Origin of the sequence: Dyella acidiphila (assembly GCF_014863405.1) — a bacterium.
Classification (GTDB): domain Bacteria; phylum Pseudomonadota; class Gammaproteobacteria; order Xanthomonadales; family Rhodanobacteraceae; genus Dyella_B; species Dyella_B acidiphila.
The window spans coordinates 173,015-288,357 of the sequence record NZ_JACZZA010000008.1 but is presented as its reverse complement, the minus strand read 5'-3'; the positions used below and the strand labels follow the sequence as shown (position 1 = coordinate 288,357).

Annotated in this window: 96 protein-coding genes, 1 tRNA gene, 1 pseudogene and 1 riboswitch (2 of these 99 running past the window's edge); of the genes and pseudogenes, 31 read left to right on the top strand and 67 right to left on the bottom strand. The window is 61.0% G+C overall.

What is annotated here, in order from left to right:
* The 6 genes from IGX34_RS14305 to IGX34_RS14280 all read left to right on the top strand — a co-directional run.
* On the top strand, positions 1 to 463 hold the 3' end of the coding sequence (locus tag IGX34_RS14305) for a hypothetical protein (RefSeq protein ID WP_192556394.1). Its footprint begins 467 nt before the window's first position; 463 of the gene's 930 nt are visible here — the last part of the coding sequence; the start codon falls outside the window, past its left edge; its stop codon occupies positions 461 to 463.
* A complete protein-coding gene (locus IGX34_RS14300) occupies positions 460 to 1,101 on the top strand; it encodes a gluconate 2-dehydrogenase subunit 3 family protein (protein ID WP_192556393.1) in 642 nt (213 codons plus the stop codon). The genes IGX34_RS14305 and IGX34_RS14300 overlap by 4 nt, the downstream gene beginning before the upstream one ends.
* Before the next feature lie 70 nt (positions 1,102 to 1,171).
* Complete coding sequence (locus IGX34_RS14295; protein WP_225737466.1) at positions 1,172 to 2,761, top strand: GMC family oxidoreductase; 1,590 nt, start codon at positions 1,172 to 1,174, stop codon at positions 2,759 to 2,761.
* Positions 2,762 to 2,973: 212 nt separating this feature from the next.
* Positions 2,974 to 4,095 (top strand): enolase C-terminal domain-like protein, encoded by a 1,122-nt coding sequence (locus IGX34_RS14290; RefSeq protein ID WP_338015475.1) that lies wholly within the window; start codon positions 2,974 to 2,976, stop codon positions 4,093 to 4,095.
* Positions 4,096 to 4,104: 9 nt separating this feature from the next.
* Positions 4,105 to 4,539: a sensory rhodopsin transducer gene (locus IGX34_RS14285; protein WP_192556391.1), complete on the top strand. Its 435-nt coding sequence runs from the start codon at positions 4,105 to 4,107 to the stop codon at positions 4,537 to 4,539.
* Positions 4,536 to 5,561 (top strand): SDR family oxidoreductase, encoded by a 1,026-nt coding sequence (locus IGX34_RS14280; RefSeq protein ID WP_192556390.1) that lies wholly within the window; start codon positions 4,536 to 4,538, stop codon positions 5,559 to 5,561. Before IGX34_RS14285 ends, IGX34_RS14280 begins: the two co-directional genes overlap by 4 nt.
* A 102-nt stretch (positions 5,562 to 5,663) precedes the next feature.
* Here IGX34_RS14280 and IGX34_RS14275 read toward each other — a convergent pair whose 3' ends face one another.
* Positions 5,664 to 7,583 carry a glycoside hydrolase family 15 protein gene (locus IGX34_RS14275; protein ID WP_192556389.1) on the bottom strand — a complete coding sequence of 640 codons (1,920 nt, stop codon included), beginning with the start codon at positions 7,581 to 7,583 and terminating at the stop codon, positions 5,664 to 5,666.
* Between the two features lie 332 nt (positions 7,584 to 7,915).
* Here IGX34_RS14275 and IGX34_RS14270 point away from each other — a divergent pair, with 332 nt between their 5' ends.
* On the top strand, positions 7,916 to 8,164 hold the full coding sequence (locus IGX34_RS14270) for a hypothetical protein (RefSeq protein ID WP_192556388.1): 249 nt from the start codon (positions 7,916 to 7,918) through the stop codon (positions 8,162 to 8,164).
* 18 nt (positions 8,165 to 8,182) lie between these two features.
* On the opposite strand, the gene IGX34_RS14265 is transcribed toward IGX34_RS14270, so the two are convergent.
* The gene (locus tag IGX34_RS14265) at positions 8,183 to 8,338 is read right to left on the bottom strand and encodes a hypothetical protein (RefSeq protein ID WP_192556387.1); all 156 of its coding nucleotides are present in this window, start codon (positions 8,336 to 8,338) and stop codon (positions 8,183 to 8,185) included.
* Positions 8,339 to 8,580: 242 nt separating this feature from the next.
* On the opposite strand from IGX34_RS14265, the gene IGX34_RS14260 reads away from it, so the two are divergent.
* Positions 8,581 to 8,922 carry a PRC-barrel domain-containing protein gene (locus IGX34_RS14260; RefSeq protein WP_192556386.1) on the top strand — a complete coding sequence of 114 codons (342 nt, stop codon included), beginning with the start codon at positions 8,581 to 8,583 and terminating at the stop codon, positions 8,920 to 8,922.
* A gap of 119 nt (positions 8,923 to 9,041) precedes the next feature.
* On the opposite strand, the gene IGX34_RS14255 is transcribed toward IGX34_RS14260, so the two are convergent.
* The 14 genes from IGX34_RS14255 to IGX34_RS14190 are packed head-to-tail and all read right to left on the bottom strand — an operon-like array spanning position 9,042 to position 21,600.
* A complete protein-coding gene (locus IGX34_RS14255; protein WP_192556385.1) occupies positions 9,042 to 9,347 on the bottom strand; it encodes a cytochrome C oxidase subunit IV family protein in 306 nt (101 codons plus the stop codon).
* The gene (locus IGX34_RS14250; RefSeq protein WP_192556384.1) at positions 9,344 to 9,982 is read right to left on the bottom strand and encodes a cytochrome c oxidase subunit 3; all 639 of its coding nucleotides are present in this window, start codon (positions 9,980 to 9,982) and stop codon (positions 9,344 to 9,346) included. The genes IGX34_RS14255 and IGX34_RS14250 overlap by 4 nt, the downstream gene beginning before the upstream one ends.
* Complete coding sequence (ctaD, locus tag IGX34_RS14245) at positions 9,979 to 11,604, bottom strand: cytochrome c oxidase subunit I (RefSeq protein ID WP_192556383.1); 1,626 nt, start codon at positions 11,602 to 11,604, stop codon at positions 9,979 to 9,981. Before ctaD ends, IGX34_RS14250 begins: the two co-directional genes overlap by 4 nt.
* Complete coding sequence (gene coxB / locus IGX34_RS14240) at positions 11,597 to 12,553, bottom strand: cytochrome c oxidase subunit II (protein WP_192556382.1); 957 nt, start codon at positions 12,551 to 12,553, stop codon at positions 11,597 to 11,599. The genes ctaD and coxB overlap by 8 nt, the downstream gene beginning before the upstream one ends.
* Positions 12,550 to 13,347, bottom strand: a complete 798-nt coding sequence (locus IGX34_RS14235) for an SCO family protein (protein ID WP_192556381.1) — start codon at positions 13,345 to 13,347, stop codon at positions 12,550 to 12,552. Before IGX34_RS14235 ends, coxB begins: the two co-directional genes overlap by 4 nt.
* Positions 13,344 to 13,706 carry a hypothetical protein gene (locus IGX34_RS14230; protein ID WP_192556380.1) on the bottom strand — a complete coding sequence of 121 codons (363 nt, stop codon included), beginning with the start codon at positions 13,704 to 13,706 and terminating at the stop codon, positions 13,344 to 13,346. Before IGX34_RS14230 ends, IGX34_RS14235 begins: the two co-directional genes overlap by 4 nt.
* Entirely contained in the window at positions 13,703 to 14,752 is a 1,050-nt protein-coding gene (locus IGX34_RS14225) for a hypothetical protein (RefSeq protein ID WP_192556379.1), read from the bottom strand. Before IGX34_RS14225 ends, IGX34_RS14230 begins: the two co-directional genes overlap by 4 nt.
* A 23-nt stretch (positions 14,753 to 14,775) precedes the next feature.
* Positions 14,776 to 15,387, bottom strand: coding sequence for a c-type cytochrome (locus tag IGX34_RS14220; RefSeq protein WP_192556378.1), 612 nt, complete (start codon positions 15,385 to 15,387; stop codon positions 14,776 to 14,778).
* On the bottom strand, positions 15,384 to 15,920 hold the full coding sequence (locus IGX34_RS14215) for a DUF3341 domain-containing protein (RefSeq protein ID WP_192556377.1): 537 nt from the start codon (positions 15,918 to 15,920) through the stop codon (positions 15,384 to 15,386). The genes IGX34_RS14220 and IGX34_RS14215 overlap by 4 nt, the downstream gene beginning before the upstream one ends.
* On the bottom strand, positions 15,917 to 17,254 hold the full coding sequence (gene nrfD, locus IGX34_RS14210; protein ID WP_338015474.1) for an NrfD/PsrC family molybdoenzyme membrane anchor subunit: 1,338 nt from the start codon (positions 17,252 to 17,254) through the stop codon (positions 15,917 to 15,919). Before nrfD ends, IGX34_RS14215 begins: the two co-directional genes overlap by 4 nt.
* Positions 17,251 to 20,193 carry a TAT-variant-translocated molybdopterin oxidoreductase gene (locus IGX34_RS14205; protein WP_192556376.1) on the bottom strand — a complete coding sequence of 981 codons (2,943 nt, stop codon included), beginning with the start codon at positions 20,191 to 20,193 and terminating at the stop codon, positions 17,251 to 17,253. The genes nrfD and IGX34_RS14205 overlap by 4 nt, the downstream gene beginning before the upstream one ends.
* Entirely contained in the window at positions 20,181 to 20,828 is a 648-nt protein-coding gene (locus IGX34_RS14200) for a cytochrome c3 family protein (protein ID WP_192556375.1), read from the bottom strand. The genes IGX34_RS14205 and IGX34_RS14200 overlap by 13 nt, the downstream gene beginning before the upstream one ends.
* 43 nt (positions 20,829 to 20,871) lie before the next feature.
* Positions 20,872 to 21,366: a hypothetical protein gene (locus IGX34_RS14195; protein ID WP_192556374.1), complete on the bottom strand. Its 495-nt coding sequence runs from the start codon at positions 21,364 to 21,366 to the stop codon at positions 20,872 to 20,874.
* Positions 21,367 to 21,411: 45 nt separating this feature from the next.
* Positions 21,412 to 21,600 carry a hypothetical protein gene (locus IGX34_RS14190; RefSeq protein WP_192556373.1) on the bottom strand — a complete coding sequence of 63 codons (189 nt, stop codon included), beginning with the start codon at positions 21,598 to 21,600 and terminating at the stop codon, positions 21,412 to 21,414.
* A 397-nt stretch (positions 21,601 to 21,997) separates the two neighbouring features.
* On the opposite strand from IGX34_RS14190, the gene IGX34_RS14185 reads away from it, so the two are divergent.
* Positions 21,998 to 22,897, top strand: coding sequence for an SDR family oxidoreductase (locus tag IGX34_RS14185; RefSeq protein ID WP_192556372.1), 900 nt, complete (start codon positions 21,998 to 22,000; stop codon positions 22,895 to 22,897).
* Between the two features lie 139 nt (positions 22,898 to 23,036).
* On the opposite strand, the gene IGX34_RS14180 is transcribed toward IGX34_RS14185, so the two are convergent.
* The 3 genes from IGX34_RS14180 to IGX34_RS14170 form a co-directional block, all read right to left on the bottom strand.
* Positions 23,037 to 23,459 (bottom strand): PA2169 family four-helix-bundle protein, encoded by a 423-nt coding sequence (locus IGX34_RS14180; RefSeq protein WP_192556371.1) that lies wholly within the window; start codon positions 23,457 to 23,459, stop codon positions 23,037 to 23,039.
* 20 nt (positions 23,460 to 23,479) lie between these two features.
* Positions 23,480 to 25,543 (bottom strand): transketolase, encoded by a 2,064-nt coding sequence (gene tkt / locus IGX34_RS14175; protein WP_192556370.1) that lies wholly within the window; start codon positions 25,541 to 25,543, stop codon positions 23,480 to 23,482.
* A gap of 266 nt (positions 25,544 to 25,809) precedes the next feature.
* On the bottom strand, positions 25,810 to 27,609 hold the full coding sequence (locus IGX34_RS14170) for a thiamine pyrophosphate-requiring protein (RefSeq protein WP_192556369.1): 1,800 nt from the start codon (positions 27,607 to 27,609) through the stop codon (positions 25,810 to 25,812).
* A 287-nt stretch (positions 27,610 to 27,896) separates the two neighbouring features.
* Here IGX34_RS14170 and IGX34_RS14165 point away from each other — a divergent pair, with 287 nt between their 5' ends.
* The 3 genes from IGX34_RS14165 to IGX34_RS14155 are packed head-to-tail and all read left to right on the top strand — an operon-like array spanning position 27,897 to position 32,280.
* A complete protein-coding gene (locus IGX34_RS14165; protein WP_192556368.1) occupies positions 27,897 to 29,393 on the top strand; it encodes an efflux transporter outer membrane subunit in 1,497 nt (498 codons plus the stop codon).
* Entirely contained in the window at positions 29,390 to 30,730 is a 1,341-nt protein-coding gene (locus IGX34_RS14160; protein ID WP_225737465.1) for an HlyD/EmrA/EmrK family protein, read from the top strand. Before IGX34_RS14165 ends, IGX34_RS14160 begins: the two co-directional genes overlap by 4 nt.
* Positions 30,731 to 30,732: 2 nt before the next feature.
* On the top strand, positions 30,733 to 32,280 hold the full coding sequence (locus IGX34_RS14155) for a DHA2 family efflux MFS transporter permease subunit (protein ID WP_192556367.1): 1,548 nt from the start codon (positions 30,733 to 30,735) through the stop codon (positions 32,278 to 32,280).
* 28 nt (positions 32,281 to 32,308) lie between these two features.
* Here the strand turns inward: IGX34_RS14155 and IGX34_RS14150 are convergent, their stop codons facing one another.
* The gene (locus tag IGX34_RS14150; protein ID WP_192556366.1) at positions 32,309 to 32,812 is read right to left on the bottom strand and encodes a DUF6496 domain-containing protein; all 504 of its coding nucleotides are present in this window, start codon (positions 32,810 to 32,812) and stop codon (positions 32,309 to 32,311) included.
* A 252-nt stretch (positions 32,813 to 33,064) separates the two neighbouring features.
* Here IGX34_RS14150 and IGX34_RS14145 point away from each other — a divergent pair, with 252 nt between their 5' ends.
* The 4 genes from IGX34_RS14145 (at position 33,065) to IGX34_RS14130 (ending at position 34,514) form a co-directional block, all read left to right on the top strand.
* The gene (locus tag IGX34_RS14145; protein WP_192556365.1) at positions 33,065 to 33,412 is read left to right on the top strand and encodes a hypothetical protein; all 348 of its coding nucleotides are present in this window, start codon (positions 33,065 to 33,067) and stop codon (positions 33,410 to 33,412) included.
* A 33-nt stretch (positions 33,413 to 33,445) separates the two neighbouring features.
* Positions 33,446 to 33,598: a DUF3309 family protein gene (locus tag IGX34_RS14140; protein WP_192556364.1), complete on the top strand. Its 153-nt coding sequence runs from the start codon at positions 33,446 to 33,448 to the stop codon at positions 33,596 to 33,598.
* A 68-nt stretch (positions 33,599 to 33,666) separates the two neighbouring features.
* On the top strand, positions 33,667 to 33,870 hold the full coding sequence (locus tag IGX34_RS14135) for a hypothetical protein (RefSeq protein ID WP_192556363.1): 204 nt from the start codon (positions 33,667 to 33,669) through the stop codon (positions 33,868 to 33,870).
* A gap of 158 nt (positions 33,871 to 34,028) precedes the next feature.
* A complete protein-coding gene (locus IGX34_RS14130) occupies positions 34,029 to 34,514 on the top strand; it encodes a DUF421 domain-containing protein (protein ID WP_192556362.1) in 486 nt (161 codons plus the stop codon).
* A gap of 49 nt (positions 34,515 to 34,563) precedes the next feature.
* Here IGX34_RS14130 and IGX34_RS14125 read toward each other — a convergent pair whose 3' ends face one another.
* Positions 34,564 to 36,495, bottom strand: coding sequence for a hybrid sensor histidine kinase/response regulator (locus IGX34_RS14125; protein ID WP_192556361.1), 1,932 nt, complete (start codon positions 36,493 to 36,495; stop codon positions 34,564 to 34,566).
* A gap of 427 nt (positions 36,496 to 36,922) precedes the next feature.
* Between IGX34_RS14125 and IGX34_RS14120 the strand changes: the two genes are divergently transcribed.
* The 3 genes from IGX34_RS14120 (at position 36,923) to IGX34_RS14110 (ending at position 41,483) form a co-directional block, all read left to right on the top strand.
* Positions 36,923 to 40,531, top strand: coding sequence for an ATP-binding protein (locus tag IGX34_RS14120; RefSeq protein WP_192556360.1), 3,609 nt, complete (start codon positions 36,923 to 36,925; stop codon positions 40,529 to 40,531).
* A complete protein-coding gene (locus tag IGX34_RS14115) occupies positions 40,524 to 40,916 on the top strand; it encodes a response regulator (protein WP_192556359.1) in 393 nt (130 codons plus the stop codon). The genes IGX34_RS14120 and IGX34_RS14115 overlap by 8 nt, the downstream gene beginning before the upstream one ends.
* 381 nt (positions 40,917 to 41,297) lie before the next feature.
* Positions 41,298 to 41,483 carry a DUF2934 domain-containing protein gene (locus tag IGX34_RS14110; RefSeq protein ID WP_425598797.1) on the top strand — a complete coding sequence of 62 codons (186 nt, stop codon included), beginning with the start codon at positions 41,298 to 41,300 and terminating at the stop codon, positions 41,481 to 41,483.
* Between the two features lie 141 nt (positions 41,484 to 41,624).
* On the opposite strand, the gene IGX34_RS14105 is transcribed toward IGX34_RS14110, so the two are convergent.
* Positions 41,625 to 44,558, bottom strand: a complete 2,934-nt coding sequence (locus tag IGX34_RS14105; RefSeq protein ID WP_192556358.1) for a Tn3 family transposase — start codon at positions 44,556 to 44,558, stop codon at positions 41,625 to 41,627.
* Between the two features lie 855 nt (positions 44,559 to 45,413).
* On the opposite strand from IGX34_RS14105, the gene IGX34_RS14100 reads away from it, so the two are divergent.
* The 4 genes from IGX34_RS14100 to IGX34_RS14085 all read left to right on the top strand — a co-directional run bounded on the left by IGX34_RS14100 (position 45,414) and on the right by IGX34_RS14085 (position 48,375).
* Complete coding sequence (locus tag IGX34_RS14100; RefSeq protein WP_192556357.1) at positions 45,414 to 45,605, top strand: hypothetical protein; 192 nt, start codon at positions 45,414 to 45,416, stop codon at positions 45,603 to 45,605.
* A gap of 64 nt (positions 45,606 to 45,669) precedes the next feature.
* Positions 45,670 to 45,825, top strand: coding sequence for a hypothetical protein (locus IGX34_RS14095; protein WP_192556356.1), 156 nt, complete (start codon positions 45,670 to 45,672; stop codon positions 45,823 to 45,825).
* A gap of 56 nt (positions 45,826 to 45,881) precedes the next feature.
* The gene (locus IGX34_RS14090) at positions 45,882 to 46,037 is read left to right on the top strand and encodes a DUF3309 family protein (protein WP_192556355.1); all 156 of its coding nucleotides are present in this window, start codon (positions 45,882 to 45,884) and stop codon (positions 46,035 to 46,037) included.
* Positions 46,038 to 46,260: 223 nt separating this feature from the next.
* Positions 46,261 to 48,375 (top strand): catalase, encoded by a 2,115-nt coding sequence (locus IGX34_RS14085; protein WP_425598799.1) that lies wholly within the window; start codon positions 46,261 to 46,263, stop codon positions 48,373 to 48,375.
* A gap of 476 nt (positions 48,376 to 48,851) precedes the next feature.
* Here the strand turns inward: IGX34_RS14085 and IGX34_RS14080 are convergent, their stop codons facing one another.
* A complete protein-coding gene (locus IGX34_RS14080; RefSeq protein ID WP_225737464.1) occupies positions 48,852 to 49,841 on the bottom strand; it encodes a DNA topoisomerase IB in 990 nt (329 codons plus the stop codon).
* A 1,689-nt stretch (positions 49,842 to 51,530) separates the two neighbouring features.
* Here IGX34_RS14080 and IGX34_RS14075 point away from each other — a divergent pair.
* Positions 51,531 to 52,480, top strand: a pseudogene (locus IGX34_RS14075) (IS3 family transposase); the annotation flags it as partial.
* 22 nt (positions 52,481 to 52,502) lie between these two features.
* Here IGX34_RS14075 and IGX34_RS14070 read toward each other — a convergent pair.
* The 6 genes from IGX34_RS14070 to IGX34_RS14045 all read right to left on the bottom strand — a co-directional run bounded on the left by IGX34_RS14070 (position 52,503) and on the right by IGX34_RS14045 (position 66,438).
* Positions 52,503 to 52,859, bottom strand: a complete 357-nt coding sequence (locus tag IGX34_RS14070; RefSeq protein ID WP_192556351.1) for a demethoxyubiquinone hydroxylase family protein — start codon at positions 52,857 to 52,859, stop codon at positions 52,503 to 52,505.
* 78 nt (positions 52,860 to 52,937) lie between these two features.
* On the bottom strand, positions 52,938 to 53,222 hold the full coding sequence (locus tag IGX34_RS14065; protein WP_192556350.1) for a hypothetical protein: 285 nt from the start codon (positions 53,220 to 53,222) through the stop codon (positions 52,938 to 52,940).
* Positions 53,223 to 53,524: 302 nt separating this feature from the next.
* Positions 53,525 to 53,851 (bottom strand): hypothetical protein, encoded by a 327-nt coding sequence (locus tag IGX34_RS14060; RefSeq protein WP_192556349.1) that lies wholly within the window; start codon positions 53,849 to 53,851, stop codon positions 53,525 to 53,527.
* A gap of 140 nt (positions 53,852 to 53,991) precedes the next feature.
* A complete protein-coding gene (locus IGX34_RS14055) occupies positions 53,992 to 54,243 on the bottom strand; it encodes a hypothetical protein (RefSeq protein ID WP_192556348.1) in 252 nt (83 codons plus the stop codon).
* Positions 54,244 to 54,253: 10 nt separating this feature from the next.
* Positions 54,254 to 59,569 carry an RHS repeat-associated core domain-containing protein gene (locus IGX34_RS14050; protein ID WP_192556347.1) on the bottom strand — a complete coding sequence of 1,772 codons (5,316 nt, stop codon included), beginning with the start codon at positions 59,567 to 59,569 and terminating at the stop codon, positions 54,254 to 54,256.
* A gap of 65 nt (positions 59,570 to 59,634) precedes the next feature.
* Positions 59,635 to 66,438: a beta strand repeat-containing protein gene (locus IGX34_RS14045; RefSeq protein WP_192556346.1), complete on the bottom strand. Its 6,804-nt coding sequence runs from the start codon at positions 66,436 to 66,438 to the stop codon at positions 59,635 to 59,637.
* Between the two features lie 290 nt (positions 66,439 to 66,728).
* On the opposite strand from IGX34_RS14045, the gene IGX34_RS22100 reads away from it, so the two are divergent.
* On the top strand, positions 66,729 to 67,202 hold the full coding sequence (locus IGX34_RS22100) for a hypothetical protein (RefSeq protein ID WP_225737463.1): 474 nt from the start codon (positions 66,729 to 66,731) through the stop codon (positions 67,200 to 67,202).
* 155 nt (positions 67,203 to 67,357) lie between these two features.
* On the opposite strand, the gene IGX34_RS14035 is transcribed toward IGX34_RS22100, so the two are convergent.
* Complete coding sequence (locus tag IGX34_RS14035; protein ID WP_192556345.1) at positions 67,358 to 67,774, bottom strand: helix-turn-helix domain-containing protein; 417 nt, start codon at positions 67,772 to 67,774, stop codon at positions 67,358 to 67,360.
* An 810-nt stretch (positions 67,775 to 68,584) separates the two neighbouring features.
* Here IGX34_RS14035 and IGX34_RS14030 point away from each other — a divergent pair.
* Positions 68,585 to 69,733, top strand: a complete 1,149-nt coding sequence (locus IGX34_RS14030; protein ID WP_192556344.1) for a site-specific integrase — start codon at positions 68,585 to 68,587, stop codon at positions 69,731 to 69,733.
* A 69-nt stretch (positions 69,734 to 69,802) separates the two neighbouring features.
* Here the strand turns inward: IGX34_RS14030 and IGX34_RS14025 are convergent.
* From IGX34_RS14025 to IGX34_RS13890, 28 genes are all read right to left on the bottom strand, one after another.
* Positions 69,803 to 69,878 (bottom strand) — tRNA-Lys (locus tag IGX34_RS14025).
* Between the two features lie 53 nt (positions 69,879 to 69,931).
* Positions 69,932 to 70,612: a 7-cyano-7-deazaguanine synthase QueC gene (gene queC, locus IGX34_RS14020; RefSeq protein WP_192556343.1), complete on the bottom strand. Its 681-nt coding sequence runs from the start codon at positions 70,610 to 70,612 to the stop codon at positions 69,932 to 69,934.
* A gap of 154 nt (positions 70,613 to 70,766) precedes the next feature.
* Complete coding sequence (gene queE, locus IGX34_RS14015; RefSeq protein ID WP_192556342.1) at positions 70,767 to 71,462, bottom strand: 7-carboxy-7-deazaguanine synthase QueE; 696 nt, start codon at positions 71,460 to 71,462, stop codon at positions 70,767 to 70,769.
* Positions 71,463 to 71,472: 10 nt separating this feature from the next.
* Positions 71,473 to 72,327 (bottom strand): tol-pal system protein YbgF, encoded by an 855-nt coding sequence (gene ybgF, locus IGX34_RS14010; protein ID WP_192556341.1) that lies wholly within the window; start codon positions 72,325 to 72,327, stop codon positions 71,473 to 71,475.
* Entirely contained in the window at positions 72,327 to 72,836 is a 510-nt protein-coding gene (gene pal / locus IGX34_RS14005; protein WP_192556340.1) for a peptidoglycan-associated lipoprotein Pal, read from the bottom strand. Before pal ends, ybgF begins: the two co-directional genes overlap by 1 nt.
* 250 nt (positions 72,837 to 73,086) lie before the next feature.
* Positions 73,087 to 74,409 (bottom strand): Tol-Pal system beta propeller repeat protein TolB, encoded by a 1,323-nt coding sequence (gene tolB, locus IGX34_RS14000; protein WP_192556339.1) that lies wholly within the window; start codon positions 74,407 to 74,409, stop codon positions 73,087 to 73,089.
* 8 nt (positions 74,410 to 74,417) lie between these two features.
* Positions 74,418 to 75,359 carry a cell envelope integrity TolA family protein gene (locus IGX34_RS13995; protein WP_192556338.1) on the bottom strand — a complete coding sequence of 314 codons (942 nt, stop codon included), beginning with the start codon at positions 75,357 to 75,359 and terminating at the stop codon, positions 74,418 to 74,420.
* A complete protein-coding gene (gene tolR / locus IGX34_RS13990; RefSeq protein ID WP_192556337.1) occupies positions 75,346 to 75,792 on the bottom strand; it encodes a protein TolR in 447 nt (148 codons plus the stop codon). The genes IGX34_RS13995 and tolR overlap by 14 nt, the downstream gene beginning before the upstream one ends.
* Positions 75,793 to 75,806: 14 nt before the next feature.
* On the bottom strand, positions 75,807 to 76,493 hold the full coding sequence (gene tolQ / locus IGX34_RS13985) for a protein TolQ (protein WP_192556336.1): 687 nt from the start codon (positions 76,491 to 76,493) through the stop codon (positions 75,807 to 75,809).
* 59 nt (positions 76,494 to 76,552) lie between these two features.
* Positions 76,553 to 76,966, bottom strand: a complete 414-nt coding sequence (gene ybgC / locus IGX34_RS13980) for a tol-pal system-associated acyl-CoA thioesterase (protein WP_192556335.1) — start codon at positions 76,964 to 76,966, stop codon at positions 76,553 to 76,555.
* Complete coding sequence (gene ruvB, locus IGX34_RS13975) at positions 76,959 to 78,008, bottom strand: Holliday junction branch migration DNA helicase RuvB (RefSeq protein ID WP_192556334.1); 1,050 nt, start codon at positions 78,006 to 78,008, stop codon at positions 76,959 to 76,961. The genes ybgC and ruvB overlap by 8 nt, the downstream gene beginning before the upstream one ends.
* Positions 78,009 to 78,114: 106 nt before the next feature.
* Positions 78,115 to 79,965: a potassium transporter Kup gene (locus IGX34_RS13970; RefSeq protein ID WP_192556426.1), complete on the bottom strand. Its 1,851-nt coding sequence runs from the start codon at positions 79,963 to 79,965 to the stop codon at positions 78,115 to 78,117.
* A 54-nt stretch (positions 79,966 to 80,019) separates the two neighbouring features.
* Positions 80,020 to 80,616: a Holliday junction branch migration protein RuvA gene (gene ruvA, locus IGX34_RS13965; protein WP_192556333.1), complete on the bottom strand. Its 597-nt coding sequence runs from the start codon at positions 80,614 to 80,616 to the stop codon at positions 80,020 to 80,022.
* Complete coding sequence (gene ruvC, locus IGX34_RS13960; RefSeq protein ID WP_192556332.1) at positions 80,613 to 81,134, bottom strand: crossover junction endodeoxyribonuclease RuvC; 522 nt, start codon at positions 81,132 to 81,134, stop codon at positions 80,613 to 80,615. The genes ruvA and ruvC overlap by 4 nt, the downstream gene beginning before the upstream one ends.
* Positions 81,135 to 81,176: 42 nt before the next feature.
* A complete protein-coding gene (locus tag IGX34_RS13955) occupies positions 81,177 to 81,908 on the bottom strand; it encodes a YebC/PmpR family DNA-binding transcriptional regulator (RefSeq protein ID WP_192556331.1) in 732 nt (243 codons plus the stop codon).
* Positions 81,909 to 82,025: 117 nt separating this feature from the next.
* Complete coding sequence (locus IGX34_RS13950; RefSeq protein ID WP_192556330.1) at positions 82,026 to 82,655, bottom strand: alpha/beta hydrolase; 630 nt, start codon at positions 82,653 to 82,655, stop codon at positions 82,026 to 82,028.
* A 69-nt stretch (positions 82,656 to 82,724) separates the two neighbouring features.
* A complete protein-coding gene (aspS, locus tag IGX34_RS13945) occupies positions 82,725 to 84,497 on the bottom strand; it encodes an aspartate--tRNA ligase (RefSeq protein WP_192556329.1) in 1,773 nt (590 codons plus the stop codon).
* Between the two features lie 170 nt (positions 84,498 to 84,667).
* A complete protein-coding gene (locus tag IGX34_RS13940; protein WP_192556328.1) occupies positions 84,668 to 84,964 on the bottom strand; it encodes an FmdB family zinc ribbon protein in 297 nt (98 codons plus the stop codon).
* Positions 84,965 to 85,050: 86 nt separating this feature from the next.
* Positions 85,051 to 85,776 carry an adenosylcobinamide-GDP ribazoletransferase gene (locus IGX34_RS13935; RefSeq protein WP_192556425.1) on the bottom strand — a complete coding sequence of 242 codons (726 nt, stop codon included), beginning with the start codon at positions 85,774 to 85,776 and terminating at the stop codon, positions 85,051 to 85,053.
* A complete protein-coding gene (locus IGX34_RS13930; protein ID WP_192556327.1) occupies positions 85,773 to 86,330 on the bottom strand; it encodes a histidine phosphatase family protein in 558 nt (185 codons plus the stop codon). The genes IGX34_RS13935 and IGX34_RS13930 overlap by 4 nt, the downstream gene beginning before the upstream one ends.
* Positions 86,327 to 87,373 (bottom strand): nicotinate-nucleotide--dimethylbenzimidazole phosphoribosyltransferase, encoded by a 1,047-nt coding sequence (cobT, locus tag IGX34_RS13925; RefSeq protein ID WP_192556326.1) that lies wholly within the window; start codon positions 87,371 to 87,373, stop codon positions 86,327 to 86,329. The genes IGX34_RS13930 and cobT overlap by 4 nt, the downstream gene beginning before the upstream one ends.
* Positions 87,373 to 87,891: a bifunctional adenosylcobinamide kinase/adenosylcobinamide-phosphate guanylyltransferase gene (gene cobU, locus IGX34_RS13920; protein ID WP_192556325.1), complete on the bottom strand. Its 519-nt coding sequence runs from the start codon at positions 87,889 to 87,891 to the stop codon at positions 87,373 to 87,375. The genes cobT and cobU overlap by 1 nt, the downstream gene beginning before the upstream one ends.
* The gene (locus IGX34_RS13915; protein WP_192556324.1) at positions 87,891 to 89,351 is read right to left on the bottom strand and encodes a cobyric acid synthase; all 1,461 of its coding nucleotides are present in this window, start codon (positions 89,349 to 89,351) and stop codon (positions 87,891 to 87,893) included. Before IGX34_RS13915 ends, cobU begins: the two co-directional genes overlap by 1 nt.
* Complete coding sequence (gene cobD, locus IGX34_RS13910) at positions 89,348 to 90,331, bottom strand: threonine-phosphate decarboxylase CobD (RefSeq protein WP_192556323.1); 984 nt, start codon at positions 90,329 to 90,331, stop codon at positions 89,348 to 89,350. Before cobD ends, IGX34_RS13915 begins: the two co-directional genes overlap by 4 nt.
* The gene (gene cbiB / locus IGX34_RS13905) at positions 90,324 to 91,247 is read right to left on the bottom strand and encodes an adenosylcobinamide-phosphate synthase CbiB (protein WP_192556322.1); all 924 of its coding nucleotides are present in this window, start codon (positions 91,245 to 91,247) and stop codon (positions 90,324 to 90,326) included. Before cbiB ends, cobD begins: the two co-directional genes overlap by 8 nt.
* Positions 91,244 to 92,536, bottom strand: coding sequence for a cobyrinic acid a,c-diamide synthase CobB (locus IGX34_RS13900; protein WP_192556321.1), 1,293 nt, complete (start codon positions 92,534 to 92,536; stop codon positions 91,244 to 91,246). The genes cbiB and IGX34_RS13900 overlap by 4 nt, the downstream gene beginning before the upstream one ends.
* Positions 92,533 to 93,135: a cob(I)yrinic acid a,c-diamide adenosyltransferase gene (gene cobO / locus IGX34_RS13895; protein ID WP_192556424.1), complete on the bottom strand. Its 603-nt coding sequence runs from the start codon at positions 93,133 to 93,135 to the stop codon at positions 92,533 to 92,535. The genes IGX34_RS13900 and cobO overlap by 4 nt, the downstream gene beginning before the upstream one ends.
* A 23-nt stretch (positions 93,136 to 93,158) precedes the next feature.
* Positions 93,159 to 93,737, bottom strand: a complete 579-nt coding sequence (locus IGX34_RS13890) for a hypothetical protein (RefSeq protein WP_425598796.1) — start codon at positions 93,735 to 93,737, stop codon at positions 93,159 to 93,161.
* A 100-nt stretch (positions 93,738 to 93,837) separates the two neighbouring features.
* A riboswitch (cobalamin riboswitch) is annotated at positions 93,838 to 94,058 on the bottom strand.
* Between the two features lie 296 nt (positions 94,059 to 94,354).
* Between IGX34_RS13890 and IGX34_RS13885 the strand changes: the two genes are divergently transcribed.
* Together IGX34_RS13885 and IGX34_RS13880 are read left to right on the top strand one after the other, a co-directional pair.
* Positions 94,355 to 96,826 (top strand): TonB-dependent receptor plug domain-containing protein, encoded by a 2,472-nt coding sequence (locus tag IGX34_RS13885; protein ID WP_192556320.1) that lies wholly within the window; start codon positions 94,355 to 94,357, stop codon positions 96,824 to 96,826.
* Positions 96,827 to 96,957: 131 nt separating this feature from the next.
* Positions 96,958 to 97,500, top strand: a complete 543-nt coding sequence (locus tag IGX34_RS13880) for a hypothetical protein (protein WP_192556319.1) — start codon at positions 96,958 to 96,960, stop codon at positions 97,498 to 97,500.
* 83 nt (positions 97,501 to 97,583) lie between these two features.
* Here IGX34_RS13880 and clpB read toward each other — a convergent pair whose 3' ends face one another.
* The 4 genes from clpB to rluD form a co-directional block, all read right to left on the bottom strand.
* On the bottom strand, positions 97,584 to 100,166 hold the full coding sequence (gene clpB / locus IGX34_RS13875; RefSeq protein ID WP_192556318.1) for an ATP-dependent chaperone ClpB: 2,583 nt from the start codon (positions 100,164 to 100,166) through the stop codon (positions 97,584 to 97,586).
* Between the two features lie 149 nt (positions 100,167 to 100,315).
* Complete coding sequence (gene pgeF / locus IGX34_RS13870; RefSeq protein ID WP_192556317.1) at positions 100,316 to 101,065, bottom strand: peptidoglycan editing factor PgeF; 750 nt, start codon at positions 101,063 to 101,065, stop codon at positions 100,316 to 100,318.
* Entirely contained in the window at positions 101,058 to 102,449 is a 1,392-nt protein-coding gene (locus IGX34_RS13865) for a hypothetical protein (protein WP_192556316.1), read from the bottom strand. Before IGX34_RS13865 ends, pgeF begins: the two co-directional genes overlap by 8 nt.
* Positions 102,446 to 103,399, bottom strand: coding sequence for a 23S rRNA pseudouridine(1911/1915/1917) synthase RluD (gene rluD / locus IGX34_RS13860; RefSeq protein WP_192556315.1), 954 nt, complete (start codon positions 103,397 to 103,399; stop codon positions 102,446 to 102,448). Before rluD ends, IGX34_RS13865 begins: the two co-directional genes overlap by 4 nt.
* 71 nt (positions 103,400 to 103,470) lie before the next feature.
* Between rluD and IGX34_RS13855 the strand changes: the two genes are divergently transcribed.
* Positions 103,471 to 104,331, top strand: coding sequence for an outer membrane protein assembly factor BamD (locus tag IGX34_RS13855; protein ID WP_192556314.1), 861 nt, complete (start codon positions 103,471 to 103,473; stop codon positions 104,329 to 104,331).
* A 156-nt stretch (positions 104,332 to 104,487) separates the two neighbouring features.
* Here IGX34_RS13855 and IGX34_RS13850 read toward each other — a convergent pair whose 3' ends face one another.
* On the bottom strand, positions 104,488 to 106,128 hold the full coding sequence (locus IGX34_RS13850) for an NAD+ synthase (RefSeq protein WP_192556313.1): 1,641 nt from the start codon (positions 106,126 to 106,128) through the stop codon (positions 104,488 to 104,490).
* Positions 106,129 to 106,418: 290 nt separating this feature from the next.
* Between IGX34_RS13850 and IGX34_RS13845 the strand changes: the two genes are divergently transcribed.
* Positions 106,419 to 108,119 carry a sensor domain-containing diguanylate cyclase gene (locus IGX34_RS13845; protein ID WP_192556312.1) on the top strand — a complete coding sequence of 567 codons (1,701 nt, stop codon included), beginning with the start codon at positions 106,419 to 106,421 and terminating at the stop codon, positions 108,117 to 108,119.
* Positions 108,120 to 108,123: 4 nt separating this feature from the next.
* Here IGX34_RS13845 and IGX34_RS13840 read toward each other — a convergent pair whose 3' ends face one another.
* The 4 genes from IGX34_RS13840 to sucC form a co-directional block, all read right to left on the bottom strand.
* The gene (locus IGX34_RS13840; RefSeq protein ID WP_225737461.1) at positions 108,124 to 110,292 is read right to left on the bottom strand and encodes an NAD(P)-binding protein; all 2,169 of its coding nucleotides are present in this window, start codon (positions 110,290 to 110,292) and stop codon (positions 108,124 to 108,126) included.
* Entirely contained in the window at positions 110,292 to 111,269 is a 978-nt protein-coding gene (locus IGX34_RS22095; RefSeq protein ID WP_225737460.1) for an acetoacetate decarboxylase family protein, read from the bottom strand. Before IGX34_RS22095 ends, IGX34_RS13840 begins: the two co-directional genes overlap by 1 nt.
* A gap of 179 nt (positions 111,270 to 111,448) precedes the next feature.
* The gene (sucD, locus tag IGX34_RS13835; RefSeq protein ID WP_188797202.1) at positions 111,449 to 112,324 is read right to left on the bottom strand and encodes a succinate--CoA ligase subunit alpha; all 876 of its coding nucleotides are present in this window, start codon (positions 112,322 to 112,324) and stop codon (positions 111,449 to 111,451) included.
* Positions 112,325 to 112,337: 13 nt separating this feature from the next.
* Positions 112,338 to 113,498 (bottom strand): ADP-forming succinate--CoA ligase subunit beta, encoded by a 1,161-nt coding sequence (gene sucC / locus IGX34_RS13830; protein WP_192556311.1) that lies wholly within the window; start codon positions 113,496 to 113,498, stop codon positions 112,338 to 112,340.
* 443 nt (positions 113,499 to 113,941) lie between these two features.
* Between sucC and IGX34_RS13825 the strand changes: the two genes are divergently transcribed.
* Positions 113,942 to 115,343, top strand: the 5' portion of a protein-coding gene (locus IGX34_RS13825; RefSeq protein WP_192556310.1) for an ATP-binding protein. Its footprint extends 218 nt past the window's final position; the window shows 1,402 of its 1,620 coding nt (coding positions 1-1,402); the start codon lies at positions 113,942 to 113,944; its stop codon lies beyond the right edge, outside the window.

Below are 115,343 nucleotides of genomic sequence, written 5' to 3'. Positions count from 1 at the left end.
GTCAGGAGTGTTCGGAGATGTAGCAGAACGTATGAGAGAGAAGCCGGCCGTGCAGCCGCGCCTACTTGGCTTGCCTGCTTGGCAGTCCACAGCCCTCCTATGTGCTGCAGGGCTGTTGGGTACCGCTGGCGAAGTGGGCTTACTGCACTTGAGGGGTTCGTTTCAGCATCGCGCGATGTATGCACCGGTGTTGCTGGCACCCGCTGCAGCAACCTTGCTGATCCATGCTGCAGCCGTGCGCCGCAAACCGCACTGGGCGGCACGCATCGCTTTGCTTGCAGCTCAATGGCTAGGTGTCATCGGGGTACTGTTTCATGCTCGTGGTGTCGCACGCAGTCAAGGCGGGTGGCGTAATTGGAGCCAAAACCTGCTCAGTGGGCCACCGCTGCCCGCGCCGCCAAGCCTCACTGCACTGGCTATGGCAGGGATTGCGGCACTGCGACTGGAGAAAGCGGAGTCATGAAGGCCCGTTATCCCGGCTACAACGTACTGGACAAACGCGGCACTGTCTCTTGGGATGACGTCACGCGTGAGGTCATTAAGCAGCGCATGGCGCCACCGTCAGAATCTCGCTTCCTGGATCCACTGGCATGGCAAACCCTCCAGGCAGTATGCGAAAGCGTCATGCCGCAATCCCCGGAAGCGGCGCAAATTCCGGTCGCCGCCATGCTCGATGAGCGCTTGCGCACAAATGCTGGCGATGGCTACCGCGACATGCGCCTGCCTCCGCTTCGGCAGGCTTGGCGTATCGGATTGGCGGCGCTCAATGAGGAAAGCATCGCCACATTTCGCCAACCGTATTATTCCCTTGCCGCGCCACAGCGCCATCTTTTATTGGAACGCATGCAGCGCGGTGAACTGGTTCATCCTGCCTGGCACGGTTTGCCCTCCGACATATTTTTTTCGAATCGCGTCCTTAAGGATATTTGCGCGATCTATTATTCGCATCCCTATGCCTGGAACCAGATCGGCTTTGGCGGTCCGGCCAATCCCCGGGGCTACGTGCGTATGTATTTTGACCGCCGCGATCCCTGGGAAGCAGCAGAAGCCAAACCTGGTCATGAGGTACGTGCACGCCGGGGCAAACACCGTGTCCGCTGATGCCACCGACGAGCCTCGTGGGAAAAACGGACGCGCTCCTGATGTATTCCGTCACGGCGGCTGGGTGCCGATGCGTGAATTTGAACATGACGATGACGTCGATTTTGCCATCGTCGGCACGGGTGCCGGCGGCGGCACACTGGCATGCCGGTTATCAGAACTGGGGTTCCGTGTGGTCGCTTTCGATGCGGGTGCATGGTGGCGGCCCTTGGAGGAGTTTGCCTCGGATGAGTCGCATCAGAAGAAGTTATTCTGGACCGATGAGCGCCTTTGCGATGGTGAAACACCGCTGGTGTTAGGCACCAATAACAGCGGCAAGGCGATCGGCGGCAGCACGGTGCACTTCGCGATGGTCTCGCTGCGGTTCCGGCCGGAATGGTTCAAGTCGCGTAGCCTGCTTGGCTACGGCGCTGATTGGCCGCTGGATTGGCGCGAAATGTGGCACTACTACACGCAGGTCGAGCAAGCCCTGAAAATTTCTGGGCCGCTGAAGTACCCCTGGGGCCCTAAACGGCCGCGCTATCCCTATCGCGAACACGAGCTCAATGCCGCCGCCTGGGTGTTGGCCCGCGGCGCCGAAGCATTGGGTATCGACTGGACGTCTACGCCATTGGCCACCGTGTCCGCACCACGGGGGCATTCCCCGCCATGCGTGTATCGTGGCTTCTGCGTCTCAGGCTGCGCGACCAATGCCAAGCAGAGCGCACTGGTGACATGGATTCCGCGTGCGGTGGCCGCCGGTGCTGAAATTCGCGACTTGGCCATGGTGACCCGCATCGCTGTGGGCAACAACGACCGCGTTACCGGGCTGGAATACATCCGCGAAGGACAGCGCCAATTTCAGCGTGCGCGCCATGTAGTGGTCGCCGGCTATGCGATCGAAACACCTCGCCTCTTGCTGCTGTCCGCCACCAGTCGGTTTCCCGACGGGCTTGGCAACAGCTCAGGACTGCTGGGTAAAAACCTGATGGTGCAATCCAACCAGGCCGTCTGGGGGGTGATGCCGGAAGAAATCCGCGCCTATAAGGGGCCGCCTTCCCTCGCCATCACCGAGCACTGGAACTACACCGATATTGGCAAGGATTTCTTCGGCGGATACAGCTATATGAGCCAAGGCCCCTTGCCGATCGTCTGGGCCGGCGCGCTCAATCGCCGTGGCCTGTGGGGACAGGCGTTATTGGATGAAATGCAACACTACAACCATCAGGTGGGATTGAAGATCGTCGGCGAGACTCTTCCGCAAGAGCGGAACCGCGTCACCCTGGCGGACGAGAAAGATGCCAACGGATTGCCGATCGCTCGCGTGACCTATTCCTTCTGTGACAACGACAAACGTCTTATCAGGCATGCGCTGGATTTCATGGGGCGCGCGCTCGATGCAGCCGGTGTCGGGGATATCTGGGAGGAAACCAACGACACCTGCCATTTGAACGGCACTGCGCGGATGGGCGACGATCCACGTTGCAGCGTCGTGGATGGTGACTGCCGCAGCTGGGATATCCCCAACTTGTGGATCTGCGATGGCTCGGTGTTCCCCACGGTCGGTGGCGTCAATCCTTCTTTGACCATTCAAGCGATCGCGTTGCGTACGGCTGATCGCATAGCGGCTTTGGCGGGGCGAGGTGAGCTTGATCGTCGGCCTCAGAAGAAGATGTCATGACGACTTACATCGTGTTGAAGAATACCTCCACCTAAGAGCGACTGAACTGCGGAACAGCAGCACAGGCCCGAGCTCACGCGGGGGAAAGAGCAATTCACCTGGCAAGCCGTCAATAGCGGGATAAACACGACGGCGATGATTTCTTCACCTGCTTCCGATCCACTTGGTCACAAGCTACCCACGGTCCACCCATTACCCGGACGAGAAAGCACGTGGCTCCAGTCATCCTCTTGCGCCATGCCGAAAGCCGCATCAATGACGTGCAAGTGCGGGTTTACGATGTTCCCACCGACTATCCGGAAGCCGATGGAACATTGGCCTGGAACGCAACTACCGTAATCCTCGCCACCATTCGTTGTGGGGGCTATGAGGGCATGGGCTATAGCTACGCGCATCGCGCCGCTGCGTCCATCATTGCCGCACCATTGCGCGAGTGCCTGGTCGGCGCCAGCCCGATGGACATCCCGACGTTGTGGATGGATATGAATCGCAGTCTGCGCAATATCGGTCGGCCCGGCACCGGACTAATGGCCATTTCCGCAGTCGATCACGCATTGTGGGATCTCAAGGCGCGCATGCTCGGTGTCTCCGTGGTGCACCTGATGGGGCGCGCGCGCGAAAAAATTCCACTGTATGGCAGCGGCGGATTCACCTCCTACGACATCACCTTGCTGCAGAACCAGCTCAGCCGCTTCGCCAACCAGGGCTTTACCCGCGTCAAGATGAAGGTTGGCACCACTCCGGAAGAAGATCCACAACGCGTAGCCGCGGTGCGCGAAGCGATCGGCAAAGACACCAGCCTGATGGTGGATGCCAACGGCGCCTACACCCGCGAGCAGGCCGTCGCCATGGCCGAAACATTCGCCCACCACGATGTTTCCTGGCTGGAAGAACCCGTATCTTCCGATGACCTGGAAGGCCTGCGCTGGATTCGCGACCATGTGCCTGGCGGTATGCAGGTCGCCGCCGGCGAATATGGCTGGGATACCGACTACTTCCGACGAATGCTTGCACACGAAGCCGTGGACGTGCTGCAGATCGACAGCACACGTTGCGGCGGCTTTACGGGATTCATCAAAGCCGCCGCGCTAGCGGAGGGTTATCACATACCCGTTTCAGCGCATTGCTCGCCTCATTTGCACGCCCACGTCTGCAGCAGTGTCGGTCAGCTTGATCATGTTGAATACTTCTACGATCACGCCCGTATTGAAGCCATCTTCTTCGATGGGCTGCCCGTGCTCGCCGGAGGCGCGCTCACCGTGGATGCCGAACAGCCCGGCCTCGGCATGACACTCAAGCAAAAAGATGTGGACCGCTACTTAGTCGCCGCATGAGATATTCCGATGCCAACCGTACCCCCTGAAAAATCACAGGCCGCCTGGCGGCCGACGGACAATGCCGCACTGGGCCATCGTCTTTGGGCGATTGCAGAAGGCTACATTCCTTCCGAGACCCAGCACGCGGGTTCCAGCAGCCTGGCGAGCCACGAAACCGCATGCCTGCTGAATACCAATGACACTGACGCCAACATCTGCATCAGCATTTACTTTTCAAATCGCGAGCCGGTAGGCCCTTATCGCGTCATAGTGCCGGCGCGACGCACCCTGCACCTGCGTTTTGATGACCTGGCCGATCCCGAACCCATTCCCCGCGACACCGACTACGCAAGTGTGATTGTCTCTGACGTGCCCATTGTGGTCCAGCACACCCGACTGGATTCGCGCGACAGCGCCCTGGCCCTGATCTCGACGCTGGCCTACGCGGAACATCATCCATGAAACGGCGTGCTGACGTTGTCGTCATCACCGGTGCGTCTGCCGGTGTAGGACGAGCCACTGCGCATCGCTTCGCACGACACGGTGCGAACGTGGCGTTACTTGCTCGCGAAAGCCCTGCCCTGCATGGCGTCGCCAGCGAAATTCAAGCACTCGGGTGCAAAGTACTTGCGATCGCTGTCGACATGGCTGATGCCAAAGCAGTGGAGGAGGCCGCCATCCGTATTGAGCGAGAGCTCGGACCCATTGATATCTGGGTCAATGCCGCGATGGCGACCATCTTTGCGCCAGTCAGCGATATCACCGCCGACGAATTCCGGCGCGCTACGGAGGTAACCTACCTCGGGACCGTATACGGCACGTTGGCTGCGCTACGTAGCATGCGGCTACGCAATCGCGGCTGCATTGTCCAGGTGGGCTCGGCACTTGCCTATCGCGCCATTCCCCTGCAGTCCGCCTACTGCGCATCCAAATTTGCTGTCCGGGGGTTTACCGATTCGCTTCGGGTGGAATTGATGCACGAGCGCAGTCGGGTGCATATCACCATGGTGCAGTTGTCAGCGATCAACACCCCACAATTCGAATGGGCGCGCACGCCTCTGCCCAGGCAACCCAAGCCGGTACCACCTATCTTCCAACCCGAACTGGCCGCAAAAGGTATCTACTGGGCAGCCCATCATCGGCACCGTGAAGTATGCGTCGGGTTCCCAGCCTGGAAGGCGATCTTCTTCAACAAATTTTTCCCCTCCATCCTCGACCGCATTCTGGTGCGGGACGGATATGCAGCTCAAATGGACGAAGCGCCGTTGCCGAAGAAACGGTCAGGCAATCTGTTTGAGGCCGTGCAAGTGGACTATGGCGTGCATGGGCGATTTGATGGTCAGTCAAAATCAGGCAGTTTGCATTGGTGGCTTACGTCACACCGAAATGAACTGGTGGCTATGGCGGGGGCGATAGCGGGTTTGAGTGTGCTCGCCTGGGCCAGAAAGGGCCGGGACGATCGCTCACGGCAGGGGCTGGATTGAGGAATACTGCCTCTGGACATATCGGGCGAGGTCAAGGAACTTGGAACTCGTGAAACCCTAACGGGCTTGCATATGAAGTGGGTGGTCTTGCCCAATACATCGCTACCAAAGCTCCGCCCCCAGTAACGCTGCCAAATCCAGAACCGAAGAATCCGTCGCCGGCGCAGGCTGTCTCCATCCGTTGGCCTCACAGAGAGCCTCCATCACCAAGTTTGCCCGCTGCGCACGATGCGAATGCGTGCCAGCTAGGGCGTGCTCTCCGTGGTGTTCTACGATTTCCAGCAAGGTTGCGCTATGAATCAAGCCTAAGTGCGATAACGCCTGGGGAAAATTGCCTAGATGCCGCCCCGATCCCGGATCGACTTCTTCCGCATATAACCCCACGTCGTTTGCCTGGCTCAGCATCTTCTCGAGGCGCTCGCGCGCATCCTGAATGCGCCCTGCAAACAGGAGCGCATCCACCAGCCAGAACCCGCAGGCGACAAAACTGCCCTCCTTTGGCGCTCCGCCACTTCCTTCCCGATAACGATAAATACCGGTACCAGTATCAAGTTGACGACTCACTTCCTCGAGCGTTGCCTGCAAGCAGCCGGGGGGTAACGGGAAATCCAGGAAAGGCGCCCTCAAAGCCAATGCGTCGATATCGTTGCGATCGAATTGCTGTCGCAGATAGCCAGCGGTAGCGATGCCGTGCCGATGCACCTCCGTGACGATAGCATTCATCGTCTCGACGTAGGACTCGTATTGAAGCAGCTTTTGTGCGCGATCGAGCGCCACCCAACTCATCAACTTGCTATAAACATGATGCCCCGGTGCGCCACGGCCTTCCCAGAAATCACTGCACGGTTCACGCCAATGGGTGGCAACGTAATCCGCCGTACGCCTCAGAAGTGCCCGTTGATCGTCCTGTAATTCCACACCTAATGACTGGCGCAATAACATCCAGTCGAACAGTTCACCGAAGACATCAAACTGTTTTTGGCGATAGGCATCGTTCCCGACGCGCACGGGCTTGCTTTGGCTGAAACCTTCAAGAAACAGCTTTTCGCGTTCGACGAGCTCTCGCTCGCCGTGCAAGCCGTACACAATCTGGGAGGGAATGATGCCATCAGCGGCGTGCTGGAATACAAAGTGAAAGAAGGCTTCCGGCTCTTCGTGGTATCCCAGTGCGGCCAGGGCAAACAGTGTAAGTGTTGAGTCCCGCACCCAGCTCAAGCGATAGTCCCAATTCCGACGTTGACCGAGTACTTCCGGCAGCGAAGTGGTGGCCGCCGCAGCGATGGCGCCAGTAGGCGCGTACGTCAGCAGTTTCAATGTGAGTGCGCTACGCACTACCTCGGTCATGTACGGCCCCTTGTAGCGGCAGCGCCTGCTCCACTCCGTCCAGTAGGCCAAGGTAATTGCCAGCAGTTCATTGACGCTTGCCAACGCTACTTCGGTATCGCGCGGCATGGATGGCATCAAAATTAGCCGCGCGCGTTCGCCCGCACGCAAGCGCAAACGGCCATGGGCCCAGTACTCGTTTGCCTCCAAGCCCTTGTCGCAAAGCAGACAACCACCCTCCCACGCCACACCGCCGTGGATATTGCGCAGTTGTGCGGATCGTTCACCCCAGCTCAGACAAGGACGGAAGCTGGTCTCGAACGTCATCTCTCCCTGCGTAACATCGATCACCCGGATCAGCCAGTTTGGCGCCACTATTTGTACGAAATTTCCGCCTCCACCATCTGTGGGCGCGCGCCCAACGGGCATGAAATCAGTGATCACTGCCGCACCATGCTCACCGCGCAAACGTGTTTCCAATACGTTAGTGCCCGGAAGGTAACGCCGGCTGGTGCTGAATGCTTCGTCAGGGCGGGTATCGAGGTAGCCACCCTGCTTATCATCCAGCAGGCGGCAAAGTACCGGATCCGAATCAATATCCGGCAACGCGCACCAGTCAATGCGACCATCCGAAGCAATCAGGGCGATCCCGTGGCAATCGCCTATGACCGCATAGTCATTGATATTGTGGCAAGCCATGGCTCGTCAATCCGGAACAATCGAAATCCATAGCAAATGATGCCCTATCAGCCTCATGGAAACGCCATCTAACCAAGTAACGAACCTTTCTGTGTCGGCACATACCGTTCATCACCTGTTGTTGATGATGCCTTTGCGCAGCTGTGATAGACCAGCGCGTAATGTCCTCTCTGACGTCGTGAGAAGTCGACAAATCTCTTCAGCATCCCCACGAAAGAAACCGTGCTCATGCACGTGAGGGAGACCTTCTCCCTCTTTTTTTGCTTGACAATGATGGTTATCACGAAACGATGCATCGCCTTATCTTACGCTTGATCGCCCGTCGATCCGATGTGGATCAGATCATCACCACCCTATGTGATATGGAGGGTGTGGAGCGCATCAAATTAATGGATGATCTGATTCCTCAAATGGGCGAAGAAAGTCCCGCTACCACTTCACGGCCAGCCGATCTTCATCCAACCCTGTGCTCCATCGACATTGATGTGGCGGACGCCTCGCAGGTCCAGGCCGTACGAGCAATGGCCGAAATGGCGGCCCATGAGCGTGGCATCGATCCGGAATTCTTCGAAGATCATTAATCCGCTTCCGAAGCAAAATCAGCCCGAAGAAGAAGACGGTTTCTGCTCCGGGACGTTCTGCGGTTCATGCGGTGTGTTGGCATCGGGCTCCCGCTTCTTTTTGCTCCCCGGTAAGGGATGCGGCTCAGCGTAGCCTGACCTGCGTGGTAACTTTTCATCTTTCTGCTTGCTCATGGCGAGACCACTCCGTGAATACCTTGTGTGTTCAGAATGAACGCGATCGCGCACATTCTGCGTGAAAGAAACCCCTATTTGGTCAGCCTTATTTCATCACTCTGTGAAATCGTCTTTATCACATTTTGTCGCGCAAACTTAGAGGTGCTCGCTTACTGCCTTACCGAATCGAGCAAGTGGGGCCGGCGGTGCGGCTACCACTGGTCTATTCCTCTAACTCTCCTCAGACAGGAAAGTACGCCATGACCCATTCCACGCATTTCCTTTCGGCCTCGACGCTGACCGGCGACTCAGTCAAGAATCTCCAGGGTGAGTCCCTCGGCGACTTGAAAGACATCATGATCGATACCGACAACGGCACCATTGTCTATGGCGTGCTCTCCTTTGGTGGCGTGCTCGGCATGGGCGAGAAGCTGTTCGCTGTGCCATGGGAGGCCATCAAAATCGATGGTGAAAACAGGCAATTGCTTCTGAATGTCGACAAGGAACGGCTGAAAAATGCCCCGGGCTTCGACAAGGACAACTGGCCGAATTTCGCAGATACGCGATTCGCGACACAGATTCGGGAATATTACGTACGCTAAGTCGTTCGCCTAAGCACGCCACCTTCGATAGTTCGTCCCCTCCTACATTGCCATCACTCTCGCTCACACGGGAGTGACGGCAATGGAAGATTATTATTCTTGCTATTCGGACAACCAAGTCACCATGGCCACCTCAACGGCGATCGCGTCATATAGTCCCCCAGTGAAAACACCACCAGCAGCAGCGGCCAGCAGAAGCTGAAAATCGCCACGAACCGCAACAGATTGCTGCTGCTTTTCAGCCGCATGAACACCACCAGCACGATGCACGCCTGCGCTACCGCAATCGAGGTGGTGATCACCGTGATCCAGCCACTATGTGGCATCCACTGCGTCGCCGCAGACATCAGCAGCAACAGCCACAATGCTCCCATCGCCAGCAGATGACTGGCCAGCGAAGGAATGCCCTGCTCCGGCTTGTTCATGCCGAATGTCCCGCCAGGTAGATGCCGGGGTAGACAAAGATCCAGACGATATCCACCAGGCTCCAATACAGGCCGGCGATTTCCAGCGGCGTGTAGTAATGCGGGGAGAAGTGACCACGTCGGGTGCGTTCCGCGATCACCAGCAGCAATACCACGCCGATCAGCACGTGCAGGCTGTGCAGACCGGTAATGACGTAGTAAAGGCAGAAGAAGACTTCCATGGAATCCGCATCCGTGCCGTTCTGCAGATAGCGCACGGTGGGAATCAGCCCTTCGTGGTATTCATCCACGTACTCCATGCCATGCAGCACCAGGAACGCCACGCCGAGCGCAGCGGTGATGACAATCGCCAGGCACGCCGAGCGCTGTTTCGCCAGCTGGATTTCACGCAGGCCGACCGCCATGATGCAGCCGCTGGCCAGCAGCACGGCCGTCTCGATACTGCCCAGCAACAGGTCGGTGTGCCTGCTGCCATCGGCAAATCCGGCCGGAAAGCGCCAGCGGCACACGATGTAGGCCGCCAGCAGCACGCCGAAGAACAGCACTTCGGTGGCGATAAACGCCCACATGCCGAGCATGGCCGCTTCTTTCTGTTGCGGCGGATCGTCGAAGTGCTCGGCCAGGTGCGCGTTCATGCCTGCTCTTCATGCTCGTGATACGCATACGGCCCTTCGGTGACCACCGGCGTCTCCACGAAGTTGTGCTCCGGTGGCGGCGACGAGGTCATCCATTCCAGGCCGGCGGCCTGCCAGGGATTCGGACCCGCGGATGCACCGCTGCGCAGCGAACGCGCGAAATAGAACAGCGGCATCAGATAGGAAATCGCCAACACTACCGCACCGATCGACGACAGCACATTCAGCGCATGGAACTGCGGCGGATATTGGTGATACCGGCGCGGCATGCCCATATAGCCCAGCAGGTATTGCGGGAAGAAGGTGAGATTGAAGCCGATGAACATCAGCACGGCGGCGAGCTGTGCCATCCGTTCCGAATACAGCCGGCCGGTGATTTTCGGCCACCAGAAATGGATGCCGCCGAGATACGCCATCACCGAGCCGCCGACCATGATGTAGTGGAAATGCGCGACCACGAAGTAGGTGTCGGTAAGGTTCACATCCAGCGCCACCGCCGCCAGGAACAGGCCGGTGAGTCCGCCGAGCATGAACAGGCCGATAAAGCCCAGCGCGTAGAGCATCGGCGCGTGGAAATCGATGGTGCCGCGATAAAGCGTGGACACCCAGTTGAACACCTTGATCGCCGACGGCACCGCCACGATGAAACTGAGGATCGAAAACGCCATGCTGGCGTACATCGATTGCCCGGCTACGAACATGTGGTGTCCCCATACCAGGAAGCCGATAAACGCGATCCCCAGCAGCGACCAGGTCATGAAGCGATAGCCGAAGATGCGCCGCCGCGCACCGCAACAGATCAGCTCGCTGACCACGCCCATCGCCGGCAGGATCATGATGTACACCGCCGGATGCGAGTAGAACCAGAAAAAATGCTGGAACAGCACCGGGTCACCGCCCAGGGAGGGATCGAAGATGCCGACCCCGAACAGGCGCTCCAGCCCGATCAGGCACAAGGTCATCGCCAGCACCGGCGTGGCCAGCATCATCACGATGCTGGTGGCGTAGATGCCCCAGATAAACAGCGGCAACCGATACCAATGCATGCCCGGTGCGCGCATGGTATGGATGGTGACGATGAAATTGAGCCCGGTGAGGATGGAGGAAAACCCCACCACGAACACGCCGACCACCGCCAGGATCACATGCGAATCGGAGAACATGGTCGAAAACGGTGTGTAGAAGGTCCAACCCGTATCCACACCGCCGAGCAGCAGGCAGGCGATGGTGAACAGTCCGCCCACCATGTAGAGGTACCAGCTGAAAAGATTCAGCCGCGGAAACGCCAGGTCGCGCGCGCCGACCATCAGCGGCACCAGGAAATTGCCCAGCGTGGCGGGAATCGACGGAATCAAGAAGAACCACACCATCACCACGCCATGGAAGGTGAAGGTCTTGTTATAGGTTTCCGCCGACATCAGGCGACCTTGCGGGTCGATCAGGGTCAGGCGCATCAATGCGGCGGCGACTGCGCCCAGAAAGAAGAACAACGTGATGGATGCGGCGTACAGCAGCGCGATGCGCTTGTGGTCGGTGCTGAGCAGCCACGAACGAAGCGTATGTCCGCCCTGCCACAGATAGCTGCGGCGCAGCGGACTGTCGCGCACGAAAACATCAGTCATGAGAACTCCTGTCCTGGCTTGCGGCAGGCGGCGCCGGACCGATCGAACGGATATAGGCGATCAGGGCGAGGATGCCTTCCTCGTCGACGCGATGCTGATATGTCGGCATGATCGGCGTGTAGCCCTGCACGATCTTGCTGGCCGGAAACACGATGGATTCGCGCAGGTAGGCATCGTCCGCCTGCACCACCGTGCCGTCGTTCAGATGCACCGGCATGTTGTAGAGGCCATGCAAGTCAGGCGCTCGAATGCCGGATTGCGGATCGTGGCAACCGCTGCATCCCATCTGCACAAACAACTGACGTCCGCGCTGTTCCGGCGTCATCGCCGTGACCGAGACCAGCCAGCGCGCATAGTCACTGGCCGGCAGCACCGAGACCGTGCCGAGCATGGCGGCATGGTTGGTGCCGCAGTATTCAGAGCAATACAGCTGGAAATTGCCGGCCTGCGTCGCCTTGAACCAGAGCTGGGTATACCGCCCCGGCACCACGTCCTGCTTGATGCGGAAGGCAGGGATGTAAAAGCTGTGCACCACGTCTTCCGAAGTCATGATCAGGCGCACCGGCTTCCCAAGCGGAACATGCAGCGCATCGATCTCGCGCCGCCCGTCCGGATGCTGCACTTTCCACATCCACTGTTTGGCGACGACATAGATGGTGAGGCTGTCCGCCGGGGGTGAACGCAGATGCACCCACAGACGGATGCTCCAGGCAAAAATGCCGACGAACAGCAGGAACGGAATCAGGGTCCAGGCCAGCTCGATACCCATCTGCTGCGCAACCGGAATGCTGCGATCCGCCTTGCTGCCACGCCGGTAGACGATGCACATGCCAATCATCACCGCGAACACGCCGATCGCGACCACGCCGCAGAGAATCACCATCGCATCGAACATATGATCGATCGAGGGTGCGAAACTCGACGCCTGCGGCAACCGCACGACGCTCATGTGGGTGCCTTGCGGCCGGGCCGGCGCAGCACGGCGAATACCAGCACCAGCAGGCTGAGGAAACCTACGCCGAGCCACTGCATCACACGTACCACGGTGATCGTATGGCGGCCGGTGGTGGGATCGTAGCCGCAGCACAGCAGCACCAGCTGATCCACCAGACTGCCCAGCGTATGCCGCGAGGCTGCCGCCACGTCCTGGCGCAGGGTTTGCGGCGCGTAGCTCACACCCAGCAGGTATTGATTGATGCGGCCGTCGCCACGCGCCACGATCGCTCCGGCCGGATGCGCGTATTGCTTGAGCTTTGCATCGTAGACGTAGCGATAGCCTGCCGCGTGGGTCACCGCCTGGATTGACGCTTCGCTTCCCACCAGAAAATGCCATGCACCGACACCGTTATTGCCTTTCATCAGCGCCAGCTTCTGTTGCTTCTTGGTTGCGTCGGCAGCGGATTCGGAAGGGTCGATGCTCAGGAAAATCACGCTCACATCCTTGCCCGGCTGCAAACCGGCCAGGTCCAGCGAGTACGCCATCGCCTGCAGGGTCGTATCGCAGAGATTGGGGCAGCTGAAGTAGCCCGGCATCAGTACGACGGGACGGTCATCGATCCAGTGCGACAGCGGTGCGGTTTGTCCATTCGCATCCGTAAAGACTGCATCCATGGGCAATTGCGCGCCGAGCTGCTGCTGTATGCCGACGCGATTGAGCAAGTCGCGCGGCGGCGGTGGTGCCGCTGCATACGCCACCGTTACCTGCGCGAACAGCATGGCGAGGATCAGCAAGCATCGTTTCATGGATGGGCTCCGTCATTCGGCGCGGATGCAGCCGGGCTGGTTTTCTGTGCGGCCAGCAGTGTCATCGCCCGCTCGATCGGGATGTGCGCGGTCCCTTTCGACGGATCGATCCAGCCGTAGCTTTCAAGCTGCGTGTGCTGCACGCGGTACAAGGTGATGCGATCCACGGGGGGCACCGCCTGCAGGCGCGGGGATGACGGGATGTCCTTCGCCGGTATCGGCGGATAACGTGGCAACACACGCTGCCACAACGCGTACATCGCGGCCAGGATCAGCACCAGCAGCACCACGAACACCGCGCCCAGCCGGAACAGCGCCAGCGTGTCCGTACCATCCTGCTCGTGGCGCCGGGCGTTCATGCAGTCTGCCTTTCAGTGATCAGCAATACGCGATAGCGCATCGCGCACAGTCCAAGCAGACCGGCGCACAGAAACAGATCACTCCATGCCGGTGCGGTGCCTTTTGCCATCACCCCGGGCAGGATCAGCCACGCCGTGTTGATGCCTTGTGCAAGGAAAGTGACCGCGGCGATGACGATCAGTACACGCGCGGATGACTTCGCCCGGCCGGACAGCAAGGTGAAGAATGGAATCACCAGACCGAGTATCACCAGCGCGATCGCCACGCCCTGCCAATCCGTCGTCACCCGCGGCAGATACCACGCTGTTTCCGACGGCTGATCGGCAACCCACGCGGTGAGGTAATCCATAAAGCTCACATACGCCCAGCCCAGCACCATCGCCAGCAACAGACTGCCGAAGTCACGATGCAGGCGCGTACCGGATGCCGGCTGCCTGCCCAGCCAGATACCGGTCGACAAGGCAAACGCAACCAGCAACTGGCTGCTGAAGACCAGCAAGCCGATATCGGTGGAATGCCAGCGCGGCACCAGCGACATCACCCAGTCCACTGCCAGCACCGACACCGTAATCACCATCAGCAGCAAGCTGCCAGCCGCGAAGCCAGCAGATATCTGCGCATCCCGGCGCAGCAGCATGCGCACGATGCCGTACCACAGGAGGAAGTCGATCAAGGTCCGGCACCACAAGCCGGTGGCATTCAGATACCAGCACTGTCGCGCGATATCCGGATCGATCCTGGCGACATCCGCCTGCAGCCACGGAAACAGCGTATGCATGCCCAGCAACAAGGGAATCGCCGCCACCGCCACCCATGGAAACAACCGCGCTGCCGCCAGCCACTCGGCGCGCAGGCAATCGCCCCATCCGCCGCCGGTCAATGCATGGATCAGCAACAGCGAAACACTGCCAAGCGTCACCGCCAGCACAAACAGCCAGCACGCGAGATACGTCAGCAGCGCATGCTGCAGATGGCGATGCGAGAGTAGAAAGCCGATCACAATCAGGGCCACGGGAATCAGCCACGCGAAAACCCTGCCCGCCATGCTTGACGCCTGCACAACCTGCTTCACTCTCGCCCACCTCCATGCTGCGCGGGCACGCCCGCTGCATGCAGGGCGACCACATCACGCGGCTGCAGTTGCGAGACGGTGACATGCTGGCTCAGCTGCAAGGCGCGGATATAGGCAACGATCGCCTGTCCATCGCCCTGGTTGACGCGATCGGCAAAGGGATACATCACGCCGTAGCCGCGCTGGATTGCCTGCGCAAGCCCGGCATCGCTCGCCTGCATGATCGACGGATCGGTAAACGGCAACGGCGCGGGAAAGCCGCGCTGTACCACCATGCCATCGCCTGCTCCGGACAGGCCGTGACAGGCCGCGCAATAGATGTCGTAGCGTTGCCGGCCACGCTGCAACAGGGCGAGATAGCTGCCGGCATCCGTAAGTTGATATGCAGCGGCGGTTTCCGTTCTGCGTCCACTCGAGGTCGCCGCCGCACTACCGCTCGCTGCGGCCACCGTGCCCCACGGCGGCCTTCTGCTCGCGTTGCCATCGGCAAACAGTTGGCTCGGCGCACCGGGCCGGTAATACGGCTGGTCGTACATGTTGTGCATGCCGCGCTCGCAGGCAGCCAGCGACAATAGCGCGAACCATACGGCGACATGTCGCGCCTTCATCGCGGCACCTGGTCGATGCTCAGCGGATGCAGCGAACGCAGCAGGCCGAGGATGTGCTCGGTGTCTTCGCCGGATTGCGCGTTCACCACCAGGGCAAATTCATCCTGGCTCACCCGCACAAATCGTTCGACATGGAACACCGGGTGATACCACTGCGGCAGCCGGTTGCCGATCAACATCGCAAGTACGGCAGCGCCGGCAGCAAACAGGAAAGTCATTTCAAGCGCAGGCGGAATAAACGCCGGCCAGCTGGCAAACGGGCGCCCGCCGACGCGGATCGGATAGCTGATGACGGCGGCGTAGTACTCCAACGCCAGCGTGCCGATGCCGCCGATCGCGCCACCGGCAAACGCTGCCCATGCCACGCGGTGGGACGGTGGCTGTAACAGGCGATCCAGTTCATCCAGCTTGCACGGTGTATAGACTTCAAGCTCGCGATAGCCCCGCGCCTGCAGAGTGCGCACGGCTTCGATCAGCGCGCTGCCGGTGCCGAACAGCGCCATGCAACCGTAATGTTCGACTTTGTCGCTCATGAGCCGGCGCCCTCTTCCGGCGTCGCCAGCTTGCGCAGTTCCACCATCGACAGCACCGGCAGCCAGCGGATAAACAGCAGGAACATCAGCAGGAACAGACCCATCGAACCGGCCAGGAAAGCGATATCCCACTGTGTCGGATAGAACATGCCGTGACTGGACGGCAGGTAGCCGTGGTAGAGACTGCCGACAATCAGCATGAAACGCTCCAGCCACATGCCGACCAGCACCAGCAGGCCGATCACGAACACCACCACCGGCATGCGGCGGATGCGTGGCGACCACAGCAACTGGATCGACATTACATTGCAGGCCACCACCGTCCAGAACACCCAGCCATAGGCGCCGCCAAGGCGTGCGGCGATGCCGGCGATTTCGTAACGGTCGCCGCTGTAGTACGCCATGAAGATATCGACGGCATAGCCGTAATCGACGAACAGCCCCGCGGCCAGCATCATCTTCGCCAGCTTGTCGAGATGGGTGTCGGTGATGAAGTCCTGCAGGCCGAACCAGTAACGCAACGGAATGCCCAGCACCAGCGCCATCGCAAACCCGGAAAAGAACGCGCCGCCGACAAAGAACGGCGGGAAGATGGTGGAGTGCCAGCCCGGCAGCATGCCTTCCGAGAAATCCAGCGCGACCATGCTGTGCACCGAAAACACCAGCGGCACCGCCAACCCGGCCAAGATCAGGCTGAGACTTTCAAAGCGCTGCCAATGCCGTGCCTCGCCGCGCCAGCCGAGCGCCAGCAATCCGTAGAACACCTGCTTGCCGCGTGTGGCGGCGCGGTCGCGCAGGGTCGCCAGGTCCGGAATCAGGCCGACATACCAATACATGATCGATACCAGCAGGTAAGCAAGGATGGCGAAGAAATCCCACACCAGCGCACTGCGCCACTGCGGCCATACATCCATGCGGTTGGGATACGGCGCCAGCCAGTAGAAAAACCACGGACGCCCGAGATGGAAAATCGGGAACAGGCCGGATACCGATACCGCGAACACGGTCATCGCTTCGGCATAGCGATTCAGCGACGAACGCCAGCTCTGCCGGGTCAGGAACAACGCGGCGGAAATAAAGGTGCCCGCCATGCCGATCGCGATCCACCACACGTAGTCGGTGATCGCAAACGCCCACGCCACCGGAATATCGATGCCCCAGATCCCCACGCCCCTGGCAAGCAGGACAATCACGCCGACCACAAACCAGCCGCTGAGCAACAGCGCAACGATCATGGCCAACCACCACGGCCGGCTATGCGGATGCTGCAGGGCCAGGTAGCTGACCCGCGCGGAGATCGCCGAATACGCGTTGCCAGGGCGATGCGCGGTCACGCATCGTCTCCAAGTGCCGGATTCGGATTACGCACCGCGGCGAGATAGCTGGTGCGCGGACGCGTATTGAGCTCGGCCAACAGGTCGTAGCGGCGCGGCGATGCCTTGGCTTTCGCCACCTCGCTGTGCGGATCGCTGATGTCACCGAAGCGGATCGCCTGGGTGGGACAAGCGGCCTGGCAGGCCGTGACGATATCGCCATCGGCAATGCGACGCTGCGCCTTGTCCGCCGTGATATGCGCTTCCTCGATGCGCTGGATGCAGTAGGTGCATTTCTCCATCACGCCGCGATTGCGCACGCTGACATCCGGATTGCGCTGGGCTTTCAGCGATTCCGTGGTCAGGTCGCTGAACTGCAGGAAGTTGAAGCGGCGCACCTTGTACGGGCAATTGTTGGAACAGAAGCGCGTACCGATGCAGCGGTTATAGACCTGCACATTCAGGCCTTCCTGATCGTGCACGGTCGCGCCGACCGGGCAGACCAGTTCGCACGGTGCGTGTTCGCAATGCATGCACGGCACCGGCTGGTGATGGATGGAGGGATTTTCCGGCGAGCCTGCGTAGTAACGGTCGACGCGGATCCAGTGCATCTCCCGCTCGCGGCGCACCTGATCGGCGCCCACCACCGGAATATTGTTTTCCGCCTGGCAGGCAATCGAACAACCCTTGCAGCCGATGCAGGCGTTGAGATCCACCGTCATGCCCCAGGCGTATTCGCCAGGCGGCTGTTGGGGATAAAAACTGGGTGGCGTCACGTTGTCGCGCCCAACGATATCCGGCTCGGCCATTAACTGCGCCAGCGTTACCTCGCGCACCGGCGCCGGCGCTTCCATCTGGAAGTGCTGCTGTGTGCCGGCCAGTTCGACGCTGCGCCCGGTTTTGGTGATCGTTACACCCTGCGCTGCCCATGCCTGCGCAGACGAACGCAAGGGATAAGCATCAAAGCCAAGGTTGCTGCCGACACGCCCTGCTGCGCGCCGCCCATACCCCAGATGCACCGTGATGCTGCGCCCGGCCTGTCCCGGCATGATCCATACCGGCGCCTCCAGCTTGCTGCCGCCATGCTCCAGCGTGATGACATCACCGTTGTGCAACGCATAGGTGGCGGCCAGTGCGGGACTGATCAGCGCCGCGTTGCTCCAGGTCAATTGGGTAAGCGGCTTGGGCAATTCCTGCAGCCAGCCATTATTGGCGTAGCGGCCATCCCACACCGTGGGGTCCGGGCGAAACGTCAGTTCGAGTGCATCGTCCGGCTGCCGTGCGGGTTGCCATCCGGCAAGAAATTCCCGCTGCGTGGGCGGCGGCATGGCGGCCGCTGGCGCGGCAAGTGCGATGCCCCTGCCAAGACTGTGCTGCCACGCCGCCGCATCCGCATCGCCAAGCGTCGCTTGCCAATGCTGCTGCACGATCGACAAACCATCCTGGGTGGTGTCACCCATCAGCAACGCAAGCAATTCATGCACCGAACGTCCCTGATACAGCGGTGCAATCAACGGCTGCACCACGCTGGTGGTGCCGTCCTGTGCGCGCAGGTCCGACCAGTTTTCCAGCGTGTGTGTGGCCGGCAGGTGCCAGTCCGCCAGCGCTGCCGTCTCATCGACATACAGCCCCCAATGAATCAGCTGCGGCACGTCTTGCAGCAGCTCGGCAAAAGGCAGGTCGGCGGGGGCGCTATAGGCAATATTGCTTTCCAGCACGATCAATGTCTCCACATCGTCGCGCCGCAGCGCCATGCAGAGGTCGGCCAGGTTTCCGCTGCTGCGGGGATTGCCTTCGAGGTAGTCAACGGTCTTGCCGGCATTGCCGAGATGCTCGTTGAGCACATGCGCCAGGGCATGCACCGGCGGCGGTTGCGATTCACCGGCCATCACCAGGCTGCTGCCGCGATGGGCAAGCAGATCGGCGGCGACTGCCTTTACGCGCGCCGCGGAGACACCGCTTCCTCCGATCGCCTTGCTGCCATTCACGCCCAGCTCTGTCGCCAGTTCGCGCGCAAACACGGCGATATCCGCCGAGCGCAAGGTCCAGCGATGATCGGCCATCGAACCGGTCAGCGACGGTGTTGCCTCAGCCACATACAGGCGGCTCATCGGCGACGATGGATCTCTTCGGCCGGCAAATGCACGCGCATGGGCAACACGTCCGGGCATGTCGCCGAGAAAATCGGCTTCGAGCGAAAGAATCACGTCCGCATGCTCGATGTGATACCGCGACACCATCGGCTTGCCGAACGCGAGTTGTGCGCCCTGCTCCGCGTTATCGTCGGCCACCGGTTCGTACTCATGCCAGGATGCGCCGGGAAAGCGATGCAGCAAGGCATCACGCTGTGCCATCGACGTCGGTGACTGCAGGCGTCCGCTGAGTACGTAGAGACCACTGCCATCCTGGCCGCAATCCATGCGCAACTTGGCCGCGACCTGCGCAAACGCATCCCAGCTATCCGCATGTCCGCGATGCAACGGCTGCTGCGAACGATCCGGGTCCCACAGTTCCAATACCGCCGCCTGCGGCAGCGGTCCGGTTGCACCGAAACTGGCGGGATGCTGCGGATTGCCTTCGAGCTTGGTCGGCCGCCCGTCGCGGCTTTCCACCAGCACGCCGAGCACATCGCCGCCATACGCCAGCGCGGTGGCGTAAAACTGCGGTACGCCCGGTGTCATTCCGTTCGGTTGGCTGATCCACGGCACCAGCTTGCCGCCAGGTGGTCCGCTGCAGGCAGCCAGTCCACCGAAGGCCAGCGATGCGCCCAGCAATTGCAGAAAATGACGCCGGTCCATCGACATCACGGACGCCAGCTGTGGCACTGCATCGCCAAGTTCGCGGCGGAATACCGGATCATCCGCCAGTTCTTCCAGCGCGCGCCAGAAACGCGCACCCGTGGAACCCTGCAGGCGTTTGCGGGCCTGCCCCAGCACGGATGACGGTGTCAGCGATGACATAGCGAGCAGTCCGTCATGCGCGAGGTATTGATCTGGTATTTCCGGACGAGATCAAGCCCGAGTTGCTGCTGGTTCTCTGCATGCCAGCCCATGTCGAACACATGTTCGCGCGGACGCAGATAGTTCTGCGGTGCGCGATGGCAATCCAGACACCACGACATATTCAGTGTCGCCACCCGGCGCGTGAGCGGCATCTGATCCACACGGCCATGACAGGATTCGCAACCCACGCCCTTGGCGATGTGGATGCTGTGATTGAAGTAGACGAAATCCGGCAACTGGTTGATGCGGTTCCAGCGCAGTTCGCCTTTGCCATTCCAGCTATCCCGCACCGGCTGCAACATGGACGCATCGGTAAACAATTGCGAATGACAGGTCATGCAGGTGGAAACCGGCGGGATGCCGGCAAACGCCGAAGACTCCACGCCGGTATGGCAGAAGCGGCAATCGAGGCCGACATCATCCACATGATGTTTGTGACTGAATGGCACCGGTTGATTCACCGGCTCCGCGATCCGGTGCGGATCCGTCACCACACCGCGCCACGCAAAGCACGCCGCGCCGATCACGATGGCCAGGCCCAGCAGCGCCAGCTTCGCGTAAAGCCCGATACCTTGATGAAAGATCTGGCCCATGGTTTACGTCGTGTGCGCACGGCAGACTGGCATCGCAGCGGCGTCAGGTGATGACGGTCGGCCGCTCGAAATCAAGCTGCCTGGCACCCGTTTCCAGCACGGCGTTGGCGGCGCGTGGCAGGATATCCTCGGTGCCGTCGATCACGACCAGGATGCGACCCGCCTGCACCTCGCCTTCGAATTTGCGGCTGGCCGGATCAGCCACCGCGGAACCGGCCAAGGCGGTGGACCATGCACCCAGCACACTACCGCCTGCGGCCATCGCAAACGCGCCGGCAACGGTGATGCCCAACGGTGGAATGGCCACCGCCACCAAGCCAGCTACCAGTCCAACCACCGCCCCGCCTACCGCACCTTTGGCGGCGGCCGGATAGAAGTCCCCTTCGACGATCTTGCGGTCGTCGGGAATCATGTCGGATTTGTCGGAGCGAGCAATCAGCGAAATATCGTCATCGGGAATGCCGGCCCCCCGCGCCTGCTCCATCGCAATACGTGCAGCAGGCATGTCACCTACGCTAAATACCAGTCTCTTTTTCAAGGGAAGACTCCTCGGTCGCCCGGAATCACGCGCAGGGTGTAGACCTCAAGAGGGTTGATGAAGCGGCGCCACCGCTGCGAATACACGCCCGCGTTCAATCAGCGCTTTTTGCAATACCGGTTGCGCCGGACTGAGCATGGCGGGTTCGCCGGTGACAATCAGCGTGCAGTGTTTTTCCTCGTCTTCAAGATATGCCTGGCGTTCTTCTGGGTGATGGCGCTGACCGGGATTCATGGAGTCAGGAGCCCGATGTCGAAGGCGTAGGCAGGATTATCTGTTTGGCTGGCGACTGCACGCTCTGCGTGGGCTGTGGCGCACGACTGGAGGAAGGCGATACTGACGGCGGAGTCGAGGGATTAGTCGCCGGCACGCGCTTTTCACTACAGGCAGCGATTATCAGCAACATGGTCGCGCACGGGATTAACGTGATGCATTCAAGCACTATTTTCATGCGGAACATCTCCTTTTTCACGCTTCTCGATTCATCACGAAAGCAGTGTGAGTGGCCACGCTTGAAGAAAACGCATGCAGCAAGTAAAGGTGTCATGCAGTAACACTGCCTTGCGATTTTGGATACTTCATGTAAACGAACTCCGCGTTATGTCTTATCGCTCTGGCAATGGAGGACACCATGAGCAGCACCAATCAATACAGCATGCGCGATCCCACCACCCAATATCCACGTCCCCCTTTCGAAGAACAGCCTCAGCATGCCCCTGGCTTGGCCAAGGACATGAAGCCACGCCCGGATCATGGGGAAGACAGCTACGTGGGATTTGGGCGACTGAAAGGACGCAAAGCCCTCATCACCGGCGGTGACTCGGGCATCGGGCGCGCGGTGGCAATTGCTTTTGCGCGCGAAGGCGCCGATGTCGTGATCAACTACTTACACGAGGAAGAGGAGGACGCGCAGGAAGTGCTGAAAATCATGCGCGAAAGCGGCGTCAGTGCGCATGCCATGCCGGGAGACATCAAGGAAGAAGCTTTCTGCGAGAAACTCATCGCGACGGCGGTGAAGGAAATGGACGGTCTCGATATTCTGGTAAATGTCGCAGGGAAACAAACCTGGCAGGACAGCGTGCTGGATATCACCACTGAACAGTTCGACGCCACGTTCAAGACCAATGTCTATGCGTTGTTCTGGCTATGCAAGGCTGTGATTCCGCATTTGCCGCGGGGGGCCACCATCATCAATACCGCCTCCATCCAGGCTTACGACCAATCACCTATCCTCGGCGATTACGCACCTACCAAATCCGCCATCGTCGGCTTCACCAAGGTCCTGGCGAAGCAGCTGGCCAGCCAGGGTATACGCGTCAATGCGGTCGCACCGGGGCCGATCTGGACGCCCTTGCAACCCTCGGGCGGCCAGCCGCAAAAAAAAGTAATCGAATTCGGTAGCAATATACCGCTTGGCCGCCCTGGACAGCCGGCAGAGCTGGCATCGATTTATGTCTTCCTTGCGTCTCAGGAGTCGAGCTTTGTGACAGCAGAAGTGTTTGGGGTGACGGGTGGACATCCGTTGCCGTGAGGGGAGCAGCGCATGCTCGCCCCTTGCGAGAAGCAAAGAGGAGGGCCATCGTGCATCACTCCCCTTTGCTTCAAACACTATACTTCTCAACACTGTTTCTTCGCAGTGGTCAACGCTATTCCCTTTCCTGAAACTGGACCTACCCGCTGCCGTCGATGCCATCAAGCAAGGAGTCGCAGGCGTTATGCACTACCGGCAAGGACAGCGCCGATAGAGCACTATTGTCTATCACTTCTTGATATAACGCCCGGAGGCGTTTTTCCCCACTTCTCACTTCCTCTATAACCACAGGGCGGCCGGCGCGCGCAGCGCCGGGAAGATCATTGAAAACCCGATATGCCGAGACCGATGTCGCACCGGCTTCGGGAGTTCCACCCAACGCGTCGAGCTGCTCCAGCAAATTTGTGGCGATGATCTTGCGTTCGGTCGCACGCTGCAGGAACACGTTGCGAAGATCCTCGTCCTCCAAATACGCAGCTGCCCCCTGATACGCGTCAGCGCTAACGGTGGTGGCATCGATCAAGGTGGTAAGGATGCCGATGTCGCTTTCGGGGTCAGCCATGGACGTACCTCGTTCAGGCGTCAAGAAGCAGGTATTCCGCGGTCGTTGCACAGCCGCCGGGCTGCAGCGCAGATGTGGCCGGTGGTAAATCCGTATTCGCGAATCATGACCTCACCGCTGGCCGAAGCGCCGAAGCGATCAATGCCGACCACCACGCCCTGCTCACCGACATATTTTTCCCAGCTTTGCGGCGATGCCATTTCCACGGCCACACGGGCGGTCACGTCTGGCGGCAGTACGTTATGGCGCTCCGCTTCGGAAAGCGCATCAAACAGCCGGCTGCAAGGCATGGAAACGCAGCGCACAGCGATTCCCTCTTCGCTAAGCCGTTCAGCGGCTTGAAGGATGAGGCTGACTTCAGAGCCGCTCGCGATGAGAATCAGCCCAGGCTTTCCATCCGCCGCATCGCGCAGGATGTAGCCGCCCTGTCGCAAGCCATCGGCAGAAGCGCAGACATTCCGGTCCAGCGTGGGCACGTTCTGCCGTGTCAACACCAGCAATACAGGCCGGTCCTGGCTTTCGATCGCGACCCGCCAGGCTACGGCTGTTTCATTGGCATCGGCCGGGCGGATTACCAGCAGGCTGGGAATGGCACGCAGACCCGGCAACTGTTCCACCGGTTGATGCGTCGGACCATCCTGGCCCAGCGCGATACTGTCGTGGGTAAACACATGCACCACATGCAGACCCATCAACGCCGCCAGCCGAATCGGCGGCCGCATGTAATCGGAAAAAATCAGGAAGGTGGCGCCATAGGGGATGAAGCCGCCATGGGCAGCGATCCCGTTGACTATCGCACCCATCGCATGTTCGCGTACACCGAAGTGGATATTGCGCCCGGTATACGCCCATTGCGTTTCTGTCGTATCCAGCGGCTCAAGTTGCCCTGTAGGTGGCGGATCGAAATCACCTTGATGCTCGAGCGCGGTCTTGGTGGAAGGATCAAGATCAGCGGAGCCGCCAACCAAAGCAGGTAGCTTCGACGCGATCGCATTCATGATCTTACCGGACGCTTCGCGCGTCGCCATACCTTTGGGGTCGGCATCGAACTGCGGGATATCCGCATCCCAACCCGGGGGCAGTTGACCGACCAGACGGCCATACAATTCTTGGTACAAGTCGGGATAAGCGGTCATGTACGCCGTCATCCGTTGCGTCCATTCGTCTTCGAGGTCCTTGCCGAGCTTTGTCGCCTCGCGCATGTAGGTGAAAACCTCGCCCGGCACGAAGAAATCTGGCTCAAGTGGCCAGCCAAGCTTCTCCTTGGTGGCGCGCACATTGTCTTTGCCCATGGCCGCACCATGGACCTTGTAGCTATCCTGCAACGGCGAGCCGAATCCGATATGGGTGCGGACTTGGATCAACGAAGGCCGCGCCACTTCACGCCGCGCCTGCTTCAATGCCTGCTCAAGTGCCATCAGGTCGTTGCCATCTCTAACCTTGACGGTATGCCAGCCATACGATTCGAAACGCTGGGCGCAATTTTCGGTAAAGGTGACATCCGATTTGCCGGCCAATGTCACCTGGTTGTCGTCATAGAAGCAGATCAGCTTGCCCAACTTCAGATGCCCTGCCAGCGATGCGGCCTCTGAGGCCACACCTTCCATCAGATCACCATCGCTCGCCAGCACGTAGGTGTGATGGTCGATCATCTTGTAGCCATCGCGGTTGTAGCGCGCGGCCAGATGCGCTTCAGCGATCGCCATGCCGACCGCATTGGCAAAACCCTGCCCCAGCGGCCCGGTGGTTGTTTCAACACCTGGTGTATGGCCACGCTCCGGATGCCCTGGGGTACGGCTTCTCCATTGCCGGAATTGCTTTAGATCATCCAGCGTGATGTCATAGCCGGTCAGGAACAATAAGGCATAGAGCAGCGCCGACCCGTGGCCGGCCGACAGCACAAAGCGATCCCGGTCCGGCCACTCAGGATGGTTCGGATTGTGCTTGAGGAAATGCGACCACAAGACATAGGCCATTGGCGCGGCATCCAACGGCAGGCCGGGATGGCCGCTATCGGCCTTCTCCACCATATCGACGGCGAGAAAGCGAAGGGTGTCGATGCATTGCTGATCGATATTTGACATAGGCGTTTAGGAAGCCGGCAAACAAGGATTCGCTTTGGGGCGTAACTACGGAGCCGAGCCCGCATGGCTGCTCTGCGTGTCCTCCAAACAACCATGATGCCCACAGTCACATTCTTCCTCGGTCACGCGCGCACCGAGCCGGTTGTCGTTGTAGCGACAGGATTCGCTGCAATATTCCTGCTGGTTATCGATCATGCATTCGCAGGGCGTATACGCACACTTGTGGTCACTTTGCATGGTGCTCTCCTCATCGTGGCCTGGGCGGCTCATTCCGAGTCCCGGTCGCTGCTGGAAAATAGCCCCGCAAATATTTGCCGCGCGCTTTGCCTTACTACGCCCGCGCGGTCAGGATCGTTCTTCGCCATGGCGGTCATGTACGCCTTGGCTTGGCTCCAGGTGATGTGCGGCGGCAGCGGAGGGACGTCCGGATCGGTGATGAACTCGATCACCACCGGTCGGTCCGCTCGCAAAGCTTCATCCCAGGCGGCACCAATCGCCTCGGGATCCGTCACGCGGATGCCTTTGAAACCGAGCATCTCTCCGTATTTGGCATACGGAAACTCTTCCACGTCTTGCGCGGAGGGGAATTTGGGGTCGCCGGCCAGCGCGCGCTGCTCCCAGGTCACCTGGTTGAGGTCGTGATTGACCAGCACCATCACGATGAACTGCGGGTTCCTCCAGCGCGACCAATATTGCTTGACGGTGACCAACTCCCCATTGCCATTCATCTGCATCGCACCATCGCCGACAATGGCAATCACGGGGCGATCGGGATAGGCCATCTTGGCCGCAATCGCATACGGCACGCCGCCGCCCATGGTGGCCAGCTTGCCGGACAGTGAGGCCTTCATGCCCCGGCGCATTTTCAGATCCCGCGCATACCAGTTGGTATGCGAGCCACAGTCGCCGCACACAATCACGTTGTCAGGCAGGCGTGGCGACAATTCCCAGAATACCCGCTGCGGGTTGATGGGGTTGGCGGGCTCCATCGCCTTGGCTTCCAGCTTACGCCACCATTTGCGTACGTTGTGTTCGACCTTCTCACGCCAGTCGATGTTGTCGTTCTGCTTGAGCAGGGGCAACAGTCGCGCCAGCACCTGAGCACTGTCGCCGACCAGATTGCATTCGGTGGCATATCGCATGGACATATTGCGCGGCGAACGGTCAATCTGCACGGCCTTCGCCGTACCATCTTCCGGCAGGAATTCCGAGTAGGGAAACGTCGTGCCGATCATCAGCAACGTGTCGCATTCGTTCATCAGGTCCCAACTCGGCTTGCTGCCCAGCAGGCCAATCGAGCCAGTGACATACGCCAAATCATCCGGTACCGCCGCCTTGCCTAGGAGTGCCTTGGCGACGCCGGCGTTGAGCTTTTCGGCCAGTTGGATCACCTGCTCCGTCGCGTCCAGTGCACCGGCGCCGACCAGGATGGCGTGACGCTTACCTGCGTTGAGAATCTGGGCCGCATGCTGGAGCTCGGCGGTGGTCGGCACCGGATGCGGCGTGGCATAGCCGACACCGGAATAGACATTCCCATGTGTGCGTGGTGGGCTATCCACAGCATCAAGTTCTTGCACGTCGTTGGGAATAATCACGCAGGTCACCGTGCGCTCCGCCGCCGCGATACGCATGGCCCGGTCAATGACGTGACGGGCCTGCGCGGGTGAAACGATGGTTTCTACGTAGCTGGCGACATCGCGGAACAGCATTTGTAAATCCACTTCCTGCTGGTAGTCGCTACCTAGCGCCGCACGTGCCTGCTGCCCTACGACGGCCATCACCGGCATATGGTCCATTTTGGCATCGTAGAGACCATTCAGTAGATGGATGGCACCTGGTCCCGAGGTGGCGAAGCAGACACCTACTTCACCTGTGAATTTCGCATGCGAGCAGGCCATAAACGCGGCCATTTCTTCGTGCCTGACGCGAACGTAGTCGAAGCGATCAGCTGCGCGCCCCATCGCCCCCATCAGGCCATTGATGCCATCGCCCGGATAGCCAAAGACGCGTTTCACGCCCCAGCTGGTGAGCCGCTCCAGGATGAAGTCTCCGACTTTGTCGGTCATGAGTTGCTCCGTATAGCAGTGCATACAGCTCGTGGGGAGCCGCGGCGAACGATGGCGGAAACCTTGCAACCTCGGCAGTTCTGGATAAGTGAAAATAAAATAGCCGCAGCGAAGACGTTCTAATCCGTCGGACTGACATCATCGATGTGATGGCGACTCAAATTGCATCACGCCATCACGTGGCGGCAACACAAGGCGATGTTAGTTTTCCCTTGCATCGTCCGCAGCGCCTTGAGGCGCCCCTTCATCGCATTCGATATGCGAACGCATGACGGAAATATCACACGGTGTTGTTTGATCGCCATTCCCGTGAATGGATCATCCTGATCGTGGCCTTGCTGCTAGCGACGTCCGGTTGTGCACCTGTGCGCCGGCCGCCGTCGTTCGCGCTTCGGCACGTCGCACCACTTGCTGGCATCCCGCAGGGAAACGCTGCGCTTCCACAGCCAGCGTGGTGGAAGCGCTACAACGATCCGCAACTCGACCGCCTGATGGACCTCGCCACACAACATTCACCCGACCTGCAACAGGCTGAAGCGCGTTATGAGGCCGCCGAACGCGCGGTGGATGCCCAGCACGCACAACTCAATCCGCAGGTGCGTGGATTGCTGGATAGCACGCACGCGTACAGCAAGGTTGGTATTCACGCCCAGCCCAGCGGCGCGCCTGGCCCGTTGCAGAATCTCGACATCAGCCCCAAGCACAGCTGGAGCAATTCGGGACTTGCCGCTGCACTGTTAACCTGGGATCTCGACCTGTGGGGCAAGCAGAAAGATGCGATCGCGCAGGCGGCAGGCGAAGCCAACGCCATGCGCGCCGATCAGGCGATGGCGGCCAATTCGCTGCACTACGGCGTTGCCAAGGCGTACTTCGACTGGCAAAGCATGCAGACCCGTGTGCAACTCGCGCGTGCATCGACGGCCGCGGCGTCGCAGTTCCTCAGCCTTGAGCAAGTGCGTGTGAAAGCGGGATTGGATGACCCGCAGCAACTGGACCGTGCCGATGCGCAACTCGCCGATCAGCGCCGCAGCCAGGCGATGCTGGAGGGACAAAGCGCGCTGAACCTGGCTCAGCTTGCTGCTGTCATCGGTGTTTCCGAGCGTGAACTTGGTGAGCTGAAAGCGCAGCCATGGCCACATATCGATGCGGATATTCCGCCCGATGCGAGCCTCGCCCTGCTGGCACGGCGTCCCGATATCGTCGCCAACCGCTGGGAGATCGAAGCCTCGATCCAGGGCATCGATGAAGCCCGCGCCGCCTATTATCCGGATGTGAGCCTCATGGGATTGGGCGCGTTCCTGCGCCTATATCCCAATCTGGGCTCGGGCACGCATGCAAACATCGCGTTGGGCAGTATCGGCCCGTCGTTCTCATTGCCGATTTTTTCCGGCGGACGGCTGAAGGCGCAGGTCGAGATCAACCAGGCGCAGCTCGATACTGCCGTAGCAAGCTACAACCACACCGTGGTGCAGGCGGCGCACGACGTCGCCGAGCAGGTGTTGACGCTGCAACAGATCCAGGCGGTGCAGGTGCAAACGGACCAGCAGTTGGCCGATGTCGGCCGTCAGAACGACCGCGCCGATCGTCGTCGTCAGCGTGGCCTGGACGACGACCGCACCTGGCTCGGCCTGCAACTGCAGTTGAACCAGGTTCGCGACAGCCAGCTGCAAATCGCTGACCAGTTGATGTCGACGCATCTGGCGTTGATCTACGCACTGGGCGGCGGCTATCGCGACACCAGCCTGCCCTCCCTTCCCAGCACTTCGTCACAGGCGAGCCGATGAGCAACGGTCACGAACACGACGACGAGCAAGCCGGCGAGTACCGGTACCGCTACAAATACCTGTACAAGTACGGCGACGAACAGGACAAGGACAAGCACGACGAACAGCCTTCTTCCGGTGAGAAGGATGACGAGCAGGACAACAAGGACAACGACCGGGACAAAGACGACAAGAAGAAGCCGGACGACCGCAAGAAGAAGCGCAAGCGCATCCTGGTCATGTCCATCGTCGCCGGGGTTTTCGTACTGGCCGCCCTCATCTGGCTGCTGCTCTACATCTTTGTTTTCAGCCAGCGCGAAACCACCGATGACGCCTATGTGCGCGGCGACCTGGTCACCATCTCACCGCGCGTCCCCGGCACCGTGGTGGAAATTGCGGTGGAAGAGACCGAGTTCGTGCGCGCCGGCCAGGTGCTGATCCGGCTCGATCCCGCCGACGCGCAGGTCACGCTGATGAATGCCGAGGGGCAGTTGGCCCAGGCAGTACGCAATGCCCAACAAAGCCTCCAGCAGGCTGCCGAAGCCGATGCAGCCGTGGCGCAGCGGCGCGCGCAATATGAAACGCAGCGCGATGAATACAACCGGCGCTTTCCGCTGGTGGATGTGCATGCCGTGGCGCGCGAAGAAGCCTTCAACGCGCAGCGGCAGATGCGTGCCGGCCTGGCCGCATTACAACAGGCCGAACGCCAGGCTGCCGCCGCGCATGCGCAGGTCGATGGCACCGATGTACGCACCTTCCCCGCTGTGATCCAGGCCCGCGCGCAGTTCCGCAATGCCTGGATCAACAACAACCGCGACGCCATCGTGTCCCCGGTCGATGGTTACGCCGCACGCCGCCAGGTACAGGTCGGACAACGCGTGCAGCCCGGTCAGGATCTGCTGACCATCGTGCCGCTATCCACCATGTGGGTGGATGCCAACTTCAAGGAAACCCAGCTGCAGAACATCCGCATCGGCCAGCCGGTCAGCATCACCACCGATATCTATTCGCACGTGACGTATCACGGCAAAGTGGTCGGCTTCAATGCCGGTACCGGCGCGGCGTTCTCGCTGCTGCCGCCGGAAAACGCCACCGGCAACTGGATCAAGGTGGTGCAGCGATTACCGGTGCGCATCTCGCTCGATCCGAACGAATTGCAGAAACATACTTTGTGGGTAGGGCTTTCCGCCTACGTGAATGTCGACACCCACCAGCGCAACGGCCAGATGTTGTCGAGCCAAGTACGTCATAAGCCGTTGATGAGCACGGATGTCTACGAACGCGAAGTCAACGAAGCGGACCAGCACGCCGAAGCCATCATCCGCGCCAACACCGTGCCCCTAAGCAGCGGGTACTAAATATGGCCCGAGACGAGCAGTCCAGCGGCAAACTGCCACCGCTATCCGGCGGCACCCTGATCCTGTTCACCGCTGGCGTCTCACTCGCCACCTTCATGGAGGTGCTGGATATCTCGATCGTCAACGTGGCGGTCTACACCATCTCCGGCAACCTCGGGGTGAGCCGCACCGAAGGCACCATGGCGATCAGCGCGTATTCCATGGCGAGCGCGGTGATGCAGCCACTGACCGGCTGGATTGCGCGACGCTTCGGCGAGGTGCGCACATTCTCCGCCTCGATCCTGCTGTTCGTGATCTTTTCCTCGATGTGCGGCCTGTCCTCCAGCATGCCGATGCTGATTGTCTTCCGCCTGTTGCAAGGCGCGGTATCCGGCCCAATGGTGCCGCTGTCGCAGACACTGCTGTTGAACAACTATCCGGCCGAACGACGCCCTATCGCGATGGCGCTGTGGGCGATGATGGTCGTGGTGGCGCCAATCTTCGGGCCGATCCTGGGCGGCTGGATTACCGACAACTACAGCTGGTCGTGGATCTTCTTCATCAATATTCCAGTAGGCTTGTTCGCACTGCTGGTGACAACCGCCGTGATGCAGGGGCGCGAAAGCAAGAAAGTGAAGGTGCGGCTGGACATCGTCGGCCTGTTCCTGCTGGCGGCTGGCATAGGCTGCCTGCAGTTCATGCTGGACAATGGTAACGATTACGACTGGTTCAACTCCAACATGATCCTGATCCTGGCGATCATCGCGTTTGTCTGCATCACCTTCCTGATCGCCTGGGAACTGATGTACGACCAGCCGGTGATCGACCTTTACCTGTTCAAGCGACGAAATTTCGCCGTGGGCGTGCTGTGCCTGTTCGTCGGTATGTTCGCCTTCTTCGGGGGCACCGTGGTGCTGCCGAACTGGGTGCAGGAGGTGATGTCATACACCGCCACCTGGGCAGGCTTCGTAGTAGCCCCGGTCGGCATCCCGGCGATCTTCATGTCGCCGCTGATCGGTGCCTATCAGAACAAATTCGACCTGCGCATACTCAGCACGATCGGCTTCGCCATCTTCGGCGTCTGCTCCTTCTGGATGGCGCATTTCGATGCTGATGCCGGTTACTTCGAGCTTGCCTTGCCCCGTCTGCTGATGGGCTGTGGTATTGCCTTTTTCTTTGTGCCGGTCAACCAGATCATTCTTTCCGGCTTGCCTGAAGACCGCGTCGCCAGTGCATCTGGGCTGGCCAATTTTTTCCGCACGATTGCCATGAGCGTGGCGACAGCAGTCAGCAGCACGCTGTATACCCATCGGAGTATTTATCACCATGCGGTGTTGAGCGAGCACACGCATCAGGATGGACGCACGACTGCTGAGACGCTGAGTTTGCTGCAGCGGATGGGTATAAAGGGTGATTCCGCGTATGCCGCCATCAACCGGATTTTGGATATGCAAGCTGCTACGCTAGCCATCAACGACGTGTTTTGGGGCTTCAGCCTGATGTTTGGTGTAGCGTTGGTGGCCGTCTGGTTTGCCCGGCCCCCGTTTACGTCGTCCAAGCCGGCAACATGAGTGGTTCGCTTAGGGCGCAGCTAACTACCTAAGACCGCGCGCGGGTTCTCGCCGCCTTCTTTGCGGCAGCCGATCTTGCGTGTGCACCCTTCGTTCTGACTGCTTTCTTCGCCGCCGCTGAACGATTCGCCGCTGTGCGCTTCGATGCCGCTTTTCGTGCGTGTGACGCCAGCGATTTGCGTGTCGCGGATGTGCTGCTCTCTCGTTTCAAGGCCTTCGTGCTAGCTCGCGAACGCTTTGCCGAGGATTTCTGCGTGACTTTCTTGCGATGCCCCGCCGCTGAGGAAGATTTCTTCGACGCCGTGCGCTTGCCGGTCGATTTTCGCGAGGATTTTTTTGCCGGAACTTTCACGCCAGCACGCCTCGCCTTGGATAAACCAATCGCTATCGCTTGCTCGGCGGAGCGAGCACCATGCTTGCCTTCGCGGACATGCTCGATTTCTTCACGGACAAATTCACCCGCTTGGGTGCTGGGTGCCTTTCCTTCACGCTTGGCCTTGGCGGCAGCTCGTCGAGTCTTTGCTTCAGGCATGGCTATTCTCCTGCGGTAATCAAGTTCATCTTTACGCGCGCAAGCGTTGAAAGCCTGTCAAAGGAGCGCATCGATAACGGGGAGCTCGATGTCAAGGGCGGAGAGATATCTCGGGATTCGTGCCCAGCCTTGCCCGGTGCTAAAGAGCTATCAGGCGCATAGAACGACGCAACCGTCGTGAATCCATCACACAAGCATAATCCGAAGAGCCCTAGGGTGATTCAGTAATCCTGCCCCTGATGGAGCGCTTATATGAGTGATTTCCTGGTGGCTTATTTTTATACCCAGACAGAAGCTGTCATGTCAGCCATGAAGCTGATGGCATATGGCGTGCAACGCAGCCATCTGAAAATGCACGTCGAAAATCGCGCGACATTCGAATGTCGCCCAGCGGCCACCTATAGCAAAGGCGATTCCCCAGTAGCTTTGGAGGCCGCTGCCATGCCGAACATGGATAGCTCGACCGAAAACGTCAGCCTCCGTGTGATGTTGACGAATTCCGTGATGATGGACAACGTATGTTCCATGCTTAGGGACACTGGCGCCCATCATATCGATGTTGTTGAGCATCACGTTGAACAGGAATGTTCAGCTATTTAGCACCCCTTCGACGAAGTCTAAATAGGAATTCGTATGTCACTCATCGTGCTAATCGTCGTGATCATCTTGCTCATCGGTGTGCTGCCGTCATGGCCTTATAGTCGCGGCTGGGGTTACTACCCTAGCGGAGGCCTTGGCTTGGTTGTGGTTATTCTCTTGATCCTGCTTTTGCTCGGGCATATCTGAGTTCTAGCGATAAGACAGGGCAAGGGTCATGATGATCGCTGGCTGGCTGACTTGCTGACAGAGAGTTGATGATGGTTTCAAAAAATGCTTCCTCATCCAAGCCCAAAAAACATGGCGTGCTGCCCGCGCAGAATGCCAACGACCCGCCTGCAGGGAAGAAACCTCGCCAACAGACTGATGAAAAGAAGTCCGCACAGACCCTTGCTCAAAAACCGAACCGCCAATCAAAAAGGCATGCCACGTTGCCTGCCCAGAATGCCAATCGTCGTTGACGAGGCCAGCTGCTGGCGTGCTTGGATTCCGTTTGGGTGCGTAACGAGCGGCACATTAGATGTGATGCGACTGAGGTAGTCGCACGCTACGCCCCTGATCCCTCTATCCCTCTCCCGTGTTCCCATCAGGACACTCCCTTTTCTTGTGGAGCCTCTCCATGTCAACCCTGGCATTGACTGAACCTTGGTGGCATTACGCGGTACGTGGTGTATTCACTTATTCGGGTCTGTTACTTTTCATGCGTTTCAACGGAAAGCGGGCCTTTGGCGAAATGTCCGCGTTTGATGTCATCGTGCTGGTGCTCGTGGGAGGCGCGCTTCGCTCGGCCATTGTGGGAGACGATAAGTCCGTGACCGCACCCTTCATCGGCGTCGCCTTCATCTTGCTCACCGATCGATGTCTTGCATGGTGCTGCGCGCGATCAGCGAAGCTTAATAGGTGGGTCGAAGGTATGCCCACGATCTTAGTAACGGCTGGAAAGCGTCATCATGATGCTTTACGCCAAGAAAACGTGCCGGAAGCTGCGTTTGAGCGAGCACTGCATCAGCATGGCTGGGAGGATGAAAAAGATGTCGCCATCGGCCGCCTGGAACCCAACGGCAAGATTACCTTTGTTCGCAGTCCTTCCCGCCCTCGCTCATGACAGAAAACAGCGATACGGCCTGCCTAGCAAATAACGGTGTTTCCCGTATTTAAGCCGCGTGGCCCAGGCCCTTAGCCTGGCGCACCGCCTCGATCAGTTCAGCACGGCCAAACGGCTTGGCCAAGCGAATGATGCCGGTTTGGGCACCGGAAGGTGGCTCGGCAAAACCTGAGGCGAGCACGACGGGAACATGCGGTGCGCGGCGCTTTATGTGCTCCACCAACTGCAGTCCATTCATGCGAGGCATCGCGTAGTCCGTGATGAGCATATCGACCTCCGGAGTCGCATCCATCATCTGGAGCGCCTCCTGCCCCGAGTGCGCCTCCAGGGTGCGATAGCCGATATCTTCCAGCACTGCGCGCATGGTCATCGCGATCAACGGGTCGTCATCGACGACGAGGATGGTATGGCCACTGGGGGAGTCGACAGAAGCGGGCTCCAGCGCCACGGGCACGTCGGCCTGCTCGGAAGAAAACGAGGATGCCGCTTTAGGTAGCCATATTTCGGCAGTGGTGCCGTGGCCGAGTTCACTTCGAAGGAAGAGCCGGCCGCCGGATTGCTCCGCCAAGCCATGCACCATGGAGAGACCTAGCCCTGTTCCCTTGCCCACCCCTTTGGTAGTGAAAAAAGGCTCCATCGCGCGAGTGAGGGTCTCTTTATCCATGCCTGGGCCGTCATCCGTCACGGCCAGACAGATATAGGCACCCGGCTCCAAGCCTGTCCGGTGACCCGTGCTTACTTCTTCCTGGCGAGCGGCCAGCAAGATATGGCCACCGTCTTCCATCGCATCCCGTGCATTCGTCACCAAATTCAATAGCGCCAACTCAAGCTGATTGGCGTCCACAAACACCGGCTGCAGCGCGATCGGAAATAACGTATCCACCAGCACCGTGGGTCCGGCGGAACGCTGCAGCAGTTCGCCCACACCGTGCACGAGGTCTCGAATATTCACCACTTTGGGCTTGAGCTCTTGCTTTCGGGCAAAGGCCAGCATGCGTTTGGTCAGCGCAGCGCCTCGTCGCGCGCCAGCCAGGGCGTTTGCCACCAGATTCAATCCGGCCGGGTCAGCGGCGACCCGTGGCTCAAGTAACTCAAGACTGCCAATCACCGCCATCAGTAGATTGTTGAAATCGTGCGCAACACCACCGGTGAGCTGACCGATCGAATCCAGCTTCTGCGACTGAAAGAGCGCTTCCCTCGCTTGCGTCAAAGCCATGTCGGCATTCCGCTTCACGGTGATGTCGCGGGTGACTTTAGCGAAACCGACATGTCGCCCATGATCGTCATCGATCCTATCTAAAATCGCATGCGCCCAGAACGAGCTTCCATCCTTGCGCACACGCCACCCTTCGCTTTCATAACGGCCGGTCTCTCGAGCGCTCTGCAGCGCTCGGTGTGGAACACCATCAGCGCGATCCTCTAACGTATAGAAGGTTTCCAGATGCTTGCCCAGGATTTCATCGCGGGAATAACCTTTGATCCGCTGCGCGCCTGTATTCCAGGATGTAATGAAACCATTCGTATCCAGCATATAGATCGCGCAGTCGCCGACACCTTCTACCAAAAGGCGAAACTGCTCTTCACTGTGACGTAGCTTGTCCTCAGCAAGCTTGCGTTCGGTCAGGTCACGTGTAATACAGGCAAATGCCCGCACGCCTCCTGACTCGGCACGTATGGTGTCAATGACACAATTCGCCCAATAGTGTTCAGCGCCCTTGCGTCGCCACCATGCAGCCGTTTCCGCGCGGCCCCATTCCCTGGCTTCGCTCAACAACTGATCCGGCGAAGGTGTCCCACTCGCAATGCCTTCATAAAAGATATCGAGGGTTTTTCCTTGCACCTCGGCCTCCGTGTAACCGGTGGTCTGCATGGCCCCCCGACTCCAGCTGAGGATGCAACCGTCCGAATCGAGCAGAAACAGTGCGTAGTCTGTAACGCCATCAATCAGTAATTCGTATTGCGTGCGGTCGTCTTCAGTCATGGAACACGTCTCACTACGGCGTGGTTCATTGATGCCGAGCTCCCCCGAGAGAGGCTCCCCTCACCGCACTTTGATCACCTAAACGCCATTTCTTGGTGCGCAAAATGTCAAAGATCCGTGAAGATACGCTGTAGCCACGCGCCAACGGTAGACAAAACCAGGAGGCTATCCCGCCTGTTGAGCCCGCCCGATCCGGGAAGCCAGATTGCGCAAATTGCTTGATGGTTCTTGGCCGAAGTTACATTCTTTGGCATAGTCAAACAAGTAACAGACGCAGTGAGTGGGATGTCAAGGGGGGCATGCCGGTGCTGTCCGGCGCCTTGGGATTTCCAGCATGACGATACCGTCACTTCTCTCGCCTCGTGAAGGCGAAAGGCCTCTCTCTCAAGTCCTGTGCCCGCCCTCCGAGGGCGCGCGCGCTAGCGATATGGATGCGCTGATCCGGAGCAAGGACTGGACCAACACCCCACTGGGTCCAATGGCCACGTGGTCGCCCAGTTTGCAAACCATGGTCAGCTTTATGTTGGCCAATCGGTTTCCACTGCTGCTGTGGTGGGGGCCGGACTATATTTCCATCTACAACGACGCGTATCGCCCAGTTTTGGGTGCCAAACACCCGTGGGGACTAGGTAAGCCTGCGCGCGAATGTTGGTCTGAAATCTGGGACGTATTGCGGCCGCTCATAGATGCCCCCTTCCATGGAGGCCCTGCAACATGGAGCGAGGATCTGCTCCTGGAAATCAATCGCCATGGGTTCGTAGAGGAATCGCACTTCACTGTCGCATACAGCCCCGTGCCCGATGCGAGTGCACCGGGTGGAATTGGTGGTGTACTGGCCACGGTGCATGAAATCACCGAAAAGGTAATTGGCGAGCGGCGAATCATGGCTTTGCGCGACCTGGCCTCCAATACGATGCACGCAAATACCGTCGACGAAACGTGCATGCTTGCGCTTGCGGCCCTTCAGCGGCATCCGTTGGATATACCTTTCGCGCTGGTTTACCTCTTTGACGATTCGCAAAGCCGTGCTCATCTTGTCGCAACAGCCGGCATCCGCTTAGAGGCGCCCGCCGCGCCATCTACCATTGCACTCTCACCTGAAGAAAAGGAAGCGTCCGCGTGGCCTCTGTGGGAAGTGTTACGCCGAAAGAAAGCGATCAAGATCGTGGATCTAGCAGAGCGATTCGCCAGCGTACCCCCCGGCCCATGGTCGGACTCACCGAATACCGCGGTGTTGTTACCACTCCCTTCGAGTGATGGTACTCAACTGCGGGGCGTCTTGATCGCAGGCTTGAGTTCACGATTGAAAGAAGATGAGCGCTACTTGAGCTTTTTTGAGCTTATCAGTGCCCAGATCGCAGCCGCCATGGCCACTGCAAAGGCTTACGAGGCGGCTCAGGAGCGGGCGGAAACACTTGCAGAAATTGACCGCGCCAAGACGGCTTTTTTTTCAAATGTAAGCCACGAATTTCGAACACCGCTTACTCTCATGCTTGGGCCGCTCAGTGAAGCCATCGACAGCCCACATTTGCCCTACATGGAAAAACAGCGACTTGAATTGGCACACCGAAATGCCCTTAGGCTTCTTAAGCTCGTCAATTCGCTCCTAGACTTTTCACGCATCGAGGCGGGTCGTGCTCAAACGCATTTCCAAATCACTGATTTAGGATCTTTTACCGAGGAACTTACCAGCAATTTCCGCTCAGTATGTGAGCACGCAGGGTTACGCCTTCTTGTTGACTGCGGATCTCTATCAAAGCCAGTCCAAGTTGACCGTGATATGTGGGAAAAGATAGTCATCAATCTTCTATCGAATGCCTTTAAATTTACTTTCGATGGTGAGATTTCAGTAAGGCTGAATGCGAGCGGAAATCTGGCGGTTCTTACCGTACAAGACACTGGCGTCGGCATACCCCACTCCGAGTTACCCCATCTATTTGAACGTTTTCATCGAATTGAAGGTCAACGCGGACGCACCTATGAAGGGACGGGCATTGGTCTTGCGCTTGTGCATGAACTTGTAAAACTCCATGAGGGATCGATACACGTTGAAAGCGAAGTCGGCGTGGGAACCTGTTTCAAAGTAAGTCTACCGCTACAGCAACAGGTACGCTCGGTACAACCCGCATCGAATTCTCCCTTGGAACATGCTCCGATTCACTCGAAGGCCTATGTGGAGGAAGCTCTGAGTTGGTTGCCCGAGTCGTCCCCTTCCCTGCCGCCATCGTTTACGTCATTAGATCGGCCTCCGCGTCAACTTGAACATACACGAGTTGTGGTCGCTGACGATAACGCGGATATGCGCAACTACATTGTCAGGCTACTCGGACCAACGTGTGATGTCGTAGCCGTTGGCGATGGCGAGGCGGCGCTACAGGCCATTCATGAGCATCATCCTGATCTGGTCATCACAGACGCAATGATGCCGGTCATGGATGGCATCGAATTGGTGCGGGCGATTCGCAATGATCCAGCGACCGCTGAGGTCCCTATTGTCATGCTTTCAGCACGTGCGGGAGAGGAAGACAGCGTTGAAGGCCTGGAGGCTGGCGTTGACGATTATCTGGTCAAGCCCTTTTCAGCGCGGGAGCTTATTGCTCGCGTATCCACAACCTTGAAGTTGTCACAAGCCCGCCGCCATGCCGCCGACGCGCGCACAGAAAGCGAACGGCGATATCGCGAGTTGATCGAGGCATTGCCGGCAGCGGTATATACGACCGATGCGTCGGGCTATATCACCTACAGCAACCAAGCCGCCAATGAATTGGCGGGGCGAGAGCCGATTCTGGGGCGCGATACATGGTCTTCCGTCTGGCGACTCTATCGGCCCAATGGGACAAAACTGCCCCCAGAGCAATCTCCCTTAGCGCTGACACTCAAAGAAAACCGTCCCATTCGGGGCGAGGAAACCGTTACTCAAAGGCCTGACGGGACACCCGTACACTTGATCCCCTATCCGACACCACTTCGTGATAAAGCCGGCCACCTTATCGGGGCCATCAACATGCTGGTGGATATCTCTGAGCGAAAAAAAATCGAGGATGCACTTCGGAAAAACGAAAGGCAGCTTAGAGCCTATTTGGATACAAGCTTTGATGCTGTCTATCGCATGAGCCCAGACTGGAGCGCTATGCACAGCTTAAAAGGAAAAGGCTTTATCTCCGATACTTTCGAGAAAAGTAATACGTGGCTCGACCAGTACATTCCGGTTAATGAGCGGGCGCGCGTCATGCATGCGATTCAGGAAGCCGTGCGGACGAAGTCGCCCTTTGCCTTGGAGCATGCGGTGATTCAAGTCGATGGCTCTCTCGGCTGGACATCGTCTCGCGCCGTTCCTTTGCTCGACAGTCATGGCGAGATTCTGGAATGGTTTGGGACTGCAACAGATATCACACAGCGCAAGCAGCACGAAGAACGACAACAGTTATTACTCAACGAACTGAATCATCGCGTGAAAAATACCCTCGCTGCAGTACATTCCATCGTTCTTCAGACCCTGAGAAACAGCAAGAATGCACCGGATGCTCGTGCATTGATTGGCGATCGTTTGGCCGCGTTATCCCAAGCACATGACATTCTCACGCAGCGCCATTGGGAGGGTGCCTTGTTGAGTGAGGTGATTCTTCACGCCGTTAAGCCGAATTTAGCGGGTGCTAACGAAAGAGTTCAAATTGCCGGGTCGGACGTATGGGTACCCCCTAAGTTCGCACTGGCGCTCTCTCTTGCGTTTCATGAGCTGTGCACGAACGCTATAAAATACGGGGCTCTGTCGAATGACAGCGGCAGAGTGCAGATCGAATGGACTCTTCGGAATAAAGATAACACCCACTATTTGCAATTGAGATGGGAAGAATTCGACGGGCCACCGGTCACGCCCCCGACCCGTATGGGCTTCGGATCTCGCCTTATTGAACGAGGCTTACGCCAGGATCTGGACGGAGAGGTAAAAGTCGATTACGCCCCAGAGGGATTAGTGTGCACCATACATGCGCACATACCTGCGCCGGCTATTGGGGGACAATCCGCTCATGAGTGAGATAGCACTAGAAGGTTTGCGAGTTTTTATTGTCGAGGATGAATCGCTTATTGCGATGCTTCTTGAAGACATCGTTACCGAAAATCGTTGCTCCGTTGTTTCGATCGCAGCCACGTTGGAGCAAGCAATGAAAGAAGCATCTACGGTCAATGCTAACGTGGCCATTCTTGACGTGAATTTGAACGGAAAGTCCGCCTATTCCGTGGCTCAAGTTCTCATTGATCGAAGCATTCCGTTTGTGTTTTCGACAGGTTACGGCGCTGCCGGAGTGCCTGAAGAATTTCGCACCATTCCGATACTGAGCAAGCCTTTTGGAGAAAAAGAGTTGATACGAGCATTGCAAATTACGCTGGCACAGCCATTGACCAAAGCTGGCCAATGCTAACTTGAATTTTTCACCGTACCGTTTATTGGCGTGGAGTTTATCTTGGCGACGGACTGAGCAGTGGCTTGGGCGTGCGCACTTTGCATGCCATCAATCGATGGATGGAGGGCATGCCCACCATCCTCGGTGCGCCGCAGCCAATGCGATCGGCATGCACCATGCCGGAAAAATGTACCTGAAGCCGCGCGGAGCCCAATTGACGCGTCACGTTAGTATGGCGATCCAAACCGTAGCAGTGGCTCACGTCCCGTGAGGCGCGGGTCCAAATAGTCACTCGAGAGCGCGTCATCGGCGCACACGAAGTCCTCCCATTCTTTTCATGGAGCACGCTTTACCGTGCCGGAGAGCGGCCATAAGCCTCTTCTCTTATTGAGGAATGCGATGATGATGGAGGACGGTGATGATCGAGCACGCATCAGTGCGCTGGCCCATGCGATGTGGGAGTCCGAAGGGCGACCTGACGGCCGCGATCTCGAGCATTGGCTGAAGGCCGAGAAGCTTGTCGACGCGCAGCGTGAAGCAGCCCTCGTCGTGCAGGTTCACGGCAAGGACCAAGCTGGGTCATAAACGTTTCGTGTTACCCCTCGCCCGCTGCTCCATGCGCTCCATCACCATGCAACGGAGTGTGCCCTTGATGTCCTGGTGGGGTTCCTTTCACCCCACTCATATGCCCTCGGTACGAAGGCAACCACTTAGGCGCCCCCACCGTTAGCGCATGCTGCGAAGCACAGGACGGATCGGCTGCAGGGTCGGTAGCAACCGCGCCATGTACCGTTCGATCGGAAACAAGAACAGTCCACGAAAATTCACGAGACGCTCCTGGATCGGCGCGATATGGCGCAGGTTCTCTGGCACCGCCAGGGCCGCAATGTCATCAGGCAACGTAACGAGCGATTGCTGCATGTGGGCCGTTGTCCACGCCATCACAATGTTGCTCAGCAAGGTAATGGACGAAGAGACGCTGCGCAGGCGTGCTTGGTGGCCCATCTGATGCCGCGGCACCTTGCCCGTTTCCAGCGCATGCTCCAGCACATGGACGCGTTCTCCATGGTTGAGGGTGCGCAGAATTTCCCGACGAAAGTCAGGTAACGTGAACCAGCGGCACAAGTAAAGCGTCAGCAACAATCGACCTATCTGGACGCCTGCGTCATACAGTTGCTCACCAGCGGCGGCCGAACCGAAGCGGGACAGGATATCGACTGCGCTGGCTTTTCCGATATGGGTCGAGGCCGCCATGCGGACCCATTCATCCCAAACCGGCTCTATCTTCTCTGGGTGCGCGCGGTTCTTGGCGATGACGCTGCGCAGCCCCTCGGGTACAGTCATGCTGGCCGTCACGTAGAGTTTGTGCGCGCTCGCATCCCGCAAGCGAGGACAAACATCCTTGCCTACGGATTTACCCAGGGACATGCCGAATTCGGTTTGGCCGTGTGTGTCCACCGCCAGTTGGTTGATCGTGACCGCGCTTTGGCGAAGGACGCCTTCCAGCGCCACGCCCGCTTGGCGTTCACCGAGCACGATCGGCTGATCGTAGAAGATGCCCCAGCGGTCATGGATATGCGTATAAATGCCGATGGATTTCTTCTTCGTGCGCGGATCACGGCGAGCCAGCGGGCTGCTCTTGACTGTTTCACGGCTCATCATGTCTGCCGAGGCCAAGTCAGCACGCCCCCAGCTTTCGGCAATAGGATGGCTGTGCATGTACTCGAAGACAGCGGTGTTGGCTTCGCGCAGGCGCTTTTCCTGAGCGATCCAACTCATGCTCTGGTTCACCGCATCAGCGGTGAGCCCCGGCATCATGCGTGCCGTCTCGGCGGCGGACAACGCCGTACCATGCGCCAGAAGACCGGCATACACCAAGCGCAATTCGTCGATCGAGCGTGGCTCGCGGCCCAGTAGCATCCAACTGAACCGAGTGTGGCTATCCACCTCCATCATGACACCTGGCAGCTCTTCGGCCTCCATCCGGTCCATAAGTGCTTCGCGAAGCGCCACCACCGCCTCGGGCACTTCCTCGGCCGGCAGTTTGGGCAAGTGCACGCCGGCCTTGTCCACCGTGACCTCGCCGGCCTGCGCGGCTTTATCCAGATGCTGAAGCTGCCTGGTCACTTCCTCGATCAGCGGCTCGGTGAATTCCTTGGCATCGCGGGGTAACTTCAGCCGCGCATAATGATGTGTTTTTTGCTTGGTCCACTCCTCTGATGGAATGAGCATGCTTTCGCGACTTCGGAAGCTGAAACTGTGCGCGACATAGACGCTGCCATTCTTCAGGGCGCGGCGTAGCGCGAGCAGTGTCGCCACCTCGAAGGCGTTGAGGGCACGTTGGCGGTCGGGGTCGCCCAGCATCTCGTCCCAGACCTTTCCCAGGTGAGCAGGTATCTCCTCGGGAAGGGCCGGTTTGCGTTGCCGATAGATTTCGCGTAACGCATCCAACGCCTGACGCGCGGGATGGGGCGCCACGCTCTCAAAGGGAAGTGCGCACAACATTTTGAGCAGCGAGCGCGAATGGCGGTTGTTCTGCACCAGAAGTTGTTCACGCGTCAGATGAGCCCGACTGAGCTTCTTGCCCCCGCCGACCTGTTCCACGGCACGCAGAATGGCCGTACGCAACTCCTTTTCGCGCAGGGATTGGTCAAGGGCCAGTTCGCGGACTTCCTTGGCGAACGTGGTCAATGTACGTGCACGCGCCTCGGCGGATTGCACCACCGCGCGCATGCCGTTGCCCCAAAGGTCCGCGACGTGTTGACGCGTCATGGCCAAGACCCGGTCCGTCGCAGTGCATAGCGCCGTATGCAGGAAACACGCAACCTCGATCGTTCGACGCGTTTCCGCGATGCGCTGACTGACCGAAGGAGGCCGATCCGCCATCGCTTGGGCGTAATGGCGCTTAATGTGATCCGATACCGACGGGATGGCGTATGTGGCGACGTCCATCTGCGTCAGATGTTGTACCCGATCGAACTGCTCCCGAATCTGGGCAATGGACTGTCTGCGCGGGGCTTGCGAGAGCCACTGTTGAAAGGAGAGGCCAGAACGATGGGGATCGGCACATGCCTGCATCCAGGTGGCGAGGACCTCGGCCGGGACATCCTCGCGCAGCCGCCCGCCAAGCTCATCCTCGGCAAGGGTCAACGCCACATCAATGGCGCTTTTCAGGGGACGCTCACCCTCAATGAGGATGCCATGCTCGTAAAGCCACGTCTTGACGTGCGTCATCAGACGATGACGATCGAATTCGGACAGCACCTCCACACGCAGATGCCGTACCAGTGCGCGGCGCTGATGTTCGGACATGCGAACGAAACCTAGTGTCTCGATCGCCACATTCTGGTGCGTGAACAAGGTGCGCTGACGACGGTAGAGAGATCGGAGCGAGGCAATGTCGGGAGTGGCTAAGTCCAACGTTTTGCCCAGATGCACCCAAAGTTCGGCGGGAACCACCTTGACGGCGGCAAGCACGCTACCTGTCATTCGGATAAAACCAATCTGCAAGGCTAAAGCGAGGCGATGCAGCGTATCGCGCTTAGCGAAAATCGCGCGCTGCTCCTTCGGCGAGTAGGTGAAGAACGCGTTGAGCTCAAACTGGTTGAGCTCCTTGGGAATGGATCGCAGTCCAAGATACGGCGTCTGCCAGTACTGCATGTCTGCCTCTGATCTTTCCGTAGGGACGGCCGGAGACTAACAGCAAGCCATTGATTTTATGCGACATGGGTAGCGGAATGCCGAGGCATTTCTTTATAATTCAAGGAGTTAATTGACTACCCAAAGCGCTAGCCGTTCACTTAACGTGTTAATGGACCCGGCCTAACGTAAAACCCCACGAACGTCTGTGCCGGGGAGTTTTTACTAGATGTTGATACCGCTTCGGATAGCCCGAAAGTGTTTAGAAAATAATCAAGAAGCCCCAGGCGACTGTTCTTGGGCTTTTTTATGCCTCGCCATTTGGTGGCACGTGCCCCAAGGCTGGAAGGGCGAACTCCTTGAGGGCTTTTAGGCGGTTCGAGGACTTGAGCGGCCGATGGTCTTCCGGAACTTGACCTACTTAGATCAAAAGGGACTGTTATGACTGATGACGCGACCACTCTTAGGCTCGATTTGAGCGCTGTGTGACCCAGCCGATCCATGTGGATTGCGGTGCGGTGCAGAAGCAACGTGACCTTGTGGCGGCGAATGTTTTCGTCCTTTTGGATTGCGCATGCGATGAGGCCAGGCGGCTGGTGAGGATTTCGGTACCGCCCATGGCCGCCGACGCCCACTCACGAAGCGGGTATCGCCACTCGCTATAGCGGCACTCTTACAGCCTTGCTCGACAGGCTGCCCAGTGAGTCGCGCCACAAGGTGGCGCGGAATGCCCGGCATGCGGAATTCGCCATCAGCGCTGCTGAGATCAGCATCAGGCTGGTACGCGAAGGCGCGGCCGCGCTCTTGATTTAAGGATTTCATGGTTTGCGTCTCCGCTTGTGAAGGCGCCCAAACGCTAGTAGCGAAAACATCAGCATGGTGAATTCGTCACGCAAACCTAATCTCGACCATTTTACGGTTCATCCATTATGTCGGTCCAATCGGAGCGATTTTCTGGTGGTTTACTTCCGCACGCAGCTCGACATCGTTATCTCAGCCCGGAAACTTCTTGCCTGCGGTGTGCAGCGCGACCGGGTGGCGCTGCATGTCGCAGCCGATGAGGAATAAGGGGATGACGTCGATGACACCGGGCACAAGTTGCCCACCCGCCCGACGTCGAAAAGCCCATGGCGTGCGCCCACGTAGCCGAGCCGGCGGCATCACGCTCACCGTTACGCTGAAGGACCCCTATCTGACCAACGACGCCTGCTCCGTGCTCAAGGAAACGGGCGCCGCCCTGATCGATGTGACCCACCACAACGTCACCCAGGAATATCCGGACATGTAGCCGGCTCTTGGTTGCTTGCAATGCAGCACAACTCAATACGCAAACGGGAGCCAACCATGTTGTCCACCGTCCTACTAATCATCCTGATCCTGCTGCTGCTCGGCGCACTTCCCGCATGGCCATACAGCCGCGGCTGGGGCTACTACCCAAGCGGCGGCCTCGGGCTCGTTGTGGTAATTCTGATCATCTTGCTTCTTCTGGGGCGCATTTGATCCATCCCTTGCCGGCTCAGTGCAACGACGGCTGATCCGTCCCGTTGTCCGTCACGTAAGACCCAGCCCGCATGGCGTGCGCCACCTCGCCGCTCACGCCGGAGATCCGATCATGGCCAGCAAGAAATCCTCCCCCAATCCTGAAAAGAACGCGGTGCTACCCGCCCAGAATGCCAATAAACAGGGCGCCGATGAAAAGTTCCACCAGCACCGCACTGACACCCTGGTCGCGCCTCCGGCGCCAAAGAAGTCCGCGTCCAATCCGCAACGAAACGCGGTGTTGCCCGCCCAACACGCCAATGAGCGCGGCGCGGGCGACGAACTTCATCAGCACGCCAACGAAAAACATCCCGCACTGACCACCAACCAAGGCGCACCGATCTCCGACAACCAGAATTCGCTGCGCGCCACGCCACACGGCCCGACTTTGCTGGAAGATTTCGTCCTGCGCGAGAAGATCACCCATTTCGACCATGAACGCATTCCCGAACGCATCGTGCACGCGCGCGGTAGCGCTGCGCATGGCTACTTCGAGCTGACCAAATCCCTCGCTAAATACACCAGGGCAAAAATCCTCACCGAAGTCGGCGAAAAAACACCGGTATTCACCCGCTTTTCCACTGTGGCCGGTGGCGCAGGTTCCATCGATACGCCACGCGACGTGCGCGGGTTTGCCGTGAAGTTCTATACCAAAGAGGGCAACTGGGATCTGGTCGGCAACAATATCCCGGTGTTCTTCATCCAGGATGCGATCAAGTTCCCGGACCTGGTGCATGCCGTTAAAATGGAACCCGACCGCGCTTTTCCGCAGGCGGCGACTGCGCACGACACGTTCTGGGATTTCGTCTCGCTGATGCCCGAATCGATGCATATGATCATGTGGGCCATGAGCGATCGCACCATCCCGCGCTCGCTGCGCATGATGGAAGGATTCGGCGTGCACAGCTTCCGCTTGGTGAATACCGAAGGCAACTCGATCTTCGTGAAATTCCACTGGCGCCCGAAGCTAGGCATCCAGTCCACCGTTTGGGATGAAGCGGTGAAGCTGCAATCTGCGGACAACGATTTCCATCGGCGTGACTTGTTCGAGGCGATCGAAAGCGGCACTTATCCCGAGTGGGAACTCTCTGTGCAGCTCTTCACGGAAGAGGATGCCAAGCAATTTCCGTTCGATCACGAAGACGCCACCAAGCTGATTCCGGAAGAGCTGATACCGCTGACGGTAATCGGACGGATGGTGCTGGATCGCTGGCCCGACAATTTCTTTGCCGAGACCGAACAGGTGGCCTTCTGTCCGGCCAACGTGCCGCCAGGCATCGACTTCTCCAACGATCCGCTGCTGCAAGGCCGGCTGTTTTCCTATCTGGATACGCAGTTGTCGCGCCTGGGCTCGCCCAACTTCAACCAGATCCCTGTCAATGCGCCCAAGTGCCCCTTTGCCAATCTGCAGCGCGACGGTCATATGCAGATGCACGTACCCAAGGGGCGCGTGAACTATGACCCAAGCTCGCTCCAGGGTGACTCGCCACGCGAAGAGCCGGAAGGCTTTCGCAGCGCCGCAATATCCGCCGAGCAAGGCACGAAACAGCGCGTGCGCGCCGAGAGCTTTGCCGATCACTACAGCCAGGCCCGGCTGTTCTTCCGCAGCCAAAGCAAGGTCGAACAGGCGCACATGGCGTCGGCGCTCACCTTCGAGTTGTCCAAGGTTGGTACAGCACATGTGCGCGAGGCGATTGTCGGCCATCTTCGCCATGTGGACCAGGAGCTGGCGAAACGCGTGGCCAATGGCCTCGGCCTGGCTAATCTTCCGCATCCACCGCACGCGGCGTTGCCACCGATCGATATGAAACCGTCTCCAGCCTTGCAGCTCATCGGCAAGATGAAGGAAACGCTGGAAGGACGCACTGTGGGCATCCTGGTCGACGACGATTCCGACGCAGCCACGGTGAAGGCATTGCGCAAAATGGTAGAAAAAGCGGGCGCCCGCGTGAAGCTGGTAGCGCCGAAGCTGGGCGTGAAACTGGATGATGGCAAGCTGACAGGCGTTGACGGCCAACTCGCTGGCACCCCCTCTGTGCTGTTCGATGCTGTGGCAATCGTGCTGTCAGCCGAAGCCGGCAAGCGGCTCGCGACAAATGGCTCGGCAATTGATTTCATTCGCGATGCGTTTGGCCATCTCAAGGCTATCGCCGCAGATGAAGGCGGACAACTGCTGCTCAAGGCAGGCCGTGTGATCAAGGATGCTGGCGTGTTTGAAGCCACCAATGCGGAAGGCTTCGTCAAAGCCGCCAAGACGCGTCAATGGGAGCGCGAGCCCAAGGTGCGCTTGCTCGCCTGAGCAAACAACCCTACGGGCGCTCTCGAATGATGATCTGGAAATCCGCCATAAGTAAGGGCGAGAGGTAAGCCGCGCCCTCTTACTTTACAGGATTTACCTTGCTCGACTTATTCACTCGCGCCGACATATGCCGTCGCAAAGCTTAGGGAATAGATAACGCTGGGCGCGCATTCGACAAGATCAGTCCACGCCGAGCGCATGAAGCGAAAGCAAGCTGGATTTGTATAGTTTTAGCCCCATGGCTCGCTACGGCGATGTTCTGCAACCGGTACATCTCGTCCGATTTGCTTCACTGCATCGTTTTCCAGGATGCACGCGTTCCGCGTGGCGATAAAATGTGACGCATGGATCGATACAGATCGCTAACAGGCGGTGGCATTTCGCTTTTCCGAGCCTACGGTCACGCATTCGTGTGAATCTTTGATCCACGGCTGACATGTCCAAAACAGTTTCCTGCGACCCTCATAGTCTTGAGATCAGGATTTGCTTCGCAAGAGACGCAATGTGGCCGCTTCCCGTTGGCGAACACCCGTCTGGCTCCTGGCACGGGCGAAACTGTATATGCGGCCATCTTCCCAAGCTGCAAGCACGCGAGGATCGATATAACTGCTGCGACAAACGGCAGGGGTATTTCGCAGGAGCGCGGCCACTCGGGCGACCGCTTCCTTGATGATCCGCTTACGATGACGTTCGCTCAATCCCTGGCTCGATGGCGCATCGGCAAGCTGTCGCAACGCTTCGACCGTGGCGATCCAGGTTCGGAAGTCCTTCGCCGTAAAATCGCCCTTCATGGCATCGTGAAGGTATTGATTGACCATGCCAGAGTCCACGGCCCGGAATTTTCCCTGCGCATCCCGGTATTGAAACAAGCGCTGCCCCGGCAGTCTCTGCATGCGCCGCAAGAACGCAATGATACGGGCATCGCTGAGCATTACATGGCATGTCTGTCCGCCCTTGGCCAGATAGCGCAGCTCCAATCCCTCGGAGAGATCTCGGACGTGGCGCGTGCGCAATGTGGTCAGCCCATAGTGACCATTTTGCTCGACGTACTCCTCGTTACCAACCCGCATCCCAGTTTGATCAAGCAGACGCACCACGAGGGCCACAACCTTTTCACGTGGCCACCCCCCACGGGCGATATCCAAGCGCATTCGACGTCGGAGTGTAGGAAGCGCTCGTCCGAAGGGCACCAGATGGTCGAACTTGCTTGCATCACGCCGGCGTCGCCATAAAGCGTGATAGCGATACTGCTTTCGCCCACGTTCGTCGCGCCCGGTGGCTTGCAAATGCCCGTTTGCCGCAGGGCAAATCCATACGTCTTGATAAGCAGGTGGCACGGCCAAAGCGCGAATGCGGTCCAGCACGGAGGCATCGGCGATACGTCGATTTTTTTCGTCAAAATAGACAAATCCCTGCCCACATCGCCGGCGTCGTATCCCGGGCTGGGTATCGGAGACGTACCGCAACGGCCCTCCACCGCTCCCCGACGCATGTAGACTTTTCTTGGTCAAAGCTCGCTTCGTCCTAGACGTTTAATGGATCGATACGTGACACCACCTTCACCTCGTCGCAAGTGAAGTGCAGCTATCGCCATCAGACGATGCCCCAGGACAACGGGTCGTGAAAAGCATGTTTCCAGACCTCATAGTCCCAAGCCAGTCCACGCAGAATGCGCCAGGTTTTGCAGCGGCGACGCAGCACCTGCCTCTGAAAACCTACGCAGAATTTCTGCGTAACGAGGGCTTAGTGGTGATTGCGCTTCATCCCGATGACGAAACCTGGGACAGCATCATGTATTTCAGTCGCTCGTGCTGCGCCGTAACGAGCGGGCGATCAATGAGACCCGTGCCGGATACGTAGGCGTTGGATCCGTCCAGTACGAAGGCATTCATTTTTCCGTCGTGCAATAGCAGCGGTCCGGAAAGTGGTTAGGGTCAAGCCAACACAAAGGTAAATTTCCGACATGGGCCGTGAAGTTCCATATCCAGGGGCTTTTCGTTTCCAATGACTGTTGTCTCTTAGAACAATGCACCTCGTGGCATAGCCGAGAAACCGCTTCCTGGCGACCAACCTAAATAGCTCTGACTGCGTGGAAAGCGTTAGCGTATGTGGCATATGTGCCCGTGAGCATCGGGCGCAAGCCAGGATTCCGACGTTGGATCTGAAGCGGATCCGACCCAACGAGGCCAAGAGGGACCGTCGCATTGGGAGCGCCTGACATCTGCCATGGGAATGTGGAGAAGAAGGTCACGTTTTTTCGACGTTCCCACCATTGAGCTTGGACAACACTCAACGCGTGCGAGTCACCCTGAGCCGTCCTCTGGTTAACCTGGCCGGATGGATGGCATGACAGAACTTACGGAGAGTTCGGGGATGCGCGCACGAGGGCGTCTGATGACGCCCTTTTTATTGGACCGGGCCATGCGATATGTCGAGGAACTTGAACACCTCTGGTGCGACGGTGCTATCGACCTCGGTAACCCCGGACTTCGGATTCAACAAGCGGAAGATTGATGATGAATACACCCGCGCCACCCTCATATCTCCCTCCCCGAGATCCGCAACAAGCACCCCCTCCCAAGCAACCCGGTGATCCAGCGAGTCCCGGCGGTCGTGAGCCAACACCCAACGATGATGACCCCATCGATCCGGAGTACAAGCCCTAGCTCACCCTTGCGATAAAGGCGATCCATGGGGATAACTGTCATGAATGAAGCGCCGTACTGCCCGTATGTGATCGCAGAGAGCATGACACCAAGGAGCGGGCAGCTGAAAATAGGTGAAGGCGCTTAAAGATGTCGGCAAGCTCACACGAGCGCCATGGCGCATCGTCGCTGAGGACATGAATGACGCCCTCACCGAACACGCTTCCGGTGGTGGCGCCGTCGGGCGCTTTGGTGCTGTGCTCGTGAGCGAAATCTTTGGTGCCGCGCTTATCCGGTAGGTCAGGCCAAAGGCCGAAGTGTCAGTATTTGCACCGGATTCTCCGCGAGTCCTCTCTACGCAGACGGGATAAGGCAGCACTTACAGGAAACAGTAAATATTTGATTTGAAATGGTTTTCAAAAAAAAGTATTCTAATTTCTCTTTTTAAATCAATTACATATCGTGGGCGCTAAAGCGCCACTATTTGCACCTAAATCAAGGTAACACCATCTTGAGCTGGAAAATGCTCGCCTGCGTCGGGCGCTGTCTGATGCGGTGATCGATAACCAGATCCTGCGCGAGGTCAGCAAGGGAAACTTCTAAGCCCGGCGCGCCGCCGCCAAGCCGTGGCCCATGTGCGCGAGCACCACGGCCACTCCGAGCGGCGGATCTGCCGGGCACTGCACATCACTCGTTCGTCGGTGCGTTACGTGCCCCAGCCACGGGACGACGAAGCGGCGCTCACCCAGTCCGTGATACGGCTGGCCAGCCAGTATGGCCGCTATGGCTATCGGCGCATCCATGCGATGGTCATGGCGGAGGGTTGGCAGGTGAGTCGATCGCGCGTGGAGCGTATCTGGAAGCGCGAGGGTTTAAAGGTGCCCAAGAAGCAGCCTCGTCGAGGCCGGCTTTGGCTGGCCGACGGCAGCTGTTTACGCCTTCGTCCTGAATACCCGAACCATGTTTGGAGCTGGGATTTCGTTATGGAGCGCACCCACGATGGTCGGGTTTTAAAGATCCTGGTGCTGATCGATGAATTTACGCGTCGCTGCCTGGCATTGCATGTGGCTCGGCAAATACGAAGCAATGACGTTATTGATCTTTTGGCCGACGTCATGCAGGAGCACGGTGTGCCTGACCACCTGAGGTCGGACAACGGGCCCGAAATGGTGGCAAAAAATCTACGCCGATGGCTGAAAGCCGTCGGATCAAAGACGCTGTATATCGAGCCGGGAAGCCCATGGGAAAACGGTTACTGTGAGTCGTTCAACGGCAAATTCCGCGACGAGCTGCTGAATGGCGAGATCTTTTACACGCTGAGGGAGGCACAGGTCGTCATCGAACAATGGCGACACCACTACAACACGGTTCGGCCGCATAGCGCGTTGAATTATCGGCCACCGGCTCCTGAAGCTGTCCTGCCAGCCATCCAGGATGTACATCTGAAGCTCGCTGCTTAAACTAACCCTACATCTGGACCAGTTAGTGCAGGCCACTCATGAGCACAACACTCTCAACCGCGACCGTTGTGGCAGCGATGGCATTACGGCCGAGAAGACCCGTGATTAGCCCAAGTAAGTAACCACCAGCACCGCAAAGCCAGTAGCTACGGCAGCGTGGCCGTCCGCGACGTCGCAGCTCAGCAAGGAAGATCGCCCTATGCTTTTGTTCTTCCGACCGGAACTCGGCGAGCTGTTCGATGAGGTCGCGGGCCGTGAACTGAGCCATAAGGATTTGGGCGGAATAGATGCTGATTGCGCCATGCTCTCCAGCATGATTGACCTTGATGAAGCGATCACCCAGGCCATTCTCAGAAATTTTCTGCTGCTCGAACCCCATTTTATGTGGGCACCCATGAATTCAAGACTGCTCGTAATCGGGCAATCTTGCTTATACATACGAACTAGATAGGTGGGGTTAAATCCCACCACTTACCAAGAAAAAGAACACCGGAAGCGCGACCAACTGCGAAAGGAAAGCTAACAGTATTGTCCAAGGCCCTAATTTTCGCGCACCGACAATCAGAACGACATCCACCGCTGATAGCAGAGCTGGAAGCAGCACATAGACGACCAGTTGCCCATATTTTGTAGACCCATACTCTTTGTGTGCCATGACGCCAATGTAAAAATCCGCGCCAATGAAAAGCACAAAAATCCAAACAAGCAACCATATGCCGAAAATTAACCGGAGCTTTGTCATGCAGTTCGCCACACTTCATCGTGACTGACCAAACACAAACGGAGCCTGGAACCGCCACCCCACCCTCATCAGAGATCAAAAAACTGGCGCGTCAAAGGAGAGTCCATAAATAGATCTTCGCCAAGTGTATGGGCAACGGCAATTACCTCATCAGTCCACCCTTGCCCTCCTTCCTGTGGAAGAGGAAGTTCCGTAAAGAGAACATTCTCGCCACTTGGCATAACCCGAAAGACTCGAATGCAGCGATTATCGCGATCGACAGTGACTAGGTGATTGTAGATCCCATCCGCCATTAGAAGCCCCTAATCCTCAAAATACGGCTCGCCATCGTCGAAGTAAAAGTCGTATTTCTTCTTGCTTAACCGCCGCAGGTAGTGCTCGACGTCCTGCACCGCCAGTTCTAGAGCTTGGATGGCATCGGCCCCATGAACAGTCATCTCCTTTTCTTGAAGACCCTCGAAGCTGATGACGCAACCTGACGTCCACCCAGAAACATTGAAGTCAACCGACCCCTGTTCAACAAGAAATGGCTCATGTATGCACACAGTGAACAGCCTTCTCGTCGGATCATCCTTGAATGCGTAAGCAAGTCGACGCGTAGCGATAACGCGATGCGAAGATGTACTCACTATTGTCCCTCCATGCACTACCTGTACATGCACCTCGACGACCTAAAGAGGATCGTCAAACGCGATAGACCAGGATTCGCCGTCGTGTACCTCAGAGCCGCAGCCATAACACTTTTCGGGAAATCATTGTTTAAAACTTCTCAGCATTCGCCCAAGGACAAGAATGCGTTCAACCTCGCAAAAATATACGCGCCAAAATCAGCCAACTCACCCTCATCAACTGCCATTTCTCGCACAACTTCTTCGTCATAGGTTTTGTTTGTCACATGCTCTTTTTGCACCCACTGCCGAGACCCGACTACGCCCTCCACGTCATCGAGACGAACCCTTATTCGGCCGTCTTGTCGCTCTATAGATACTAAAACTGCACGGCGTGTATTTTTTTCCGACATAAGTGTGTGCTCAGTGTAGTCGCCACGGCGGAAGAGGTGCGTTGATACCGTCATCTCCATCTCGATCGCTTAGACAGTTTCCGTAACGCAACATTGCCTGTTGCTCGCAGATTTTAAACGCGTTTTTGCTCCGCTTGCCAAGCTGTTCGCATGTCTCCATGTCTCGCTTCAAATTTTGCTCGCAACGGTCTTCGTTTGAGTGGCACTCAGCCGGCGGATGCGGTTCGTCGGCACAAGAATCAGCCGTAGCCGTCGGATAAAGACAACCACCCACAATTGCAGCTGCGGTGCAGAGAGCTGGATTTTCAATACACGCCGTAGCCACTGCCTTGGCGACCTGTCCAGGGCCAGGAATGGCACTTGGACCTCCAGGCAAAACACCGGGTGCAGCCGGACTCATCGGCCCTGTTACCGGAGCCGGCGACCCAAACGGAAACAAACCTAGCGGATCGTTGTAGTCCAACGGATCGCCATCCGCATAGGCATAAAAGCTCTCCTGCCCACCATCGAATCCGAGAGGATCTTCGCTAATGAAACCGCCCATCGTCGGACTGTAATAACGCGCTCGGTAGTAGTAGAGACCGGCCGTGTCAGCTTCTCGCCCCGTGTACTGGTACGGATTCGTGAAGCCGGTCGTCGTATTGCTTGCCGTGACATTGCCGTAGGGGTCGTAGCTATATTGCTGCAGGATCGCTCCCGTCGGATCGGCCAACGCAATCGTGCTGTTTAGCTGATCGGTCAAGAAGTAGGTTCGTCCCGTCACATCATTTCTAGCGAAACGCTCGTCGATGTTGAGACCGACCAAGATCGGGTTGATGGTGCTGCCCTGCGTCTCCTGCACGGCATTTAGGCCACTGTATAGAAACTGTGTCGCGGCACCGCCCTGCACCAGCTTACTGATTCTGCGCCCCACTGCATCGTAGGCAAAGCTCAACTGCGCATTGCCATTCTGACTCACCCGCGTGAGCTGATTACGCGCATTCCACTGGTAGGTGTTGGTGCCATCGTTGGTGAGGTTACCATTGGCGTCATAACTCAACGCCGTCCCATTGAAACTTGTTTCACGATCATTGAGGTCAAACGTCGCGGCCTGCGTCGTCGGCATCGGCAGCGTGTCCGTCGTGAAACTGTTGGTCTTACTGTTGATCAACCCATCGGCGTCATAGCCATACGTCAGATTACCTAGCTGCGTGCCGTTGCTCTGCGTATAGGTCAGCCCCGTCAGCTCACTGGCCACGTCATAACCGTAGTTGACCGTGATGCCATTGGGCAGCGTCAGCGTCGTCCGGCGGTTATCGGCGTCGTAGGCCAACTGCACCGTTTCACTACCCTGGGCGATGCTGGTCAAGCGGTTGGCATTGTCATAGCCATAGGTCGCCTGCGCCTGCGCCGCGGGCGTCATACTGGTGCGCCGTCCCGCCGCATCGTAGGTGTAGCTGATGGTGCCCTGTGGACCGGTGGTGGACGTCACCCGATCGAGCCCGTCATAACCCCAGCCCAGGGTGCCGCTGACGGAGTCGGCCAGACTGGTCAGGCGATTGCCCGCGTCATAGCTGGCCTGGATACCTGAGCCATCGGCATACGAGACCAGGCTTTTGCGATTGAGCGCGTCATAGCTGATATCGGTGACCTGGCCCTTGCGATCCGTATGGCTGAGCACGTGATTCATGCCGTCGTACGTCCACGACTCGCTCTGACTCATCGCGTCGGTGCGCTTGCTCAGGCGATTGCGGGGATCGTAGGTGTACTGGATGGTACCGGTGTTGGGCAGCGTCACGGTCAGCAAATTGCCGTTGCCGTCGTAGGTACTCGTGGTCGTCTGGTTGAGCGCATCCGTGGCCGATACCACCTCATCGTTAGTGTCGTACTGGACCAGAGAGACATTGCCCAGCGGGTCGCGCGTAGCGGTACGGCGACCCAGCGTATCGGTCGCAAAACTCGTGGTGCGGTTTAGAGGGTCCGTGATCGCCTGCAGGTCATAGCCCTGGTAGGCGAACAACGCCGTGTTACCCAACGCATCCTGCACCGATGTAGGCTGGCCGGCGCCGTTGCACTGGATCGCAGTGCCATGACCCAGTGCATCGGTCACCTGAGTCAGGCAGCCGTTGGTGTAGCTGGCGCTGGTGGTGTGGCCCAAGGGGTCGGTCACCGAGGCCAACTGGCTGTACACGCTGGTGTAGGTGAATTGAGTGGTGACGGCGCTCGACGTACCCGACAGACGAGTCACCGTCAGCACATTGCCCAGGGCGTCGTAGGTAAAGGCCGTGGTGCGCCCCAACGCATCGGTCTGACTGTCAATCAATCCCGATGCCTCCCGGTTATACGTCATGGTCTGCGCCAGAGGCGTGCCATAGGCATAGGTGTCGGAGGAGGGATCATGGCTGATCGGATCGAACACCACCTGTTCCTGGTTGCCATTGGGATCGGTAACCGTAGTGGCGGTCACCACGTTGCTGCTGTTGGTGGTGTAGCCGAACTGGTAATAGGTGTTGTCAGCCAGGGTCTGCTTGGTAACGCGGCCGTTGGCATCGTACTGATTGGTCACCCACACATTGCCGCGCCGGTCCTGCATGGTCAGCATGCGGTTGTTGCTGTCGTAGGTGTACTGCTCGGTGGTCTGGTCCGGAAAGGTGACCGTGGCCAGGGTGCCGGTGGTGTTATACGCGTAGCTGATGGTGCGACCGCTGTTGTCGACGGCCGTCTTCACGCGATTGCTGCTGTCGTAGCTGAGGCTGATAGTGCGACCGCTGGGCGAGACGATCTGGTCGACCAGTCCGCCGTTGTAGTTGAACAGGGTCTGGTTGCCGAAGCGATCCTGGATCCACTCGATGTCGTTGGGCACATCGCTCTGGAAACCGTACTCGGTGCCGTCCTTCATGGTCAGTTGCCAGTACTCACCGATCGGCGTACCGGTGAAGAATTGCAGCGTGGCGCCGTAGTATCCGGAATTGGTACCGGTGTGTTCCCACACATCGCCACTTAGCGGCCAATTGGCCGAATTGCCAGTCACCAAGTTGAAGGCAATGCCGTCGCCATTGGGCAGCACCAGTTCCGGGGTGGTGAAGTTGCTGCTGGCGCTATACAGGTGCATGCCGAAACTGGCATTGCCACCAATGCCGAACACATGCGAGTTGCTATCACCCGAGGTGTAGGCGCGATCGAGCGTCAACGGCAGGATGTCGTTGATTGATAGGTCGTTCCACTCGTGGAAGAAGATGCCGGTTTGCATGTCCACCGGCTGGGAGATGATCTTGCCACCACAAGTACAAAGGGTCGGGGGATTCTGACCGCTGGTCGAAACACCAGCCCCCATCGCCCACACGAGGGCCACACCGGGATCGGGTGCAATCTGCGCCGCATCGCGCGTCACATGCCCGCCTCCGTACATCTGCCAACCATCCTTGGCGCTATACACCCAAAAGTTGCTGGCGGTGTTGGGCTTGACGTGGCCGTAGTTGGGATACACCACGCGGATGCCCTTGGCCGCGTCCGGGGTGAGCCCCTGCACCACCGCATCGCCCGGCTGGATGGTGAAGTACATCGGGAAGTTGTCGGGCAACGGGAACGGGGCGTGATCGACCGGGGTCGGTACGATGGCGATGTGATCGAGCACATGGCCGTTGCGATCCTTGAATACGGCACCGGCCGGGATGTGCAGCTCCAGGCCCGGCATGTCCGGATGGCGCAACACCACTTCGCGGTTGGTGGGCGTGGGCAGTGCGATCTCGTCGCGCGGCAGGATGCGCGGCAGGTACATCACGTACGGCATGTGCGTGATGGCTTTGGCCTTGATGTCGGCGCCGACCAGGAAGCGGCCGTAGTGCACGCTGTCGTGACTGGCAGGGCCGCCGTCGACGAAGACTTCGTTGCGGCCGGCCGAAAGGCTCTTCAATACGAATACGCCGTGGGCGTCGGTTTTGACGATCTGATCGCCAATGCTGACAGCCACGTTGGCGACCGGCGTTTCGTCGATCTGGCGGATCTGGCCGATCAGGGCAGTGCTGCCCTTGGGTAGCGCCGCTTCCAACGCATGCGTATCGGGCAAACCCTGATGGCTGGCATACAAACGCCAGTGCGGCCCGGTGGCATCGGGTGCGTTGTTCTGGCCTGGGTAGAAGGCACCATCACGCACGAAGCTGTGCGTGCGGCAGAGGTGATCCTTGCTGCTGTCGCAGGCTGAGGCTTGACCATTACCGGCCATCACATAGAGCGGCGGTTCGCTTGATGTGGTGGTGTCGGCCGTGGCGACATGCGGTGCCGGCAGCGCGCCCTGCCCGGCCATCACCACGCCAGTGGCGGCGGTATGCGCGGTATCGAAGCCGACGGCCGCATACGGCAACACGGTGCCATCGGCCGCATGCAGCCCCTTGAGGAACAGCGTGTAGCGCGAGCCTGGGTACAGGTCATCGGGCAGTTGCACGAAGGCCTGACGGCCTTCATTGGTACCGACCACATGGATGGGCAATGCACCTTCCGGACCCAGCAGGGTCACCGTCTGGGTACTCAGCGTGCGCATATCCATCGGGGTGGTGAAGCGCAGCGTCAGCGGACCTTGGATAGGAGCCGCATGCGTATCCACGCCGGGCAACGCGAGCAATGCCGGCTCAGCCGCGGCAACAACAGCGTTTTGCGACAACACACTGAAACGCGCCTGCGCGGGATCGAAACGCATGGCACTGGAAAGTGCCATGCCATGCACATCGACACCGCCCTCGATACGCACGCTGCCATCGGCTTGCAGCACGGCCAGCGCATCCATGCGCGGCGATTGCACATCGTCCAGCACCGTCGCCTGATGCGAAATAGGTGCCCATGCAATGGACTGCGTCGCCGCAGTGCCGTCACTGGACCAGCCGCCGGCCATCAGCAAGCGGCCGTCGCCAAGCACCGTCATCGTATGGCCAGCACGCGCGGGCAGGCCCAACACGCCGGTAGGTACGAAGCGCGCAGTGGAAGGATTGAACCACTCGCCGGAAGCCAGCACCTGGCCGTGCGCATCGATACCGCCCCACAGCAGCACCTGGCCGCCGGGCATCACGGTGACGGAGGCAAAGCGCCGGGCCTCGGGCAAGGTCAGCTTGCGCTTCGACGCGCCGTCGATCACGTAGGCCACCCCATCGCCGCCATGCACCTCGAACGTGCGCCCGTCCGGCAGCAACACCTGGCTGACTTCGGCCGAAGGCGGCATGAAATAGGTGTGCTGCGCACTGCTGACGCGCTCGGGCGAGGTGGCCGACGGAAGCGCTATCGCGATGCCGCCCAAAGCCACGATGCTGACCAAGCTCGTCAATCCGGCACGCCCAATGCTGGTCCTTTGCATGTTCATCACCCATTCCCCTTCAATGCGTTGCTTGGTTCCACTTACGATCCGCGATCAGCTTTATCTCACCGCTATTGCGGTGAGTAACTCAGTTGCGCCGTGGCTGGCGTGCCATAAGGAGTGCTCACCAGCAGCGTGTACGTACCGGCCGCCGGCAAGTTCGACAACGTAAGCGTGGTCGAACTGCCGGAGTTCATCGTTGCGTAGTAGTTGCCCGTGGTAATGGCACCGGTATCCGGACGATAGACATATACATAAACAGACTGACCGGTCGGCGCCGTCGAGCTCACGCCAGAGAGATTCAACGTCACCGTCTGTCCCAGGTTGCCGTTGAAGTACAAGCGCTCGACCTCGCCCGACGCCAGATTCACGCTGGCCGGCGAATTGGCAGAAAGCGTCGGCCCGATGACATCTTGAGCAACCTGCCCGGTGAATTGCGACAGGGACGTCGTACCGGCATCCACCCTGACCGAATAAGTGCCTGGCGCCAGATTGTAGAAAGACTGCCTGCACCCCCCGCCGGGGTTGGTCGCCGCACACTGCACATCGGAGATGTCGGCACCATTCGGGTTAAAGACGTGGTAAGTGAGGGCATTAAATCCTGCCCCCGGAACATTGATATTGATATTGTGCAGCGTGAGTTCGTCGTTATCGCCTCGATTGGCGTTGAAAGTGAAATACACGTTTTGCGCAACGACATTGGCCGAGAAAGCCTGCGCCGTGCCATCACTCAACAACGATCCTGTTGCGCCTGGCACCAAAGTCAGCTGTCCGCTAGCCGGAGTACCGTAGCTAGTCATAACAGTTACGGCATACGTGCCACTAACGGGCAAATTCTGCAGATTAAGCGTCCCTGATGAGCTGGCACTGAAGTACGTATAGATATTGAACTGGCCGCCCGGCGCGGAATAGGGATAAAGGACGCCGACATCTGGGCGATAGACGTACACCGTAACCGCCTGGCCGCTCGGCGACGTACTACTTATGCCGGACAACATCAATGCCACGGTATCTCCCGCATTGGCATTGAAATACATGCGCTCCACCTGCCCGGCACCCAGATTGAATGAAGCAGGCGTGCTGAATGCAAGTGTCGGACCGATGATATCCGGCTGCAGCTGCGCAGTGGCATGGATCGTGCCGCCATAGATTGGCGTCAATACCACCAGGTAAGTGCCGGCGGCAAGGTTGTATAGCTGCTGCAAGCAACCAGCGCCAGCGTTGCCCGTGCTGCACGAGATATTCGCCATGCTGGCGCCACTCGGATAGTAAATCGCTATTCCAATCTGATTGGTATTGGCGCCTACGATACTGATCTGATTTACCAAAAACTCCAGGTTATCGCCCTGGTTGGCAGTGAAACTGAAATACACGCTCTGGTTGGCAACGTTGGCGGAAAAAGATTGTGGAGTGCCATTGCTTGCTATGGATCCGACTACACCAGGCACGAGCGTAAGTTGCGCGCTGGCGGGCGTTCCGTATTGGGTATAGACCAGCACCGTGTAAGTACCGGTAATCGGCAGATTGTAGAGATTCAGCGTCTGCAGGCCGGTGCTGTTGCTTTGGGTGTAATAGTTGGAATCCGTAATGACCCCCACATCGGGGCGATAGACAGCGACGTATACCGGCTGATTCGTCGGCGAGGTGGTGCTTACCGAGGAAAGGTTGAGCGCAACGGTGTCGCCGCTATTGGCATTGAAGGTCAGCCGCTCCACCTGACCCGAACCCAGATTGATACTTGCCGGCACATTCGGCGTGAGCGCCGGCCCCACCGTGTCGGATTGAAGCTGCACATCGCAACCGATCGCCTCGCTATTTACGGGCGTCAGATAAACCGTATATGTCCCAGGCGCCAGGTTGTAGAGCGCTTTCCTGAAGCTATTCCCCGGCGTTCCTGCACCAAGGAAATAGCCGAAAACGTTGGCGCCGTTCGGGCCATAGATATTGATCTGCAAGAAGCCGCTAGGCAGGTTGAGATTGCTCAACTCGAATTCGAGGTTGTCACCCAGGTTCGCATTGAAGGTGAAGATTATGTTTTGGCCAGAGGCATTGGCGGCGAACGCCTGCGGTGCGCTATTGCTGGTGACCGTTCCCGTAGCGCCCGGCAACAAGGTCAACTGCGCGCTTCCTGGTGTTCCATATGCCGTATAGACCGTTACGGTATAGGTACCGCTTGCCGGCAAGTTCGTAAGGTTTACCAAGGTAGAGCTGCTCGTATTGGTAGACGTATACGCGCTGGAAGACCCGACGGAACCCGTATCGGGGCGGTAAATGCTTATATAAACCGGCTGCCCGCTAGGGGCAGTGGAACTGACCCCGGACAAGTTGAGCGCCACCGTGTCGCCCACATTTGCATTGAAGGTAAGGCGTTCCACCTGGCCCACACCCAGATTGACATTCACCGGCGTATTCATGGTCAATGCCGGGCCGACCACATCCGGCTGAAGTATCGCGGTGAAATTGAGCGTGCCACCCGAATTGGGTGTCACAACCACGGAATACGTACCCGCCGCCAGGTTGTACATCGACTGGCGGCAACTCGAACCGGGATTGGATGCACCACAACCGTAGCTGGCAAACTGGCTACCGTTGGGGTTGTAGATATTCACCTGCAGACCATTGTTGCTGGCACCCGGCACATTGATATTGTTCAACGTCAGCTCGAGGTTGTCCCCCGCATTGGCATTGAAACTCATCGTCACCGTTTGACCGACTGCTGTCCCGCTTTCGTTTTGCGGAACTCCCGTGTTTGGCAGGGTCGGCGTCGTATATGTAGGTGGCGTTCCCGCTGTATCCGACACTTCGGTCAGCTGCAGATTCACCGGCAAGGTGTAATCGGCGGTCACCGCCACACTATATGTGCCGCTTACCGGCAGATTTGACAGTGTTTCCGTTTGCGAACCTGTCGTATGGAAGGACGCATACGTGGCCGTGCTGGCAGTAACGGCGCCGACATCCGGACGATAAATCTGGAATGTTGCGCCATAGCCGCTCGGCGTCGTGGCGGTGCCAGCCACATTCAATACAACGGTATCGCCGGCATTGGCGTTGAAGGTGTACCACTCCACCTGGCCTGCGCCCTGGGCCACGTTTAGCGCGTTGCCGACGGTAAGACTGGGCCCAGTGATATCGGGCTGCACCTGTGCGTTAAAGGTAATGACCCCGCCATCGGACGGCGATGCAACCACCGAGTAGGTACCGGCCGGCAGGTACAAGAAATGCTGGCTGCAGCTTCCGGCCGGACTGAACGCATAACACCAGTAACCCGCGAGCTGCGTACCCGTGGAGTTATACACATTGACATAAAACTGATTGCTGCTGGCACCGGTAACATTGATGTTATTCAGCAACAAATCGAGGTATTCGCCCTGCGTGGCGGTAAATGACAGATAGATGTTTTCGCCCGCCGCATTTGCCGTATAGCTTTGCGCAGCGCCACCCGGGCTCAAGCTGCCGGTTTCGCCACCAACCACGCCGAGCACGGCATTTGCTGCAAAGCCAGCAGTCGGCACTACAGCGACGCTATAGGCGCCCGTCACCGGCAACGAAGGCAGGTTCAATATTTCCGAACCGGAGGTGGTGCCCGACGCATAGACAACCGTACTGGTCGTAATAGCTCCGGCATCCGGGCGGTACACCGCCAGCGCCACGCTCTGGCCGCTTGGTGTCGTCGTTATGCCTGACAAATTCAGGGCGACGGTATCGCCAGCATTGGCATTAAAGGAGTACCAAGCTACCTGACCGGTAGCAAGCGAGACATTCGCCGCGCTTCCGGCAGGGATATTGGGCCCCAGGACATCGGGCTGCAGCATCGCATTAAAGCTGGCTACGCCGGTGCCTCCTGGCACAACAATGGCTGTGTATGTACCCGCCGCCCAATTCCAGATGTGCTGCTCGCAGCTTCCGTTGCACGAATAAGAAGTAATTTCAGCGCCGGTCGAGTTATAGAGCCATACGACGACGCCCTGATTGGAGGTCTGTGCAACACTGATGTTGTTTACCACCAACTCCATGCGCTGATTGGCGCCTACGGTAAATGACAGATAGCTATCCTGATTTGTAACGTTCGCTGCGTAAGCCTGCGATGCTCCGTTCGCCGGCAGCGTACCCGTGGAGCCCGCGGCGACAGCCAATTGCGCTGATATCGGCAACCCATAGGACGGAGACACGATCACCGTATACGCACCACTCGCCGGCAGATTCGGCAAATTGAGCGTCTGCGCCGCATTGGGAGCCATGTTCGCGTAGGGCGTTTGCCCCGTAATGGCGCCGAGGTCCGGCCGGTAAACCAGTACATTTACGCTCTGACCGCCCGGCGTGGTGACTATCCCGGATAGATCGATCGCTACCGTATCGCCGACATTGGCATTGAAGGTGTAGCGCTCCACCTGCCCCGCGCCAAGCGAAATATTCACTGTGCTGCCGAGGGCGATGTTGGGCCCCATGATGTCCGGCTGCAGCGATGCGTTCAGGCTTACCAAGCCGCCATTGCTGGGTGAAATCACTATGGAATAGACGCCGGCATACAGATACCACAGATGCTGGCTGCAACTTCCGCCCGGGAACGATGTTTGGCAGTAGAACGACGCTATCTGTGCACCATCCACGTTGTAGACGGTTACATTGACCTGGTTACTGGAACCGTTCGTCAACGTGAAATGATTCAACAGCAATTCCAGGTTCTGCCCCTGGGTTGCCGTGAACGAGAGATAGATGTTTTGGCCGGTAACGTTGGTGGTGTAGCTCTGCGATGAGCCATCCGTTGTGACCGTGCCCGTGGCGCCAGCCCCGATGCTCAACTGCGCACTGGAGGGAAGTCCGTAATTTGGCGCGACGATGATCGTGTACGTGCCGCTGACGGGAAGATTCGACAGATTTACCGTCTGCGAATTGCTGGTCGAAAACGAGGTGTAGGTCTGTGTGCTGGTGGTGATCGCACCAGAGTCGGGACGATAGATCAGGAAATTGACGCTCTGGCCTCCGGGGGTGGTCGTTATCCCGGATACGTTGAGCGCCACGGTGTCGCCAGCTGTGGCATTGAAGGTATATCGCTCCACCTGGCCAGCCGCCAGGGCCACGCTCGCCGTACCGTTGTAAGCGATGTTCGGGCCAGCGATATCCTGCTCCAGCAGAGCCGTAAAGCTGATCTTGTTGTTCCCGTAGTAGGTTCCCGAATAGGAAGGTGAGGCAATGACCGAATACGTTCCGGCTGGCAGATACCACAGCGATTGGGAACAACTTGCGCCGGGGTTTGACGTATTGCAGTTGAATGACGTTACCTGGGTACCGGCAGCGTTATAGACCGACACCAGGAATTGGCTCTCGCCGGAGCCGGCGATGCTGGCGTTATTAAGGGTGAGCTCGAAATTTTCACCTTGTGTGGCAACGAAGGACAAATAGACGTTTTGGCCACCGACATTTGCAGCGTAGTTTTGCGGCGTCGCACTCAATACTCCACCGACGCCCGGAGCCACCTCCACTTGTACCGTCCCGGTGTAGCTGGCACCCGGCGCCACCACGACCTGGTAAGTGCCGGTGCTTGGCAGATTGCCCAAGTTGATCACGCCGTTGGTGGCCGTAGCTGCACTGGTATAGCTGCTGCCATTGGGCTGGTAGACCGTGTAGGTGATGCTGTGATTGGCGGGATTGGTGGTGGCGCTGTTGATCTGGAAAGCCAGATTTTGCCCTGCGCTTGCCTGGAACAGCACGCGCTTGCTCGCACCCGCCGTGCTAGTCACCAGCGTGACGGGCGTATTCGTGGTCAGGAACCCGTCCGATTCAACGCCCAGGGATAGCTGGGCAGCAGCACCACTCGGCTGGAGAACCACCAGATAGATTTCGCCGGGATCCAACTGAGACAGATGCACCGAAGGCGATGCCGGCGAAAAGCTACCTTGCTGGACTGCGATGTTGCCTGGTCCGTAGATCGTGTAATTGATGCTGCTGGCCGATGTGGAAACGCTGGTGGCCTGCAGGGTGGCCCAGCCGTTGGCAGGAGCCGTGAATGCCACCACGCCATATTGTCCGGAAGCGCCGACATTCAGGCTCACGCCGGTGCCGTTGACCGTCGCAACACCACTACTCGTGACGCTGCTCAAGCTGATGTTGCCGGGCAACACGATAATCGGCGCCGTGCTCGAGGCCAGACCATAAGGGGTCGCCACGGTAACAAAGCCACTGCTGGTATAGGCAGGTACGGAAAATTGCACCTGGGTGTCAGAGAGCGAGGACGGCGCCATGTCGCGGTCTGCCATCTGCACGGTGGTGTAACCTTGCACGGGGTCCAGATGCGTGCCGCTCACAGTCATCAGGCTGCCGACCGCCGCGAGCATCGGACTGACTTGGCTGATGTTCGGCGGAATGCCGGAGTCGTCAATCATGAATGGTGTGGCGCTGGTCACCGTCTGGCCGCCCACCGTTACGCTGACGGGCCCGCTGGTGGCTCCACTCGGCACGCTTGTCACCAACTGATTCGCGCTGGCAGATGTGACCGCTGCTGCCGTGCCGTTGAAACTTACGCTATCGTTCGCCGCCGTACTGCTGAAGCCCTGGCCGTAAAGAGTTACCTGTGCGCCAGGCTCGCCATGGGTAGGCATGAACGCGAAAATGGCCAGTTGTCCGGCCGATATAGGCGCATTTACTTGATTGGCATGGCCGAGCGTGTTGTAGCCGTACTGCAAGCTGGTGTTGTTCGCGCTTACGGCGATCAAGCGGCCATTGGCATCATGGACGTAACTGGTCGACTGCGCCTGGACGCCGGCCGTGAAAACTAGCGCGCATAACATGCCCAGAAGCCAGATGAGCAGGCGTTGCTCAGGTCCTCGCCCATCCCCGAAGCCAAAGTCACGAAGATGGCTCTTGCGATGCGATTCCATACGCACGTCCCTAGTTCCGCCCGATCATGGACGGTTGGCTTGCTGTCACGCGTGATGCCCGAATGGGCGTCCCCTGGCCCGCGCAGCTTGAAGGCGCGGGTATTTCACCGTGTATAACATCACAAATCTACGTGACGATTTTGTGAAAATGGACCGGTAGTCAGGCCGCCAAGCTTGGGCTCTAATGTGGGGCGTCGTCGCAACGACAAACGGCTCGCGCGAGTCCGCTACAGGGGCAGCACCATCTTTTATTGAGGGAACACATGACACGGTCAGGATTGCTTGTATGCATGGGCGCAGCGGCCTTGGCGCTGGCGGGTTGCAATCATTCCGCCCCCGGCGGCAGCGCGGCAGATACGTCGGCCGCAGCAGGACCGGCCAAGCCGGCCGCGACGGCAGATGAAAACACCTGGGGCAATTACCTTTCCGAGCAGGGCAAACTGCACGGCAAGGATGTGGGCATGAAGCCCTATATCTATGTGATTCCCGGCGGTGACAGCGTGGCGGCGAACGATCGGCGCCAGAACGAAAGCGACTCGATCGTGCACAGCATCGGGCCGATCCTGATGCCCGGCGGTATGTTGATCGTCGGCGGTCCGGATGCGAAGCAAACCACGGTGTTTATCACCGGGCTGTCCAAGCAGCTGAAAGCCGATGCCATGAGGGGCATCGTGGTGATGGTGGTAAGCGACGCTTCGGAGCAAGCCGCCGATACGGCCGCATTGAAAGCCAGCGGCGCTACGCTGCGCTTCGTCAACATGTAAAGCGGCACATCTCGGGGGTTTTGCCGTGTCGCCACGGCGCACATCGCATACGGTCGTCTTTTCTCGGCCAAAAAATTCAACGCAACGGGAGCGCAAGACGCAAAATTGTGCAAGCACCAGCTTGTACAACGTCCTCGAACGTCGCGACAAGCAAATTAGCCCTCAGTGTCAGAAGGGCACACTAACCATTCTCCATATTCTGGGACTGCCCGCCTGATCTGCTGCTCGAGCCAGATCAGCTCGTCACGACTACGATGAATGGACCACCAAGTGACGAACTCTGAGATGCGTTGCACCGAGACATCCGCTCCCGGATGTCTCGCATCCTTTTGCACCTTGGCCGGGACTCCCAGTTTCATGGTTCCGATGTCGAAGATGAGCCAGTCCAGGGAAATATCGTTTTTGCAGGCGATGTGAGCGCAAATGGCAAAAGGCGGACTATTCCGCTGGCGCCAATTACTTACCGCACTGATGGATAAGCCTAGAGCCAAGGCTAGTTCGGAATCATTCTTTGCGGCATAAAGCTGACGCATGCGCCGGAGGATGCCGTCAGTATCGATAGGCTTGGTCATACACATATTGTGTACCACATTTCGCGCAAATTCTTGCGCTATCACAAAATGTGAAATAAGGTTCGCGATGTGTCGCGCTGTTCCCCCAGCCCGTCGCAATGAACTCCATGATTTTCAAAGCGAATCATCTATGCGCTCAATCTCCCCTCCATCGCCAAACACCTTCGTAGCTGATGAGAAGGCAAATGGGTGCCCTCCTACCAATGCCCAGGCCCAGCCAGACCTGACGCCCCCACCCTCTCGCTCGACCCCAGGGGGCAGCGGCCTTCGGATCCCTTTGGTGGAACGCCATGCTAACGACATCATCATGCCTCCTAGATCCCCCCAAAGCGCTGATGACGTCGCCCCAACTTCTATATTAGCGACCGCACCTAGCCCCTGCCTCGCCCGACCCACTGGCGACAGTGAGCTCCGCAAGGCCACTTTGTTTTCGACCGACTTTCGGAGGACGCCCAAGAAGCAAAAAGCTCAACTCAGTCGCTTGTCATTGAGCGAAATAAGCGAATCTTCCAACCACATTGACCAGCAACGCGAAGACATAGAAATACCTATGGCAGAAGGCACCTGCCATCAGGAGAACGATTTAGGGCACCTACCTGCGCATGCTCGCAGCCCTTACATCATCGACACCGAACAGCTGCGCCATATCTCAGGCAAGCACACCGCTTCCGCCGTGCGTCGTTGGGCTAGTGCATGCGGCATTCGGGTCCTAGATGGCGATGAGGGGCCGTGGACAACCGTTCATGCGATTAATAGCGCCCTTGGACTTGAGCCAACGACAAACGGTAAAGCATATGCGCGAGACATCATATGACCCGCGGCAGGAAGCGCAAACATAACCCCACTATCCCGACACACATCGATCAAAAAAAGCTGCCAACCGGGTGTTATTGGGATGATCGTGATTTGGTTTGGTACACGCTATTGGGCAACCCAACCACTGCCAAAGTTCGCCGCAAAAAGATCGCAGGACGTGAGGCAATGCTTTCGGACCTGCACCGCGAGATGGAACTACTACGTAGCGTAAACCGCAATACATTGGCTTGGCTCATGGAGCAATATCACGTGAGCCATGTATTCAGGTCGAAAGCAGAGAGCACACAGGAGGCCTATGAGACACAGCACCAGATCGCGATTAACCATCCAACCAAATTGGGGCCACTTGGATGCCTGGATTATTCGCGTCTAGAAACCCACCATTTCCAAAAGATCGTTGACACGATTGCAGATGGCGGCACACCCACCAAGGCAAATAGTCTGATGCGCTATTTGAAGCTGGTTTATTCCTGGGGCGTTCGCCGCGGCCACGCGAAGACGAATCCAGTCAAGGGGGTGCAAGAAGCAACTGAGCGTAAAAAGCGCCGCCTGCCCGATCCGGAGACGATGGCTGCACTTATTCGCCTAGCGTGGAAGGACGCGCAACTCAAGCCTCACACGGAGGGCAGTTGCGCCCCTTATCTATGGGCCATTGCTGATATCGCATATCTCTGCCGCCTTCGTGGCATCGAGGTAGTAACCCTCTGCGAGGACGCTGCCCTGCCAGAAGGCCTTCGCACGAACAGACGCAAGGGATCACGGGACAATATCGTCGCCTGGACCCCTCGCTTGAGGGCTGCTTTTGATTGGCTGATAACTCGCCGGGATGGCGTTTGGAAAGCCAAGCATCGGCCCATCCCGCTGCGGCCAAAAGATCGCCCTCTCGTTATCTCAGAGGATGGCGGTCCACTTAAAAAGAGTTCGCTGGATACCGCATGGCAGCGATTGATACAGCGAGCCATAACAAAGCAGGTCATAACCGAAAATCAGCGTTTCGGCCTACATGACTTAAAGCGCAAGGGCATCACTGATACGGCAGGAACCCGGGCCGATAAACAGCATGCAAGCGGCCATAAATCCGAGTCAATGATGGATACGTACGATCTAAGTGTCCCGGTAGTTCAACCGTCAGTTTTGTCGTGAATTTTACGGTGAATTTTACGGTCAGGGCATAAAAAAAGGGCTTACATAGATGTAAGCCCCTGAAAACAATGGTGGGCCGTGACAGATTCGAACTGTCGACCAATAGATTAAAAGTCTACTGCTCTACCGACTGAGCTAACGGCCCGGAAAAAAGTTAGCTGGTAATTTTATGGCCTGTGCGCCAGCAGCACAAGCAAATCAGGCATAACGGGTGGGATCGGGCAATCCGGCCTTGCGGAAGCCCTCGGCACGCAGCCGGCAGGCATCGCAGTGGCCGCAGGCGCGTCCCTCGGCGTCGGCCTGGTAGCAGCTGACGGTGGCCGCGAAATCCACGCCCAGGCGCTGGCCCTCGCGCGCGATATCGGCCTTGCTCATGGCCATCAGCGGCGCGTGAATGCGAATGCCCGCACCTTCCACGCCGGCCTTGGTGGCCACATTGGCCAGTTGCTCGAACGCCTCGACAAAGGCCGGGCGACAATCCGGATACCCCGAATAGTCCACGGCGTTGACGCCACACCAGATATCCGTGGAGCCGAGCACTTCGGCCCAGCCGAGCGCGATCGACAGCATGATGGTGTTGCGCGCCGGCACATAGGTCACCGGGATGCCCTCGCCGCCGTCTTCCGGCACATCGATATCCGCAGTCAGGGCAGAACCGCCGATGCTGCGCAGATCGACATGCACAGTCTTGTGCTCGACGGCACCGAGCATGTTCGCCACGCGGGCCGCGGCCTCCAGCTCGGAACTGTGGCGCTGGCCGTAGGCCACGCTCAGGGCGTGCACCTGATAGCCCAGCTCGCGGGCGATGGCGATGGTAACGGCCGAGTCCATGCCTCCTGAAACGAGGATGACGGCCTTGCGAAGACTGGATGCTGACATGATGGAATTCCAACGGCTAAAACGGCCGGTCACCGGCCGGAACACGCCGGCGGCGACACAGGCCGGGGCGCATGCAAACAGAATCAGAAACTAACGAAACAACACCGTGCCCGCTTGCGCCCGCCCGCTCGGAGAGCGGCGCTGTGCGGTCTGACTAATGCCCCGGCGCATCGTTCCAAAGCAGCTTGTGCAGCTGCAGCTGGAATCGCACCGGCAGCTTGTCCTCGATGATCCATTCGGCCAGGTCGCGCGGCTGCACCGCGCCATGCACCGGCGAGAACAACACCATGCAGCGACGATCGAGCGCGTGCTCGGCCACCACGCTGCGCGCCCATTCGTAATCGGCACGACTGGCGATCACGATCTTCACTTGGTCGTGCGGCAGCAGATGATCCAGGTTGGACCACAGATTGCGCGCGCTTTCGCCGGAGTCCGGCGCCTTCAGGTCCATCACCTTACGCACGCGCGGATCGACCGTGGAAACATCGATGGCGCCGGAGGTTTCCAGCGAGACGTCGTAGCCGTCGTCGCATAGTTTTTTCAGCAGGATCAGGCAGCGTTTCTGCGACAGCGGCTCGCCGCCGGTTACGCAGACATGCTTGGCCGCATGGCCGGCGACTTCCGCGAGGATGTCGTCGATGTCGCGCCAGTTGCCGCCGTAGAACGAATACTCGGTATCGCACCACACGCAACGCAGCGGACAACCGGTAAGCCGCACGAATACCGTGCGCCAGCCGATCGCATCGGCTTCGCCCTGGATCGAATGGAAGATCTCGGTAATGCGCAAACGCTCGGCTGTCGATGAAGCCGACGTGGCGTCATCCACGTTTGCCGGAGTACTCGTATGCATGGCCTTCGCCTCAGTGAGACGACTGCTGCGACAGCCTGCGCAGCCGTTCCTGGGCCAGCTTGGCCGCGTTGGAATTGGGATACTTGGTCGCGACCGACTTCAGCGTGGACATGCCGGCATCGGTCTGCTTCATTTCCAGCTGGCTGTAGCCGAGCTTGAGCGTGGCGTCCGGCGCCTTGTCGCTCTGCGGATACTGGCTAAGCAGGTGCTTGAAGGCTTCCACGGCGACCTGGTAGTTGGTCGTGGCGTAGTAGGACTCGCCCAGCCAGTAGAAAGCATTCGGGGTCAGCGCGTCGTTCGGGTATTTCTCGATGAACTCGCGGAAGCCGCGCGACGAGGATACGTAATCGCCGCCCTTCAGCGATTTGAACGCAGCGTTGTAGGCATTGAGTGCCGCCGTCTTCTGCGCGGCCGATTCGGCCGGGGCCGCAGGCGGTGCCGGCGAGGTGGCCGCATTGGCTGGCGCGGCCGTGCTCGCCGCGGCGGGCGCAGCCGGCGCTGGCGCGCTGCTGCCGGCGGCCGGAGCCGGATTGGCGCTGGCGCCTTTTTCCAGCCGGCCGAGGCGGCTGTCCGCGTCGGTGTATTGGGCCTTGCTCTGTTCCTGCAGCTGCTGCAGCTGATGCTGCAGTTCTTCGATCTGGCCCTGCATGTCCCGCATCTGCGACTGCATCTGCTGGACCTGGTTGACCTGGTTGCCCCGGGTCTGGTCCAGGTTCTGCTGTTGCTGCTCGAGCCGGGCAACCCGGTCGGCCAGGCTCATCGGAGAATCCTGGGCCTGTACAGGCGCCATAAACAGCATGGCGGACGCCAAGGCGCCCGCCATGCTGAGACTGGCCGTAAAGCTTTTAGCCAGCCGAAACACCATTACTCAGCCGTGTAGACGATCTCGACACGACGATTCTTGCTCCAGCAATCCTCGTTGTGCTCGCGGCAGACCGGCTTTTCTTTGCCGTAGCTGATCACGCTGATCTGGCTGGCCGAACCACCGTTGGCCTGCAGGGCGCTGGACACGGCGTTGCCGCGGCGCTCGCCGAGGCCGAGGTTGTACTCACGCGTACCGCGCTCGTCGGTGTTGCCTTCCAGGCGCATCTGCGCGGTCGGACGGTCCTGCAGGTACTTGGCATGGCACTGCATGATCTGCTGGAACTCCGGCTTCACTTCGTCCTTGTCGAAGTCGAAGTAGACCACGCGCTGACGCAGGCAAGCGTCGGTGTTGAGGTCAGCCGGGGTGTACTTGCCGGTGCCCTGCGGCGCAGCGGTTTCGGTGGCCGGCGCTTCGTTGGTGGGCTGGGGCTTCACTTCCTGCTTCTTGGAGCAAGCCGCCGCGCCAACGCAGAGCAGGGCGACCAGGGCGATACGAACGGTCTTATTCATGGTGACGTTCCTTCAAACGGGTTTGATTTCCGACAGTCAATGACGATTGCGGTTACGGGACAGTCATCGCCGGTGAACCGGCTGTTTTATTTATTTTTCTTACACCTTCAACTTACAGCCACGCATTGTACTGCGTAAGGCCGCTGTGGAGCGAGGCATTGCCGCACTCCTCCTTGGCCGGAACACGCAAGCGCCCCGGGCCCCTCCTAGGAAACCCGGCCGCAGTCCAACGACTGCGACCGGGCCCGATTCAGTTCTTGCGATAAGGTCCCCAAGCCGGCTGGCGGACGTCGCCATCAGCCAGCATCAGCCGCTGCCTGACCATGCCATCGTCCGAAACGGCGTACAGCACGTCCCGGGCTCCATCGGTAGCGGCATAGATCAGCATGCTGGCGTTTGGTGCAAAGCTTGGCGATTCGTCGATCGGACCGGGCGAGATGTAACGCACCTGCCCGCCGAGGCTTTGGTCCACGATGGCAATACGATACACGTTCCCGTTGGCCTGCACCATCGCCATCTGCTTGCCGTCATAGCTGACGGCCGCATCCAGGTTCTGCTGCCCCTGGAAGGTCACCCGCGTCGGCGTGCCGCCGCCGGCGGACACCTGGTAGATCTGCGGACGCCCCGAACGGTCGGAGGTGAAATAGATGCTCTGGCCATCCGGCGCCCATACCGGCTCGGTATTGATCGCCAGGCTGCGGGTCAGGCGCGTCTCCTGGCGCGAGCCCATGTCCATCACATAGATCTCGGGATTGCCGGTATAGGACAGCGACAGGGCCAGCTTGCTGCCGTCCGGCGACCAGGCCGGCGCGCTGTTGATGCCCTTGCCGCGCCCGGAAATCAGCTGGCGCGCACCGGTGGAGATGTTCTGGATATAGATGGCCGAGTTGCCGCTCTCGAAGGAGACGTAAGCAATACGGCTGCCATCCGGGGACCACTTCGGCGACAGCAGGGCTTCGTGCGAACGGGCCACCACCTGCGGGTTGTAGCCGTCCGAGTCAGCCACGATCAGCGAGTAGGACTGGTTGGCGCCGGTACCCACCGAGGTGATGTAGGCGATGCGGGTCCAGAACGCACCGGGGATGCCGGTGACCTGCTTGAAGATGGCATCGGCGATCTGGTGCGACACGCTGCGCAGGTCGCTCACCGAGGCCGGCGGCATGGCCTGGTCCAGCAGCCGCTGCTGGCGGTTGACGTCCCACAGCTCATATTCGACCGATACCATGCCGTTGCCGGCATCCTTGATGCGGCCGATCACGACGTAGTCCTGCTTGAGCAGGCGCCAGGTGGCGAACTTGATGTCCGAGCCCTGGCTGGGCTGCTCGACGATCTCGCTCACCGCCAGCGAGCGGAATTTGCCGCAGCGGTTGAGGTCGTTGCGGATCACATCGGCGACGTCGGTCGGCAGCGGCGAACCGCCCTGCTGCGCGAAGGGCACCACGGCGACCGGCGTAGCGGTTTTCACGCCGCCGACGATCTGCACGTTCAAGGTCTGTGCCGTGGCGGGACCGACGATCAGGCCGGCAGCCAGCAGCATGATGAGGGTAAGTAACGATCGAAATGATCTGCGCATGGGCTTGCTCACTGCGGTGTGAAAGTAAAGTCGATTTCGCGCTGGAACACGCTTTCAAAGCCCTGATAGGGCAGCGGTTGCGCGCGGAGCACGGCATCCTCGATGGACTTCTTGCCGGCCGCATCATACGGGCAACTGGGCGAGGCCTTGGCGCTAAGCACCTGACCGCCCGGAATCTGCACGATGTGCACCACGCAGGGCTGGTTCGGCATGTTATCCGGCCTTAGCCAATTCTGCGTGACGGAATTCCGGATCGACGCCAGATATTGCGACAGCAGCGTGCTATTGGAATTGGTGCCGGACTGGCGCTGCGCCGCGTTCGGCAGGTCGGGCTGGCCGTTGTCCTGCGCATTCTTCATGTCCGCCAGCTGCTGCTTGGCCTGCTTTGCCTTGCTGTCGGCCTTCTGCGTCTGCTGCGAGGCCTGGTCGAGCTGTTTGAACAGCTCATCCACCTTCTGCTGCTCGGCTTTCTTCTTGGCTGCCTGGGCATCCAGTTCGGCCTGACGCTGGCGTTCCTTTTCTTCCTGCTCTTTCTTGGCGTCCTCGGCCTTCTGCAACGCGTCCTGCACCACGCGCTCCTGATCCACCGTATCCGGATGCTCCGGCGGGGGCGGCAACTGGCTGGGCTTGGGCGGCGGGGTCACTTGCGGCGGCGTCGGGGGCGGCACGGCCGGAGGCGGCGGCACGGTATTCGGAATCGGCTTGACCTTCACCGCTTTCGGCGGCGGCGCGCCGGTATTGCCGATCAAGGTGGCCTCGATCGGCGGACCGGACAGCTGCAGCGGCGGCGGCGTGCAGGTGATGGGATTGGGCAATCCCACCATGCTGAGGAATTTCTCGTAGGTCGTGCAAGGCAGCAACGCCAGGAACAGGAAGGCGACGATACCCAGGTGCAAGACGGCCGAGAGAACTACCGCAAGCGGCGTTCCTTTGGCGTTACGGTCGTCCATTCGGATTGCCCGACTCCGGCGCACTCATCAAGCCGACCTTGGCGACGCCGGCCTGCTGCAGCAAGGCCAGTACCTGGTAGACGCCGTCGTACTTGCCGTCGCGATCGCCGGCCACCAGCACGCTGACATCCGGGTTCTGCTGCACGAACGCGCCGACCTTGACCTTCAAGGCATTGGCATCGATCGGCTCTTTCTTGCTGGTACCCAGGGTGAGATACATCTGGCCCTGGCTGTCCACCGAGACGATGACCGGCTCTTTCTTGTCCTGCAGCGACTTGGCATTGGCCTGCGGCAGGTTCACGTCAACGTTCGCGTTGAGCATGGGCGCAGTGACCATGAAGATGATCAGCAGCACCAGCATCACGTCGATATAAGGCACGACGTTGATTTCGGATTTCAGTTTTAGGCGCTTGTGGCGCGCAGAGTTACGCATGACCGAGCCCTCGATCAGTTCGTATCGTCGATCTGGATCTGACGCTGCAGCACCGAGGAGAATTCTTCCTGGAATACCTCGTAGCGCGAGGCCACGCGCTCCACCTTGTTGGCGTAGCGGTTATAGGCCCACACCGCCGGGATCGCTGCGAACAGGCCCATGGCGGTAGCAATCAGTGCTTCGGAAATATGCGGCGCGACCACGGCGATGGTCACGTCCTTCATTTCGCCCAGGCCCTGGAACGCGCCCATGATGCCCCACACCGTGCCGAACAGACCCACATACGGGCTGATCGAGCCGACGTTGGCGAGGAATTCCAGGTTGCGTTCCAGCGCGCCGATTTCCTTGGTGCCGGCCACGCGCATGGCCCGCTCGGAGCCTTCGATCACCGTGCGCATGTCGGTGACGCGGCGCTGGCGCTGGCGCACGAATTCGCGGAAGCCCGATTCGAAGATGTTCTCCATGCCGCCGTTGTCGCCGCCGTTGTTGCTCACTTCGCGGAACAGCTGGGCAAGGTCCGCACCGGACCAGAAGCGCTCTTCGAAGCTCTCGGCGTCTTCCATCGCCGCCTTCAGCTGTGAGTATTTGCGGATGATGATCACCCAGGACATGAAGGAGCCCAGCATCAACACCAGCATCACGAATTTCACGGGCCAGCTGGCATCCGCAACAATCTCGAAAACGTTCAGTCCACCGTTCATGGCTTGGGGTTACTCCACCACATGGGTATGTCTAAGTTCGGGTTTGGCCCGGAGGGGGATCAGGCCTGGGCGATCCGTCCGGCGATATCGACCGGAATCGGGGCGGGCCGCATCCGTTTCAGATCCACGCATGCTGCTCGCACTTGCGCCTGGATCAACGCGGTTCCATCCGCCCGGGTAATACTCTGCGCGAAAAGGATACTTGCTGAACGGCGTTCTTTGACGGAAACGGTCACAACCAGTTCATCGTCCAGCAGGGCGGGCCGGAGAAAATCGATCTCCATCCGGTGCACCATGAAGCCAAGGCCGGTGGTTTCTTTGAGGACCAGCTGATCCACGCCCAGACTGCGCAGCCATTCGCTGCGGGCGCGTTCCAGGAAGCGCAGGTAGCTGGCGTGGTAGACCACCCCGCCGGCATCGGTATCTTCCCAGTAGACGCGAACCGGCCAGTGGAACAGTGCTTCGTCAGACATCCTGGCCGCCCGTGCCGAACAGATCCGCCGGCTGCGGCTGGCGCGGCGGCGGCGTAAGTCCCAGGTGCCGCCAGCCCTTTGCGCTGGCCATGCGTCCACGCGCGGTGCGGATCAGAAACCCTTGCTGGATCAGATAAGGCTCGACCACGTCTTCCAGCGTGCCGCGATCTTCGCTGAGGGCGGCTGCCAACGATTCGACGCCGACCGGTCCGCCATCGAAGCTTTCGATGATTACGGCAAGCAAGCGGCGATCCAGTTCGTCGAAGCCTTCGGCATCGACCTTGAGCATGTCCATCGCCGCCTGTGCCACCTCGCAGGTGATGCGTCCGCCCGCGCGCACTTCGGCATAGTCGCGCACGCGGCGCAGCAGGCGGTTGGCGATACGCGGGGTGCCGCGCGAGCGGCGCGCGATTTCCTGCGCCCCTTCCACTTCGCAGGCGATGCCCAGGATGCGCGCCGAGCGGCGCACGATCGCGGCGAGCTCTTCGGGCGAATAGAACTCCAGGCGCTGCACGATGCCGAAGCGATCGCGCAGCGGCGCGGTAAGCAGGCCGGCGCGGGTGGTCGCACCGATCAGGGTGAACGGCGGCAGGTCGAGCTTGATCGAACGCGCAGCCGGACCTTCGCCGATCATGATGTCGATCTGGAAATCTTCCATCGCCGGATACAGCACTTCTTCCACGACCGGCGACAGGCGATGGATCTCGTCGACGAACAATACGTCGTGCGCTTCGAGATTGGTCAGCAGTGCCGCCAGGTCGCCCGCGCGCTCCAGCACCGGGCCGGAGGTGGAGCGCACATTCACGCCCAGTTCGTTGGCGATCACATGGCTGAGCGTGGTCTTGCCCAGGCCGGGCGGCCCGAAGATCAATACGTGATCCAGCGCGCCGCCGCGCTTCTTGGCCGCCTCGATGTAGATCGACAGCTGCTCGCGCACCGCCTGCTGGCCCAGGTATTCGGCCAGCCGCTTGGGACGGATCGACGCTTCCAGGGCGTCGTCGTCCATCTGGGCGCTGGCGGTAATGATGCGGTGATCGGACATGCGGCGATTATGCGGGCAAGCGGCAATGCAGTACATGGCGATGCGCCTGAATTGGCAGCACCGCCGGAAACGCCAGGGCAAGGCGCACGCGCCCTGCCCTGCCTCATCAGATCTCCACTTGCGTGCCCAGCTCGATCAGCCGGTTGCCGGGAATCTGGAAGAACGCCGTTGCCGGCAGCGCATTGCGCGACATGAAGGCGAACAGGCGGTCGCGCCACAGCGCCATGCCGGGGCGGCGCTCATCCGCCACCACGTTTTCGCGCGAGAGGAAGAAGGTGGTGTCCATCAGGTCGAACGGCAGCCCGCTCTTGGCGCACTTGGACAGCGCCAGCGGAATGTTCGGATCCTCGGCAAAGCCGAAGCGCAGCTCCAGGCCGTAGAAGTCGCCGTCCATCGGCAGCAAGTGAATGCGTTCCTCCGCATCGGCCACCGGCGTTTCGAGGATTTCCACCGTCAGCATCACGTTGCGCTCGTGCAGCACCTTGTTGTGCTTGAGGTTGTGCAGCAGCGCATGCGGCACGGAGTTCTGGTTGGCGGTAAGGAATACGGCCGTGCCGGGCACGCGCAGCGGCGGATGTTCGGTGATGTTCTCGATAAAGGGCAGCAGCGCCAGGCCGCCCTGCTTGATCTCGCGCACCACCAGCTCGCGGCCGCGGCGCCAGGTGGTCATCACGATGAACACGCCCAGGCCCAGCACCAGCGGGAACCAGCCGCCGGCTTCGATCTTCAGCAGGTTGGCGGAGAAGAACGACACGTCGATGATCAGCAGGCAGGCGCCCACCACGATCACCAGCGGCAGACGCCAGCCCCATTGGTTGCGTGCCACGAACAGCGCCAGGATGGTGGTGATGCTCATCGTGCCGGTCACCGCGATGCCGTAGGCCGCGCTCAGCGCATCGGAACTGCCGAAGCCCACCACGGCCACCAGCACCATCACCAGCAGGAAGGTGTTCACCCACGGCACGAAGATCTGCCCGGACATTTCGCGCGAGGTATGCACCACCGGCATGCGCAGCGAATAGCCCAGCGACATCGCTTCGCGCGTCATCGAGAACGCGCCGGAAATCACCGCCTGCGACGCAATCACCGTGGCCAGCGTGGCCAGGCCGATCATCGGATACAGGAACTGCGACGGCACCGACTTGAAGAACGGATTGTCGATGGCGCTCGGATCACGCAACAGCAAGGCGCCCTGGCCGAAATAGTTGAGCACCAGCGCCGGCAGAATAAAGCTGAACCAGGCCAGCTGGATCGGCCGCTTGCCGAAATGGCCCATGTCCGCGTACAGCGCTTCGGCGCCGGTCAGCGCCAGCACCACCCCGCCCAGCGCCATGAAGGCGCTCCAGCCGTGATGCACGAAAAATTCCCAGCCGTAGTGCGGCGACAGCGCGCGCAGCACATGTGGATTCTGCACGATGTTCACCAGGCCGATCAGCGCGATCACAATGAACCACAGCACCATCACCGGCCCGAACAGCTTGCCGACGCGATCGGTACCGTGCCGCTGCAGCTTGAACAGGAAGAACAGGATCACGGCACTGATCGGCATCACCCAGTGACCCAGCCCCGGCGCGGCGACCTTCACGCCTTCCACCGCCGACAACACCGAGATGGCCGGCGTGATCACGCCGTCGCCGTAGAACAGCGCCGCGCCGAAAATACCGACGATGGCCAGCAGCCAGCGCAGCCGCGCGCTGCCGCGCACGCCGCGCAGGGCCAGCGCCATCAGCGCCATGATGCCGCCCTCGCCCTTGTTGTCGGCGCGCATGATGAACACCACGTACTTCAGCGACACTACGATGATCTGCGCCCAGAAAATCAGCGACAGCACACCGTAGATGGTGTCCGCCTGAGGCATCCTGCCCTCGTAGTTGAGCGTGGTTTGCAAGGTATAGAGCGGACTGGTACCGATGTCGCCGTAAACGACACCGATAGCGCCGAGTGCCAGCGCGGCCATGCGCTTTCTGAGCTCACCCTCGCTCAAGCCCTGATGAATATCGTGACCCACGCATTAACTCCCGAGTGCGGCGCGCAGCGCCTTGCGGATAATGGATTCGGCGCTGTCGCCGTCGGCGGCGACCTTCTGCACCAGCCGGGTAACTTCGGCCGGCTTGTAGCCGAGCTGCTGCAGGGCGACGGTGGCTTCGCCGGCCGGATCGAGCGGCATATTCGACGCCGCGGAAAAACCCGGCACGCTGGCGCCCAGGCCATCCACGCGGTCGCGCAGCTCCACCACCATGCGCTCGGCGGTCTTCTTGCCGATGCCGGGGATCTTGGTCAGCGCAACTACGTCGCCGGCCTGCACCAGGCGCGCGAAGTCTTGGGTGGACACGCCCGACAGCACGGCCAGCGAAATCTTCGCGCCGATGCCGCTTACCTTCTGCAGATTGCGGAACAGCGTGCGCTCGGCCTCATGCAGAAAACCGTATAGCGCAACGCTGTCTTCCTTCACCGCGTAGTGCGTCAGCAGGGTGACTTCCTTGCCGGTGGCCGGCAGGTCGTAGATGGTGGACATCGGCGCTTCCAGCTCGTAGCCCACACCGCCTACTTCCACCAGCAGCCACGGCGGCTGCTTGGAAACCAGAATGCCTCGTAGTCGGCCGATCATCGGCGACGTCTCCATGCGGTGCGCGGAATGCCCACGCGTTCAAGACTGGAGCGCGTGTGTGCATGCGCCACGGCAATCGCCAGCGCGTCGGCCGCGTCGGCCTGGATCGGACCCTTCAAGCCGAGCAGCACGCCGATCATGTGCTGCACCTGGGTCTTGTCGCTGCGGCCGCTGCCGACCACCGCCTGCTTCACTTCGGTCGCTGCGTATTCGTGCACGGCAATCCCCCGATTGACCACGGCGCAGATGGCGGCGCCGCGTGCCTGCCCGAGTTTAAGCGCGGAATCGGCATTGCGCGCCATGAACACGCGCTCGATGCCGCACTCGACGGGGCGATGGGCGGCGATGATCTCACTGATGCCATCAAAAATGTGTTTGAGGCGCAGCGGAAAATTCTCTTCGCCGGCCACCACCAGTGCCGCGTGGAATACGTGCGACAGCTTGCCAGCGGCATCGACATCCACAATGCCGATACCCGTGCGCTGGCTGCCCGGATCAATGCCGATGATGCGGATCATTGCGCGCGGGCAGTCACAACCGTTGTCACAATCGCGGTCACGTCAGGCAGCGTCGGCCGGCAGCAAGGCGTTGTGATACACCTCGCTCACATCGTCCAGCGCGTCGAGCTTGTCGAGCAGATCGGTAAGCGTTTCCAGCGCCTCGCCGGTAACGGCGGTGCGCGTGTTCGGACGCATCACCACGCCGGCATGCTGCGCGTCGAGCTTGGCCTCGATCAGCGCCTGCTGCACCGCTTCGAAATGCTCCGGCGCGCACACCACCGTGCTTTCGCCGTTTTCGTTGATCACGTCATCGGCGCCCGCTTCGAGCGCTGCTTCCAGCACCTTTTCTTCCGCGGCCGCATCGCCGCCGGTGCCGAACACCAGCTCGCCGCAACGGGTGAACTGGAAGGCCACCGAGCCGCTGGTGCCGAGGTTGCCGCCGTGCTTGGTCAGCGCATGGCGCACATCGGCCACGGTACGGGTGGGATTGTCGGTGAAGCATTCGATGATCAGGGCGATGCCGGCCGGCCCGTAGCCTTCATAGCGCAGCTCTTCCATCTTGGCGCCACCGTCGGCGCCGGAGCCGCGCTTGATCGCGCGCTCGATGGTGTCCTTGGACATGTTGGCCGTCAGCGCCTTGTCCACCGCCGCGCGCAGGCGCGGGTTGTGGCCCGGATCAGGCACTCCAGCGCGCGTGGCGACAGTGATTTCGCGGATCAGCTTGGTAAACACCTTGGCGCGCTTGGCGTCTTCGGCGTTCTTGCGACCTTCGATGGACGGGCCTCTACCCATGGCGATTCCTGGCTGGATCTAATGACAAGCGGGCGATTTTACTGCATTGCGGTAAAAGAGCGGGAAAGATCCGATTGCCGCCCCGGCAAAGCCCCGGATGGCAGGAGGCATGGCGCCTCAGGGCTGGCGCTGGAACCGCCCGTTGCGCAGGAAGCTGGTCGCCAGCTGCGCCACCTCGGCCGAAATCAGCAGGCCGGTATGGCTGGTTTCGACCACGCAGTGGTCGGCCAGGCCCGGCAGTTGGGTTTCCTCCACCGCCACGGTGCCGTCGTGCTCCCCGGCGATATGGCCCAGCATGGCGCCCAGGCCGATCGGCATGCGGCCGGCAATCATGCCCACCTGGCGCGGGCCATCCCAGGCCTCCAGGCCCTGCTCCAGCAACGTCCGGTTATGGCCCAGCAGCACCTCGCTGCCGCGGCCCCACTTGGCGAAGGCCCGTGCCGCGGCGCTGCCCTTCAGCGGCGAACCCAGGCAGACCACCCGACCCGGCGGCAGTTCGACCGGTTCGAGGCAGGCGCGCAGGGCCAGCAGGCCACCCAGGCTGTGGCCGACCAAGTGCACCGTTTCCGGCGCGCAGTCGGCCATGCCGGCGCACAGCCGCGACAGGATGCGCTCCTGCGCGGTGGCCACGCTCATGTAATCGAAGCGATGGACGCGAAAACCCTCTTCCATCAGGCGCCGATGCAGCACGCCCAGCGCGAAACCGCGCATCCACAGGCCGTGCAGCAGGATGATGTGTTCGGTCATCGATGGACTTCCAATCTCGCCGCCATCCGATTGCCCCCTCTCCCCGCTGAGGAGAGGAGGCAACGGTACTCAGCGCTTCGTCTCGTCGACTGTAGCGACCGCCACATGCAGCTCCTTGAGCTGCGCATCGCTCACCAGCGACGGGGCGTCGGTCATCAGATCCTGCGCACTGGTGGTCTTGGGGAACGCGATCACGTCGCGGATCGATTCAGTACCGGCCATCAGCGCGGCAATGCGGTCGATGCCGAAGGCCAGGCCGCCGTGCGGCGGCGCGCCGAACTTCAGCGCCTTGAGCAGGAAGCCGAATTTCATTTCCGCTTCGTCCGCACCGATACCCAGCAGTTCGAACACCGCGCTCTGCATGTCCGGGCGATGGATACGGATCGAACCGCCGCCGATCTCGTTGCCGTTGAGCACCATGTCATAGCCGCGGCTCACAGCGTGGGCGGCATTGGCGCGCAGATCGGCAATATCGTCGACCTTGGGCGCGGTGAATGGGTGATGCAGCGCCACGAAGCGCTGCTCTTCCTCGTCGTATTCGAACATCGGGAAGTCGGTCACCCACAGCGGCTTCCAGCTGTTTTCCACCAGGCCGCGATCCTTGCCGACCTTCAGGCGCAGCGCGCCCATGAAATCGGTAACCGTCTTCCACTTGCCCGCGCCGACGAACACCATGTCGCCCGACTGCGCACCGGTGGCCTTGAGCACCGTCTCCAGCGCCGTATCGTCGAGGAACTTGGCCACCGGCGAATTGATGCCGTCGCGGCCCTTGGCCAGATCTTCCACCTTGATCCAGGCCAGGCCCTTGGCGCCGTACTTGGCCACGTATTCGGTGAGCTGATCGATTTCCTTGCGGCTCAGCGCCGCACCGCCCGGTACGCGCAGCGCGGCCACACGGCCGGCCGGATCGTTGGCCGGCTCGGCAAACACCTTGAATTCGACCTGCTTGAGCGCATCGGCCACATCGGCCAGCTCCAGCGCAATGCGCAGGTCCGGCTTGTCCGAGCCGAAGCGGCGCATCGCTTCTTCCCAGGTCATGCGCGGGAACGTGGCAGCGAGTTCCACGTCCACGACTTCCTTGAACACGTGGCGGATCAGCCCTTCGACGAAATCCTGCACGTCCTGCTCTTCGACGAAGGCGAATTCGAGATCGAGCTGGGTGAATTCCGGCTGGCGATCGGCGCGCAGGTCTTCGTCGCGGAAGCAGCGGGCGATCTGATAGTAGCGGTCGAAACCGGCCATCATCAGAATCTGCTTGAACAGCTGTGGCGACTGCGGCAGCGCGTAGAACTGGCCCGGATGCACGCGGCTGGGCACCAGGTAATCGCGCGCGCCTTCCGGCGTGGCCTTGGTGAGGATCGGCGTTTCGATGTCCTGGAAACCGCGCGCATCCAGATAGCGGCGCAGCGCCTGCACCAGCTTGATGCGGGTGCGCAGCATGTTCTGCATGTCGGGACGACGGAGGTCGAGGTAGCGGTAAGTCATCCGCATGTCCTCGTTGGGATTCTCGTGCAGCGCGAACGGCAGATCCTTCGCGGCATTGAGAATTTCCACCCGCTCGGCCAGCAGCTCCACGGTGCCCGTCTTGAGCTTGTCGTTGGCGGAGAGGCGCTGGCGGATGCTGCCGGTAACGCGTACGCAGTACTCGTAGCCCAGTTCGCCGGCCACGGCGAAGGCGGCGGCGTTCTCGCGCTCGATTACCACCTGGGCCAGGCCCTCGTGGTCGCGCAGGTCGACGAAGGCGACGTGGCTCTGCAGGCGTAGCGTGTTCACCCAGCCGCACAGGGTGACGGTCTGGCCGATCAGCGACTCATTGATAAGGCCGCAGTAGTGCGTGCGCATACGAAAGGAAACTCCGGGCCGCCCAGGCGGCGAATCGACGTGGAAAAGACCCGGAATCTTAACACTGCGGCACTACCCCGTCGTCCCGGCGAAAGCCTGGACCCAGTGACCTGGAGATGCTCGACCAGCGCGAAAGACGCTGGACCCCGGCCTGCGCCGGGGTGACCGGATCAGTCGGACGAGCCGCTCGATGTGCTGGGCGCCGGGGCAGGCGCCGGCGCGGGTGCGCTTTCGGCAGGCTTGCTGGTGGCACCGTCGCCGGCCAGGTTGCGCTTCTTGTCGCCGTCTTTCTTGAAGTCGGTTTCGTACCAGCCGCCGCCGGCCAGCCGGAACTGCGGCGCGCTCAGCTGGCGCTGCACCTGCGGCGCTCCACAGCTGGGGCAGGTCGACGGATCGGGATCGGACAGCTTCTGCAGCCGATCGAAGCGATGGCCGCAGGCGTTGCACTGAAATTCGTAAATAGGCATGGACACACTCCGCAATGCCGCCGGCCGCAGCCGTGGCAGCGGGTCATTATCGGGCCAGCAGGAGGGATTTCAACTGCACGACGCCCTCAACGCACCGTCAAGGCCACCAGCACGGCCACCTCGATCAACTCCGTCAGCGCACCCGCGGTATCGCCGGTGATGCCGCCAAGCCGCTTCACGCAGGCGCCGCGCCATAGCATGAACACCACCGCAGTCACGCCCAGGGCGACCACGCCGTGCCAGCGCCCAAGCAGACAAAAGCCGGCGCTGATGGCGATCGCCACCGCACACGCATTGCGCGGCGCGCTCGACAGCGCCGCGCCCAGGCCGCCGCCGCGCACATACGGGGTGGTTAGAAACAAGGCGGTCAGACTGGCCCGAGCCAGCAGCGGCGCCAGGATCAGCTCCGACCACGGCGCCGGATGCAGGCTGGCGATGGCACCGAATTTCAGCAGCAGCGCCAGCACGATCGCCAACACGCCGGCCGGCCCGCAGCGCGGGTCCTTCATGATCGCCAGGGTTTTTTCGCGGTCGCCCAGGCCGCCGATCCAGGCGTCGGCGCTGTCGGCCAGCCCGTCCAGATGCAAGGCGCCGGTCAGCACCGTCCACGCGGTGACCACCAGCCCCGCGGTGAGCAGCGGCGGCGTATCGCGCAACAGCCAGGCCAAGACACCCAGCAACAGGCCGATCAGCAAGCCGACCAGCGGATACCAGACCAGTGAAGCGGAACGCGCACGCGTATCGTCGAACGCGCCCGGGGGCACCGGCAGGCGCGTCAGAAAACCCAGCGCGACCAGCAGCCCGCGCATCAGACCGCCACCGCATTGCGCCATGCCAGGGGATGCAGCGAGGCATGCGGCACGTCGATGCCGGCCATGTCGCCGTAGCTTCGTTGTTCGGCCAGACAGCGCAGCAAGCGAATCGCGCCTCCATGAGTGATCACCAGTACGCGCTGGTCCCTCGCCGTGGCGGCCAGATCGTCCAGCGCAGCAGTTAACCGATCGCGGAAGGCCTGGAAAGTTTCCGCGCCGGGCGGCGGACACGCGACCGGATCGGCCCAGAAGCGCCCCAGGGCATCGCCCTGCTCCTGTGCAATGCGCTCGATCGGCACGCCCTGCCATGCGCCGAAATGGTATTCGGCCAGACGCGCGTCCAACTGCAGCGGCAACTGCCGTGCGGCGGCGAGTTCCTGCGCAAAGGCGGCGCAACGCTGCAGGCTGGAAGACACGATGCGATCCCATGCACGGCCCTGCACCGCCGCGCGCAATTGCGCCCAGCCCTGCTCGCTCAAGGCATCGTCCAGTTGACCACGATAACTGCGCTGACCGGTGTCGCCATGGCGCAGCAGTTCCAGTTGCACGCTCATGCGTTCGACACACCCGCCTGGGCAAAAGTGGCCATGCCGTTATGCAGCGCGCAGGCCAGGCGCAGCAGCGGCACGGCGGTGGCCGCGCCGCTGGCTTCACCCAGGCGCAAGCTCAGATCGAGCAGCGGCTCGGCGTCCAGCGCCTGCAACAGGCGCGCGTGGCCATGCTCCTTCGAGCGATGTGCAAACAACAGCCACGCACGCACTTGCGGCTGGATTGCCACCGCGGCCAGCGCAGCGGTGGTGCTGATGAAGCCATCCACCAGCACCGGCAGGCCCGCCTGGGCCGCGGCGATATACGCGCCGGTCAGCGCGGCAATCTCGAAACCGCCGAGCCGGCGCAGCCGTTCCGCTGCGGTGACCGCATCGGCGTGCTGCGCCAGCGCGCGCTCCAGCACACTCACCTTGTGGCGAATGCCTTCGGCATTGAGACCGGTGCCGGCACCGGCCAGGCGCGACGGCGGCTCATCCAGCAAGGCGCAGGCCACGGCGGTCGCCGCGGTGGTATTGGCGATACCCATTTCGCCGCCGATAAAAAGTTGCGCCCCGGCGGCCTTGGCCGCGCGCACGCTGTCAGCGCCCGCCGCCAGCGCCGCGGCGAACTGCGCCTCGCTCATCGCCGGGCCGAGGCAAAAATTCGCAGTCGACGGCGCGATGATCGCGCGGCGCACGCCGGGAATGTCGCCCGGGTCGTTGACCGTGCCCAGGTTGACCACTTCCAGCTGCGCGCCAAGGCTGCGCGCCAGCACGCTGATCGCTGCGCCGCCGGTGGCGAAATTGCGCACCATCTCGCCGGTGACCACTTGCGGAAACGCCGATACGCCCTCGTCGGCCACGCCATGGTCGCCGGCAAATACGCTGATCCACACCTGCTCCACGGCAGGATTCGGCACGCGCTGCAGCGCGGCCAGCTGGATCGCCAGCGACTCCAGCTGACCGAGCGAACCCGGCGGCTTGGTCAATTGCGTCTGGTGCGCGCGCGCCGTATCGGCGATGGCGGCGTCAGGAGTAGCGCAAGGCGCGCCCAGCCAATCGAGACTCATCACAAGGTTCCCTTCAAGACCATAGGCAGGCCGGCAGCGACGAACAGTACGCGTTCGCTCGCGGCGGCCACGGATTGATGCAGGCGTCCGGCTTCGTCGACGAAACGGCGCGTCAAGGCGCCCATCGGCACGATGCCCAAGCCTACCTCGTTGCTGACCAGCACTATCTCGCCGGGCAATTGCGGCAGCACTTCCAGCAGCGCATCGCGTTCGCGCTCGACGCATGCCGCATCGGCCGCACCGAGCAGGTTGCTCAGCCACAGCGTAAGACAATCGACCAGCAGGCAGCGGCCCGCGCGTGCATGCGTGCGCAATACCGCGGCCAGCCGTAACGGTTCTTCCACGCAGATCCATTCGGCCGCGCGCCGCGCGCGGTGGTGCGCGATACGCGCCGCCATTTCCGCATCGCCCGGCTGCGCGGTGGCCACGTACATCACTTCCAGCCCGCTCGCGCCGGCCATGCGTTCGGCCAGTGCGCTTTTGCCGGAGCGGGCGCCACCGAGAATCAGGGTACGCATCAGGCAACTCCCAACCAGGATTTCAGCTGCGCGGTATCCAGATGCTGTTCGACCGCATCGGCCAGCCGCTCGATGCTAGCTTCGCGCAGCGCGTGTACGTCGAGCGTGACCGCATCGTGCAGACCGGCCCATTGCAGCAGGGCGTGCAATGCCTGCGGATCGTCGAACACGCCGTGCAGATACGTGCCCACGATCTGGCCGTCCGCCGATAGTGCCCCATCGTTGCGGCCGCCGTCGAGCCGAGCAAACGGCGTGGCCAGTGCGGGGCCGTAGCTAACGCCGCAGTGAATTTCGTAGCCATGCACGTGCGCGTCGCCGAAGCTCAGGCGACCGCGCGTGCGATGCAACTGCTTGCCCAGCTCCAGCGTCGTTTCCAGATCCAGCCATGCCAAGCCGTCGCTGGAACCGGCGACGCCCTCGATGCCGAGCGGATCGTGGATCGCCCGTCCCAGCATCTGCAAGCCGCCGCAGATGCCGATCAGCTTGCCGCCATAGCGCAGATGCCGCGCAATCGCCCTATCCCAGCCTTGCGCACGCAGCCAGGCCAGATCCGCGCGGGTGGATTTGGAGCCCGGCAGGATGATCAGGTCGCAGGCAGGCGGCGCCTCGCCCGGACCAAGCAGGTGCAGGTCCACCTGCGGATGCGCACGCAACGCATCGAAATCGGTGTGATTGCTGATCCGCGGCAGCGCCGGCACCACCACGCGCAACCGCGCATCGGGCTTGCTGTCGCGTACACGCGGCAACGCATCTTCCGCTTCCAGTTGCAGCCCATGCAGATACGGCAGCACACCCAGCACCGGCTTGCCGGTTTCGCGTTGCAGCCAGTCGAGTCCCGGTTGCAGCAAGGCGATATCGCCGCGAAAACGGTTGATGACGAAGCCGACCACACGCGCACGCTCGCTGGCCGAGAGCAGCGCCAGCGTGCCGACGAGATGTGCAAAAACACCGCCACGGTCGATGTCGGCAATCAGGATCACCGGACAATCCACCGCCTCGGCATAGCCCATATTGGCGATGTCGCGATCGCGCAGATTGATCTCGGCCGGACTGCCTGCACCTTCCACGATCACGGCCTCATAGGCATGCGTCAGGCGTCGATGCGACGTCATCACCGCCTCGAAGGCGTGGCGCTTGTAGCTGTGGTAATCGCGCGCATCCATCTCGGCCACGGCATGTCCGTGCACGATCACCTGCGCGCCGGTGTCGCTGTTGGGCTTGAGCAGTACCGGATTGAAATCCACTCGCGGTTCCACGCCGCAAGCCTGCGCCTGCACCGCCTGTGCGCGACCGATTTCGCCGCCGTCGACCGTTACCGCCGAATTCAAGGCCATGTTCTGCGGCTTGAACGGCGCAACCCGCACACCGTGCCGCCGTGCCCAGCGGCATAGCGCCGTCACCAGTGCGCTCTTGCCCGCATCAGAAGTGCAGCCTTGCACCATCAGCACATGCGCGCTCACTGCAACACCTCGCTGAGCGCCGCATCCAGGCGCCGGAAAGCCGCTTCATCGGGCAGCAGGCCGAAGCGCAGACTGGGCGGCGTATCGAACAAGCGGGTAAGAATGCCACGCCTGGCCAGCGCGCGATGCACAGCCGCGGCATCATCGCGGCGGCACCACTGGAACAGGCCACAGCCGGCGGTCGGCCCGAGCGCATGCCTGGCCAGCAATGCCGACAGCAGGCGGCTGGCAGTATCCAGGCGCATACGCGCCGTGATCTGCCAGTGGCGATCGGCCAGCGCCTGCCGCAATACGTAGCGGGCCGGTCCGCTCAACGTCCACGGCCCGAGCTTTTCCCGCAATGCATCCAGCAGCGGCGAAGCCGCGCAGACGAAGCCGGCGCGCGCACCGGCCAGGCCGAAGAATTTGCCGACCGAACGCAGCACGATCAAGCCCTCGCGCTCGGTATACGCACACACGCTGTGTTCCGGCGTGACATCCATAAACGCCTCGTCGACCACCAGCCAGCCGCCACGCGCCGCTAGTTCGGCATGCATGCGCAGCAGATCTTCGACGCGGAAGCGCTCGCCGCCAGGATTGTTGGGATGGATCAACACCAGTACATCCCAGCGCGCCAGATCCGCCAGCAATAGTTCGGCCGATGCGAGCCGCACATCGTGACCGGCGCGTTGCCAGGCCTGGGCATGTTCGGCATAACCCGGCGCGATCACGCCCACCCGCGATGCGTGGCGCAGCTCAGGAAGTGTCTGGATCGCCGCCTGCGAACCAGCCACCGGCAGCAGCTGCGGTGCCTGGTAATAAGCGCGCGCAGCTTCGAGCAAGCCGTCGTCGTCCTCGGGCAGGCGTTGCCAGACTGCCGCCGGAATGGACGGCACCGGCCACGCGAACGGACTGATACCGGTAGAAAGATCCAGCCACTGCTCCAATGCAATGCCGTATTCCTGCGCCGCGCGCTGCAGGCGGCCGCCATGTTCAAGCATGCATGCCACCAGCGTGCATCGAGGCACTGAAAAGCAACGCGAGCAACAGCCACAGCAGCACGCCGCGACGCACCAGCGCCAGCGCGCGGTCGATCGCGACGGCATCGGGCAGATCGCCTTCACCAAGTTCCGGCCGTGCTTCCCACACGCCGTGATACGGCGCGGCACCGCCCAGGCGTACCCGCAACGCACCGGCGCCGGCGGCCATTACGGGACCCGCATTGGGGCTGTCCCACTGCGCCGCCTGGCTGCGCCAGCAACGCATGGCCGCCGTGAAATGCCCGCACAAGGCGTAGCTAAACGCGGTCAGCCGTGCCGGCACAAAATTGAGCACATCGTCGATGCGCGCCGCCGCCCAGCCGAAATGCTCGTAGCGCGGCGTGCGATAGCCCCACATCGCATCCAGCGTATTGGCCAGCCGGTACAACAAGGCGCCCGGTGCGCCGAGCAACGCGAACCAGAACAGCGCGCCGAAGACCGCATCGTTGCCATTCTCCAGCACCGACTCGGTTGCCGCTGCGGCCACCTGGCCGGGATTGAGTGCGGCGGTATCGCGGCTGACCATGCGCCCGACGGCGTGGCGCGCATCGTCCAGTTGATCGGCCGCTAGCGCGCGCGCCACCGGCTGCGCATGTTCGCCCAGGCTGCGCAGGCCGATCGCCAGATACAGCACCACCACCGCCACGCACCATGACGCCCATGCCGGCAGCAGCCACTGCAATGCGCCCAGCACGATCACCCACGGCAATACCGCCAGCGACCACGCCAACACACCCGCAATGCGGCGGTCGCCATACAAGCGGGCTTCGATCGCATTAGCCATGCGCCCGAACAGCACCAGTGGATGCAGGCCGCGCGGCTCGCCCAGCCACGCGTCCAGCGCGATCGCCGCGCACATCGCCAGCGCCGTGCTCATGGCAGGAACAGCTGCATGGCCGCCACCGGATTCGACGGAAAATAAAAATGCATGAAGCTAGCGGTAAGGCGCCGATCGCGATACACCGCTTCCTCGCACGGGCCGCCATTCGGATTGGCCGCATGGACCAGCGGCGACGCCTCGATCACCGCCTTGGCGTGATGGAAACTGTGGCCACGCAAGGTCCCTTCCGGCAGATCGACCGCCTGCATGCCCAGCGCCACCAGACGCGCCTGCATGGCGGCGTGCCCGGGCAGCAGCCCGGCCATCGGTGCTGCATGACCGGCGTGATCGGCCAGCGTATCCAGTGCAAACAGCAAGCCGCCGCACTCGGCCAGGATCGGTTTGCCCGCATCGCGATGCGCACGCAGCGCCGCGTGCAACGGCTGCTGGCGTGCCAGCGTTTGCAGATGCAATTCCGGATATCCACCCGGCAGCCACACCGCATCGCAATCGGGCAAGGTATCGCCCGCCAGCGGCGAGAAGAACGACAGCCGCGCCCCCGCCTGCTCCAGCAGATCGAGATTGGCCGGATACACAAAACAGAACGCCGCATCGCGCGCCACCGCAATGCGCCGCCCTTGCAGCAGCGCCGGTACCGGCGACGACGCAACCGGTTCGAACGCCACCGCCGGCGGCAATGTGGTCGCGGCATGCCGGGCCCAGGCGTCGGCCAGGGCATCGAGGCGTTGCTCGATATCCGCCAACTCGGTCGCCGCCACCAGGCCAAGATGACGTTCCGGCAACGCCAGCGATGCATCGCGCGGCAGTGCGCCCAGCCAATGCAGGGACGGCGGCAGGCTCTGTTGCAGCAGTTGCGCGTGATAAGCGCTGCCGATGCGATTGGCGGCCACGCCGTGAAACGGCAGTCCGTCGCGATACGAAGCCAGTCCGCAGGCCAGCGCACCGAAGGTTTGCGCCATCGCCGAACCGTCGATCACCGCCAGCACCGGCAGGCCCAGCTGTTGCGCGAGGTCGGCGCTGGAGGGCTCGCCGTCGAACAGACCCATCACGCCTTCGACCAGGATCAGGTCGGCCGATCCGGCCGCAGCAAACAAACGCGCACGCACATCCGCTTCACCGCACATCCACAGATCCAGCTGATACGCCGGCGTGCCGGCCGCACAGTGCAGCAGCATCGGATCGAGAAAATCGGGACCGGTCTTGAACACCCGTACGCGGCGGCCTTGGCGACTATGCCAGCGCGCCAGTGCCGCGGTGACCGAGGTTTTGCCCTGGCCGGATGCAGGCGCGGAAACCAGCAGCGCCGGACAATGCCGCGGTGTCACAACTCCACGCCTTTCTGCGCCTTGATGCCCGCTTCGAATGCATGCTTGACCACGCGCATCTCGCTCACCGTATCGGCCACCGCAACCAATCCATCCGGCGCGCCGCGTCCGGTGATCACCACATGCTGGCGCGGCGGCCGCGCAGCCACCGCGGCAAGCACTTGCTCAAGCTGCACGTACTGCTTCACCAGGGCGATATTGAGTTCATCCAGCAGCACGAAATCATAGTCCGGATCGGCCAGCATGCGCGCGGCGATCGCCCACGCCGCCTGCGCAGCGGCGATGTCGCGGGTCTTGTCCTGGGTCTCCCAGGTAAAGCCCTCGCCCATCACGTGATAGTCGAGCAGCTCGCCGCCGCATTGGCGGAAAAATGCTTCTTCGCCGGTGGAAAACGTGCCCTTGATGAATTGCACCACGCCGCAGCGCAAGCCATGGCCCAGCGAACGCGCCAGCATGCCGAAGCCGGAGGAGCTCTTGCCCTTGCCGTTGCCGGTATTCACCACCAGCACGCCACGGTCGATGGTGGCGCGCTCGATCTTGCGATCGACCAGTTCCTTCTTGCGCTGCATGCGCTCGCGATGACGCTCTTCGGGCGTCATCGCATCGCGTGGCGTTGACTCGCTCACGCGCGCACCTGCGCGGCGCCGGCACCGGCCAGGCGTTGCAGGACGGCATGCAGCAGCAGTGCCACGGCCACATAGGAAAGCGTGGTGCGCACGAACAGCGGCCCCCATTGCCACAGGCGCTGCAGGTATTCGGCCATATGCGGATGCGCGTAGCGCCCGCCCAGCCAATAGAAGGAACCATTGGAGATGGCGAAGCACAGCACCGCGCAGACAAACGCCACCCCGAATGCCCCCAGCAGGGAACGCCAGCTGCCGGTCAATTCCTGTGCATACAGGCGACCGCCGTACCAGAGCGCGGCATACGCCAGCGGCAGGAAGGCATAGGCCGCGGTCATGCAGAAATCGCTGATGCCGGCGTAGTGGATCGACACTTCGTCCAGCACTACCGCCAGCACCAGAAAGAACCCGAAGACCAGATGGCGGCGCAGATACAGGCCCCCGAGAAAGAACACCGCCATCGATGCGTCCGGCAGATGCAGCGCATCGCCGAAGTGCTTGAAGCGGGTGGTCACCATCAACAAGGTCAACAGCACGAACAGACCGACGGTGATCGATCGGGGCAAGGATCTGGTCACGACAAACTCTCCTTCACACAGTGGCACGCTGGCCGGTAGGACAGGTGAAGGAGCATGGCACCGGCTGCGGACGCAGCGGTTTCCGAGCTGGCCCTCCGCCGTCCGGTCAATGCTTGGGGCCGGTCTCCGGGCTTGCGAGCGAAGGATGGCCTTCCGATCCCCGCCTTCCCGTGCCTGGGCACAGTGGCGAGATGGGGATCGTGTTGCTCGCCTACCGTTGCGGGGGCAGCTCCGGCATGGCCGCCCGCAGGGCGGCGTCACCGGATTCCCGTTTCAACCGCCGGCAGCAGGCCGGCAGTCACCTCAGGCCCGCGCATCTTAGTGCCTGCCTCCAGACCCGCCTAGGGGCTGCCGGCGACGACACCCCCTACACATTGCCTATACGCTGCGCGAACGCATGCTCCCATCCAGGCGGGGCAGCCGGTGAACGCGTCCTGCCCGCTTCGCCGGCCCGTGGGCGGCCCGCAGCCCGCCGTAAACATGCAAGTAAATGTATGTTCAATATGGATATTCCCATTCGGACTTTTAGACGCCCAAACATCGATTGTCGCGGGGTCCGATTGTCACTAACCTGAAATTGTTGCGCAGCAGCAATTACGCTAGGGGAAAGTCCGCCAATGAAAAAAACCAAGATTCGTTTCGATCACGCCGTCACCGCACCGCTCACCGTTGCCATCCTGCTTGCCCTCGCCACCACGGCCGCGGCGCAGGACACCTCGCAGAACCCACCCCCACCCGCCAATGCCAAGAATCTGCAGGCCGTGATCGTCACCGGCACGCGCGCGCAGAACCGCACCGACAGCAGCTCGCTTTCGCCGATCGACGTGGTGCCGGCCAGCGCCCTGCAAAGCACCGGCACCAGCGAACTGTCCACCGCGCTGGCGCGGCTGATTCCCTCGCTGAACTTCCCGCGCCCCGCCGCCACCGACACCACCGATTCGCAGCGCCCTGCGCAGTTGCGCGGCCTGTCGCCGGACGAAGTGCTGGTGCTGGTGGACGGCAAGCGCTGGCATACCAGCGCCATGATCAATACCGACGGCACCATCGGCCGCGGTTCGGCGCCGGTGGACCTCAATACCATTCCGCTCTCGGCCATCGACCATATTGAAGTGCTGCGCGACGGCGCCTCGGCGCAGTACGGCTCCGACGCGATCGCCGGCGTGATCAACATCATCCTCAAACATGGCGCGCAGGGCGGTTCGGTGGAACTGGACGGCGGCAAGTACCAGCGCGGCGGCGGCAAGCAGTGGCAAGGCTCGGCCAACTTCGGCATTCCGCTCGGCGGCGACAAGGGCTGGCTGCGCATCAGCGTGGACGACGGCCACCAGGATCCGACCAATCACGGCGGCGTGGACGTGCGCTATCCACAGCTGGGCGAGAAACAGGTGTTCGGCGATCCGTCGGTCAGCCAGCACAACGTATTTCTCAACTCGCAGTACGACATCACCAAGAACATCCAGTTCTACGCCTTCGGCAGCTATCACGAGCGCGATGCGATTTCCGATGAGCTGTACCGCAATCCCTATGGCTACCCCTCCTCGGTGTCGGCAGGGCTGAAGGCGCTGTATCCCGACGGCTATCAGCCGCTATTGCAGGCGCACAGTACCGACCAGGCCCTGGTCGCCGGCGTGCGCGGCACCACCGACAGCGGCTGGCGCTGGGATGCGAGCGCCAACTACGGCGGCAACCGCGTCTCGCTCGATACCATCCACAGCGCCAACTACGCCTTCCTGCACGACTTCGGCTACACCCCGACCAGCTTCTTCGACGGCGTGGTGTCGTCCGCGCAGCAGGCGGCCGACCTGGATATCGCCAAGGACTTCTCGCTGAGCTGGCTGCCCAATCCGGTGACCCTGGCCTTCGGTGCGGAATATCTGCGCGACACCTATCGCATCAGCGCCGGCGACCCGGATTCCTATTACGTCGGCACCTCGGGTGTCAGCGGCGGCTCGCAGGGCTTCAGCGGTTACAGTCCGGTCAACGTCGGCTCGTGGAGCCGCAGCGACATCGCCGAATACGTGAGCCTGGAAACCAATCTCACCGACAAGCTCGGCACCTCGTTCTCGGTGCGCCACGAGGACTACAACGATTTCGGCAACACCGTCTCCGGCGCACTGGCCGCACGCTACGACTTCACCGACCGCTTCGCGCTGCGCGCCAGCGCTTCCACCGGTTTCCGCGCGCCGTCGCTGGCGCAGGAAGACTATTCGCAGATCGGTTCGCTCTATCTCACGCCCAGCAATACCGGGCCGGGCGTGGCGCCGGGCATTTACCAGACCGGCTTGTTGCCGGTCGGCAATCCGGTGGCGCAGCTGTTGGGTGCTCAGGCGTTGAAGCCGGAGAAATCGCACAACTTTACGGTCGGCGCGGTGTTCAATCCGATCGATCCGCTGACCATCACCTTCGACGTCTACCAGATCCAGATCTACAACCGCATCGTGCTGTCCAACACGCTGAGCGGCCTGAACCAGCCGGCAGTGGTCGCCTACCTGGCCGCGCACGGCATTACCGATGTGGCGTACAGCTCCGCGCAGTACTTCACCAATGCGGTAAACACCAAGACCCAGGGCGGCGACCTGGTCGCCAGCTATCGCTCCGATTTCGGCAATGCGGGCGTACTCGACAGCACGCTGAGCTACAACTACAACCGCAGCCAGGTCACCGGCGTGGCGCCCAATCCCACGCAGCTGGATGCGCTGGGGCTGCAACTGCAGCGCGTAAGCTATCGCGACATCCGCGGCCTGCTGGCCAATTCCACGCCGCGCAGCAAGCTGATCTTCAACGAGAACTACACGGTGGGCCACTGGGCCTTCAACGGCAACCTCACCCGCTACGGCAGCTTCACCGCGTACAGCAATTCTTCTTATCTGCTCAATCAGGTATTCGATCCGCAATGGGTGCTGGACCTGGCCGGCAGCTACAACCTCGACAACTGGACCTTCACGCTCGGCGTGGACAATGCCACCAACAGCTATCCGGACAAGGTGATTGCCGCCAACAACACCAACGGCACCATTCCTTATTCAGAATTTTCCCCCGACGGCTTCAATGGGCGCTACTATTACACCAAAGTGATCTATCACTGGTGATTTGAGACCCACTGCCAAAATCCTGCGATGCATCGCATCGAACATCCCGGCTCCGGCCGGGATTTTTTTTGCGCGTTCACAGGCCACGGCAACGAACGTCCATGCGTGTACCCCCACCCGGAGACACGCTTATGCCCAAGACCGTCAACAATCCGCCCGCACTGATCCCGCAACAGGCGCCGGGCTGGTGCTTTGCCGCCGCGGAACAGATGGCGCGCAATTTCTACAACCGCCCCGCGCGGACGCAATACGACATCGCGCGCCGCATCGTGATCGCGCTGGTCGATATCCCCGATCCCGACACCTATGACGACTGGCTGGCCGCGACGCTCTACGACGAGGCCAACGGCCTGGAGGAAAACAACGGCGCCAACCTGCAAAGCGCGCGTGTCCAGCTGGTTCGCAGCCGCTGGGGCGCAGTCAACTACAACGACATCGGCGGCTACATCGCAAACAACTACGGCCCGCAGGATTTCCGCGACGATATCGATCGCAACAAGATCATCATCGGCAACGCCAACCATTTCTTCGTGGTCTACGGCTATGAGGACGCTGGCGACTTCACCCTGTTGCTGCGTGATCCGTGGCCCGAGAACGTGGGTGGACGCCAGCAGAGCGTGCGCTACAACACTTTCACCAACTGGAACGACCGGCAGGTGATCCGCTTCAACTGACGGGTCATGCGTGCTGCGCGGTCAGACGCGTTCCCGAGCTTGCCAACAAGCAGCCCCTCTGCCGCGACAGAGGGGCTGTGGGTTCAACGCTGCCGGAAGGTAAGGTGCCCCTGCTCCGCACCGACCTCGATGGTCGCACCCGGCGCGAAACGCCCTTCCAGGATTTGCTTCGCCAGCGGGTTTTCCAATTGCTGCTGGATCGCACGCTTGAGCGGACGCGCGCCGTACACCGGATCGAAACCGACATTGCCCAGCAGGTCCAGCGCCTTGTCGCCGATCTCCAGTTTGAGCTGGCGCTCGGCCAGGCGCTTTTCCAGATAGGCCAGCTGGATGCGCGCGATGGCGCGGATCTGGTTTTTCCCCAGCGGCCGGAATACCACCAGCTCGTCCAGGCGGTTGATGAACTCCGGACGGAAATGCGCCTGCACCACGCCCAGCACCGAAGCCTTCATCTGCAGGTAGTCGGCTTCCGAATCGCCGGCCTGTTCCTGGATCAGCTGCGAGCCGAGGTTGGAGGTCATCACGATCACGGTATTGCGGAAATCCACCGTGCGGCCCTGGCCGTCGGTGAGGCGCCCGTCATCGAGCACTTGCAGCAGGATGTTGAAGACATCCGGATGCGCCTTTTCCACCTCGTCCAGCAGGATCACGCTGTAGGGACGGCGACGCACCGCTTCGGTGAGATAGCCACCTTCCTCGTAGCCCACGTAGCCCGGAGGTGCACCGATCAGGCGGCTGACCGAGTGCTTCTCCATGAACTCGCTCATGTCGATGCGCACCATCGCATCCTGCGTATCGAACAGGAATTCGGCCAGCGCCTTGCACAGTTCGGTCTTGCCCACGCCGGTGGGGCCCAGGAACAGGAACGAACCGTAGGGACGATTCGGATCGGACAAGCCGGCACGCGCACGGCGGATCGCATCGGATACCGCGCGCACCGCTTCCTCCTGGCCGACCACGCGATGGTGCAGCGCGTCTTCCATATGCAGCAGCTTGTCGCGCTCGCCTTCCAGCATCTTGCTGACCGGAATGCCGGTCCAGCGCGATACCACCTCGGCGATTTCCTCCTCGGTGACGCGATCCTGCACCAGCTTGAAATCCTGCTGCTCGGCCGCCTGTGCGGCAGCGAGCTGCTTTTCCAGCTCAGGCAGCTTGCCGTACTGGATCTCGCTCATCTTGGCGTAGTCCTGCCGGCGCTGCGCCGCTTCCAGCTCCAGCCGCGCGCGCTCGATCTGCTCCTTCACCTTGGTCGCACCCTGCAGCGCAGCCTTCTCCGATTTCCATACCTCGTCGAGGTCGGAGAATTCACGCTCCAGCTTGCCGATATCCGTCTCCAGGTCGGCCAGGCGTTTCTTCGATGCTTCGTCAGTTTCCTTTTTCAGCATCTCGCGCTGGATCTTCAGCTGGATCAGGCGCCGCTCCAGGCGATCGAGTTCTTCCGGCTTGGAATCGATCTCCATGCGGATGCGCGAGGCGGCCTCGTCCATCAGGTCGATGGCCTTGTCCGGGAGCTGGCGGTCGGTGATGTAACGATTGGACAGGGTGGCGGCAGCGACAATCGCCGGGTCGGTGATTTCCACGCCGTGATGCACTGCGTAGCGTTCCTTCAGCCCGCGCAGAATCGCGATGGTGTCTTCCACGCTGGGCTCGCCCACGAACACTTTCTGGAAGCGGCGCTCCAGCGCGGCATCCTTTTCGATGTATTTGCGGTATTCGTCCAGCGTGGTGGCGCCGATGCAGTGCAGCTCGCCGCGCGCCAGCGCGGGCTTGAGCATATTGCCCGCATCCATCGCGCCATCGGCCTTGCCGGCGCCGACCATGGTGTGCAGCTCATCGATAAACAGGATGATCTGGCCTTCGTTCTTGGCCAGGTCGTTGAGCACCGCCTTCAGCCGCTCTTCGAATTCGCCGCGGAATTTCGCTCCGGCGATCAAGGCGCCCATGTCCAGCGCGAGCACGCGTCGATCGCGCAGGCCTTCGGGCACTTCGCCCTTCACGATGCGCTGCGCCAGGCCTTCGACGATCGCCGTCTTGCCCACGCCCGGCTCGCCGATCAACACCGGATTGTTCTTGGTACGACGCTGCAGCACCTGGATGGTGCGGCGGATTTCCTCATCGCGGCCGATCACCGGATCGAGCTTGCCGTTCTCGGCGCGAGCGGTGAGATCCACGCAATATTTTTCCAGCGCCTGACGCTGTTCTTCGGCGTTTTCGCTCTGCACTTTCTCGCCGCCGCGCAGCTTTTCGATTGCGGCATCGAGGTTCGCCTTGTTGGCACCTGCGGCTTTCAAGGCGGCACCGAGCTCGCCTTTGTCTTCCAGCGCCGCCAGCACAAACAGTTCGCTGGCGATGAACTGGTCGCCGCGCTGCTGCGCCAGCTTGTCGGTAAGGTTGAGCAGGCGCGTCAGCTCGTTGCCGGCGTGGATATTGCCCTCCTGCCCGCTGACCTTGGGCAGGCGATCGAGCAGTTCGGTGACGCGCTGGCGCAATGCCGGCACATTCACCTGGGCCTGGGTGAGCAGCGGGCCGGTGGAACCGCCCTGCTGATCGAGCAGGGCCGCCATCACGTGCACCGGCTCGAGCATGTTGTTATCGCGTCCCACCGCCAGCGATTGCGCATCGGCAAGCGCCTGCTGAAAACGCGAAGTGAGTTTGTCCATTCGCATCGAGGTATCCCCAAAGAGGTTTGGCGGACACGCCGCCACTGGCCGAAGAGATGCGGACAGCGCCCCGCGATTCAAGCGGATCCGGGGTTAATCGCGTGTTGGATATTAAGCAAAGGACAGCTAATCGCGGCCGGCCGGCGGCCCGGCCCTCAGTCCGCAGAGAGCCAGATCAGGCTGGCGAAACGCCCGCTGCGGGCGCCTTCGCGCCGATAGGAATAAAAGCGCGCATCTGCACGCGTGTCGAAACCGCCGCCATAAATGCGGGTCACCCCGGCGGCCTGCAGCCGCTGCCGCGCCAGCATCGACAAATCGCATAGCCAATGACCCTGGCGGGTCGCGGTAAAAGCGCTTGCGGCCGCCGCATCGTGGGCGATGAAAGCCTTGCGCACTTCTTCGCCCACTTCGTAGGACGGCCCACCGATGCACGGCCCCAGCCAGGCCATCAGGCGCGTCGCCGGCCGCTGCATCTGTTCGATGGTTTCTTCCAGCACACCGGCAGCCAGCCCGCGCCAACCCGCATGCGCGGCGCCGATGGTGCTGGCGTCCTCGGAGCAGAACAGCACCGGCAGGCAGTCGGCAGTGAGAATGGCCAGCACCGTGCCGGGCAAATGCGAAACGGCCGCATCGGCTTCGGGTTCTTCGGGACTGGGCAAGGGCCCCAGGTCGGCCACCACCGTGCCGTGCACCTGGCGCAGCCAGCGCGGTTCCGCCGGCAACCCCAACGACTGGCGCAAAGCGGCGCGATTGCTCTGCACCACCTGGGCGTCGTCGCCGCTGCGCAAGCCAAGATTGAAGCGTCCGAACGGCGCCTGCGACACGCCCGGGCCATCGCGCGTGGTGACAGTCGAATGTACGCGGCCCGGCGCGGGCCAGTCGGGGAAGAGCCAGGATTCAGTCATTAGCCGTGACCACGCGTGCTGCCTCACGCTCGCGCAATACCTGCAAGAAATAGCGATACAGCCAGACAAACAAGAAAACCGCAAGCAGAAAAGTGAGCGGCCGGAACGGCACGCTGTAGCGCGAGAACGGCGCGCCCACCACATGCACGCCGATGGCAAACAACTGCAGCAAGGCCAGAAAACGGATCCCCTGCGTCTGCCTGGGCGCGAACAGCGCGGCGGTCCGCGGCAGGAAAGCGAACAGCATGCCGAGCACGCCGCCGATGATCAAAGGCGCGTAGATCGCCCGTATCACGGCACGTGCGCCCAGGAACATCGGATTCCACAGCCAGGGCGAACGGAGCAGCGGATAGACGAAAATATCGCCCCAGCCCTGGTCCGCCGACCAGTTGAAGAAATACACCACCTTCCCGATCAGGTACCAATGCAGCATCGCCAGCGGCGCCTTGGCGAACTTGCTGGCGAGATCGTGATAGATGCCCGGCCAGCTTGCGGTGGCAAGCGCGGTATTCGGATCGAACCGGTTGGGGTAGCCGAACGTCTCGCGCCGGCCTTCGTACATAAAACCCGGATAGCTGCCGTCGTGCAGCGTGTCGATCATCTTTTCCGCATCGGACAGCCGATGCAGGGTGATTTCATTGCGGATCCACCAGGGCGACATCGCCAGCACGAAACCGAAGGCCAGCAAGGCGATTTCGCGCCGGTACTGCCGCAGCGGGCGCCACACCAGCATCAGCAATACCAATACCGGCACCCACTGGTTGAGCGTGGGCCTGATCAGGCAGCTGAGGCCGAACAACATGCCGCAGGCACAGGCATAGCTCCAGCGCGGCCACCCGCGCGCGGATTTCAGCGCCAGCACCGCGGCGGCGAGCGCCAGCATCAGCGCAAAGCCGTAGAAGGTCTCCGTCAACAGATAGCCGACGTAGACGCTCTGGTGCGGACTGAGCACGACCAGGGCGCCCAGCAGCAATCCGGGCCAGGCCCCGACCAGTTCCATCGCCAGCAGGACGGAACACAGCAGGGTCGCTTCCGCGATCCATCCCTGCACGTAACAGACCCTGGCGATGAAGGCCGGCGAGAGCTGCTTCGGCATCAACGCCTGCAGCAGCAGCGGATACCCCGGCGGCCTGATCGCATCCGGCCTGGGCGCCGCCGGTGAGCGGTCCATGAAGGTGGATGCGTCCAGCGAATACACGCCATAGGTCTGCACATTCCAGGCGTAGGCGACATAGTCCCTGGCATCGTTGCGGACCGGCGCGTCCACCTGCGTCCCCCAAGCCGTGCCCAGGCGCAGCAGCAATCCCACCGAGAGGATCAGCACCAGGCACAGCAACTGCAACAAGCGTCCCAGCGAATGCCGGCCCGATGCGCCTGCATTCACGCGGCATCCCCTTTGAGCGCGGCGATCAGCGCGTCCATGTCGGCCGGCCGCGGCGCCTGGAAGCGCATCGGCTGCCCGTCGGCCGGATGCTCGAAGGCCAGGCATTCGGCATGCAGCGCCTGCCGCCGGAATGCGCGCAAGGCTGCGACCAGCTCCGCCGAGGCGCCCTTGGGCAGGCGCAGGCCGCCGCCATAGAGGGGGTCGCCGACCAGCGCATGCCCGATATGCGCCAGGTGCACGCGGATCTGATGGGTGCGGCCGGTTTCGAGATTGCACTGGATCAGGGTATGCGCGCGGAACCGCTCGCGCAGGCGATAGTGGGTGACGGCGTGCTTGCCGTCTTCCTCGTCGCGCACGGCCTGGCGCAGGCGATCGCTCATATGGCGCCCGATAGGGGCGTCGACGGTGCCGCCGGCGATCAGGGTGCCCAGCACCACCGCCTCGTACTGACGCTCCACCGCATGCTCGGACAGCATCGCCACCAGCGCGGTGTGGGTGGCCAGGGTCTTGGCCACCACCATCAGGCCGGAGGTGTCCTTGTCCAGGCGGTGCACGATGCCGCCGCGCGGCAGCTCGGCCAGGCGCGGATCGTGATGCAGCAGGGCATTGAGCACGGTGCCGGCCGGGTTGCCGGCGCCGGGATGCACGACCAGGCCGGCCGGCTTGTTCAGCACCAGCAGGTGGTCGTCCTCGTGCACGATGTCCAGCGCAATATCTTCCGGCGCGCTGGCCACCTCGACCTCCAGCTCCGCCTCCAGCCGCACTTGCTCGCCGCCGCGCAGGAGATAGCGCGGGGCCGCCGGGGCGCCGTCCAGGGTCACTGCGCCGGCCTTGACCCAGGCGGTGAGGCGGGAACGGGAATAGTCCGGGAACATCTCGGCCAGGGCTTGGTCGAACCTCCGACCTGCCGCGGACAATGGGACCACGGCCTCGTGTCGAATCACGGTCATGCTCGATCCCCCGGCCAGGCGCCGGTTTCGGCTATGATCCCTTTTCGCTCAAACATCTGAACCCCTTACTCATGCGCGTAACCAAGCTGCCGGTCGCTCCGACATCTGCCCTTAAAGTATTGATGGTGCTCGTTCTGGCTTTGACGATGAGCGCCTGCTCGTGGTTCGGGCACAAAGGCGACCCGCTCGACACCCTGCCGCTGCCGCTGCTTTACGCCAGGGCCCACAACGATCTGATCCACTCCGATTACTCGGCGGCCGAGAAAGCTTATCAGCGACTGATCGCCCGTTTCCCGTCCGGCCCGTTCAACGAACAGGCCCAGCTGGAACTGGCGTACGCGCAGTACAAGAACAACAAGCCGGATGATGCGTACTCCACCATCAACCGCTTCATCAAGGCCAACCCGCTCAATCCACATGTGGATTATGCCTATTACCTGCGCGGCCTGATCAACTTCGACCGCACCGCCGGTGTGATCGAGCGTGTGTTTTCCAGCAAGCAGGAAGGCGCCCAGACCCGTCGCGACCAGGGCTACAACCTGAAGGCCTTCGACGATTTCTCCGAGCTCAGCCGCCGCTTCCCGGACAGCGCCTACGCCGCCGATGCGCGCCAGCGCATGATCTACCTGCGCAACGTGCTGGCCCAGTTCGAAATCAACGTGGCCAAGTTCTACCTGCGCAACAAGGCCTTCGTGGCCTCGGCCGATCGCGCGCAGTACGTGATCGAGCATTACCAGGAATCGCCGCAGGCCGGCGATGCGCTGGCGATCCTGTGCCGCAGCTATCTGATGCTGAACCAGAAGGACCAGGCGGCGCAGGTGCGCCAGGTGCTGGCGCTGAACTATCCGGATCATCCGTACTTGAAGGATCCGAAGTGGCCGCACACGCCCTCGACGCTGCGCAAGATGATTCCGTTCTCTGGCCACTATTGAGTCGACGGTTTCATGCTTCACAAAAAAGCCGGTGCGCCCTCAGGCCACCGGCTTTTTTTGTTGGCTGGCTTACGCTGGGCTTGATCCGGGGTAATCGGACAAGCCGCTATCGAAGCGGCATCGCTGGGTTACGCTGCGCTAACCCAACCTACGCGGCTACTTCCAGCCGGAAGTGATCGGATAGCGGCGTTCGCGTCCGAATGCTCGCGTGGTGACACGTGGCCCAGGCGCCGACTGGCGACGCTTGAATTCGTTCACCAGCACCAGCCGCACTACCCGGTGCACGGTGTTTTCGTCGTAGCCGGCAGCGATGATTTCCGCCTGCGACTGCTCGTCTTCGATAAAGCGCGCCAGGATCGCGTCGAGTTCGTCGTACGGCGGCAGCGAATCCTGGTCGGTCTGGTTGTCGCGCAGCTCGGCCGAAGGCGGCCGCTCGATCACCGCGGGCGGAATCGTCCAGTCGTCGGGCTTGCCTGTCTGCAGCGCCTGCGCCTGGTTGCGCCAGCGCGACAGGCGATACACCTCGGTCTTGTAGACGTCCTTCAACGGCGCATAGGCACCGCACATGTCGCCGTACAGCGTGGCATAGCCCACCGCCATCTCGCTCTTGTTGCCGGTGGCCAGCAACAGCCGGCCGTGCTTGTTGGACAGCGCCATCAACATCACGCCACGGGTGCGCGATTGCAGGTTTTCCTCGGTGGTATCGGCCGGCTTGCCCTGGAACAGCGGGGTCAGGGTAGTGATGAAGGCATCGTAGGCCGGCTCGATGCCGAGCACGTGATACTCCACGCCCAGCCGTTCGGCTTGTTCGCGTGCGCCATCCAGCGACAGCTGCGAGGTGTAGCGCATTGGCATCATCACCGCGGTAACGCGTTCGGGACCGAGCGCATCGACCGCCAGCGCCAGGGTCAGCGCCGAATCGATGCCACCGGACAGACCCAGCAGCACACCGCGGAAACCGTTCTTGTCGATGTAGTCGCGCACGCCGCGCACCAGCGCGGCATATAGCGTGGCTTCGTGCGAGCGGTCGGGCACGCTGGGCCAGTCGCGTGCGCGCAAGGTGCGATCGCTGGGATCGAAATCGGCCCACAGCAGGGCATCGACGAAGGCCGGTGCGCGCGCGGCAATGCTGCCGTCGCCATTCACCAGCAGACTGCCGCCGTCGTACACCACTTCGTCCTGGCCGCCGACCAGATTGAGATAGACCACGGCGCAGCCGGTTTCCTGCGCGCGTGCCGACAGTACTTCTTCGCGGGTGGTCTGCTTGGCCGCATCCCAGGGCGAGGCATTGATCACCACAATCAGTTCAGCACCGGCCTTGGCGGCGGCAGCGGCCGGTTCGGCCTGCCAGATGTCTTCGCAAATCAGATACGCCACGCGCACGCCATCGAGCACGGCGATGGCACTGGTACGCCCGGGGCGGAAATAGCGTTTGTCGTCGAACACGCCGTAGTTGGGCAGGATCTGTTTGTGCGTCACCTGCGCGATCTCGCCGCCGCGCAGGAACGCCGCCGCGTTAAACACCTCGCCCTGGCTGTGCGGAAAGCCGACGATGGCGGCCAGGCCATTGGTCTGCGCCGCCAGCTGCTGCATGGATTCCTGGCAGGCCGCCAGAAAGCTCGGGCGCAACAGCAGGTCTTCCGGCGGATAGCCGCTGATGGTCAGCTCCGGAAACACCGCCAGCGCCGCGTGCCCGGCACGCGCCTCGGCCATCAGTTCCTGCACCTTGGCGGTGTTGGCGGCGACCGCGCCGACGGGAAAATCGTATTGGGCCAGAGCCAGTCGAAGCGCAGCCATGCGTTGTACTTGTTGGGGACGAGTGGCGCTAAATGGTAGTGGAAGCGCAAAGAACAAGAGAGCGGCAGCCGGCCCCGGAGCTGCCCGCGCCGATGGCGCATTTATTGCTGAGGCGGAATCGCGCCGGCCGGCGACACGAGACGTGCCTGCACAGCACCGCCCCTAACGCGTGCACGCCGGCTCAGCGGTGTACCATCCGCCGCACGCAGACTGTGAAAAAAGGGGCAGATTTGCGTACTCATCCGCACGCACAGGAACCCGCGTCGCCGCGGTTGCCGGGCCGTGGCCCGATGGCCGTGCTATGGCTGCTGCTGGCCTTGCTGATGCCCGCGGCAAGCCGGGCGGCCGAGCCCTATTCCCTGTTCGGGCCGCCGCTGCGGACACCGACGGTGCTGGTCTATGGGGCCAGCGCCGACGAACCGGCACCGCCCGGCTATGCCGCGCTCGATCACTGGCTGGTGGCGCACCCATCCCTGCCCCGCATCGACATGCTGGGCGGCAGCTTCTGGCTGGTGGCGCGCTTCACCCCCACGCAATCGGCCACCGAATGGGTGGTGACCTTCGACAACACCTATTACGACAACGCCGATATCTGGGTGCTGGGCGATGACGGCCTGCGCCGGCAATCGGAAAGCGGCGCCGACACCGGCATCAACGACATGCCGCGCGGCACCTTGCCGGTCAAGCTCACCGCGGGTCATCACTATGCGGTGGTGATCCACGTCACCTCGAAGTTCTTCACCGCGCTGCCGCGCATCGACCTGCACACGCGCGCCCAATATCACCAGCGCCGGATCAGCGAGACGGCGCTGATGCTCGGCGCGCTCGGCATCCTGTTCGGACTGGGCGTTTTCATCCTGTTCGTGGGACTGTGGATCAAGGATCGCGGCTACACCCTGTACGGGTCGCAGGCGCTGATCCTGGTGCTGGGCTGGAGTTTCTTTTTCGGCGTGCCGCAGGGCTGGCTGGGGGTGAATACCGAACCGGTGAATTTCGCCCAGTGGTTCATCCTGCTGCCGGTGGTGCATGCGCGCTTCACCATCCGCTTTCTCGATCTGTGGCGGCACGCACCGCGCATGGCGCGGATCGGCGACGGCATCGTGATCGGCGCGATCGTCGCGTTGCCGCTGTCGCTGTGGCTGCCGTCGCTGGCGTTTCTGCTGGCGACCATCGGCGTGTCGGTGGCGGTGCTGTTTTCCGCCAGCATGGGCTTGTGGTCGCTGCTGCACGGGGTGCGCCGCGCACGCTTCTTCACCCTGGCCTTCATGGCCACGCTGATTCCGGGCGCGATCATCCTGCCGGTGAATTTCGGCCTGGTGCCCAGCGCGGTGGACAACGCCGACCTGCTCACCCTGATCGGCAACGCCTGCGAAGCGATGCTGCTGGCCTTTGCGCTGGCCGATCACGTGAAGCTGGTGGAGGATGGCCGCGAGCGTTTCCGCCGCGGCATGCAGGAAGCGGTGGCCAAGGCGTCCATCGATGCCCTCACCGGCCTGGGCAACCGCCTCGCCTTCAATGTGATGATCGAAGAAATCACCCGGCGCGAAAATGCCGATCCGGCCGAAGGCACCTGGCAGATCGCGATGATCGATCTGGACGGTCTCAAGCAGATCAACGACCGCGAGGGCCACGAGCGCGGCGATGATCTGCTGTGTGCCGTCGGCGAAGGACTGGCGCGCCTGGGCGAGCTGATCCGCGCGTTCCGCCTGGGCGGCGACGAATTTGCGTTGATCGCCTATGGCGACGAGCTCGGCAAGCAGCGCCTGGGCCGCGCGCTGGACGAACTGGATCTGGCGCTGCGCAAAAGCGATTATCCCGGCGCCGGCATCAGCTACGGCATTTGCAGCGCACCGATCAACCAGCGGCATTTCAGCAGCGCCGATTTCGCCGAGCTGATCCGCCTGGCCGACCGCATCATGTACGCGCACAAATCGCAGCGCTACAGCGAGCGCAACGCGGAGCGCCCGCTGTCCGAACTGGGCAGCGAATAAATCCTTACCAGCCGCGCTCGCCCTGAATCACTGCCGGCACGCCGCAGATCGCCCGGCTCGCCTGCATGCCGCCCATCACCGCCGCTTCCACGCAGCCGGCATCCAGCCCGGTCTTCAGCCAGTCGCCGGCCAGAAACAGATTGCTGAAACCGGATTGATCCGCACGCAGGCGATAACGGCTGGTGCCGACCAGCGACAGCACGTAGCGTTCGGAAGGATCGATATTGGCGCGCCAGTACTGGCTGTCCAGCCGCGCTGCGCCGGTGCCGCCGGCCGGATCGACCAGCCAGTCCCAGGGAAAATCATGGCTGCCGGCCTTGCTCCACAGCGCATGGATCTGTGTCTGCAGTTGTTCGATCGCCGCCGCCTTCACCTGTGCGGCGCAGCGTGCGGGAAAGTCGTGATCGTCGGCCGACGGATACGCATCCAGCGCCAGCGCATTGCAGAAATAGGCGATGTTCTTCGGCGCATCGCCCGCCGGCCAGGTTTCCCGGCACAGCAATTGATTCATCGAGGCCCAGGTATCGAACGGCTCGGTAAAGCCGGACAGCACCGGCTCTTCGCCGTGGGCGCCGGGGTAATTCCAGCCGATGCCGTCCAGATCGCGGTTCAACCACAGCTGGTAGGCCTGCGTGGCTACCGCCGCGACATGTTCACTGCATTCGCGCAAGGGCGCGCTGATGGCCAGCAGCGGTTGCGCCACCCGCGCCAGGCTGGCCACCGACAGGCCGAACACCACCTGGTCGAAGTCACTGCCCGCACGCAGGATTTTTCTCGGCAGCGGCACGCCGGTCGCTTGCTGATACAACTGCGGCCAATCCGTCCAATGGCTTTCCAGATTGACCTGATGTGCCTGCAGCAACGCGGCCTGTTGCGGGTCGAGCTGGGCGTATAGCGGGGCCGATGGCCAGCACGGCAAGCCGTTTACATCCAGCAATGGTTGATACGCGTCGCCAGGCACGGCGACTTGCTGTTCCAGTTCGATTTCGCCGATCGCGCCGCCCGCCGCATCCGGACGCAGCTCGCGCAGCTTGTGGAAATAGTGAAAACGCACGCCTCGCCGCGCCAGCACTTCGTACAGCGGCGCAAACACCACGTCGCCCATGCCCGCCTGCATCTTGTACATCAGCGCGTCGCGGTAGCCGAGCCCGACCTTGAGCATGCCACGCAGCATGGTGCCGGCTTCGATCTCCGGCAGCCGCGGATCGCCATTGCGGTAGGCAAACACCAGGTCGTAAAAGCCGCGCACCGGCGCACCGTTCACGCTCACCGGCTGCGCGCCGTGCGACGCCAGCCAGCTGCGGAAATCGATACCGTTGATGATCTCGAAACCCTTGCTCACCACATCGTCCGCCAGCATGCCGATGCCCACGGCCAGCGACAGATCCATCGCCATATACAGCCGGCGCCAGTCGTCCGACCAGGTATCCGGATCGCCGAACGGCAGCGCCACATCGTGCAGCGCGTGCTGCAGATGCTGCAGCAACAGCAGAATGGACGGCCAATCGGCGGCAGCCGGCGTTTGCGCGGCAGTACGTGCGAGATCGCGCGCCTTGCGCGCCACCACCAGCGGATCGCCCACGTCTTCGAATGCCGTCAGCCCGGCATGCGCCGCCGCCAGCAGTTCGCGCAAACGGCTTTCATGCGGCGCACCCATGCGCAGCCGCTGGCCGGTATGCAGCAGATAACTTTCGGCCCAGGATTCCAGCCATGAGCGTTGCCAGTCGAGCAATTCGGCCAGGATCGCTTCTAGTCCTTCCGGCGCACGCGGCGTCCCCGGCGTGCCGGGCAAGACCGGTGTTTCGATCGGCCATACCCGCCAGCTCGCCTCGATCAGTTCAGACAGGCATACGTAGTGCTGCGGCTTGAATGCATCGGTCCAGCTCGCCAACGGGCTGCCGGCGGGACGATTCAATGCCGCATAGGCCTGCTGCATCAGCTGGAAAGCGTTGTCGTAGAAGCCGAACCAGATATGCAGGCCGTGTTCCTCGATGCGCTGCGCCAGCCCGGCATTGCGCCCACTCGCGCCTTTGCCGCCAAGGCGCCAGCCCATCTGATACACATCGATCTGATAGTGCTGCTGCCAGTCGGCCACGCTGGTCAGCCAGAACACCGCCGTCATCGCGCCGACACCGCCGCCGAGCACGGCGATGCGCCGGGGTTGCGCGGCCATCAGCGCGCGTCCCCGTCGATGCGCGAGTTGTCCACCAGTTCCACCGCCGCCTGCACTTCGAAATCGAATTCGATGCAGAAGCCGCAATGCGCCGGCTGCACGCCCAGCTGCCAGCCCAGCGTGCGCTGCAGCGGAAAACTATCGAGCGGATGCAGGCGCAGGTCGTAGCGTCCGCTCAGCAGCGACAGGCCATGGATCGCCTTGATCTTGGCCGGCGCGGCGACGATCGCCTGATACACCGCGCGATGCCCGTCGCCGTCGGGAAACTGCTTGAGGAAAAGCTGCTCGACGCCCGGAAAGAAATCAAACCATTCGTCGAATTTCTTGCGCCACGCCGGATGCGTATCCCAGAAGCCCGGGGTCTCATGCATGCAAGCGATCAGGCCTTCGCGCCAGGCCAGTACGTCCTTGGTCGGTTCATCCTTCACGCCTACGGTGGCATCCAGATCGAGCAGCGGGTGCATCGCCAGTTCCGTTTCCGGCGCATACGGCTGAAAGCCCTTGGCGGCGAGGCGGAAGGTGGCAGGCGGTTCGTTGCGCGCGGGCATCGCATACAGGCATTCGTATTTCGGGTAGCCGTACAGCTCGCGCCCGTTGACCAGCGCCATGCAGTCGTCGACCCAGATGTGCAGCGGATAGGCATAGAACGTCGGCCACGGATCGCCGGGCTTGCTGCAGCCGACCATCACCCAGGTGACGATGTCGATTTCCGTGCCCCAGCCCTTCACCACATCCATCGGATAGGCGCTGTGCGCGTGCCGGATCTCGGCAAAACTCAGCAGCACATAGTGGGTGAGCACGGTGAAATGCAGTTGCCCGCGGCTGCAGGCATTGAGCGTGCGGTCCACGCTGGCCTGCAGCGCAGCCAGGTCACCCGCCACCCAGAAACCGTAAAGACGTGCCTGCTCCAGCGCCAATGGCGGATGCATCAGCGGCGAACCCGGCGGATACAAGAACGGCGGACGTGTCGCAGACATGCCAGCACCCCCATGCCCCTTCTGCGGTGGGGATACGCTGGCACGAAACGGGGTGCTTGTCGATTTACTTTCGATGACAGGCCGCCGCCCTGCGCAACCGGCAGGCACCTGGCATCGTCGAAGCCATAAAAAAGGGCCGCGTTGCCGCGGCCCTTTGCAGATCACCCGAAAGCGATCGATTACTTCTTCAGCAGACCCGCCAGCGTCTTGCCGAGGTCGGCAGGCGACTTCACCGTGGTGACGCCGGCCTTTTCCAGCGCCGCGAACTTCGCCGCCGCCGTGCCCTTGCCGCCGGAGATGATCGCACCGGCATGGCCCATGCGCTTGCCGGCCGGGGCCGACGCGCCAGCAATGAACGACACCACCGGCTTCTTGACGTATTCGCCGATGAACTCAGCGGCCTCTTCCTCGGCGCTGCCGCCGATTTCGCCGACCATGATAATGCCTTCGGTCTGCGGATCGTCCTGGAACAGCTTCAGGCAGTCGATGAAGTTCAGGCCGTTGATCGGGTCGCCGCCGATGCCGATGCAGGTGGACTGGCCCAGGCCTTCGTTGGTGGTCTGGAACACGGCTTCATAGGTCAGCGTGCCGGAACGCGACACGATGCCGACCTTGCCCGGCTTGTGGATGTGGCCCGGCATGATGCCGATCTTGCACTCGCCCGGAGTGATGATGCCGGGGCAGTTCGGCCCGATCAGCACGGTTTCCGGATGCTGCGCCAGCACGTTCTTCACGCGCAGCATGTCCAGCACCGGGATGCCTTCGGTGATGGTGACGATCACGCGCACGCCGGCGTCGATCGCTTCGAGGATCGAATCGGCGGCGAACGGCGGCGGCACGAAGATCACCGACGCGTCGGCGCCGGTTTCGTCGACCGCTTCGGCCACGCTGTTGAAGACCGGCAGACCGATGTGCTCGGTGCCGCCCTTGCCCGGGGTTACGCCGCCGACCACCTTGGTGCCGTAGTCGATCGCCTGCTCGGCGTGGAAGGTGCCCTGCTGGCCGGTAAAGCCCTGCACGATCACCTTGGTGTTTTTATTGACCAATACGCTCATGACTCAAAGCTCCTCACTTCGCGGCAGCCACGGCTTTCTTCGCCGCGTCGTTGAGATCGTCGGCCGGCGTGATCGCCAGGCCGGAGTTGGCCAGCAGTTCGCGGCCCTTCTCCACATTGGTGCCCTGCAGGCGCACCACCACCGGAATCTTCAGGCCCACTTCCTTCACCGCGGCGATGATGCCCTCGGCGATCAGGTCGCAGCGCACGATCCCGCCGAAGATGTTCACCAGGATGGCGCGCACCTTGTCGGAAGAAAGGATCAGCTTGAACGCTTCGGTGACGCGCTCCTTGGTGGCGCCGCCGCCGACGTCGAGGAAGTTGGCCGGCTCGCCGCCCGCCAGCTTGATCACGTCCATGGTGGCCATGGCCAGGCCCGCACCGTTCACCATGCAGCCGATGTTGCCGTCCATGGTCACGTAGTTGAGGTTGTGCTGCACGGCTGCCGCTTCGGCGGCATCTTCCTGCGAAAGGTCGCGCATTTTGGCCAGGTCGGCGTGGCGGAACTCGGCGTTGTCGTCCGAGTTGACCTTGCCGTCGAGCGCGGCCAGGTTGCCGTCTTCGAGGATGGCCAGCGGGTTGAGCTCAACCAGCGACAGGTCCTTCTCGTTGAACAGCTTGTACAGGCCCAGCATGATCTTGGTCAGCTGCGTGACCTGCTTGGGATTGAGGTCCATCGCAAAGCCGAGCTGGCGGCACTGGTAGGGCTGCAGGCCTTCGACGAAATCGACCACGATGGTGTGGATGTCGTCCGGCATTTCCTTGGCCACCTGTTCGATGTCCACGCCGCCGTGCTTGGAGGCGATGAAGGTAACGGCCTTGCTGTCGCGATCCACCAGGATCGACAGGTACAGCTCCTTGGCGATGTTGGTGGCATCGGTCACCAGCACCAGGTTCACCGGCAGCGCACGGCCGGCGGACTGGTAGGTTTCCATGCTCTTGCCGAGCATGCCCTTGGCGGCGGCGTGGACGTCGTCCAGGCTCTTGCAGAACTTGACACCGCCGGCCTTGCCGCGGCCACCGGCGTGGATCTGGGCCTTGACCATCCATTGCGTGCCGCCCAGGTGCTTGGCGGCATCGACGGCGGCGTCGGGGGAATTGGCGACCTTGCCCGGCGGCACGGCGATGCCGTACTGCGCGAACAGCTCTTTAGCCTGGTACTCGTGGAAATTCATTCGATACCTCGAGTGAATGGGGAAAAATCGAGCCCGTGCGTGAGCGTGCACGGACTTGGGAGAACGGACGGCGGTGGGACGCACTACCCGCGTGCAGTGCGCCGCGGCCATGGGTCAACATGGCGAAAACCGCGCAATACGGCCCGGTATTTTCGCGGAAGCGGCCTCTGATGGAAAGGGGCGCGCAAGAATCGCCTGCCGCCGTTGTCCGTCCCGGCCTTCAGAAACAAGATTGCAAGACCGACGCAAGCTCGCGCCGCCCTTCCAATTGCGCCTCCCGGCAGCCTCCCCCAACGAAGGATTGAGGACTGCGGCCAATCTTGCGAAAGTGGCGCATCGGAGTCCGCTTCGATGTTGTCCTATTGCAAAACCGGCCCCTCGCCCCGCCCGACCCCGGGCAGGATGAGGGCGTAACCCCCAGTTGTTCGTGAGTGCTCAAACCCGTGTCCAGCCGCGCGATCTCCGATTCGCCCAACAGCACGACAACCCGCCACGAATTACTGTTTCTGAATTATTTCCGGCTGGCCCAGGCGCTGGTCTATATCGGCCTGGCCTTCACGCCCTCCGGCATGGGCTGGCCGCACCTGGAAAACATCGGGATGGCGCGCGTCGTGGCGGGCGGCTACCTGCTGTTCGCGCTGGCGATCATCTCGATCACGCGCATGGTCCGCGCGCTGGGCTGGCTGGGCATCCTGGCCACCCTGCTGGGCGACATCCTGGCGGCGGTGCTGGCGATTGCCGCGATGAACGACGCGCGCATCGGCATCGCCATGATGCTGGCGGTGAACCTGGCGGCCGGCGCCCTGCTGCTGCCGCTGCGCATGGCCTTGTTCCTGGCCGCGCTGGCCACCCTGGGCGTACTCGGCCGCACCCTGTTCTCGGTGCCGCACATGGCCTCCGCCGACGACCGCGACCTACTCGAATCGGGCCTGTTCGGCATGGCCTATTTCGCCATCGTGGTGCTGTGCCACGTGCTGGGCCGCCAGCTGCGTGCCAGCGAGGCGCTGGCCGAGCAGCGCAGCATCGACCTGGTCAATCTTTCGCAGGTCAACGAGCTGATCATCCGGCGCATGAAAACCGGGGTGATGCTGGTGGACGACGCCAACCGCATCCACCAGATCAACGAATCGGCCTGGATGCTGCTGGGCAATCCTTCGTCCGACCAGCGCGACCTGGGCCGCGTGGCGCCGGAGCTGTCGCGCCGCCTGTATCACTGGATCACCTCGGGCAAGCTCGACGAAACCGCCACCCAGCTGGCCGACGGCATGCCGGAAGTGGTTCCGCGCTTCAGCCGCCTGGCGCCGAACGACGATTCGCTGGTGCTGATCTTTCTCGACGATACCTCGCTGGTCTCGCGCCGCGCGGAAGAACTTACGCTCAGCTCGCTCGGCCGCCTGTCCGCCTCGATCGCGCACGAGATCCGCAACCCGCTCGCGGCGATCCGCTATTCGGCGCAGCTGCTGGCCGAATCCAGCGACATGAATCCCACCGACCTGCGCATGGTGGAAATCATCAACAACCATTGCAGCCGGCTCAACGAAATCATCGAGAACATCCTGCAATTGTCGCGGCGCGAACGCTCGCGCCCGGAAACGCTCAACCTCGGCGACTGGTCGCACGGCTTCGTGGAGGAATACAAGCAGGGCAACGACCTGGGCGGCGATTCGCTGCGCGTGATCGACAACAGCGCCGCGCCGGTGGCGGCGGTGGCCGATCCGCAGCAGCTGCAGCAAGTGGTGTGGAATCTGGTGCAGAACGCCCTGCGCTACGGCCGCATGCCGGGCGAGCCGGCGCGCGTGATGGTGGTGATCCGCCATGGCGAACACGGCGTGCCGATCCTGGAAG

Bases quoted from the DNA above. Each gene is read 5' to 3' on its own strand.
- IGX34_RS14300 (WP_192556393.1), top strand. From the start codon at position 460: ATGAAGGCCCGTTATCCCGGCTACAACGTACTGGACAAACGCGGCACT.
- IGX34_RS14295 (WP_225737466.1), top strand. From the start codon at position 1,172: ATGCGTGAATTTGAACATGACGATGACGTCGATTTTGCCATCGTCGGC.
- IGX34_RS14285 (WP_192556391.1), top strand. From the start codon at position 4,105: ATGCCAACCGTACCCCCTGAAAAATCACAGGCCGCCTGGCGGCCGACG.
- IGX34_RS14280 (WP_192556390.1), top strand. From the start codon at position 4,536: ATGAAACGGCGTGCTGACGTTGTCGTCATCACCGGTGCGTCTGCCGGT.
- IGX34_RS14275 (WP_192556389.1), bottom strand. From the start codon at position 7,583: ATGGCTTGCCACAATATCAATGACTATGCGGTCATAGGCGATTGCCAC.
- IGX34_RS14265 (WP_192556387.1), bottom strand. From the start codon at position 8,338: ATGAGCAAGCAGAAAGATGAAAAGTTACCACGCAGGTCAGGCTACGCT.
- IGX34_RS14260 (WP_192556386.1), top strand. From the start codon at position 8,581: ATGACCCATTCCACGCATTTCCTTTCGGCCTCGACGCTGACCGGCGAC.
- IGX34_RS14255 (WP_192556385.1), bottom strand. From the start codon at position 9,347: ATGAACAAGCCGGAGCAGGGCATTCCTTCGCTGGCCAGTCATCTGCTG.
- IGX34_RS14250 (WP_192556384.1), bottom strand. From the start codon at position 9,982: ATGAACGCGCACCTGGCCGAGCACTTCGACGATCCGCCGCAACAGAAA.
- ctaD (WP_192556383.1), bottom strand. From the start codon at position 11,604: ATGACTGATGTTTTCGTGCGCGACAGTCCGCTGCGCCGCAGCTATCTG.
- coxB (WP_192556382.1), bottom strand. From the start codon at position 12,553: ATGAGCGTCGTGCGGTTGCCGCAGGCGTCGAGTTTCGCACCCTCGATC.
- IGX34_RS14235 (WP_192556381.1), bottom strand. From the start codon at position 13,347: ATGAAACGATGCTTGCTGATCCTCGCCATGCTGTTCGCGCAGGTAACG.
- IGX34_RS14230 (WP_192556380.1), bottom strand. From the start codon at position 13,706: ATGAACGCCCGGCGCCACGAGCAGGATGGTACGGACACGCTGGCGCTG.
- IGX34_RS14225 (WP_192556379.1), bottom strand. From the start codon at position 14,752: ATGGCGGGCAGGGTTTTCGCGTGGCTGATTCCCGTGGCCCTGATTGTG.
- IGX34_RS14220 (WP_192556378.1), bottom strand. From the start codon at position 15,387: ATGAAGGCGCGACATGTCGCCGTATGGTTCGCGCTATTGTCGCTGGCT.
- IGX34_RS14215 (WP_192556377.1), bottom strand. From the start codon at position 15,920: ATGAGCGACAAAGTCGAACATTACGGTTGCATGGCGCTGTTCGGCACC.
- IGX34_RS14205 (WP_192556376.1), bottom strand. From the start codon at position 20,193: ATGTCATCGCTGACACCGTCATCCGTGCTGGGGCAGGCCCGCAAACGC.
- IGX34_RS14200 (WP_192556375.1), bottom strand. From the start codon at position 20,828: ATGGGCCAGATCTTTCATCAAGGTATCGGGCTTTACGCGAAGCTGGCG.
- IGX34_RS14190 (WP_192556373.1), bottom strand. From the start codon at position 21,600: ATGAATCCCGGTCAGCGCCATCACCCAGAAGAACGCCAGGCATATCTT.
- IGX34_RS14185 (WP_192556372.1), top strand. From the start codon at position 21,998: ATGAGCAGCACCAATCAATACAGCATGCGCGATCCCACCACCCAATAT.
- IGX34_RS14180 (WP_192556371.1), bottom strand. From the start codon at position 23,459: ATGGCTGACCCCGAAAGCGACATCGGCATCCTTACCACCTTGATCGAT.
- tkt (WP_192556370.1), bottom strand. From the start codon at position 25,543: ATGTCAAATATCGATCAGCAATGCATCGACACCCTTCGCTTTCTCGCC.
- IGX34_RS14170 (WP_192556369.1), bottom strand. From the start codon at position 27,609: ATGACCGACAAAGTCGGAGACTTCATCCTGGAGCGGCTCACCAGCTGG.
- IGX34_RS14160 (WP_225737465.1), top strand. From the start codon at position 29,390: ATGAGCAACGGTCACGAACACGACGACGAGCAAGCCGGCGAGTACCGG.
- IGX34_RS14155 (WP_192556367.1), top strand. From the start codon at position 30,733: ATGGCCCGAGACGAGCAGTCCAGCGGCAAACTGCCACCGCTATCCGGC.
- IGX34_RS14150 (WP_192556366.1), bottom strand. From the start codon at position 32,812: ATGCCTGAAGCAAAGACTCGACGAGCTGCCGCCAAGGCCAAGCGTGAA.
- IGX34_RS14145 (WP_192556365.1), top strand. From the start codon at position 33,065: ATGAGTGATTTCCTGGTGGCTTATTTTTATACCCAGACAGAAGCTGTC.
- IGX34_RS14140 (WP_192556364.1), top strand. From the start codon at position 33,446: ATGTCACTCATCGTGCTAATCGTCGTGATCATCTTGCTCATCGGTGTG.
- IGX34_RS14135 (WP_192556363.1), top strand. From the start codon at position 33,667: ATGATGGTTTCAAAAAATGCTTCCTCATCCAAGCCCAAAAAACATGGC.
- IGX34_RS14130 (WP_192556362.1), top strand. From the start codon at position 34,029: ATGTCAACCCTGGCATTGACTGAACCTTGGTGGCATTACGCGGTACGT.
- IGX34_RS14125 (WP_192556361.1), bottom strand. From the start codon at position 36,495: ATGACTGAAGACGACCGCACGCAATACGAATTACTGATTGATGGCGTT.
- IGX34_RS14120 (WP_192556360.1), top strand. From the start codon at position 36,923: ATGGATGCGCTGATCCGGAGCAAGGACTGGACCAACACCCCACTGGGT.
- IGX34_RS14115 (WP_192556359.1), top strand. From the start codon at position 40,524: ATGAGTGAGATAGCACTAGAAGGTTTGCGAGTTTTTATTGTCGAGGAT.
- IGX34_RS14110 (WP_425598797.1), top strand. From the start codon at position 41,298: ATGATGATGGAGGACGGTGATGATCGAGCACGCATCAGTGCGCTGGCC.
- IGX34_RS14105 (WP_192556358.1), bottom strand. From the start codon at position 44,558: ATGCAGTACTGGCAGACGCCGTATCTTGGACTGCGATCCATTCCCAAG.
- IGX34_RS14100 (WP_192556357.1), top strand. From the start codon at position 45,414: ATGGTGAATTCGTCACGCAAACCTAATCTCGACCATTTTACGGTTCAT.
- IGX34_RS14090 (WP_192556355.1), top strand. From the start codon at position 45,882: ATGTTGTCCACCGTCCTACTAATCATCCTGATCCTGCTGCTGCTCGGC.
- IGX34_RS14070 (WP_192556351.1), bottom strand. From the start codon at position 52,859: ATGGGGTTCGAGCAGCAGAAAATTTCTGAGAATGGCCTGGGTGATCGC.
- IGX34_RS14065 (WP_192556350.1), bottom strand. From the start codon at position 53,222: ATGACAAAGCTCCGGTTAATTTTCGGCATATGGTTGCTTGTTTGGATT.
- IGX34_RS14055 (WP_192556348.1), bottom strand. From the start codon at position 54,243: ATGTCGGAAAAAAATACACGCCGTGCAGTTTTAGTATCTATAGAGCGA.
- IGX34_RS14050 (WP_192556347.1), bottom strand. From the start codon at position 59,569: ATGAACATGCAAAGGACCAGCATTGGGCGTGCCGGATTGACGAGCTTG.
- IGX34_RS14045 (WP_192556346.1), bottom strand. From the start codon at position 66,438: ATGGAATCGCATCGCAAGAGCCATCTTCGTGACTTTGGCTTCGGGGAT.
- IGX34_RS22100 (WP_225737463.1), top strand. From the start codon at position 66,729: ATGGGCGCAGCGGCCTTGGCGCTGGCGGGTTGCAATCATTCCGCCCCC.
- IGX34_RS14035 (WP_192556345.1), bottom strand. From the start codon at position 67,774: ATGACCAAGCCTATCGATACTGACGGCATCCTCCGGCGCATGCGTCAG.
- IGX34_RS14030 (WP_192556344.1), top strand. From the start codon at position 68,585: ATGACCCGCGGCAGGAAGCGCAAACATAACCCCACTATCCCGACACAC.
- queC (WP_192556343.1), bottom strand. From the start codon at position 70,612: ATGTCAGCATCCAGTCTTCGCAAGGCCGTCATCCTCGTTTCAGGAGGC.
- queE (WP_192556342.1), bottom strand. From the start codon at position 71,462: ATGCATACGAGTACTCCGGCAAACGTGGATGACGCCACGTCGGCTTCA.
- ybgF (WP_192556341.1), bottom strand. From the start codon at position 72,327: ATGGTGTTTCGGCTGGCTAAAAGCTTTACGGCCAGTCTCAGCATGGCG.
- pal (WP_192556340.1), bottom strand. From the start codon at position 72,836: ATGAATAAGACCGTTCGTATCGCCCTGGTCGCCCTGCTCTGCGTTGGC.
- tolB (WP_192556339.1), bottom strand. From the start codon at position 74,409: ATGCGCAGATCATTTCGATCGTTACTTACCCTCATCATGCTGCTGGCT.
- IGX34_RS13995 (WP_192556338.1), bottom strand. From the start codon at position 75,359: ATGGACGACCGTAACGCCAAAGGAACGCCGCTTGCGGTAGTTCTCTCG.
- tolR (WP_192556337.1), bottom strand. From the start codon at position 75,792: ATGCGTAACTCTGCGCGCCACAAGCGCCTAAAACTGAAATCCGAAATC.
- tolQ (WP_192556336.1), bottom strand. From the start codon at position 76,493: ATGAACGGTGGACTGAACGTTTTCGAGATTGTTGCGGATGCCAGCTGG.
- ybgC (WP_192556335.1), bottom strand. From the start codon at position 76,966: ATGTCTGACGAAGCACTGTTCCACTGGCCGGTTCGCGTCTACTGGGAA.
- ruvB (WP_192556334.1), bottom strand. From the start codon at position 78,008: ATGTCCGATCACCGCATCATTACCGCCAGCGCCCAGATGGACGACGAC.
- IGX34_RS13970 (WP_192556426.1), bottom strand. From the start codon at position 79,965: ATGGCCGCGCTGGCACTCGGCGCTATCGGTGTCGTTTACGGCGACATC.
- ruvA (WP_192556333.1), bottom strand. From the start codon at position 80,616: ATGATCGGCCGACTACGAGGCATTCTGGTTTCCAAGCAGCCGCCGTGG.
- ruvC (WP_192556332.1), bottom strand. From the start codon at position 81,134: ATGATCCGCATCATCGGCATTGATCCGGGCAGCCAGCGCACGGGTATC.
- IGX34_RS13955 (WP_192556331.1), bottom strand. From the start codon at position 81,908: ATGGGTAGAGGCCCGTCCATCGAAGGTCGCAAGAACGCCGAAGACGCC.
- IGX34_RS13950 (WP_192556330.1), bottom strand. From the start codon at position 82,655: ATGACCGAACACATCATCCTGCTGCACGGCCTGTGGATGCGCGGTTTC.
- aspS (WP_192556329.1), bottom strand. From the start codon at position 84,497: ATGCGCACGCACTACTGCGGCCTTATCAATGAGTCGCTGATCGGCCAG.
- IGX34_RS13940 (WP_192556328.1), bottom strand. From the start codon at position 84,964: ATGCCTATTTACGAATTTCAGTGCAACGCCTGCGGCCATCGCTTCGAT.
- IGX34_RS13930 (WP_192556327.1), bottom strand. From the start codon at position 86,330: ATGAGCGTGCAACTGGAACTGCTGCGCCATGGCGACACCGGTCAGCGC.
- cobT (WP_192556326.1), bottom strand. From the start codon at position 87,373: ATGAGTCTCGATTGGCTGGGCGCGCCTTGCGCTACTCCTGACGCCGCC.
- cobU (WP_192556325.1), bottom strand. From the start codon at position 87,891: ATGCGTACCCTGATTCTCGGTGGCGCCCGCTCCGGCAAAAGCGCACTG.
- cobD (WP_192556323.1), bottom strand. From the start codon at position 90,331: ATGCTTGAACATGGCGGCCGCCTGCAGCGCGCGGCGCAGGAATACGGC.
- cbiB (WP_192556322.1), bottom strand. From the start codon at position 91,247: ATGAGCACGGCGCTGGCGATGTGCGCGGCGATCGCGCTGGACGCGTGG.
- cobO (WP_192556424.1), bottom strand. From the start codon at position 93,135: ATGACGCCCGAAGAGCGTCATCGCGAGCGCATGCAGCGCAAGAAGGAA.
- IGX34_RS13885 (WP_192556320.1), top strand. From the start codon at position 94,355: ATGAAAAAAACCAAGATTCGTTTCGATCACGCCGTCACCGCACCGCTC.
- IGX34_RS13880 (WP_192556319.1), top strand. From the start codon at position 96,958: ATGCCCAAGACCGTCAACAATCCGCCCGCACTGATCCCGCAACAGGCG.
- clpB (WP_192556318.1), bottom strand. From the start codon at position 100,166: ATGCGAATGGACAAACTCACTTCGCGTTTTCAGCAGGCGCTTGCCGAT.
- pgeF (WP_192556317.1), bottom strand. From the start codon at position 101,065: ATGACTGAATCCTGGCTCTTCCCCGACTGGCCCGCGCCGGGCCGCGTA.
- rluD (WP_192556315.1), bottom strand. From the start codon at position 103,399: ATGACCGTGATTCGACACGAGGCCGTGGTCCCATTGTCCGCGGCAGGT.
- IGX34_RS13855 (WP_192556314.1), top strand. From the start codon at position 103,471: ATGCGCGTAACCAAGCTGCCGGTCGCTCCGACATCTGCCCTTAAAGTA.
- IGX34_RS13850 (WP_192556313.1), bottom strand. From the start codon at position 106,128: ATGGCTGCGCTTCGACTGGCTCTGGCCCAATACGATTTTCCCGTCGGC.
- IGX34_RS13845 (WP_192556312.1), top strand. From the start codon at position 106,419: ATGGCCGTGCTATGGCTGCTGCTGGCCTTGCTGATGCCCGCGGCAAGC.
- IGX34_RS13840 (WP_225737461.1), bottom strand. From the start codon at position 110,292: ATGGCCGCGCAACCCCGGCGCATCGCCGTGCTCGGCGGCGGTGTCGGC.
- IGX34_RS22095 (WP_225737460.1), bottom strand. From the start codon at position 111,269: ATGTCTGCGACACGTCCGCCGTTCTTGTATCCGCCGGGTTCGCCGCTG.
- sucD (WP_188797202.1), bottom strand. From the start codon at position 112,324: ATGAGCGTATTGGTCAATAAAAACACCAAGGTGATCGTGCAGGGCTTT.
- sucC (WP_192556311.1), bottom strand. From the start codon at position 113,498: ATGAATTTCCACGAGTACCAGGCTAAAGAGCTGTTCGCGCAGTACGGC.